Source organism: [Empedobacter] haloabium (assembly GCA_008011715.2).
GTDB lineage: Bacteria > Pseudomonadota > Gammaproteobacteria > Burkholderiales > Burkholderiaceae_D > Rugamonas > Rugamonas haloabia.
Genome location: CP136508.1, coordinates 5685770 through 5801112 on the forward strand (window position 1 = coordinate 5685770; position 115343 = coordinate 5801112).

At 66.5% G+C, this 115343-nt stretch carries 100 protein-coding genes, 5 tRNA genes, 2 pseudogenes and 1 riboswitch (2 of these 108 running past the window's edge); of the genes and pseudogenes, 39 read left to right on the plus strand and 68 right to left on the minus strand.

The annotated features are described in order from the left end of the window. From E7V67_024705 to E7V67_024715, 3 genes are all read left to right on the plus strand, one after another. Nucleotides 1-378, plus strand: the 3' portion of a protein-coding gene (locus tag E7V67_024705) for a GFA family protein (GenBank protein ID WUR12857.1). It extends 21 nt beyond the left edge of the window; only the last 378 of its 399 coding nucleotides appear in the window; the start codon falls outside the window, past its left edge; the stop codon is at nt 376-378. A gap of 245 nt (nt 379-623) precedes the next feature. Next, a complete protein-coding gene (locus tag E7V67_024710) occupies nt 624-1013 on the plus strand; it encodes a hypothetical protein (protein ID WUR12858.1) in 390 nt (129 codons plus the stop codon). Continuing rightward, complete coding sequence (locus E7V67_024715; protein WUR12859.1) at nt 1006-2049, plus strand: radical SAM protein; 1044 nt, start codon at nt 1006-1008, stop codon at nt 2047-2049. Before E7V67_024710 ends, E7V67_024715 begins: the two co-directional genes overlap by 8 nt. A 149-nt stretch (nt 2050-2198) precedes the next feature. Here the strand turns inward: E7V67_024715 and rpoC are convergent, their stop codons facing one another. From rpoC to E7V67_024780, 13 genes are all read right to left on the minus strand, one after another. Beyond that, nucleotides 2199-6440 carry a DNA-directed RNA polymerase subunit beta' gene (rpoC, locus tag E7V67_024720; protein ID WUR12860.1) on the minus strand — a complete coding sequence of 1414 codons (4242 nt, stop codon included), beginning with the start codon at nt 6438-6440 and terminating at the stop codon, nt 2199-2201. A gap of 148 nt (nt 6441-6588) precedes the next feature. Then, nucleotides 6589-10698 carry a DNA-directed RNA polymerase subunit beta gene (rpoB, locus tag E7V67_024725; GenBank protein ID WUR12861.1) on the minus strand — a complete coding sequence of 1370 codons (4110 nt, stop codon included), beginning with the start codon at nt 10696-10698 and terminating at the stop codon, nt 6589-6591. 265 nt (nt 10699-10963) lie between these two features. Then, nucleotides 10964-11338 (minus strand): 50S ribosomal protein L7/L12, encoded by a 375-nt coding sequence (rplL, locus tag E7V67_024730; GenBank protein WUR12862.1) that lies wholly within the window; start codon nt 11336-11338, stop codon nt 10964-10966. A gap of 61 nt (nt 11339-11399) precedes the next feature. Next, entirely contained in the window at nt 11400-11930 is a 531-nt protein-coding gene (rplJ, locus tag E7V67_024735; protein ID WUR12863.1) for a 50S ribosomal protein L10, read from the minus strand. A gap of 296 nt (nt 11931-12226) precedes the next feature. Then, a complete protein-coding gene (gene rplA, locus E7V67_024740; GenBank protein WUR12864.1) occupies nt 12227-12922 on the minus strand; it encodes a 50S ribosomal protein L1 in 696 nt (231 codons plus the stop codon). Between the two features lie 2 nt (nt 12923-12924). Continuing rightward, nucleotides 12925-13356 carry a 50S ribosomal protein L11 gene (gene rplK, locus E7V67_024745; GenBank protein WUR12865.1) on the minus strand — a complete coding sequence of 144 codons (432 nt, stop codon included), beginning with the start codon at nt 13354-13356 and terminating at the stop codon, nt 12925-12927. 105 nt (nt 13357-13461) lie between these two features. Continuing rightward, nucleotides 13462-14088 carry a transcription termination/antitermination protein NusG gene (gene nusG, locus E7V67_024750; GenBank protein WUR12866.1) on the minus strand — a complete coding sequence of 209 codons (627 nt, stop codon included), beginning with the start codon at nt 14086-14088 and terminating at the stop codon, nt 13462-13464. Then, a complete protein-coding gene (gene secE, locus E7V67_024755) occupies nt 14088-14471 on the minus strand; it encodes a preprotein translocase subunit SecE (GenBank protein WUR12867.1) in 384 nt (127 codons plus the stop codon). The genes nusG and secE overlap by 1 nt, the downstream gene beginning before the upstream one ends. 36 nt (nt 14472-14507) lie before the next feature. Beyond that, nucleotides 14508-14583 (minus strand) — tRNA-Trp (locus E7V67_024760). Between the two features lie 89 nt (nt 14584-14672). Next, on the minus strand, nt 14673-15863 hold the full coding sequence (gene tuf, locus E7V67_024765; protein WUR12868.1) for an elongation factor Tu: 1191 nt from the start codon (nt 15861-15863) through the stop codon (nt 14673-14675). Nucleotides 15864-15943: 80 nt separating this feature from the next. Then, nucleotides 15944-16018, minus strand: a tRNA-Thr gene (locus E7V67_024770). Between the two features lie 42 nt (nt 16019-16060). Then, a tRNA-Gly gene (locus tag E7V67_024775) sits at nt 16061-16134 on the minus strand. Nucleotides 16135-16180: 46 nt separating this feature from the next. Further along, nucleotides 16181-16266 (minus strand) — tRNA-Tyr (locus E7V67_024780). Nucleotides 16267-16576: 310 nt separating this feature from the next. On the opposite strand from E7V67_024780, the gene E7V67_024785 reads away from it, so the two are divergent. Then, nucleotides 16577-19813 carry an EAL domain-containing protein gene (locus tag E7V67_024785; protein WUR12869.1) on the plus strand — a complete coding sequence of 1079 codons (3237 nt, stop codon included), beginning with the start codon at nt 16577-16579 and terminating at the stop codon, nt 19811-19813. Nucleotides 19814-19917: 104 nt separating this feature from the next. Here E7V67_024785 and E7V67_024790 read toward each other — a convergent pair whose 3' ends face one another. Further along, on the minus strand, nt 19918-21468 hold the full coding sequence (locus E7V67_024790) for a DUF3369 domain-containing protein (GenBank protein WUR12870.1): 1551 nt from the start codon (nt 21466-21468) through the stop codon (nt 19918-19920). Nucleotides 21469-21604: 136 nt separating this feature from the next. On the opposite strand from E7V67_024790, the gene E7V67_024795 reads away from it, so the two are divergent. Continuing rightward, nucleotides 21605-22099 (plus strand): chemotaxis protein CheW, encoded by a 495-nt coding sequence (locus E7V67_024795; protein ID WUR12871.1) that lies wholly within the window; start codon nt 21605-21607, stop codon nt 22097-22099. A 69-nt stretch (nt 22100-22168) separates the two neighbouring features. Here E7V67_024795 and E7V67_024800 read toward each other — a convergent pair whose 3' ends face one another. Together E7V67_024800 and E7V67_024805 are read right to left on the minus strand one after the other, a co-directional pair. Beyond that, nucleotides 22169-23107, minus strand: a complete 939-nt coding sequence (locus tag E7V67_024800; GenBank protein ID WUR12872.1) for a J domain-containing protein — start codon at nt 23105-23107, stop codon at nt 22169-22171. An 84-nt stretch (nt 23108-23191) separates the two neighbouring features. Next, entirely contained in the window at nt 23192-24340 is a 1149-nt protein-coding gene (locus tag E7V67_024805) for an SAM-dependent methyltransferase (protein WUR12873.1), read from the minus strand. A 65-nt stretch (nt 24341-24405) separates the two neighbouring features. Between E7V67_024805 and E7V67_024810 the strand changes: the two genes are divergently transcribed. Genes E7V67_024810 through ttcA form a run of 3 tightly spaced genes read left to right on the plus strand, consistent with a single transcriptional unit; the run spans nt 24406 to nt 26516 of the window. Beyond that, nucleotides 24406-25176 (plus strand): SDR family oxidoreductase, encoded by a 771-nt coding sequence (locus E7V67_024810; protein WUR12874.1) that lies wholly within the window; start codon nt 24406-24408, stop codon nt 25174-25176. Between the two features lie 27 nt (nt 25177-25203). Continuing rightward, nucleotides 25204-25602, plus strand: coding sequence for a dihydroneopterin aldolase (locus E7V67_024815; GenBank protein WUR12875.1), 399 nt, complete (start codon nt 25204-25206; stop codon nt 25600-25602). Next, nucleotides 25599-26516 carry a tRNA 2-thiocytidine(32) synthetase TtcA gene (gene ttcA, locus E7V67_024820; protein ID WUR12876.1) on the plus strand — a complete coding sequence of 306 codons (918 nt, stop codon included), beginning with the start codon at nt 25599-25601 and terminating at the stop codon, nt 26514-26516. Before E7V67_024815 ends, ttcA begins: the two co-directional genes overlap by 4 nt. Before the next feature lie 58 nt (nt 26517-26574). Here ttcA and E7V67_024825 read toward each other — a convergent pair whose 3' ends face one another. The 7 genes and pseudogenes from E7V67_024825 to hppD form a co-directional block, all read right to left on the minus strand. Further along, a complete protein-coding gene (locus E7V67_024825) occupies nt 26575-28332 on the minus strand; it encodes a M14 family metallopeptidase (GenBank protein ID WUR12877.1) in 1758 nt (585 codons plus the stop codon). A 125-nt stretch (nt 28333-28457) separates the two neighbouring features. Beyond that, a pseudogene (locus E7V67_024830) lies at nt 28458-28622 on the minus strand (IS1595 family transposase). A 26-nt stretch (nt 28623-28648) separates the two neighbouring features. Continuing rightward, entirely contained in the window at nt 28649-31036 is a 2388-nt protein-coding gene (locus E7V67_024835; GenBank protein ID WUR12878.1) for a M48 family metallopeptidase, read from the minus strand. Between the two features lie 130 nt (nt 31037-31166). Next, nucleotides 31167-33866, minus strand: coding sequence for a TonB-dependent receptor (locus E7V67_024840; protein ID WUR12879.1), 2700 nt, complete (start codon nt 33864-33866; stop codon nt 31167-31169). A gap of 119 nt (nt 33867-33985) precedes the next feature. Further along, the gene (locus E7V67_024845; protein WUR12880.1) at nt 33986-35476 is read right to left on the minus strand and encodes a S41 family peptidase; all 1491 of its coding nucleotides are present in this window, start codon (nt 35474-35476) and stop codon (nt 33986-33988) included. Nucleotides 35477-35582: 106 nt separating this feature from the next. Next, nucleotides 35583-39140 carry an indolepyruvate ferredoxin oxidoreductase family protein gene (locus E7V67_024850; protein ID WUR12881.1) on the minus strand — a complete coding sequence of 1186 codons (3558 nt, stop codon included), beginning with the start codon at nt 39138-39140 and terminating at the stop codon, nt 35583-35585. Between the two features lie 147 nt (nt 39141-39287). After that, nucleotides 39288-40418 (minus strand): 4-hydroxyphenylpyruvate dioxygenase, encoded by a 1131-nt coding sequence (gene hppD / locus E7V67_024855; GenBank protein WUR12882.1) that lies wholly within the window; start codon nt 40416-40418, stop codon nt 39288-39290. Between the two features lie 127 nt (nt 40419-40545). Between hppD and E7V67_024860 the strand changes: the two genes are divergently transcribed. Next, entirely contained in the window at nt 40546-41067 is a 522-nt protein-coding gene (locus E7V67_024860; protein ID WUR12883.1) for an Lrp/AsnC family transcriptional regulator, read from the plus strand. A gap of 9 nt (nt 41068-41076) precedes the next feature. Here E7V67_024860 and E7V67_024865 read toward each other — a convergent pair whose 3' ends face one another. The 6 genes from E7V67_024865 to E7V67_024890 form a co-directional block, all read right to left on the minus strand. Then, nucleotides 41077-42018 carry a hypothetical protein gene (locus E7V67_024865; protein ID WUR12884.1) on the minus strand — a complete coding sequence of 314 codons (942 nt, stop codon included), beginning with the start codon at nt 42016-42018 and terminating at the stop codon, nt 41077-41079. A 65-nt stretch (nt 42019-42083) separates the two neighbouring features. After that, a complete protein-coding gene (locus E7V67_024870; protein WUR12885.1) occupies nt 42084-42314 on the minus strand; it encodes a hypothetical protein in 231 nt (76 codons plus the stop codon). Nucleotides 42315-42519: 205 nt separating this feature from the next. Next, nucleotides 42520-43194 carry a GNAT family N-acetyltransferase gene (locus tag E7V67_024875; protein ID WUR12886.1) on the minus strand — a complete coding sequence of 225 codons (675 nt, stop codon included), beginning with the start codon at nt 43192-43194 and terminating at the stop codon, nt 42520-42522. Then, complete coding sequence (locus E7V67_024880) at nt 43191-44471, minus strand: multifunctional CCA addition/repair protein (GenBank protein ID WUR12887.1); 1281 nt, start codon at nt 44469-44471, stop codon at nt 43191-43193. Before E7V67_024880 ends, E7V67_024875 begins: the two co-directional genes overlap by 4 nt. Nucleotides 44472-44477: 6 nt before the next feature. Next, nucleotides 44478-45212, minus strand: a complete 735-nt coding sequence (locus E7V67_024885; protein WUR12888.1) for a glutathione S-transferase family protein — start codon at nt 45210-45212, stop codon at nt 44478-44480. Between the two features lie 40 nt (nt 45213-45252). Beyond that, a complete protein-coding gene (locus E7V67_024890; GenBank protein ID WUR12889.1) occupies nt 45253-47229 on the minus strand; it encodes a transglycosylase SLT domain-containing protein in 1977 nt (658 codons plus the stop codon). 79 nt (nt 47230-47308) lie between these two features. Here E7V67_024890 and E7V67_024895 point away from each other — a divergent pair, with 79 nt between their 5' ends. Next, nucleotides 47309-47887 carry a 5-formyltetrahydrofolate cyclo-ligase gene (locus E7V67_024895; GenBank protein WUR12890.1) on the plus strand — a complete coding sequence of 193 codons (579 nt, stop codon included), beginning with the start codon at nt 47309-47311 and terminating at the stop codon, nt 47885-47887. Nucleotides 47888-48139: 252 nt separating this feature from the next. Here the strand turns inward: E7V67_024895 and metF are convergent, their stop codons facing one another. From metF to metK, 4 genes are all read right to left on the minus strand, one after another. Continuing rightward, on the minus strand, nt 48140-48970 hold the full coding sequence (metF, locus tag E7V67_024900) for a methylenetetrahydrofolate reductase [NAD(P)H] (protein ID WUR12891.1): 831 nt from the start codon (nt 48968-48970) through the stop codon (nt 48140-48142). Then, nucleotides 48963-49313 carry a phage holin family protein gene (locus tag E7V67_024905; protein WUR12892.1) on the minus strand — a complete coding sequence of 117 codons (351 nt, stop codon included), beginning with the start codon at nt 49311-49313 and terminating at the stop codon, nt 48963-48965. Before E7V67_024905 ends, metF begins: the two co-directional genes overlap by 8 nt. A gap of 65 nt (nt 49314-49378) precedes the next feature. After that, nucleotides 49379-50794 carry an adenosylhomocysteinase gene (gene ahcY / locus E7V67_024910; GenBank protein WUR12893.1) on the minus strand — a complete coding sequence of 472 codons (1416 nt, stop codon included), beginning with the start codon at nt 50792-50794 and terminating at the stop codon, nt 49379-49381. Between the two features lie 26 nt (nt 50795-50820). After that, a riboswitch (S-adenosyl-L-homocysteine riboswitch) is annotated at nt 50821-50895 on the minus strand. Nucleotides 50896-50989: 94 nt separating this feature from the next. Then, complete coding sequence (metK, locus tag E7V67_024915; GenBank protein ID WUR12894.1) at nt 50990-52159, minus strand: methionine adenosyltransferase; 1170 nt, start codon at nt 52157-52159, stop codon at nt 50990-50992. 193 nt (nt 52160-52352) lie between these two features. Here metK and E7V67_024920 point away from each other — a divergent pair, with 193 nt between their 5' ends. The 3 genes and pseudogenes from E7V67_024920 to dapF all read left to right on the plus strand — a co-directional run bounded on the left by E7V67_024920 (nt 52353) and on the right by dapF (nt 54964). Then, nucleotides 52353-53210: a lysophospholipid acyltransferase family protein gene (locus E7V67_024920; protein WUR12895.1), complete on the plus strand. Its 858-nt coding sequence runs from the start codon at nt 52353-52355 to the stop codon at nt 53208-53210. Next, nucleotides 53207-54104: pseudogene (locus E7V67_024925) on the plus strand (lipid A biosynthesis acyltransferase). The gene E7V67_024920 and the pseudogene E7V67_024925 overlap by 4 nt, the downstream one beginning before the upstream one ends. Next, nucleotides 54101-54964 (plus strand): diaminopimelate epimerase, encoded by an 864-nt coding sequence (dapF, locus tag E7V67_024930; GenBank protein WUR12896.1) that lies wholly within the window; start codon nt 54101-54103, stop codon nt 54962-54964. Before E7V67_024925 ends, dapF begins: the two are co-directional and overlap by 4 nt. A gap of 40 nt (nt 54965-55004) precedes the next feature. Here dapF and E7V67_024935 read toward each other — a convergent pair whose 3' ends face one another. After that, nucleotides 55005-56096 carry an SEL1-like repeat protein gene (locus tag E7V67_024935; protein WUR12897.1) on the minus strand — a complete coding sequence of 364 codons (1092 nt, stop codon included), beginning with the start codon at nt 56094-56096 and terminating at the stop codon, nt 55005-55007. Nucleotides 56097-56501: 405 nt separating this feature from the next. Here E7V67_024935 and E7V67_024940 point away from each other — a divergent pair, with 405 nt between their 5' ends. From E7V67_024940 to E7V67_024980, 9 genes are all read left to right on the plus strand, one after another. Further along, nucleotides 56502-57557, plus strand: coding sequence for a porin (locus E7V67_024940; GenBank protein ID WUR12898.1), 1056 nt, complete (start codon nt 56502-56504; stop codon nt 57555-57557). A 92-nt stretch (nt 57558-57649) separates the two neighbouring features. After that, nucleotides 57650-58321 carry a DUF484 family protein gene (locus E7V67_024945; protein ID WUR12899.1) on the plus strand — a complete coding sequence of 224 codons (672 nt, stop codon included), beginning with the start codon at nt 57650-57652 and terminating at the stop codon, nt 58319-58321. 1 nt (nt 58322) lies between these two features. After that, on the plus strand, nt 58323-59261 hold the full coding sequence (locus E7V67_024950; GenBank protein ID WUR12900.1) for a tyrosine recombinase XerC: 939 nt from the start codon (nt 58323-58325) through the stop codon (nt 59259-59261). A 93-nt stretch (nt 59262-59354) separates the two neighbouring features. Next, nucleotides 59355-60410 (plus strand): GTP-binding protein, encoded by a 1056-nt coding sequence (locus E7V67_024955; GenBank protein ID WUR12901.1) that lies wholly within the window; start codon nt 59355-59357, stop codon nt 60408-60410. Nucleotides 60411-60505: 95 nt separating this feature from the next. Continuing rightward, the gene (gene dksA / locus E7V67_024960) at nt 60506-60955 is read left to right on the plus strand and encodes an RNA polymerase-binding protein DksA (GenBank protein WUR12902.1); all 450 of its coding nucleotides are present in this window, start codon (nt 60506-60508) and stop codon (nt 60953-60955) included. Nucleotides 60956-61037: 82 nt separating this feature from the next. After that, nucleotides 61038-62345 carry an STAS domain-containing protein gene (locus tag E7V67_024965; GenBank protein ID WUR12903.1) on the plus strand — a complete coding sequence of 436 codons (1308 nt, stop codon included), beginning with the start codon at nt 61038-61040 and terminating at the stop codon, nt 62343-62345. Nucleotides 62346-62438: 93 nt separating this feature from the next. Further along, nucleotides 62439-62975: an ATP-dependent protease subunit HslV gene (hslV, locus tag E7V67_024970; GenBank protein ID WUR12904.1), complete on the plus strand. Its 537-nt coding sequence runs from the start codon at nt 62439-62441 to the stop codon at nt 62973-62975. A gap of 16 nt (nt 62976-62991) precedes the next feature. Then, nucleotides 62992-64320 (plus strand): ATP-dependent protease ATPase subunit HslU, encoded by a 1329-nt coding sequence (gene hslU / locus E7V67_024975; protein WUR16342.1) that lies wholly within the window; start codon nt 62992-62994, stop codon nt 64318-64320. 14 nt (nt 64321-64334) lie between these two features. Next, a complete protein-coding gene (locus tag E7V67_024980) occupies nt 64335-64532 on the plus strand; it encodes a hypothetical protein (GenBank protein ID WUR12905.1) in 198 nt (65 codons plus the stop codon). Nucleotides 64533-64609: 77 nt separating this feature from the next. Here E7V67_024980 and E7V67_024985 read toward each other — a convergent pair whose 3' ends face one another. The 16 genes from E7V67_024985 to gpmA all read right to left on the minus strand — a co-directional run bounded on the left by E7V67_024985 (nt 64610) and on the right by gpmA (nt 80338). Then, nucleotides 64610-65197, minus strand: coding sequence for a type II secretion system protein N (locus E7V67_024985; GenBank protein WUR12906.1), 588 nt, complete (start codon nt 65195-65197; stop codon nt 64610-64612). 13 nt (nt 65198-65210) lie between these two features. After that, entirely contained in the window at nt 65211-66431 is a 1221-nt protein-coding gene (gene gspF / locus E7V67_024990; protein WUR12907.1) for a type II secretion system inner membrane protein GspF, read from the minus strand. A gap of 6 nt (nt 66432-66437) precedes the next feature. After that, the gene (gene gspE / locus E7V67_024995; GenBank protein WUR12908.1) at nt 66438-67856 is read right to left on the minus strand and encodes a type II secretion system ATPase GspE; all 1419 of its coding nucleotides are present in this window, start codon (nt 67854-67856) and stop codon (nt 66438-66440) included. After that, nucleotides 67856-70051, minus strand: coding sequence for a type II secretion system secretin GspD (gene gspD, locus E7V67_025000; GenBank protein ID WUR12909.1), 2196 nt, complete (start codon nt 70049-70051; stop codon nt 67856-67858). Before gspD ends, gspE begins: the two co-directional genes overlap by 1 nt. Continuing rightward, the gene (gene gspN / locus E7V67_025005; GenBank protein WUR12910.1) at nt 70051-70824 is read right to left on the minus strand and encodes a type II secretion system protein N; all 774 of its coding nucleotides are present in this window, start codon (nt 70822-70824) and stop codon (nt 70051-70053) included. The genes gspD and gspN overlap by 1 nt, the downstream gene beginning before the upstream one ends. Further along, a complete protein-coding gene (locus E7V67_025010) occupies nt 70821-71339 on the minus strand; it encodes a type II secretion system protein M (GenBank protein WUR12911.1) in 519 nt (172 codons plus the stop codon). Before E7V67_025010 ends, gspN begins: the two co-directional genes overlap by 4 nt. Continuing rightward, entirely contained in the window at nt 71336-72571 is a 1236-nt protein-coding gene (gspL, locus tag E7V67_025015; protein ID WUR12912.1) for a type II secretion system protein GspL, read from the minus strand. The genes E7V67_025010 and gspL overlap by 4 nt, the downstream gene beginning before the upstream one ends. A 23-nt stretch (nt 72572-72594) precedes the next feature. Further along, a complete protein-coding gene (gene gspK / locus E7V67_025020) occupies nt 72595-73650 on the minus strand; it encodes a type II secretion system minor pseudopilin GspK (GenBank protein WUR12913.1) in 1056 nt (351 codons plus the stop codon). Continuing rightward, nucleotides 73647-74285 (minus strand): prepilin-type N-terminal cleavage/methylation domain-containing protein, encoded by a 639-nt coding sequence (locus tag E7V67_025025; GenBank protein WUR12914.1) that lies wholly within the window; start codon nt 74283-74285, stop codon nt 73647-73649. The genes gspK and E7V67_025025 overlap by 4 nt, the downstream gene beginning before the upstream one ends. Next, nucleotides 74282-74662 (minus strand): type II secretion system minor pseudopilin GspI, encoded by a 381-nt coding sequence (gene gspI / locus E7V67_025030; protein ID WUR12915.1) that lies wholly within the window; start codon nt 74660-74662, stop codon nt 74282-74284. Before gspI ends, E7V67_025025 begins: the two co-directional genes overlap by 4 nt. Then, complete coding sequence (gene gspH / locus E7V67_025035; GenBank protein ID WUR12916.1) at nt 74659-75120, minus strand: type II secretion system minor pseudopilin GspH; 462 nt, start codon at nt 75118-75120, stop codon at nt 74659-74661. Before gspH ends, gspI begins: the two co-directional genes overlap by 4 nt. Nucleotides 75121-75140: 20 nt before the next feature. Next, nucleotides 75141-75584 (minus strand): type II secretion system major pseudopilin GspG, encoded by a 444-nt coding sequence (gspG, locus tag E7V67_025040; GenBank protein ID WUR12917.1) that lies wholly within the window; start codon nt 75582-75584, stop codon nt 75141-75143. 223 nt (nt 75585-75807) lie between these two features. Then, nucleotides 75808-76581, minus strand: coding sequence for a HesA/MoeB/ThiF family protein (locus E7V67_025045; GenBank protein WUR12918.1), 774 nt, complete (start codon nt 76579-76581; stop codon nt 75808-75810). Next, nucleotides 76578-78068, minus strand: coding sequence for a S41 family peptidase (locus E7V67_025050; GenBank protein ID WUR12919.1), 1491 nt, complete (start codon nt 78066-78068; stop codon nt 76578-76580). The genes E7V67_025045 and E7V67_025050 overlap by 4 nt, the downstream gene beginning before the upstream one ends. A 33-nt stretch (nt 78069-78101) precedes the next feature. Further along, complete coding sequence (locus E7V67_025055) at nt 78102-79583, minus strand: peptidoglycan DD-metalloendopeptidase family protein (protein ID WUR12920.1); 1482 nt, start codon at nt 79581-79583, stop codon at nt 78102-78104. An 8-nt stretch (nt 79584-79591) separates the two neighbouring features. Continuing rightward, entirely contained in the window at nt 79592-80338 is a 747-nt protein-coding gene (gene gpmA / locus E7V67_025060; protein WUR12921.1) for a 2,3-diphosphoglycerate-dependent phosphoglycerate mutase, read from the minus strand. A 129-nt stretch (nt 80339-80467) separates the two neighbouring features. Here gpmA and E7V67_025065 point away from each other — a divergent pair, with 129 nt between their 5' ends. The 8 genes from E7V67_025065 to E7V67_025100 all read left to right on the plus strand — a co-directional run bounded on the left by E7V67_025065 (nt 80468) and on the right by E7V67_025100 (nt 84954). Further along, nucleotides 80468-80869, plus strand: coding sequence for a rhodanese-like domain-containing protein (locus tag E7V67_025065; protein ID WUR12922.1), 402 nt, complete (start codon nt 80468-80470; stop codon nt 80867-80869). 16 nt (nt 80870-80885) lie between these two features. Continuing rightward, the gene (gene grxC, locus E7V67_025070) at nt 80886-81146 is read left to right on the plus strand and encodes a glutaredoxin 3 (GenBank protein WUR12923.1); all 261 of its coding nucleotides are present in this window, start codon (nt 80886-80888) and stop codon (nt 81144-81146) included. Nucleotides 81147-81295: 149 nt separating this feature from the next. Further along, on the plus strand, nt 81296-81787 hold the full coding sequence (secB, locus tag E7V67_025075; protein ID WUR12924.1) for a protein-export chaperone SecB: 492 nt from the start codon (nt 81296-81298) through the stop codon (nt 81785-81787). Between the two features lie 95 nt (nt 81788-81882). After that, complete coding sequence (locus E7V67_025080) at nt 81883-82326, plus strand: SH3 domain-containing protein (protein ID WUR12925.1); 444 nt, start codon at nt 81883-81885, stop codon at nt 82324-82326. A gap of 1 nt (nt 82327) precedes the next feature. Then, nucleotides 82328-83362: an NAD(P)H-dependent glycerol-3-phosphate dehydrogenase gene (locus E7V67_025085; GenBank protein ID WUR12926.1), complete on the plus strand. Its 1035-nt coding sequence runs from the start codon at nt 82328-82330 to the stop codon at nt 83360-83362. A 106-nt stretch (nt 83363-83468) separates the two neighbouring features. Then, complete coding sequence (locus E7V67_025090; GenBank protein ID WUR12927.1) at nt 83469-83861, plus strand: GtrA family protein; 393 nt, start codon at nt 83469-83471, stop codon at nt 83859-83861. Continuing rightward, nucleotides 83816-84829, plus strand: coding sequence for a glycosyltransferase family 2 protein (locus E7V67_025095; GenBank protein ID WUR12928.1), 1014 nt, complete (start codon nt 83816-83818; stop codon nt 84827-84829). Before E7V67_025090 ends, E7V67_025095 begins: the two co-directional genes overlap by 46 nt. Continuing rightward, on the plus strand, nt 84826-84954 hold the full coding sequence (locus E7V67_025100; GenBank protein WUR12929.1) for a hypothetical protein: 129 nt from the start codon (nt 84826-84828) through the stop codon (nt 84952-84954). Before E7V67_025095 ends, E7V67_025100 begins: the two co-directional genes overlap by 4 nt. Before the next feature lie 1844 nt (nt 84955-86798). Here E7V67_025100 and E7V67_025105 read toward each other — a convergent pair. Further along, nucleotides 86799-87128, minus strand: coding sequence for a cupin domain-containing protein (locus E7V67_025105; protein ID WUR12930.1), 330 nt, complete (start codon nt 87126-87128; stop codon nt 86799-86801). Between the two features lie 163 nt (nt 87129-87291). Between E7V67_025105 and E7V67_025110 the strand changes: the two genes are divergently transcribed. From E7V67_025110 to E7V67_025120, 3 genes are read left to right on the plus strand one after another with little or no spacing between them, the layout of a single operon-like run. Continuing rightward, nucleotides 87292-87753 carry a hypothetical protein gene (locus E7V67_025110; GenBank protein ID WUR12931.1) on the plus strand — a complete coding sequence of 154 codons (462 nt, stop codon included), beginning with the start codon at nt 87292-87294 and terminating at the stop codon, nt 87751-87753. Between the two features lie 3 nt (nt 87754-87756). Continuing rightward, nucleotides 87757-89766, plus strand: a complete 2010-nt coding sequence (locus E7V67_025115; protein ID WUR12932.1) for a hypothetical protein — start codon at nt 87757-87759, stop codon at nt 89764-89766. Nucleotides 89767-89776: 10 nt separating this feature from the next. Beyond that, complete coding sequence (locus E7V67_025120; protein WUR12933.1) at nt 89777-91033, plus strand: hypothetical protein; 1257 nt, start codon at nt 89777-89779, stop codon at nt 91031-91033. Between the two features lie 141 nt (nt 91034-91174). Here the strand turns inward: E7V67_025120 and E7V67_025125 are convergent, their stop codons facing one another. Genes E7V67_025125 through E7V67_025135 form a run of 3 tightly spaced genes read right to left on the minus strand, consistent with a single transcriptional unit; the run spans nt 91175 to nt 94017 of the window. Continuing rightward, nucleotides 91175-92743 (minus strand): ATP-binding protein, encoded by a 1569-nt coding sequence (locus E7V67_025125; protein ID WUR12934.1) that lies wholly within the window; start codon nt 92741-92743, stop codon nt 91175-91177. Next, a complete protein-coding gene (locus E7V67_025130) occupies nt 92743-93543 on the minus strand; it encodes an alpha/beta hydrolase (protein ID WUR12935.1) in 801 nt (266 codons plus the stop codon). The genes E7V67_025125 and E7V67_025130 overlap by 1 nt, the downstream gene beginning before the upstream one ends. A 60-nt stretch (nt 93544-93603) precedes the next feature. Next, nucleotides 93604-94017 (minus strand): DUF2141 domain-containing protein, encoded by a 414-nt coding sequence (locus tag E7V67_025135; protein ID WUR12936.1) that lies wholly within the window; start codon nt 94015-94017, stop codon nt 93604-93606. Between the two features lie 68 nt (nt 94018-94085). Here E7V67_025135 and E7V67_025140 point away from each other — a divergent pair, with 68 nt between their 5' ends. Continuing rightward, nucleotides 94086-94619, plus strand: coding sequence for a sterol desaturase family protein (locus tag E7V67_025140; GenBank protein WUR12937.1), 534 nt, complete (start codon nt 94086-94088; stop codon nt 94617-94619). On the opposite strand, the gene crtB is transcribed toward E7V67_025140, so the two are convergent. The 5 genes from crtB to E7V67_025165 are packed head-to-tail and all read right to left on the minus strand — an operon-like array spanning nt 94516 to nt 100413. Beyond that, on the minus strand, nt 94516-95490 hold the full coding sequence (gene crtB, locus E7V67_025145) for a 15-cis-phytoene synthase CrtB (protein ID WUR12938.1): 975 nt from the start codon (nt 95488-95490) through the stop codon (nt 94516-94518). The genes E7V67_025140 and crtB overlap by 104 nt on opposite strands. Further along, nucleotides 95487-96974: a phytoene desaturase gene (locus E7V67_025150; GenBank protein ID WUR12939.1), complete on the minus strand. Its 1488-nt coding sequence runs from the start codon at nt 96972-96974 to the stop codon at nt 95487-95489. The genes crtB and E7V67_025150 overlap by 4 nt, the downstream gene beginning before the upstream one ends. After that, nucleotides 96971-98140, minus strand: a complete 1170-nt coding sequence (gene crtY, locus E7V67_025155) for a lycopene beta-cyclase CrtY (GenBank protein WUR12940.1) — start codon at nt 98138-98140, stop codon at nt 96971-96973. Before crtY ends, E7V67_025150 begins: the two co-directional genes overlap by 4 nt. Further along, a complete protein-coding gene (locus E7V67_025160; protein WUR12941.1) occupies nt 98137-99423 on the minus strand; it encodes a glycosyltransferase in 1287 nt (428 codons plus the stop codon). The genes crtY and E7V67_025160 overlap by 4 nt, the downstream gene beginning before the upstream one ends. 9 nt (nt 99424-99432) lie before the next feature. After that, on the minus strand, nt 99433-100413 hold the full coding sequence (locus tag E7V67_025165) for a polyprenyl synthetase family protein (protein WUR12942.1): 981 nt from the start codon (nt 100411-100413) through the stop codon (nt 99433-99435). A 317-nt stretch (nt 100414-100730) separates the two neighbouring features. On the opposite strand from E7V67_025165, the gene E7V67_025170 reads away from it, so the two are divergent. Then, on the plus strand, nt 100731-101075 hold the full coding sequence (locus E7V67_025170; GenBank protein ID WUR12943.1) for a hypothetical protein: 345 nt from the start codon (nt 100731-100733) through the stop codon (nt 101073-101075). Nucleotides 101076-101149: 74 nt separating this feature from the next. Here the strand turns inward: E7V67_025170 and E7V67_025175 are convergent, their stop codons facing one another. Both E7V67_025175 and E7V67_025180 read right to left on the minus strand, forming a co-directional pair. Then, a complete protein-coding gene (locus E7V67_025175) occupies nt 101150-101509 on the minus strand; it encodes a hypothetical protein (protein WUR12944.1) in 360 nt (119 codons plus the stop codon). A 110-nt stretch (nt 101510-101619) separates the two neighbouring features. Continuing rightward, nucleotides 101620-106602, minus strand: coding sequence for a PEP-CTERM sorting domain-containing protein (locus E7V67_025180; protein ID WUR12945.1), 4983 nt, complete (start codon nt 106600-106602; stop codon nt 101620-101622). Between the two features lie 184 nt (nt 106603-106786). Here E7V67_025180 and E7V67_025185 point away from each other — a divergent pair, with 184 nt between their 5' ends. Continuing rightward, nucleotides 106787-108130 (plus strand): winged helix-turn-helix domain-containing protein, encoded by a 1344-nt coding sequence (locus E7V67_025185; protein WUR12946.1) that lies wholly within the window; start codon nt 106787-106789, stop codon nt 108128-108130. 58 nt (nt 108131-108188) lie between these two features. Here E7V67_025185 and E7V67_025190 read toward each other — a convergent pair. From E7V67_025190 to petA, 6 genes are all read right to left on the minus strand, one after another. Next, nucleotides 108189-108264 (minus strand) — tRNA-Thr (locus tag E7V67_025190). 56 nt (nt 108265-108320) lie between these two features. Beyond that, complete coding sequence (locus E7V67_025195) at nt 108321-108842, minus strand: ClpXP protease specificity-enhancing factor (GenBank protein WUR12947.1); 522 nt, start codon at nt 108840-108842, stop codon at nt 108321-108323. A 79-nt stretch (nt 108843-108921) separates the two neighbouring features. Further along, complete coding sequence (locus tag E7V67_025200; protein ID WUR12948.1) at nt 108922-109533, minus strand: glutathione S-transferase N-terminal domain-containing protein; 612 nt, start codon at nt 109531-109533, stop codon at nt 108922-108924. A 127-nt stretch (nt 109534-109660) separates the two neighbouring features. Further along, nucleotides 109661-110425: a cytochrome c1 gene (locus tag E7V67_025205; GenBank protein ID WUR12949.1), complete on the minus strand. Its 765-nt coding sequence runs from the start codon at nt 110423-110425 to the stop codon at nt 109661-109663. 28 nt (nt 110426-110453) lie between these two features. Continuing rightward, nucleotides 110454-111866, minus strand: coding sequence for a cytochrome bc complex cytochrome b subunit (locus E7V67_025210; protein ID WUR12950.1), 1413 nt, complete (start codon nt 111864-111866; stop codon nt 110454-110456). 1 nt (nt 111867) lies between these two features. Then, complete coding sequence (petA, locus tag E7V67_025215; protein ID WUR12951.1) at nt 111868-112476, minus strand: ubiquinol-cytochrome c reductase iron-sulfur subunit; 609 nt, start codon at nt 112474-112476, stop codon at nt 111868-111870. A 354-nt stretch (nt 112477-112830) separates the two neighbouring features. Between petA and mscL the strand changes: the two genes are divergently transcribed. The 3 genes from mscL to E7V67_025230 are packed head-to-tail and all read left to right on the plus strand — an operon-like array spanning nt 112831 to nt 115143. Further along, complete coding sequence (mscL, locus tag E7V67_025220; GenBank protein WUR16343.1) at nt 112831-113256, plus strand: large conductance mechanosensitive channel protein MscL; 426 nt, start codon at nt 112831-112833, stop codon at nt 113254-113256. 27 nt (nt 113257-113283) lie between these two features. Then, entirely contained in the window at nt 113284-114441 is a 1158-nt protein-coding gene (locus E7V67_025225; protein ID WUR12952.1) for a Do family serine endopeptidase, read from the plus strand. Between the two features lie 9 nt (nt 114442-114450). Further along, the gene (locus E7V67_025230; GenBank protein WUR12953.1) at nt 114451-115143 is read left to right on the plus strand and encodes a DUF2461 domain-containing protein; all 693 of its coding nucleotides are present in this window, start codon (nt 114451-114453) and stop codon (nt 115141-115143) included. 11 nt (nt 115144-115154) lie between these two features. Here E7V67_025230 and E7V67_025235 read toward each other — a convergent pair whose 3' ends face one another. Next, nucleotides 115155-115343, minus strand: the final stretch of a protein-coding gene (locus E7V67_025235; GenBank protein ID WUR12954.1) for a LysR family transcriptional regulator. It continues 702 nt past the right edge of the window; only the last 189 of its 891 coding nucleotides appear in the window; the start codon falls outside the window, past its right edge; its stop codon occupies nt 115155-115157.

Genomic DNA, 115343 nt, shown 5'->3' on the forward strand with positions numbered 1-115343 from the left:
TGTCACTGCGGCGCCGTCCGCTTCGAGGCCGACTTCGAGCTGGCCGACGGCACTGTGCGGTGCAACTGTTCCATCTGCAGCAAATCGCGCTGGTGGGGCGCAATGATCCCGCCGTCGCAGTTTCGCTTGCTGGCAGGTGAAGGCGCGCTGACGCAGTACACGTTCGGCGCGCATCTGCAGCGGCACCAGTTCTGCCGACATTGCGGCGTGCGGATGTGCGAGTTCGGCACGTCGCCGCTGCGGGGCGAGTTCGTCGCGCTCAACGTCATGACGCTCGACGGCGTGCCGGACGAGGTATTGGCGGCAGTGCCGATCCGGTATCTCGATGGGCGGGATGAGCGGTGGCTGGAGTCGCCGGCGGTCACTGCGCACCTGTAGCGTGTCAGGCTTGGGGTCTGTCCCTTCGGGACTGACCCCGGTTTTTATCCGCGCAAGCAGCCCAGCTAAGGCTATTCGCTAGTTCTCAGCTATAAATCCCACAACAATTCCCCCTGCGGCGTACTGACAACAGCCACACTTTAGTTCTCCGATGTTTGAGAAAAATCAAAGGTGCGCCAAAAACCCAGCCTAGCCTGAAAGAGCGAGCTGCGCATCCGCGCGGCCGCGTACCTACTGGGGGACATATGGAAGAGACCAAAAACCGCGGGTCGGAGAAATTACTGGCGGCCTGGAAGGGGCGCGCACTGACCGACGAGTCAGTGCGCGAAATAGCCGATGCGCTGGCGCAGTCGGCCGGCACGGTGGAGCGCGCCGCCATCGTCGGCGGCGCCGATGGCAACGGCGCACGCGTCAGCCTCAGCTACAGCGGGGACGACACGCCCATCTGCGGCAACGACATCGCGTTCTGGGTGAAGTGGCACCTGCGCCATGGCGGCACGCCACGGCCGCCCCGCATCATCATCGACGGGATTCCCTTCCCGGACATCATCCGGATGGAGCTGGACTTCGGCAACGTCCAGCCGATCGAAGGCCCGCGCGAGCTGCCCGTCGCCGGGCTGAACATCGGTGTTTAACGACAATCCCACCGGCGGCATGCCGGTGTTGCAGCTCCACCCTTCACGGCGCTGCAACCTTGCATGCCGGCATTGCTACTCGTCGTCGGGGCCGGATATCCGGCAGGAACTGCCGATCGCCATGCTGGCGGCCTGCCTCGACGACGCGTACGCAGCGGGCTACCGTCAGCTCGCCGTATCCGGCGGCGAGCCGCTCATGTATGGCGAGCTCCACGCGCTGCTGTCGCATGCGCGCGAACTCGGCATGACCACCACGATGACGACGAACGGCATGCTGGCGACCGCCCGCCGCTGGTCGCCGCTCGCGCCGCTGGTCGATTTCCTGGCCGTCTCCATCGACGGCCTGCCGGCGGAGCACGACGCGATCCGCGGCCAGGCCGGGGCATTCGACAAAACGGTGCGGCATCTCGACGTGATCCGCGCATCGGGCACGGCGTTCGGCTTCATCTTCACCCTGACGCAGCACAACGTCGACAGTCTGGAGTTCGTCGTCCGCCTCGCCGCGCAGACAGGCGCCCGCGCCGTCCAGGTACATCCGCTGACGATGGATGGCCGTGCTACCGCCATGTTGCCACAGGCTCGTCCAGATGGATTGGAACTCATCGTCGCGCTGGTCGAGGCCGCGCGGCTGGGCGCTGCGCTTGGTGTTGCGGTGCACGTCGATGCGGTCACTGTGGAGCAGTTGATGCGGTACAGGTCGAGGTTCGTGCCGGCCCTGCCGGTAACTTCGCTTACACAGATAGCGCCGATCCTGGTGGTTCAGGCGGACGGCATGGTCGTGCCGCTGACGCATGGCATCGCTGGGCGTTTTATGCTGGGTTCGCTCGGTACCGCGCGGCTGGCGTTGCTGGCTGAGCGTTGGTTGGAGAGCCAGCGGCCCGACGAGCTGGCGCAGCTGTGCCGTCGGACGTGGGAAGATCTGACGGCATGCGAGACGGCGCCTGCTGCGCTCTATTGGTATGAGGAAGTGGCCGTGGCCAGCCGGGCGTTGATTGCCGAGCTGCCGCGCTGGACGCTGGGGTCTGTCCCTGCATAGGGACTGACCCCGAATCTTGGTCGAGCCGTCGCCTGCCGATTAACTTCGGGGTCAGTCCCGCAGGGACAGACCCCAACTGCAGACGCGCTGCGGACGAAAAAAAACGGCACCCAAAGGTGCCGTTTTCATTTACATCAGAGAGAAGAAGCTTACGCCTCGCCACCCTCGTCCTGCGTCATGGTCGATGTCTCGATCGCCTCGACGTCCGCACCGCTCATCGCTGCGCGCTCGGCTTGCAGCAGGGCGTTGCGTTCTTCGGCTTCCCAGACTTCCTTCTCGCGACGGGCGCGGTGGAAGGCCAGGCCCGTGCCGCCTGGGATCAGGCGACCGACGATGACGTTTTCCTTCAGGCCGCGCAGACCGTCGCGCTTGCCCATGATCGCCGCTTCCGTCAGCACGCGCGTGGTTTCCTGGAACGATGCGGCCGAGATGAACGAGTCGGTCGACAGCGATGCCTTGGTAATACCCAGCAGCACGTTCTCGTACGTCGCTGGCAGCTTGCCGGCGGCGATGACCTTGTCGTTTTCTTCCAGCAGCTCCGAACGCTCCACCTGCTCGCCGACGATGTAGTCGGTGTCGCCGGCGTTGGTGATCTGCACGCGGCGCAGCATCTGGCGCACGATCACTTCGATGTGCTTGTCGTTGATCTTCACGCCCTGCAGACGGTAGACGTCCTGCACTTCGTCGACGATGTAACGTGCCAGCGCTTCGATACCCAAGAGGCGCAGGATGTCTTGTGGATCGGCCGGGCCGTCCACGATCATCTCGCCCTTGTTCACGACTTGACCGTCGTGGACCAGGACCTGCTTGTCCTTGGTGATCAGGAACTCGTGCTTGTTGCCGTCCATGTCCGTGATTTCCAGACGCTGCTTGCCCTTCGTTTCCTTACCGAAGGCCACCGTACCGGTGACTTCGGCCAGCATGCCCGCGTCTTTCGGCGAACGTGCTTCGAACAGCTCGGCAACGCGCGGCAGACCGCCGGTAATGTCGCGGGTCTTCTGCGATTCCGTCGGGATACGCGCCAGGACTTCACCGACCGATACTTGCTGGCCGTCTTTCACCATGATCAGCGCGCCGACCTGGAAGCCGATCGCCACGGCGTGTTCCGTGCCGGCGATCTTCACTTCGTGGCCGTCGTCGTTCAGCAGTTTCACCTGCGGACGCATCGTCTTGGTCAGCGAACCGCGACGCTTCGCGTCGATCACGACCAGGGTTGCCAGGCCGGTGACTTCGTCGACCTGACGGGCCACCGTGACGCCTTCTTCCACATTCTCGAAGCGCACCGTACCGGCGTACTCGGTAATGATCGGACGGGTCAGCGGGTCCCACGTCGCCAGCGGCGCGCCGGCCTTGATCGCCATGCCATCCTTGACGATCAGCGTGGCGCCGTACGGCACCTTGTGACGCTCGCGCTCGCGGCCGTGGTCGTCGGTGATCAGCACTTCGCCGGAACGGGAAATGACGATCTGTGCGCCCTTGCCGTTCGTGACGTAACGCATCGTGGCCGTGAAGCGCACGGTACCGTTCGACTTGGCTTCGACCGACGAGGCCACCGCTGCACGGGACGCCGCACCACCGATGTGGAACGTACGCATCGTCAGCTGGGTACCCGGTTCACCGATCGACTGTGCCGCGACGACACCGACGGCTTCACCGGCGTTGACCAGCATGCCGCGGCCCAGGTCGCGGCCGTAGCACTTGGCGCACAGGCCGTAACGCGTGTCGCAGGTCAGCGGCGTGCGGACCTTGACTTCGTCGATGCCCATGCGTTCGATTTCCTCGACCATGTCTTCGTCCAGCAGCGTGCCGGCTTCGTACGCCGTTTCCTGGGTCTCAGGATTGACGATGTCCGTGCCCGCCACGCGGCCCAGGATACGGTCGCGCAGTGCCTCGATGACTTCACCGCCCTCGACCATCGCCTTCATCAGCGTGCCGTTGGAGGTGCCGCAATCGTCTTCCGTCACGACCAGATCCTGCGTCACGTCGACCAGACGACGGGTCAGGTAACCCGAGTTTGCCGTCTTCAGTGCCGTATCGGCCAGACCTTTACGAGCGCCGTGGGTCGAGATGAAGTACTGCAGAACGTTCAGGCCTTCGCGGAAGTTTGCCGTAATCGGCGTCTCGATAATCGAGCCGTCCGGTTTCGCCATCAGACCACGCATACCGGCCAGCTGGCGGATCTGCGCTGCCGAGCCACGGGCGCCCGAGTCGGCCATCATGTAAATCGCGTTGAACGATTCCTGGGTCGTCTGGGTGCCGTCGCGCTTGACAACGTCTTCCACTTTCAGCTGGTCCATCATGGCCTTGCCGACTTCGTCCGAGGTCTTGCCCCAGATGTCGACGACCTTGTTGTAACGCTCGCCGGCGGTGACCAGACCCGAGGCGTACTGCTGCTCGATCTGCTTCACTTCCGATTCGGCGGTCGCGATCAGCGATTTCTTCACGTCCGGCACCAGCATGTCGTCCACGCAGATGGAGATACCGGCGCGGGTCGCCAGGCGGAAGCCCGACTGCATCAGCTGGTCGGCGAACACGACGGTCGCACGCAGGCCGCACTTGCGGAACGACGTGTTGATCAGCTTCGAGATTTCCTTCTTCTTCAGGGAGCGGTTCAGCACGCTGAACGGCAGGCCCTTCGGCAGGATCTCGGACAGGATCGCGCGGCCGACGGTCGTCTCGTAACGGGTGACCGTACGGACGAACTCGCCCGTCGCCGGATCACGTGGATGCTCGACGATACGCACGGTGATGCGGGTGGCCAGCTCGACTTCCTTGTTGTCGTACGCGCGGATCACTTCCGACACGTCCGGGAACAGCATGCCTTCGCCCTTGCCGTTGATGGCTTCGCGGGTCGCGTAGTACAGACCCAGCACGATATCCTGGGACGGCACGATCGACGGTTCGCCGTTCGACGGGAACAGGATGTTGTTCGACGCCAGCATCAGCGTACGCGCTTCCATCTGTGCTTCGATCGACAGCGGCACGTGGACTGCCATCTGGTCACCGTCGAAGTCGGCGTTGAATGCCGCGCAGACCAGCGGGTGCAGCTGGATCGCCTTGCCTTCGATCAGCACCGGCTCGAACGCCTGGATACCCAGGCGGTGCAGCGTCGGCGCACGGTTCAGCATGATCGGGTGTTCGCGGATCACGTCTTCCAGGATGTCCCAGACGACCGGTTCCTGGATCTCGACCAGCTTTTTCGCGGCCTTGATCGTCGTCGCCAGGCCCATCAGTTCCAGCTTGTTGAAGATGAACGGCTTGAACAGCTCCAGGGCCATCAGCTTCGGCAGACCGCACTGGTGCAGTTTCAGCTGCGGACCCACCACGATGACCGAACGGCCCGAGTAGTCGACGCGCTTGCCCAGCAAGTTCTGACGGAAACGACCGCCCTTACCTTTGATCATCTCGGCCAGCGACTTCAGCGGACGCTTGTTGGCGCCGGTCATCGCCTTGCCGCGACGGCCGTTGTCCAGCAGCGAGTCCACTGCTTCCTGCAGCATGCGCTTTTCGTTGCGCGTGATGATCTCTGGAGCACGCAGCTCCATCAGGCGCTTCAGGCGGTTGTTACGGTTGATGACGCGGCGGTACAGGTCGTTCAGGTCGGACGTGGCGAAACGGCCGCCATCCAGCGGGACCAGCGGACGCAGTTCCGGTGGCAGCACCGGCAGCACTTCCATGATCATCCACTCGGGCTTGATGCCCGAACGCTGGAACGCTTCCAGCACTTTCAGGCGCTTGGCGTATTTCTTGATCTTCGCTTCGGACTTCGATTCCTTCAGCTCGACGCGCAGCGTCTCGGCATCGCGGTGGATGTCGATCGAACGCAGCAGTTCACGGATGCCCTCGGCGCCCATGTACGCGGTGAAGTCGTCGCCGTACTCTTCGTACTTGGCGGCGTAGTCGTCTTCCGACATGATCTGGCACTTCTTCAGCGGGGTCATGCCTGGATCGGTCACGACGTAGGCTTCGAAGTACAGCACGCGCTCGATATCGCGCAGCGTCATGTCCAGGACCATGCCCAGGCGCGACGGCAGCGACTTCAGGAACCAGATGTGGGCGGTCGGCGATGCCAGCTCGATGTGGCCCATGCGCTCACGACGCACCTTCGCCAGCGTGACCTCGACGCCGCACTTTTCGCAGATGACGCCGCGGTGCTTCAGGCGCTTGTACTTGCCGCACAGGCACTCGTAGTCCTTGATCGGGCCAAAGATCTTGGCGCAGAACAGGCCGTCGCGTTCCGGCTTGAAGGTACGGTAGTTGATGGTTTCCGGCTTCTTGACTTCGCCGTAGGACCACGAACGGATTTTTTCAGGCGAGGCGAGACCGATCTTGATCGCGTCAAAGGTCTCGTTCGTCTGTACTTGCTTGAATAGATCGAGCAGGGCTTTCATGTATCACTCCAGGTAGTGATGAATTCTTCAGTTTTTTCGCGGCTCTTTGCCAGCGAGTCGTGCAGGCTTTTCACCCAGAGGCAGAAACCTGGGGTCAGACCCGGCGGGTCTGACCCCGGCATTTGCCGTTGGGTTCGGCAATTGCCGTTTAGGTGCGTTCCAGGTCGATGTCGATACCCAGGGAACGGATCTCTTTCACCAGCACGTTGAACGATTCCGGCATGCCGGCATCGATCACGTGATCGCCCTTGACGAGGTTCTCGTACACTTTGGTACGGCCGTTCACGTCGTCGGACTTCACGGTCAGCATTTCCTGCAGCACGTACGATGCGCCGTACGCTTCCAGTGCCCACACCTCCATCTCACCGAAGCGCTGGCCACCGAACTGGGCTTTACCGCCCAGCGGCTGCTGCGTCACCAGCGAGTATGGGCCGGTCGAGCGGGCGTGCATCTTGTCGTCGACCAGGTGGTGCAGCTTCAGCATGTGCATGACGCCGACCGTGACCTTGCGCTCGAACGCTTCGCCCGTGCGGCCGTCGTACATCGTGACCTGGTTCTTCGAAGGCGTCATGCCCAGCTTGGTTGCGATCTCGTCCGGGTACGCCAGGTCCAGCATGCGACGGATTTCGGACTCGTGCGCACCGTCGAACACCGGCGTCGCGAACGGCACACCCTTCTTCAGGTTGTGCGCCAGGTTCATGATCTCTTCGTCGCTGAAGTTGGCGATGTCCTCTTTCGCACCGGTCTCGTTGTACACGGTGGTCAGGAACTTGCGCATCTCCTCGACCTTGATCTGCTGCTGCAGCATTTCGCCGATGCGGATGCCCAGGCCCTTGGCCGCCCAGCCCAAGTGCGTTTCCAGGATCTGACCCACGTTCATTCGGGACGGAACGCCCAGCGGGTTCAGCACGACGTCGGCCGGCGTACCGTCGGCCATGTACGGCATGTCTTCCACCGGCACGATACGCGAGACCACACCCTTGTTACCGTGGCGGCCTGCCATCTTGTCGCCCGACTGCAGGCGGCGCTTGACGGCCAGGTAGACCTTGACCATCTTCTGCACGCCAGGCTGCAGCTCGTCGCCTTGCGTCAGCTTCTTGCGCTTCTCTTCGAAGGCCAGATCGAACTGGTGGCGCTTCTCGGCGATCGATTCCTTGATCGCTTCCAGGGCCGTGGCCGCATCGTCGTCCGCCGGACGGATGTCGAACCAGTGGTACTTGTCCAGGTCGGCCAGGTATTCCTTGGTGATCTGGGCGCCCTTCGCCAGCTTCTTCGGACCGCCGTTGACGACTTTACCGATCAGCATTTTTTCCAGACGCTGGAAGGCGTCGCCCTCGACGATACGCATCTGGTCGTTCAGGTCCAGGCGGTAGCGCTTCAGCTCGTCGTCGATGATCTGCTGGGCGCGCTTGTCGCGCGGGATGCCTTCGCGGGTGAACACCTGCACGTCGATGACGGTACCGACCATGCCCGAAGGCACGCGCAGCGACGTGTCTTTCACGTCGGATGCTTTTTCGCCGAAGATCGCGCGCAGCAGCTTCTCTTCCGGCGTCAGCTGGGTTTCGCCCTTCGGCGTCACCTTACCGACCAGCGTGTCGCCAGCCTGCACTTCGGCGCCGATGTAGACGATGCCCGACTCGTCCAGGCGGGCCAGCTGGTTTTCCGCCAGGTTCGAAATGTCGCGGGTGATTTCTTCCGCGCCCAGCTTGGTGTCACGTGCGACCACCGACAGTTCTTCGATGTGGATCGAGGTGTAACGGTCGTCCTTGACGACGTTTTCCGAGATCAGGATCGAGTCCTCGAAGTTCAGGCCGTTCCATGGCATGAACGCCACGGTCATGTTCTGGCCCAGTGCCAGTTCGCCCAGGTCGGTCGATGCGCCGTCGGCGATGACGTCGCCCTTGGCCACGCGGTCGCCCACTTTGACGATCGGACGCTGGTTGATGTTGGTATTCTGGTTCGAACGGGTGTACTTGATCAGGTTGTAGATGTCCACACCGACTTCACCGGCTTGCGCCTCTTCGTCGTTGACGCGGATCACCACGCGGCCTGCATCGATATAGTCCACCACGCCGCCACGCAGCGCCTGCACGGTCGTGCCGGAGTCGACTGCCACGGTGCGTTCGATACCGGTACCGACCAGCGCCTTTTCAGGACGCAGGCAAGGCACGGCCTGGCGCTGCATGTTGGCGCCCATCAGTGCACGGTTCGCGTCATCGTGTTCCAGGAACGGAATCAGCGAGGCTGCGACCGAGACGATCTGGCCAGGCGCCACGTCCATGTACTGGATGCGCTCTGGCGACACCAGGATCGTTTCGCCGGCTTCACGAGCCGACACCAGCTCGTCGACCAGCTTGCCTTCGTCGTTGATCTTGGCATTGGCCTGGGCGATGATGTAGCGGCCTTCTTCGATCGCGGACAGGTAGTCGATCTTGTCGGTCACCATGCTGTTCTCGACCTTGCGGTACGGCGTTTCCAGGAAGCCGTATTCGTTCAGGCGGGCGTACAGTGCCAGCGAGTTGATCAGACCGATGTTCGGACCTTCCGGCGTTTCGATCGGGCAGACGCGGCCGTAGTGGGTCGGGTGCACGTCGCGCACCTCGAAGCCGGCGCGTTCACGCGTCAGACCACCCGGGCCCAGTGCGGAAACACGGCGCTTGTGGGTGATCTCGGACAGCGGGTTGGTCTGGTCCATGAACTGGGACAGCTGCGACGAACCGAAGAATTCGCGGATCGCGGCCGAGATCGGCTTGCTGTTGATCAGGTCATGCGGCATCAGGTTGTCGGCTTCGGCCTGGCCCAGACGCTCCTTGACGGCGCGCTCGACGCGCACGAGACCGGCGCGGAACTGGTTTTCGGCCAGTTCGCCCACGCAACGGACGCGACGGTTACCCAGGTGATCGATATCGTCGACTTCGCCGCGGCCATTGCGCAGCTCGACCAGGATCTTGATCACGGCCAGCACGTCTTCGTTCGACAGCGTCATGGCGCCGGTCAGTTCATCGCGGCCGATACGGCGGTTGAACTTCATGCGGCCCACGGCGGACAGGTCGTAGCGGTCGGCGCTGTAGAACAGGCCGTTGAACAGGGCTTCGACCGACTCTTCGGTTGGCGGTTCGCCAGGACGCATCATGCGGTAGATCGCGATGCGGGCGGCGGTCTGGTCGGCGGTGTCGTCGATGCGCAGGGTCTGCGAGATGTAGGCGCCCTGGTCCAGGTCGTTGGTGTACAGCGTCTGGATGGCCGAGATGTTCGAATCGCGCAGGCGGTTCAGCACTTCTTCGGTCAGCTCGTCGTTGGCCGAGGCCACCACTTCGCCCGTTTCCGGATCGACGATGTTCTTGGCCAGCACGCGGCCCAGCAGGTAGTCTTCCGGCACGGAAATGTGCTGGATACCGGCCGCTTCGATTTCACGCACGTGCTTGGCGTTGATGCGCTTGTCCTTCGTGACGATCGTCTTGCCATCCTTCGGATTGACGATGTCGAAGCGCGCGACTTCACCGCGCAGGCGTTCGGCGACGAATTCCATCTCGCCGCCTTCCGAGCGCAGGTTGAAGTTGTCGAACACGAAGAAGTTCGCCAGGATCTGTTCCGGCGTCATGCCGATGGCCTTCAGCAGGATCGACACGGGCATCTTGCGGCGACGGTCGACGCGGAAGTACAGGATGTCCTTCGGGTCGAACTCGAAGTCCAGCCACGAGCCGCGGTAAGGGATGATACGGGCCGAGAACAGCAGTTTGCCCGACGAGTGCGTCTTGCCGCGGTCGTGCTCGAAGAACACGCCCGGGGAGCGGTGCAGCTGCGAAACGATCACGCGCTCGGTACCGTTGATCACGAACGAACCGGTGGTCGTCATCAGGGGCAGTTCGCCCATGTAGACTTCCTGTTCTTTCATTTCCTTGACGACCGGCTTGGTCGGCGATTCCTTGTCCAGGATCACGAGGCGCACTTTCGCGCGCAGCGGCGATGCGAAGGTCAGGCCACGGAGTTGGCACTCTTTCACGTCAAACGCAGGGTCGCCCAGCACGTACGACAGGAATTCCAGGCGTGCGAAACCGTTGTGCGAAACGATCGGGAAAATGGAGGTAAAGGCCGATTGCAGGCCTTCGTTCTTGCGGGAGGCAACCGGAGTGTGCTCCTGCAGGAAGTTTTCGTAAGACTCGAGCTGGGTCGCCAGCAGGAACGGAACGTTGTGGACGTTGGCGCGTTTCGCGAATGATTTGCGAATGCGTTTCTTCTCAGTAAATGAGTAGTGCATGGACACTCCGTGAGTGACAGGAAAGGATAGAAAATTCAGGTTTCAGCTTGTATGCTTGACAGCACGCGACTGCATGTCACACAGGCGAAACCTCAAGGCACTACCTTTTCAGGCCAGGACGACAAAAAACGGCAAGAACAGGGGCAAAAATACAACAAATACGACAGAGACGACAAAGGAGCCAAAGCCGGATCTCCTCCCTTCCGGAAGGAAATCCGCAGCTTTGGCTCAGGCGCTAAAGGATACCGGCGCCGGTAATACTAAATTACTTCAGGTCGGCCTTGGCGCCAGCTTCTTCCAGCTTCTTCTTAGCGGCTTCAGCGTCGGCTTTCGACAGGGCTTCCTTCACGGTCTTCGGTGCGCCGTCGACCAGGTCTTTGGCTTCTTTCAGGCCCAGACCGGTGATTTCACGCACGGCCTTGATGACGCCGACTTTGTTCGCGCCGACTTCGGACAGGACCAGGTTGAATTCGGTCTGCTCTTCAGCAGCAGCAGCGGCGCCGCCGCCAGCAGCTGCAGGAGCTGCCATTGCAGCTGCCGACACGCCGAACTTCTCTTCGAAAGCCTTGACCAGGTCGTTCAGGTCCATCACGGACATTTCGGACACTGCGTTCAGGATATCGTCTTTGCTAATTGCCATTTGAAACTCCTAATTGATTTGTATGCTACAGAATTGATTACTTGACGAGAACGTGCGGCAATTACGCTGCAGCGGTTTCTTCGGCTGCTGGAGCAGCTTCCGAACCTTCGCTCTTCTTGGCGGCCAGTGCGGCCAGACCACGTGCAAAGCCCGATACCGGTGCCAGCATGACGCCCAACAGCTGCGAGATGAGGACTTCACGGCTTGGAATGCTCGCCAGTGCAGTCACGCCAGCCACGTCGAGCTGCTTGCCTGCATAGTTACCTGCCTTGATGACCAGCTTGTCGTTGGTTTTGGCGAAGTCGTTGATGACTTTCGCTGCTGCCACGGCGTCGTCCGAGATCGAGTAGATCAGCGGACCGGTCATTGCATCGGCCAGGTTGGCGAACTGCGTGCCTTCCACAGAGCGACGAGCCAGCGTGTTCTTCAGAACACGCAGGTACACGCCCTGGGCACGCGCGGTTGCACGGAGTTTCGTCAAGTGAGCAACCTGGATGCCACGGTACTCAGCCACGACGATCGTTTGCGCAGTTGCTACTTTTGCGGAAACCTCTTCGACGACGGCCTTTTTGTCATTCAGATTAAGACCCACGGTCAATCTCCTTTAAGGACACAGGAAAAGCTCCTGCATCGGTTTCGAACAACGGCGTCCGAGGTTAGGAGTCCAATGGACTGCAAAACTGGTTCGGGTACACCATCTGCGTTGGGCGCCGGCTTGCGCCGACAATTAACCGGAAACCTGCCTGCTGCTTCCAGCCCAACGGTCTTTGATTGCCTGGCAGGCACTTGCGCACCTGCCAGCCCAAAGATGTGCCCGGCTAGTGTTCCGCCGGGGCTTGATTCTGTTGTTGCCTCAAAAATGGGGACAGACCCCATTTTTCGGACAACTTACGCTGCCAGGGTAGCCTGGTCGACGCGCACGCCGGCGCCCATCGTCGAGGACAGCGAGACCTTGCGCAGGTACACGCCCTTCGAGGAGGCTGGCTTGGCCTTGTTCAGGGCTTCGATCAGAGCGACCAGGTTGGTCTTCAGATCGGCGTCGCTGAACGACTTGCGGCCGATGGTGGCGTGGATGATACCGGCCTTGTCGGTACGGTACTGCACCTGGCCTGCCTTGGCGTTCTTGACGGCGGTGGCGACGTCAGGCGTCACGGTGCCGACTTTCGGGTTCGGCATCAGGCCGCGTGGGCCCAGGATCTGGCCCAGGGTACCGACGATACGCATCGTGTCTGGCGAGGCGATGACGATGTCGAACGGCATGTCGCCGGCCTTCACGCGTTCTGCCAGGTCTTCCATGCCGACCACGTCCGCGCCAGCTGCCTTGGCGGCTTCAGCCTTGTCGCCGGAAGCGAACACGGCCACGCGAACGGTCTTGCCGGTGCCTGCTGGCAGCACGACGGAGCCGCGAACGACCTGGTCCGACTTCTTCGGATCCACGCCCAGCTGGACGGAGACGTCGATCGATTCATTGAACTTGGCGGTAGCCAGTTCCTTGATCAGGGCGACGGCGTTGTCGAACGGGTACACTTTGGTACGGTCTACTTTAGCCTTGATGGCTTGTGCGCGCTTGGACAGTTTTGCCATGATCAGATACCCTCAACGGTGATGCCCATCGAACGCGCGGAACCGGCGATGGTGCGCACAGCGGCTTCCAGGTCGGCAGCGGTCAGGTCCGGGGTCTTCAGTTTTGCAATTTCTTCCGCTTGAGCGCGGGTCAGCGTGCCAACCTTGTCGGTATGTGGCTTCGGCGAACCTTTTTGCACGCCCGAGTGCTTCTTGATCAGGAACGTTGCCGGCGGGGTCTTCATCACGAAGGTGAAGGACTTGTCCGCGAAAGCGGTGATCACCACAGGGATCGGCATGCCTGGTTCCATACCTTGGGTCTGCGCGTTGAACGCCTTGCAGAATTCCATGATGTTCAGACCGCGCTGACCCAGCGCTGGGCCGATCGGAGGGGATGGGTTTGCCTTACCAGCTGGCACTTGCAGCTTGATAAAGCCAATGATTTTCTTTGCCATGATGGCTTTCCTATCGTTGGATTTGAGTGGTAGCGCCCCGCCGGTACAGCATGGCAGGGCTCCTCGTGCGGATTTTCCAGAAAACCGGAACGCTCCGTGAAGCGCTTAAACCTTTTCGACTTGACCGAACTCGAGTTCGACGGGAGTCGCGCGGCCGAAGATGGTGACCGAGACGCGCACTTTGGACTTTTCGTAGTTGACTTCTTCCACGTTGCCGTTGAAGTCGGTGAACGGGCCATCCTTGATGCGGACTTGCTCGCCCACTTCGTACAGCACTTTCGGCCGTGGCTTTTCCACGCCTTCCTGCATCTGCGTCATGATCTTTTCGATCTCGCGGGCAGGAATCGGGGTCGGCTTGTTCGACTTGCCGCCGATGAAGCCGGTGACCTTGGCGGTGTTTTTCACCAGGTGCCAGGTCTCGTCCGTCATTTCCATCTCGACCAGGACGTAGCCTGGGAAGAAACGACGTTCGGTAACGGACTTCTGGCCGTTCTTCACTTCCACGACTTCTTCGGTCGGGACGAGAATCTGGCCGAACTGATCTTGCATGCCGGCGCGCTCGACGCGCTCCATCAGCGCACGCTGCACGCTTTTCTCCATGCCGGAATAAGCATGCACAACGTACCAGCGCTTGTTGCTGACTGGCACGCTGAGCGGAGCGCCGGACTCTTGCGCCGGCGCGTCGCCCGGTACGGGCTCGCCGGATACGTCGTCTTGCACGTTTTCGCTCATTATTTTTTCCAACCCAGGATTACGTCGTACAACAGGAATTCCAACAGCTTGTCTGTGCCCCACAGGAACACTGCCATCACCAGCACAAAGCCGAACACCAGCATCGTGATCTGGGTTGCTTCTTTACGCGTCGGCCAGACGACTTTCTTGGTTTCGCGAACGGATTCCTTCGCGAAATTGAGGAAATCACGGCCGGAGGCGGAGGTGTAAGCAATGCCGACGGAAATAAGCAAACCAACCACAAGCGCAGCTGCCCGCACCAGGGTTGGTTGACCTGCCAGAACAAAGAATCCGGCTACGCCTGCAATCGCTGCAACCACCGCCAACACGACCTTGAGCTTATCGCCGGACGTGCTAACGGTTTGCACGGATTGATTAGACATTCGTTTTTACTTTCGGTGCCCTGCACCAGAATTCGGTGGCAGGGGCGGAGGGCATCGAACCCCCAACCTTCGGTTTTGGAGACCGACGCTCTGCCAATTGAGCTACGCCCCTACGTAAAACACTACAGTGGAATCCGTTATTGTAGCACCCAACCGGGGTTGGGCGCTAGTACTGCTTGGCAGGATTCCGGTTTCGGGCGATTAGCCCAGGATCTTGGCAACGACGCCAGCACCCACGGTACGGCCACCTTCGCGGATTGCGAAGCGCAGACCTTCTTCCATCGCGATCGGGTTGATCAGCTTGACGGTGATCGACACGTTATCGCCTGGCATGACCATTTCCTTGTCCGCTGGCAGTTCGATCGAACCGGTCACGTCCGTCGTACGGAAGTAGAACTGTGGACGGTAGTTGTTGAAGAACGGGGTGTGACGGCCGCCTTCGTCTTTCGACAGAACGTAGATCTCGCCCGTGAAGTGGTTGTGCGGCTTGATCGAGCCTGGCTTCGCCAGAACCTGACCACGCTGAACGTCTTCACGCTTGGTGCCGCGCAGCAGCAGGCCAACGTTGTCGCCGGCTTGACCCTGGTCCAGCAGCTTGCGGAACATTTCCACGCCGGTGCAGGTGGTCTTGACGGTGTCGGTGATACCGACGATTTCGATCTCTTCGCCGACCTTGATGATGCCGCGCTCGACACGACCGGTCACCACGGTACCGCGGCCGGAGATCGAGAACACGTCTTCCACTGGCATCAGGAAGGCGCCGTCCACAGCGCGCTCAGGCGTTGGGATGTAGCTGTCCAGAGCGTCGGCCAGGCGGATGATGCAGTCTTCGCCCATTTCGCCTTGCTGGCCTTCCAGCGCCATACGTGCCGAACCCTTGATGATTGGCAGGTCGTCGCCTGGGAACTCGTACTTCGACAGCAGCTCGCGCACTTCCATTTCGACCAGTTCCAGCAGTTCCGCGTCGTCGACCAGGTCGCACTTGTTCAGGAACACGATGATGTATGGAACGCCAACCTGACGGGCCAGCAGGATGTGCTCGCGGGTCTGTGGCATTGGGCCGTCAGCGGCGGAGCACACCAGGATCGCGCCGTCCATCTGGGCAGCACCGGTAATCATGTTCTTGATGTAGTCGGCGTGGCCTGGGCAGTCGACGTGAGCGTAGTGGCGGGTAGCCGTTTCGTACTCGACGTGGGCGGTGTTGATCGTGATGCCGCGTGCTTTTTCTTCCGGAGCAGCGTCGATCTGGTCGTAGGCCTTGGCTTCGCCGCCGAATTTCTTCGACAGAACGGTTGCGATTGCAGCGGTCAGGGTGGTCTTGCCATGGTCAACGTGACCGATGGTGCCAACGTTCACGTGCGGTTTAGTCCGCTCGAACTTTTCTTTTGCCATTTTAGACTCCTAACAATTTTAAGATATTGCTGGGCACGCGCCCGACTGTCAGATGATGTGTATTACGATACTGCGAATTCTGGTGCCCTTGACGTGGATTGAACACGTGGCCTCTCCCTTACCAAGGGAGTGCTCTACCACTGAGCTACAAGGGCTTTTGTACAACTAGCGATATTGACTATCGACTGCAACAAAACTGGAGCGGGTGAAGGGAATCGAACCCTCGTCTTAAGCTTGGAAGGCTTCAGCTCTACCATTGAGCTACACCCGCGAGGTTCCGTTTCACTACACTATCACTCAGTTTCCTTGCAAAAACTTGGTGGAGGGGACTGGATTCGAACCAGTGTACTCATAAGAGGGCAGATTTACAGTCTGCTGCCTTTAACCACTCGGCCACCCCTCCGCGAGGAACCGCAGAGTATGAAGCATAAAATCAAAACTGTCAACGCTTTAACACAAACATCTTCGTGTCTCGCAGCTAACTGTCTGCTTCGGGGCGAGATTGTAGCGGCTCCCCCTGCACAATTGCAAGGGTTGTTTTTGCGAGATCATCAAAAATCTGGCAAACCCTGATTCCATGCGGGTTGTAGCCCAATAAAAATCTTTCCTCCACCCCTTTCGTTGCCTGCATTGCTATAGAATCGCCCCGGCGCCGCGCGGCTGGCGTCCTTGTTTGCGCCTCCCCGCATGCCGTTTCTCGCCTGGAGTCTCGATTGAACACCCGACTGCGCAGCTGGCCCAGCCTGCTGCTGGCCAACCTGTTACTGGCGGCCGCGTACGCCGCGACCGGCCGCGCCGGCATGCAACTGGCGCTCGCGCCAGGGTTTGCGACACCGCTGTTCCTGCCTGCCGGCATTGCGCTGGCCGCCCTCGTCAGCGGCGGCGCCCGCCTGCTGCCCGGCGTTGCCCTCGGCACCGCCGTCATGAGTTTGATCACGCTGCCGCTGGTCCAGCCCGACCTGGCCCTGCCCGCCCGGCTGGGCGCCGCCGCGCTCGCGGCCGGCACCGCGTCGCTGCAGGCTTACATCGCCATGCATGCCTTCCTGCGCTGGATCGATCCCGGCATCGACTCCGGGCGCGACGTGCTGCGCTTCCTGCTGCTGGCCCCGGTGCTTGCGCTGACGAGCAGCACCCTGTCGCTGTGCGGCCTGGCGTTGCTGGGCGTGCTGCCGGGCGGCGACCTGGGGCCGAACTGGCTGGCCTGGTGGGTCGGCGATACGCTGGGCATGCTGCTGGCGGCCCCCCTGGTCTGGATCCTGTGCGGCCGGCCGCGCCGCCTGTGGCGCCGGCGCCGCTGGCTGGTCGGCCTGCCGCTGCTGGTGCTGACCGCCATGTTCGTGACGATCTTCGTCAACGTGCGCAGCTGGGAGTGGAACCAGCAGATGCAGACGGTGCAGCTGAAGGCGCAGCAGGCCAGCGACCTGCTGCAGGCCAAGCTGTCCGAACACGAGCGCTTCCTGTTCGCCATGTCCAGCGCCATCAATGGCCATGGGCTGGCGATGAAGGGCAAGGATTTCCAGCGCGTGGCGCAAGGCTATCTGGCACGCCATCCGGAAATGCTGTCGATGAGCTGGCTGCGCCCGGTGGCGGCGGACGAGCGCGACGCTTTCGAACGCTGGGGCCGCGAGCATGTCGATCCTGGCTTCGCCATCCGCGCGCCGGACGAGAACGGCGTCATGCAGCCGGTCGGCGCGCGCCCCGAATACATGGTGGCCACCTTCATCGAGCCGCGCGGCAACCGCATCTACCTGGGGCTGGACATGCTGGCCGAGCCGTCGCGCGCCGCCGCCGTGCGGCGCGCCCTGCAAAGCGACGAGCCGACCGCCAGTGCGCCGCTGCAGCTGATCCGCAAGGACCTGAAGCCCGGCGTGGTGCTGCTGCAGGCCGTGCGGCCGCCGGACGGCGGCGACGCGGTCGGCATGCTCCTGATGTCGGTGCAGCTGGAGAGCTACCTGGCCAGCGTGCTGCAGCAGGTTGGCTTCCCGCACCTGGTCGCCAGCATCGACGACGTGGCCACGGGCACCCGACTGGCCATGGCCGACGATGCCGGCGCGCCCCACCCGGCCGGCACGCTGCGCCAGACCATCCACTTCGGCGGGCGCGACTACCTGCTGACCTTGACGCCGACGGCCGCCTATGTGGCCAGCCAGCGCGGCTGGCAGAGCTGGTCCGTGCTGGCGGCCGGCCTGCTGCTGACAGGTCTGCTGGGCGGCTTGCTGCTGCTGTCCAGCGGCGAGCGGGCGCAAATCCAGGCCCGCGTGGAGGAAAGCACGGCGCGCCTGCAGGAGCGCGAGGCGCGTCTCCAGGCCATCCTGGACAAGGCGGCCGACGCCATCCTGACGATCGACGGCACCGGCATGCTGGTCTCGGCCAACGGCGCGGCCGGCCGGCTGTTCGGCTACGCGCCCGAACAAATGGCCGGTCTGCCGCTGGTGCAGCTGCTGCCGGCCACGCACGGCGAGGCGCCGGCCGCCCTGCTGCGCCGCATCGCCGCCGGCGCCAGCCAGTCGTACGAGGCGACCGGCTGGCGCCGCGAAGGGGTGTCGTTCCCGCTGGCCGTTTCCGTCAGCGAGGTGGAGCTGCCGGGCGAGCACCTGTTCGTGGCGATCCTGCACGACCTGACGGAGCAGCAGCGCGCCCAGGAACGCATCTACCGCCTGGCCCACCACGACCCGCTGACGGGCCTGGACAACCGCCTGTCGCTGAACCTGCGGCTGGACCAGCTGCTGGCGCGCACCCGGCGCGAAGGCGGCAGCGCGGCCGTGATGTTCCTCGACCTGGACCACTTCAAGAAGATCAACGACACCCACGGCCACCAGACCGGCGACCAGCTGCTGATCGCCGTGGCGGGCCGCCTGCGCGAGCTGCTGCGCGACGTCGACACCATCGCCCGCCTGGGCGGCGACGAATTCATCGTGCTGACCTCCGGCACCGTCACGCCGGACATCGTCAGCCACCTGGCCAGCCGTATCGTCGAGGTGCTGGCGCGGCCGTACCAGTTGCAGGGCCTGACGGTGCACAGCGGCGCCAGCGTGGGCGTGGCCATGTTCCCGTCCGACGGCGACGACAGCAGCACCCTGCTGCGCCACGCCGACACGGCGATGTACGCGGCCAAGAGCTGCGGCCGCGGCAATTTCCAGTTCTTCTCGGCCGAGATGAACGCCGCCACGCACGAGCGCCTGCTGCTGGAAAACCGCCTGTGGCAGGCGCTCGAGCAGGACGAGTTCGAGCTGTTCCTGCAGGCCCAGATCGACCTGCGCAGCGGCGCCGTGATCGGCGCCGAAGCGCTGCTGCGCTGGCACCATCCGGAGCTGGGCATGGTGGGACCGGACCGCTTCATTCCGATCGCCGAGGAGTCCGGCCTGATCCTGCCGCTGGGCGACTGGGCGCTGCGCCGCGCCGTGCAGCTGCTGGACCGCTGGCGCGGCCTGGGCCTGGGCCACCTGCGCCTGGCCGTCAACCTGTCCGCGCGCCAGTGCCACGGCACCGGCCTGCTGCCGCTGCTGGACCGCCTGCTGCGCGAGACCGGCATCGATCCGGCGTTGCTGGAGCTGGAGATCACGGAAACGGCCGCGATGCAGGACCCGGAACGCAGCCGCGAGCTGCTGCAGCAGCTGCGCGCGCGCGGCATCAAGGTCGCCATCGACGATTTCGGCACCGGTTACTCGTCGCTGTCGTACCTGAAGCTGTTCGAACTGGACCGGATCAAGATCGACCGCGGCTTCGTCAAGGACATCGAGACCGACCCGGACGACGCGGCCATCGTCTCGGCCACGATCGGGCTGGCCCACGCGCTGGGGCTGGAGGTGATCGCGGAAGGCGTCGAGACGCAGGCGCAGGCCGACTTCCTGCGCGGCAAGCGCTGCGACGAGGCGCAGGGGTATCTGTTTGCGCGGCCGGTTACCGTGGCTGAGTTCGAGATGCTGGCCAGCGCCGCCGAAACTGTGTGATGTCTGGGGTCTGTCCCTGCGGGACTGACCCCGGTTTTATTCGCCGGCTCATGTGTCGCGATGAAAACCGGGGTCAGTCCCCATCCGGGGACAGACCCCAACCCTCAAGCGCTGACGATGTCCTCCAGCGCGGCCACCACCTCCGGATCGAACTGCGTGCCGCTGCGCTCGCGGATGTACTGCAGCGCCGCCGCCTGCGGCCATGCTTCGTTGTAGGTCCGCTCGTGCATCAGCGAATCGTACACGTCCACCACCGCGACGATGCGGGCGGACAGCGGAATGGCGTTGCCGCGCAGGCCGTTCGGATAGCCGCTGCCGTCGAAATGCTCGTGGTGCGCGCCGGCGATCTCGGCGCCGTAGGTCAGGTAGCTGACGCCGTCGACCATGCCGGCCGCCCGCTCCAGCACCTTCTGCCCGACCGATGCATGCGCCTGCATGTGCGTGCGCTCTTCCTCCGTGTGCGCGCCCGGCTTCAGGAGGATGTGGTCCGGCGTGGCCACCTTGCCGACGTCGTGCAGAATGCTGGCCAGGCCGATCATGTCCAGCAGCTGCGGCGTCAGCTGGTCCGGGTAGGCGCCCCGTTCCTTCATGCGCGCGGCGATGCTCGACGACAGCTGCTGCACCCGCCGCACGTGGCCCTTGATGTCGCCGTCGCGGAATTCGGCCAGGTCGGCCAGCGCGATCACCGTTGCTTCCTGCGCCTTGCGCAGTTGGCCGAACATGTACAGGTTGTCGAAGGCGGCGGCGATGCGTTCGCAGAACACTTCCAGCAGGTCGCGCTGGATCTGCGCCAGCGGCCACGGTGGCGTGACCGAGATCGCCACGTCGCGGTGCTCCTGGGTGCGGATGTACAGCACGTTGGCCGGGTGGTCGAACTGGCTTTTCTTCTCCGCGAAAGCCTTGGCGATCGTCGGCGCCAGCGTGTGGTCGACCGGCAGGTGCTCCGCGTCGGCCAGCGGCGTGTAGCCGCCCGTGGCCGCGACGACGGTCGTCGTGCCGGTGTCGCCCTGCATCAGACACAGCACGCCATCGGCGCCCACGTCGAGGATCGCCGAGACCTGGTTCAACACGCCGGATGCGAACTCGCGCAGGGAATGGATCTGGTACAGATTGGTTGCCCCGGCCAGGATCTTGCCAAGACCTACACGGCTGCGTTCCAGCATGTTCAGGCTCTCGTAGGCGCGCAGCGCCGAGATCACCGTCGTGAACAGCTTCTGCGTCGTCAGCTCGGTCTTGGCCTTGTAGTCGTTGATGTCGTATTCGACGATGACGCGCTGTTCCGGCGCCTGGCCGGGCTGGCCGGTGCGCAGCACGACCCGCACGATGGCGTTGTGCAGCTCCTCGCGGATGCGGCGCGCCAGCACCAGGCCGGCGTCGTCCGTTTCCATCACCACGTCCAGCAGCACCAGGGCGATGTCGGGCGTGTTGGCCAGGATGTCGAAGCCTTCGCGGCCGCTGTAGGCGGAAAACAGCTCCAGCTCGCGGTCCTTGAACGTGACATTGCGCAGCGCCAGCCGGGTCACGGCGTGCACGTCCTGGTCGTCGTCGACGATCAGCACGCGCCACTGCCGCTGGTCCGGCGGGGTCGATTGCGAGTGCTCGTCTTCCTCTTCGTCCAGCAGCCAGTTATCATCGGCAGCAGTCGAATCCGTCATGCGTGCTCCTTCGGTCTCCGTAGGTTGTTACGCAGCATAAATCAGAAGCCGCGGCGGTGCCAACGAAAACTTGCCGTGCCGCAAATGGCACGGGAGTCTGGTACGCTTTGACCACAATCATTCGGGGGAGCAGATCATGCAAGACCATCCAGACCAGCCGGACAGCGGCGCCGACGGCGCCGGCCGCGAATTTCTCGCCTTCACGCTGGGCCGCGAGGAATACGGCATCGACATCCTGAAGGTGCAGGAAATCCGGGGCTACGAGGCGGTGACGCGCATCGCCAACGCACCGGAATTCATCAAGGGCGTGATCAACCTGCGCGGCATCATCATTCCGGTCGTGGACATGCGCATCAAGTTCCACCTGGGCGAGCCGGTGTACGACCAGTTCACCGTGGTGATCATCCTCAACATCAAGGGCCGCGTGGTCGGCATGGTGGTGGACAGCGTGTCCGACGTGACGACGTTGACGCCCGACCAGATCAAGCCGTCGCCGGAAATGGGCACGGCGTTCTCGCAGGAATTCATGATCGGGCTCGGAACGATTGGCGAACGGATGCTGATCCTGATGGATATCGACAAGCTGATGTCGAGCCCGGAGATGGGGTTGAACGATCCGATCAATCCATAGGAAACCCGTGGGGTCAGGCACCTGTTTTCGAGTCGAAGACTCGAAAACAGGTGCCTGACCCCGGTGTTTTTACCCGCCCTGGCGCCGCGAGCAGGCGCTCTTCCCGGCCAGGTCGATGTTCTGGTAACGGATCTCGTAGCGCCCCGTCGCTAGCTCGTCGACGATGTGCCGGTCGTGCGCCTGCACGAACACGTAGCGCACGTTGGCGTGGCGTTCCAGGTCGTAGACCTTGATGAATACGGGGAAGGCGTTGTTGGTATTGTCCAGGGTGAGTTCCATGTCCTGGCCCTTGTTGGCGACGGGGAAGCCGGACACGTAGCCGGAGCGCGTCGGCCACGGCTCGCCGTTCGGTGCCACCAGCGCCGGGGTCTCGTTGTCGCATTCGCCGCTGGCGTCGGGCAGTACCACCTGCGACACGGCCATGACCTTGATCGGTGCGCTGTCGTCGGCGTCGCCCGGTACACGGCCGGCCGCCGTGCCCCAGCCCTCCGCTTCCGCATCCCGCTCGGCCCGCGTGTACGGCCGGCTCGCGCTGGCCGTCAGGCCGCTCGGGCTGCCGCCCCAGGCCGATGCCAGCACCGTGGACACCTGGCGCGGCTCGGCCACCGTCATCACGCCAGCCACCCAGCCCAGCCCCAGGCTGCAGGCGATGGACAGCCACCAGCGCCAGTTGCGCCCCAGTGCCACGCGGCGGCGCTGGCCCTCCGGCTGGTCGGCCCAGGCCTGCGCCGGCGCATCCACCGAGCGCTCTTCACGCGTACTCTCCAGCCACTCGACCTCGAATTCCTCCTGGGCGATCCAGTCGTCGTGTTCCTTGCGGCGCTGCGGGTCGGCCAGCGTGCCGTAGGCCGTGTTGACGATCGCCATGATCCGGGCGGCTTTTTCGTCGCCCGGGTTCTTGTCGGGATGGTATTTCTGGCTCAGTGCCTTGTAGGCGGCACGTATGACCTCCTGCGGCGCGCCGCGCGCCACCTTCAGGTTGTCATAGTGTGTATGTATCTTTCCCATCGCATCAATATTGTCAGCCGCGCGCCACGACGGGGTTTCGCGCCAGGTCAACCATAATAGCCGAACTCATCATGCCTGCTCGCTCTACAGCCGATGGGCCCGGTCGCTGGCGGCCAGCGCGGCCGGCAGCTCGACGTCCTTGCCCACCACCAGTACCTTGAACAGCTCGCCCATCTCGGCCGGCGACAGCAGCTTGTGCACGGCGTTCGCCTGCGGCAGGTAGCGCATCGCGTCGGCCGGATCGGTGCGCAGCAGCAGCTCGCCGATGCCCGCGCCCAGCAGGAACGTGGCCTGGCTCATGTAGGCGATCACGTCGGCACCGGCGTCCTGCGCCGCCAGCGCCATCGCCGTGAAGTCCACGTGCGCCGTGATGTCCTGCAGGCCGGGCAGGTAGAACGGATCGTCGTGAGCATGATGGCGGTAGTGGCACATCAAGGTGCCCGTGGCGCGGTCCGGATGGTAGAACTCGTGGCCGGGAAAGCCGTAGTCGAGCAGGATCGCGGCGCCCTTGCCGCGCGCCAGCAGGGCGCCCACGCTGCCCATGAAACCGCAGGCGGTGCCATGCAGCTCCGTCACATACCCTGGCGGCAGCTGGTCCGCTTCCGGCACCTGGCTGGCCAGCTGCGCCGCCAGCACGGGCGGCAGCGGCGCCGGCTGGTAGGCGAAGCGGCCATCGGCCACCGTCACGTGCAGCTCGCGCCAGCCGTCGTCCGTTTTCATGACGAGGTGCACCGGCATCGCGTCCAGCACCTCGTTGCCGAGGATGACGCCGTCGAAGCGCTCGGGAATGCCATCCAGCCACGTCACCTGCGGGAAGTCGCGCAGCGCCTCCTGCTGGCGCGCGCGCAGCTCGCCGGACAGTTCGACGATCGCGTACCGCTCGACGGTGACGCCCTGCGCCGCCAGTTCGGTCAGCACATCGCGCGCCAGCTTGCCGGTGCCGGCGCCGAATTCGAGGATGTGCGGGGCGCTTTGCGCCATAATAGCGGCCGCGACCTGTGCCAGCGCGGCGCCGAACAGCGGCGACATCTCCGGCGCGGTTGTAAAATCGCCATCCTTGCCCAACTTGGCGGCACCGCCGCTGTAATAGCCGAGGTCCGGCGCGTACAGCGCCTGTTCCATGAAGCTGGCAAACGGGATGGCGCCGCCATGCCGGGCGATGTCGGCGGCGATACGGTGCTGCAGGGCGTGCGACGCGGCCAGCGCGTCGGCGGAAGGTGCGGGTAGGGACATCCCCGCATTGTAGCGAATCGCGCGCGCCCGGCAATATTGATGTTTCCTCATCTTCTGGAGTGACTATGACTGAAACGGCGCTTGCCCCGGTGGCGCTGGTGACGGGCGCGGGCCGGCGCATCGGCCGCGCCATCGCGCTGGGCATGGCCCAGGCAGGCTGGGACGTGGCCGTCCACTACCGCGCCTCGCGCGCCGAGGCCGAGGATGTCGTCGCCCGCATCCAGGCCCTGGGCCGCCGCGCCGTGGCGCTGCATGCCGACCTGGCCAGCGAGGCCGCCGTCAAGGAGCTGCTGCCCGCCGCCGTCGCCGCGCTGGGCCGCGTCAGCTGCGTCGTCAACAACGCCTCGCTGTTCGACTACGACAGCGCGGCCGACTTCACGCTGGCCCGGCTGGACGCCCACATGCACGCCAACCTGGGCGCGCCGCTGCTGCTGGCGCAGTCGCTGCACGAGCACACGCCGGCCGGCAGCCAGGCCGTCGTCGTCAACCTGCTGGACCAGAAGCTGTACAATCTCAATCCCGATTTTTTGTCGTACACCCTGTCGAAAGCGGCGCTGCACACGGCCACGACGATGCTGGCCCAGGCGCTGGCACCGAAGCTGCGCGTGGTCGGCGTGGCGCCGGGGATCACCTTGGTGTCCGGCGACCAGAGCGAAGAAGGTTTCGCCAAGGCGCACGCGCAGACGCCGCTGGGCCGTTCCAGCGCGCCGGAAGACGTGGTGGCGGCCGTGCTGTATGCCGCCACGGCGCGCGCGGTCACGGGCACCACCTTGCTGGTCGACGGCGGCCAGCACCTGATGCCCCTGCCGCGCGACGTGATGTTCCTCGCACAATAAAGTATCCGATTCTTTGAAGGTAAAACCATGCTGTCCGCCCTCACCCATCCCCGCCTGCAGGACTGCCGCCGGCTGTTCCTGCGCAATTACGAAGTGCAGATCAATATCGGCGTGCACGATTTCGAGAAGAAGGGCGAGCAGCGCGTCCTGATCAACGTCGACCTGTACATCCCGCTGGCCGTCTCGACGCCCAAAGCCGACGAGCTGCACGAAGTGGTCGACTACGACTTCATGCGCGAGACCATCGCGCGCCGCATGGCGCAAGGCCACGTGCACCTGCAGGAGACGCTGTGCGACGACGTCGTCGCGGCCATGCTGACGCATCCGCGCGTGCGCGCCGTGCGCGTGTCGACGATGAAGCCGGACGTGTATCCGGACTGCGAAGGCGTCGGCGTCGAGGTATTCAAGATCAAGGAAGACGTATGAACGCCGTCATCGATACGCCGCTGAACGACAAAACCGCCGAGAAGGTCGCCTACGAGAACAACAAGCTGCACAAGCGCCTGTGCCGCCTGGTGGGCCAGGCCATCGGCGACTTCAACATGATCGAGGACGGCGACAAGGTGATGGTCTGCCTGTCCGGCGGCAAGGACAGCTACGCCCTGCTCGACATCCTGATGACCCTGCGCGAGCGCGCGCCGATCCACTTCGACATCGTCGCCGTCAACCTGGACCAGAAGCAGCCGAACTTCCCGGCCCATATCCTGCCGGCCTACCTGACGGAACTGGGCGTGGCATTCCACATCGAGAACCAGGACACCTACAGCATCGTCAAGCGCCTGGTCCCGGAAGGGAAGACCACGTGCTCGCTGTGCTCGCGCCTGCGCCGCGGCATCCTGTACCGCGTGGCGGACGAACTGGGCGCGAACAAGATCGCGCTGGGCCATCACCGCGACGATATCCTCGAGACCTTCTTCCTGAATATGTTCTTCGGCGGGAAGCTGAAGGGCATGCCGGCCAAGCTGGTCTCGGACGACGGCAAGCACATGGTGATCCGGCCGCTGGCCTACGTGAAGGAAGAGGACACCGAGCGCTACGCGCAGGTCAAAGGCTTCCCGATCATCCCGTGCGACCTGTGCGGCTCGCAGGAGAACCTGCAGCGCAAGCAGATCAAGGCCATGCTGCGCGAGTGGGAGAAAAAGCATCCGGGCCGGGTCGAGAGCGTGTTCTCGTCGCTGTCCACCGTGATCCCGTCGCACCTGATGGACCGCAACCTGTTCGGCTTCACCGACCTGAAGACCGATGGCGTGCCCAACCCGCTGGGCGACATCGCCTTCGACGAGGAGCCGTGCAGCACGCCGGCGACCGTGCCGGGCATCATCCCGCTGCAGCAGCAATAAGTTCGTTGCCTGAAAAATGGGGACAGACCCCATTTTTCAGGCATGTCTTACCGATCGATCAGAACACCCGCGCCGTCCGCAGCACCGGATACAGATTGAAGCGCTCGTCCCACGAAGCATGGCGGCGGGCGAAGAACTCCAGCCGGGCGCGCGGGCTCTTCGCAAATGCCGGATCGCTGTCCAGCCTTGCCTGGAACGCGGCGGCCACCTGCGGGTCTTGCAGCTGCTCGCGCGCCACCTCCTCGGCGACATACTCCTCCATGTATTCCTTGCGCTCGAACGAAACGTTGAACAGGCCCCACGCGGCCAGCGAGTCGGCGCCCTGCGGTTCCAGCATCGTCATCACCAGGCGTGCCTTCGGCTGCGCGATGGGCACGAACAGCGCGCCCTTGCCGATCTCGCGCGCCTCCGGCTTCCAGCTGCCTTCCAGCGCCATCATCTGGTGACCCTCGACCGATTGCGGCGTGAGCTTCGTGGCGTCGGCCCGGAAGGCCTCGACATCGACCTTGCCGGGCGCGCTGCCCAGCACCTTGAACGTCACGCCATGCTGGCGCAGCTTGGTCGCCACCATGGCCGCCTGCGCGGCGGGCACCAGGTAGCCGCCCGCTGGCGCCGTGACGAGGCGGTCCGGCACCACCTCGTCGCGCAGCGGCACACGCCACAGCTGCGGCTTGGTCTCGTCGTACTTCGTCCAGACGCCGCCGGACACGTCGGAAGGCGTGCGGGTGTATTCGTAACCGGCGAAATCGATCGTCCGCGTCTTGTCGGTGGTGCGGTAGCTGAGCGGGAATTCGCGGCCGGCCAGCGCGGCCGCGCGGCCATCCGCCGCCAGCGCCAGCTTGCGCCATTCGGCACCGTGCCGCGCCACCTGGTCCAGCACCGACACGATGGTGTTGTAGGTGATCTTCACGCGCGTCGGGTAATCCTTCCACGAGTGCGTCTCGACCAGCATCGCGAAGCGGTTACGCAGCGGGAAGTAGCCGGTCGAGAAGCGCGGCGTCGACATCTCGTCGACGAAGCCGGACTGCGGATCGTCGGTCTTGGCGAACGAGATGTAGAAGTGCTTCGGGTCGGAGCCTTGCTTGCGCAGGTCGGCCATGACGTTCTCGCGCAGTGCCGTGCCGGCCACCTTCAGCGCCTCGTCGCCGCCATGCACCGGTTCCACCTGGATCGACACGTCCGGCTGGAACTTTGCGCCGTTGGTCACGTGCAAGTCGATATAGGCCAGCGGGTCCCATGCGTTCACCAGCGCCAGCATGGCCTGCATCTCGGGCGCGTCCGCCTTCACGTAGTCGCGATTGAGGTTGTAGTTCTGCGCCGTGACGCGCCAGCCCATCTCGACGGGGCCGCGCTGGTTCGGGCGGTTCCACTTGCCGAAGCGCTCGTGCCCATCGACGTTGAAGACAGGGACGAACAGCAGCACCTGCTTGTCCAGCGTGCCGCTGGCCGCCTTGCCGTCCAGCGCGTGGCGCAGCGCCAGGAAGCCGGCATCCTTGCCGTCGATCTCGCCGGCATGGATGCCGCCTTGCACCAGCAGCACCGGCACGTTCAGCTTCTTCGCCTGCTGCGCCGTCAGCGCGCCGCTTTTCGACACCGCCAGCGCCAGCATCGGCCGCCCTTCCGGCGTGCGGCCGAACTCGAAGCAGCGCACCGCCTTCGGATACGCCTTCTGGAAATCGGCGCACAGCTTGACCACCTCGTCGTAACGCCCGGTGGCTTCGTAGCCGGAGCGTTCGGCCACGGTGGTGAGATCGGGTGCGGCGTGGGTCAGGGGGACGGCGGACAGCAAGGCTAGCGCGAGGGCGGTACGAATCATGCACAGGACTCCGGTGGAATGAAAAGAGGCCGGCACCTTGCGATGCCGGCCGGCTGCCGAAGCATTATAGTGAAAGGCGCTGTGCCCTCGTCCTAATGAATTTTCCTTCCGGCATACACCCGCGCTCAAATGACGATGAGAAACAGCGCCGCGCGCAGCAACTGCTGCGGCGTCGCCACGCATCCGGCATCGAGCGCATGGCGCCAGCCCAGGTAGTTGGGCAGGTATTTGCTGGCGACACCATTGAAGCGCTTCAGCCAGTTCTTGAACCGGCCGTGGCAGCTGTTGACGCGCGCCCCTGGCCGTGCGGCGACCGTTATTTCACCAGCACCACGCTGCCGGCCGCATTGAGCGCGTCGGTCCTGTTCCCCTGCGGCGCCGTGGACGTGCCCTGCTCCAGTCCCGCGAACAGGGTGACGGCGACAATGCTGGCGGCAACCAGCAGCCGCGCGCCGCCCGGCAGCCAGCCATCGGCGCGCAGGAAGCGGGTCCACAGGTCGAGCTTGTCCCGGCGCGGCCGCTCGGCGCCCGGCGGCAGCGTCGCATACCCGGCCGGGACGGTCGTGGGCGCCGGCGCGGGTTGCGGCACCGTGCCGCGGCGGGCGTGCCGCGCGACCAGCGCTTCCGCCACCAGCAACTGTTCGAGCGCCGCCGAGCGCAACGCCGACAGCCGGTTCAGCGTATGTTCGACCCAGTGCCCGACCGCCGGCAGCCAGCTGCCCAGGTTGTCGGGCTGCGCTGGCGGCAGCAGGAATTCGCCCAGCAGCTCGCGACAGCCTTCCTCGGCGCCGAGCCGCCGGCACAGCCTGGCGTCGAGCGCCAGGTGGCTGGCTGTCCGGTAGACCAGCTCCAGCACACGATGCAGGCCGTTGGCCGACGTGACGACGCGGAGGATGGCGTCGCTGCCAATGCGCCGCGCGGCCGTCTCGACAGCGACGACGTTCATCGCTGCGCCGTGCGCGTCGGCGACGTCGGCAGCGGCGTGCTCGGCGTAATGCAGCACGGCCAGCAGGCCGTCCAGGTATTCCTGCCAGCCGCCGCCCAACTGGCGCGCCATCGCCTGGTGCCAGCCGCGGCAGCGCAGGTCGTGCGCGCGCAGGCGCTCTTCCACTTCCTCCAGCTCGCGCGTGGTGCGCGCCAGCGCCGCCGGCAGCTCGCGCCGCGCGCAATTTTCCCCGCGCAGGCGCACGCGCCCGTCGCGCGCCGTCGTCCGGCCGACGACCAGCGCCTGCAACTGCTCGCGTTCTTCGCGCAACGCACGCAGCTGGCGCACGTCGTCGCGCAGCGTCGCGGGATACAGGGTGGCGCCGTAGGCGACATCGGCCGGCACCGGCTGGCGCAGGTCGGCCGCGCAGGCCGCGTGGCGCGCGATGTCGCGGCCGAAGTAAATCCCGCAATAGCGACGGTTGAACTGCTCGCGGCGATACAGCCGCGCGACCTTCTGCAGCGTGTCCGGCAGCGGCACTGGCGCCAGCGGCGGCTGCGGGTGGCCGACCAGCGCAGCGCTCATGCGCTCGCGCAGGACGGCCGGCTGCTCGAACAGCGACCAGGCACTGGCGCCGTCGATGGCGGCAGCGACGTAGTGGCGCTTGGCGTTCTCCTCACGCTCGTGATTGAGCGGATGGCTTTGCCACATCCTGGGCGGATGGCCCAACTGCTCGCGAAACACGCGGTGCCGCGCCGGCGCCTCGGCCGGCACCGGTGGCACGCGGCCGTAGGCATCGTCGTCAAGAATCGCCGCCATGCGGCGGGTGATCAGGCTCTGCACCGCGTACACGTCTGCCACGGCGCAGCCCTGTGCCGCCTCGTTGTGGGCGAACTGCAGCGCGCGCTGCCATGCATCGTCGGCCGCGTGCAGCCGGTGCAGCGCGTGGACCAACGCATCGCTGCCGGTTAGCGCTACCGCGACGAGATCGGCTTGCAACTCCATCTCGCGCGACAACGCGCTTTGCATCAGCAGCACGACGCGGAACGCCATCTCGACCAGCGAACGGATCGACCAGACCACCAGTTGCAGCACCCAGGCGAAAATGCGCAAGCGGACATCGATGCGGGCCATCCAGTCGAGCAGGCTGTCGAACTTGTCGCGCTGCGCCACCAGATGGCCGGCGACCTGCTGCGCCACATAGACCCAGCGCCCCACGGCCATCGACCGCTGCGCGAAGTGGCCGAACTCGTGCGCCAGCACGGCGCGCAGCTCGCCCAGCGGCAGCGCGTTCACCAGGGGCAGGCCGATCTCCAGGTTCTTCCTGGAGGGCAGTAGCAAATTGAGCAGCGAGATGTCGTAGAACACCGCCGCGTTGACCCGGTTCGACAGGAACACACGATGCGCGCGCGGCGCCCCGGCCGCATCGGCCAGCTCGTGCAGGAAGGCGAACAGGCGCGGCATTTCCTTCGCCGTGACCTCCGTCAGCCCCGCAGGCATGGCCTGGCGGACGAAGAAAAGCGACTTCAGCATGAACAGGCCGAAGAAGACGTTACAGCCGACCAGCAGCCACAGGCGGCCGGCATCGTCGGCATGCAGCGCGGTATGGCCAAGGCGCCACGCGTTCCACAGGAAAAAGGCGGCCAGCGTGAAATAGCCCAGCACGAAGCCCAGCAGGCCCGCCACGGCTAACCGGGCACTGCGCTTGTAGGCGGCCGATGGCTGGGCCAGCTGACCGATCAACCCGGCAGTGGGTTGCTTAGTGATAGTATCGATCATGGTTCCCCAAGACTAAAGTCCCGGGAAATTCTACTCAGACAGTTAGCACTTGTATATCAATTGCCGTGTCTACCCCCCACTGGTAGGGATGGATCGGTGGCGCGACCACGACAGTCGCGCCACGGCTTGGCTACGAACCGAAGTGGTAATTCAGCTCGAGCCAGCCCACCCGCCCCAGCGGGCTGTAGCTGCCGATCGGGTAGTTCGGCCAGCCGCCGCTCGGATCCGATTTCACCTTGTTGAACAGGTTATTGACGATCAGCGACAAGGTCAGGCGATCGCTGAAGCGGTACACGGCGCTGACGTTGACCAGCGTGGTCGGCGTCAGGTATCCGGTCCCCGCCCCGTTCGGGAGCTTGCCATAACGCGTGGCGAACAGCGTGGTCGACACCGGGCCCCGGTCCCAGTTGACACTGGCCGCCAGCTTGTCCGGCCAGTCGCTGCTGTCGAGGGCGTGCAGGCGGTCTTCCACCTCGTCGCCGGCGAACTGTTGCGAGCGGCGCGTGAGCGTCTTGGTGTAGTTGCCGCGCACCGTGAACGTGCCGTAGTCCGCGGTCCGCAATGCGTACTTGGCGCTGACGTCGAAGCCGCTGACGCTTTCCTTGGCCGCGTTGATCGGATTGACCCGGATCTCCTTGATCTCGCCGGCCCGGTCTGGCGCATTATCGGCAAAGCGCGTGATGCGGCTGAGGGTATCGGCGCACAGGGCCGAGGCGATATCGAGCGCGCCCAGGCGGCAGGCCGCCTCGTCGCGCAGCAGCTGGTCCGCATCCAGGTTGGTGACCAGGTCGTCGATCTTGATGTTCCAGTAGTCGAGCGACACATCGAACGCGCTGCTGGGCGACCAAACCATGCCGGCGCCCCATGACTTGCCCTGCTCCGGCTTCAGGTCGCGGCTGCCGTTCTGCACGTAGTCGGCGCCGGGCGACTTGTTGGCGAACTCGCAGGTGGCCAGCGGCTCGCCGGCGACGGCGCAGCGGTAGTAATCCGTCGTGGACGAGTAATAGCCGGTGCCGCGCGCCTTGTAGATGTAGTTCATGTCCGGCGCGCGGAAGCTGGTGGCATAGTTCGCCCGCAGCAGCAGCTCCTTGCGGGGGCGAAATTCCAGGCCGCCGTTGTAGGTGAACTTGCCGTTGCTGCGCTCGGCGAATTCATAACGGTCGTAGCGGCCGGCCAGCGTGCCGGTCAGCGTTGCCAGCAGCGGTATGTTCAATTCCGCGCCGGCGGCGTAGCGCGTACGCGTGCCCGCGGTGACGAAGCTGCCCGGCAATGCGTTGAAGTACCCTTCGTTGATGCGCGCATCCGGTGTATTGGTAAAGCCCTGGCGCCCCGCCTCGACGACGGCGGCCAGTTGCAGCGGCCCCGCCGGCAGGTCGAGCAGCTTGCCGCTGGCGCTGGCGGCCAGCGTGTGCGTCCAGGATTCGTCGTCGCTGTTGGCCTGGCCAGTGATGGAGTCGAATTCGGCCGGCGTCAGGCGGCGCGTCAGGCGGGCCGGATCGGGCGCATAGATCGCCACGCCGTCCGCGTCCGTGCCCAGGCGCGGGCCGAGGAAGAAGCTGTCGATATTGGCCAGCGCGCGCGGCACGTGGTTCTTGCTCTCGTAGGCGGAGGCGCTGTAGCCGGCCTCGTACTTCCAGTCCGACTTGCCGATGTGGCCGCGCACCCCCAGCGAGGCGGCCAGTGCCCGGTCTTCCCAGGTGCGGTCGTAGCGGCGCACGCCGCCCGTTTCCTGCGGCGAGATGTAGCGCTTCCAGACTTCGTACGCGCCCGTGTTCTGGTTCAGGAAGTAGCCGCTGCCCGTCGCGGCGGACGTCCACGACGGCCCGCGCGTGTTGCTGGCGGTGTCGTTGCGGCCCACCAGCAGGTCGGCGAACAGCACGGTATCGCCATCGAGGTCGTAGGTCGCGCTGGCGAAGGCGTTCTTGCTGCGGTTCTGCGTTTGCGTGGACCAGTGGGTGTTGGCGGCCTTGCGGCTGGCGCAGTAGCTGCCCGCCTTGACCGTATGGCGGAACACACTGTTATCGAACATATCGGCGAAGTCCGTGCAGGCGTTGCCCAGGTCGACGTACTTGCCGGTGTCGAGATTGCGTCGCGACAGGATATCGGTCGGCGTGCCGTCGCGTTCGGCCATGAAGCCGCGCTGCAGCGCGGTCAGGCGGTCGCGTTCCGACACCTCCAGGCTGAATACCGTGGTCAGCTTGCCGAACTGCTGGCCGCCGGTGAACTGCACGCGCCGGTCGCCGCCGCCGCCGCGCGACGACGTGCCGGCCTTGGCGTTGAGGTCGAAGCCGTCGGCCTTGTTCTTCAGGATGATGTTGATGACGCCGGCGATGGCGTCGGAACCGTAGATCGCCGAGGCGCCGCCGGACAGGATCTCGATGCGCTCGACGATGCTCGACGGGATATTGGCCAGGTTGGTGAAGTTGACCGTGCCTTCGTAGGCGATCGGGAAGTCGGCCAGGCGGCGGCCGTTCAAGAGGATCAGCGTGTGGTTCGGCCCCAGGCCGCGCAGGCTCAGCGTGTTGGCCGACGGCGTGAAGGTGTTGCCGAAATCGGCGCCCTGCGTGAAGCCGCTGTTCTGAACCTGGTTGCTGAGCGCGTCGAACACGTTCTTGTAGCCCTGGCGCGTGATGTCGGCGCCCGAGATCACGGTCACGGCCGACGGGCCCTCCACGGTGGCACGGGCGATGCGCGAGCCGGTGACGATGACGGCGGTCGGTGCGGCAGCGGGAGCAGCCGCCTCGGTAAGCGGCTGCGTGGCCTGGGCGTGCGCCAGTAGCGGCACGCCATACGCACCAAGCAGTGCGGCGACAAGATTTTTGATCTTCATATTGGCTGGGTTCTCCCTGGTTTTCCTTGTGGGAGTAACACGATACCAACTTTCAGGCATATCCGGAACGAATCGTTTTGCGCTAGCTTATGCGCCTGCCGCGCTGCTCGACCGTGGCGTCAGCGCCGGTCGTCGATCGCGATCTCGCTGGCCGGCTCGCGCACCGGCACCAGGTCGAGCGCGCGACCACCAGCACGGGCCGCCGCCGAAACGGGGCACGTGCCGCCCGCGCGCAGCTGCAGCGCCGTGCGCAGCAGCGTCTCATCCATGCTGCCCAGCGGATGGCGCAGGTCGTCGGCCACCGCGCAGGTCGGCGCGAAACCGTCGGCGTAGTCGCCGAAGCCCTTGTGGTTGACGCCCTGGTACTGGATGGCGAAATAGGTGCGGCCGCAATTGGGCGTCGGCACGAAGGCATACGGCTTGCCGCAGGTTTGGCCGCCCACCAGGTGCACCTCGACGTCGATGCCGCGCAGGCCGTTGACGATCGACTCGCTGGCCGAGCAGGTGCCCGGACCGGCCAGTATGTAGACACGGCGCAGGCCGAGCGATGGCAGCGTCGAAGCGGTCGGGAACAAAATGGGCTTCTTCGGTTCCATCTTGTCGTTGACGAGCGTGTGCTCGAAGGTCTTGCCGGCCGTGGCCTGCGGCCCGGCGATCATATAGGCGACCTTGTTGGCAATACTGAGCAGGCCGCCGCCGTTGTAGCGCAGGTCCAGCACCAGGTCCTTGACGCCGGCGTCGCGCAGCTGCGCGAACGATGCCGCTAGCGGCGCCTCGGCCAGCGCCACGTGGTTGCCGAACGTGAGGTAGCCGACCGGCCCCGTCGCCGTCTGCAGCAAGGTGGTGTTCTGCACGGGCGCGATGGCCACCTTGGCCGATTCCAGCGCCACGGCGAGCTTGCCGCCATCGTCCTGGCGCACCTCGAAGCGGTGGCGTTCGCCCGCCTCGACGGGGAACAGTGCCGCGTTCATCGTGGCCACCGCGGCGGCGTCGGTTGTGGCGGCAAAATCCATGCCCTCCACCGTCAGCAACCGGTCGCCGCGCCGCAGCCCCGCCAGCGCCGCCGGCGAACCCGGTTCCACGGTCGCGATGCGCCAGTCGCGCAGGGAGTCGACGGTACTGCGCAGCCACGTAATGCCATAGCCGGTCTGGCCGCCACCGGACAATTCAGCCCAGCGGGCGTTCGTATAGCTGAAGTGGAACCGGTCCTTCGGCTTCCCGGACGCGGTCAGTAATGGCGTCTTCAATGCGTTGAAGTAGTCCACCGTGGTCGCGTAGGCGGCCATGTCGAGCGCAGGCAACTCGCGATACCAGAGGTAGGTGTCACGCAGCCAGATGCGCAGGAAGTGTTTTTCGTCTTCCACGGTGCCGGGTCGCGGGCTGCCCGGTGGCGCGTCGGCGCAGCGCTCCATGTACTGCAGGATTTCCGGCGCTGGCGGCGTGACCGGCGGCTCGGGCCGGGGTGGCACGGGTGGCGTGACAGGGGGAACGGGAGTGACGGGCGGCGGCTCGATCGGGGCGACAGGCGTGAGCGGGGATGCGCCATCGCCGCCGCAACCTGCCAGCGCCGCCAGCATGGCGGCGCCGAGGGCGCTGGAGAGGTTCTTCATGGGACGTGATTCTACGCCAAACCCTTGCGGACAGGCACCGATCTCCAGGTCGAAGGCCTGCAGAGCGGTGCCTGTCCGCGGCGTCGCGCGCCATCCATCCCTTCCCTCAGGCCGCGTGTGGGGCCGCCGCCGGCGCGTTGAAGCTCGCCAGCAGTGCCGCTTCCTTCTGCTTGGCCGCCTTCAGGTGACGTTCCTTGACGTGGCCATAGCCGCGGATGTCCTCCGGAATCCGCGCGATCGCGACGGCCGTCGCCAGGTTGTCCACGGTCAGTCGCGGCAGCAGGCCGGCGATGGTGTCGCGGTACGCCGTGATCAGCGCGCGCTCCATCTTGCGCTCGGCCGTGTAGCCGAATATGTCGAGCGCCGTGCCGCGCAGGCCTTTCAGCTTGGCCAGCACCTTGAACGCCTGCAGCATCCACGGTCCGAACTCCTGCTTGACCAGGTGGCCATCCTTGTCGTGCTTGGCCAAAAGCGGCGGCGCCAGGTGGAACTTCACCTTGTAGTCGCCTTCGAACATGCCCTCGATCTTCTGGCGGAAGGCAGGGTCGGTGTGCAGGCGCGCCACTTCGTATTCGTCCTTGTACGCCATCAGCTTGTACAGGTAACGGGCCACCGCCTCCGTCAGCTTCAGCTGCTTCGGATTGAGGCGGCTTTCGGCCGCGCGCACCGTCTCGACGAACTCGCGGTACTGCTGCGCATAGCCGGCGTTCTGGTAGGCCGTCAGCAGCTCGATGCGGCGCGTGACGATTTCGTCCAGCGTCTGGCTGCGCTTGAACTCGATCACCTGGGCCGGAGCCGTCATCTTCGTCACGGCGGCCAGGTCCACGGCGGCGTAGCGGCCCCAGTTGAACGCGGCCTTGTTGAAGCCGACCGACACGCCATTCAGTTCGATCGCCTTCATCAGCGCCGCTTCCGACAGCGGTACATGGCCCTTCTGGAACGAGTAGCCCAGCATGAACATGTTCGTCGCGATCGAGTCGCCCATCAGGGCCGTGGCGATGCGGCCGGCATCGACGAACTCGACCCGGTCGGTACCGCAGGCGCGCAGGATCTCGCCCTGCGACGACTCGCCCGGGAACTGCCAGTCCGGGTTCTTGACGAAAGCGGCGGTGGTGGCGCCCGTCGAGTTGATCGCGGCCCAGGTGCGGCCCTCGCCCATGCGCGACAGCGCGTCGCGGCTGGCCGTGACGATCTGGTCGCAGCCGATCACCAGGTCGGCGCTGCCGGTGCCGACGCGGGTGGAATGCAGGTCGCCCTGGTTGTCCGCCAGGCGCACGTGCGACATGACCGGGCCGCCCTTCTGCGCCAGCCCGCTCATGTCCAGCACGACGGCACCCTTGCCTTCCACGTGCGCGGCCATCGCCAGGATCTGGCCGACGGTGACAACGCCGGTGCCGCCGATGCCGGTGACGAGGATGCCGTATGGCGTGGCGGTGGATGGCAAGGCCGGCGCGGGCAGCGCCGGCACCTCGGCATTGCTGCCGGCGGCGGCCTTCTTCGGCTTCTTCAGCTGGCCGCCCTCGACGGTGACGAAGCTGGGGCAGAAGCCGGACACGCACGAGTAGTCCTTGTTGCAGCTGGACTGGTTGATCTGGCGCTTGCGCCCCAGCTCCGTTTCCAGCGGCTCCACCGACAGGCAGTTCGACTGCACCGAGCAGTCGCCGCAGCCCTCGCACACGGCCTCGTTGATCACGGCGCGCTTGGCCGGGTCCGGGAACTCGTTGCGCTTGCGGCGGCGGCGCTTCTCGGAGGCGCAGGTCTGGTCGTAGATCATGGCCGACACGCCGGGCTTGTCGCGCAGTTCCTTCTGCACGTCCATCAGCTCGGAGCGGTGGCGCACCGTGACCCCGGGCGCCCAGGCGTAATCGTCCGGGTATTTGTCCGGATCGTCGGTGACGACGATGATCGGCGTGACGCCTTCGGCCGCGATCTGGCGCGAGATCATGCCCGGGTCGAGCGGACCGTCGACGTTCTGGCCGCCCGTCATCGCGACGGCGTCGTTGTACAGGATCTTGTAGGTGATGTTGACCTTGGCCGCCACCGCCGCGCGAATCGCCAGGATGCCGGAGTGGAAGTAGGTGCCGTCGCCCAGGTTGGTGAAGACGTGCTTTTCGTTGGTGAACGGCGCCTGCCCCACCCAGGTGACGCCCTCCGCGCCCATGTGCGTGAAGGTGGACGTCTCGCGGTCCATCCACAGCACCATGTAGTGACAGCCGATGCCGGCCAGCGCGCGCGAACCTTCCGGCACCTTGGTCGACGTGTTGTGCGGGCAGCCGGAGCAGAAGAACGGCGTGCGGTCGGTCTGCGGGTTCGGCTTGGCCGGTACCGTTTTCAGCACCAGTTCCTTCGCTTCCAGGTAGGCGATGCGCTCCTTGACGCGCGCCGCCACCGGATGGCCGTCGCAGTAGTGCGAGATGCGGCTGGCGATCGCGCGGGCGATCTGCGCCGGGTTCAGCTCATACGTGGCCGGCAGCAGCCAGTCGCCGTGACCCGAGCGGTGCTTGTTCGACCATTCGCCGGTGTCGTCGAACTTGCCGACCACGCGCGGACGCTCGCCGTCCGGCAGGTTGTACAGCTCTTCCTTCAGCGCATATTCGAGGATCTGGCGCTTTTCCTCGACGACGATGATCTCGTCCAGGCCGCGCGCGAATTCATGCACCCCGTCCGCTTCCAGCGGCCAGGTCATGCCGATCTTGTACAGGCGGATGCCGATGTCGGCGGCTGCCTGCTCGTCGATGCCCAGGTCGGCCAGCGCCTGGCGCGTGTCCAGGTACGATTTGCCGGCCGTGATGATGCCGATCTTCGGCTTCGGGCTGTCCCAGATGATCTTGTTGAGCTTGTTGGCCCGCGCATACGCCAGCGCGGCATACCATTTATAGCTGTTCATCCGCACTTCCTGGTCCAGCACCGCATCGGGCCAGCGGATGTTCAGGCCACCGGGTGGCAGCTCGAAGTCGTCCGGCATGGCGATCTGCACGCGGTCCGGGTCGAAGTCGACGACGGCGCCGGACTCGATGATGTCGGTCACGCACTTCATCGCCACCCACAGGCCCGTGTAGCGACTCATCGCCCAGCCGTGCAGGCCATAGTCGATGTATTCCTGCACGGAGGACGGGTACAGCACCGGGATGCCGCAGGCGGCCAGGATGTGGTCGGACTGGTGCGCGGTGGAGGAGGATTTGGCCGCATGGTCGTCGCCGGCCAGCACCAGCACGCCGCCGTGCTTGGCCGAGCCGGCGTTGTTGGCGTGCTTGAACACGTCGCCGCAGCGGTCCACGCCGGGGCCTTTGCCGTACCACATGGAGAAGACGCCGTCGTACTTCGCGTCCTGGAACAGATTCGTTTGCTGGGTGCCCCAGACGGCGGTGGCCGCGAGGTCTTCGTTCATCCCCGGGTGGAACTTGACGTGATGGGCATCGAGGTGTTTCTTCGCCTTCATCGCCGTCATGTCGACGCTGGTCACGGGGGACCCGCGGTAGCCGGTGATGTAACCCGCGGTGTTCAGGCCGGCCTTGAGGTCGCGTTCGCGCTGCATCATCGGCAGGCGGATCAGCGCCTGCGTGCCGGTCATGAAGGCGCGGCCGCGTTCGAGCGTCCACTTGTCGTCCAGGGTGATGTCGTGTGCGGGCGCGCCTAGCTCCGTACCCTTGTGAGGTGCGTTCATGGGGTTTGTCTCCAATATTTTCTTCAAAGTGCCAAAGCCGGCGCCCCTTCTGACGAGGGGCTGCCGGCTTGTTTTTTTCTAACCCAAGACCAAAAACTGGGGTCAGATCCGCCGGGTCTGACCCCGGCAGTTGCTTCTGGGTTTATCTCATGCGGCCGTCTTCGACGGATCTTCCAGTACACCGCGACGAATCTGGTCGAGTTCAATGGACTCGAACAGCGCGCGGAAATTGCCCTCGCCGAAGCCCTGGTCGCCCTTGCGCTGGATGATCTCGAAGAAGATCGGGCCGATCACGTTCTGCGTGAAGATCTGCAGCAGCAGTTCGCGCTTGTTTTCGCTGTCGGCCTGGCCGTCGATCAGGATGCGCAGGCGGCGCAGCTCTTCCAGGTTCTCGCCGTGGCTCGGCAGGCGGCGGTTGACCAGCTCGTAGTACGTCTCGATCGTATCCTGGAACGCGATGCCGGTGTCGCGCATGCGCTGGATCGACGTGTAGATGTCGTCCGTACCCAGCGCGATGTGCTGGATGCCTTCGCCGTGGTATTCGTTCAGGTACTCGGCGATCTGCGATTTGTCGTCGGACGATTCGTTGATCGGGATGCGGATCTTGCCGCACGGCGACGTCATCGCCTTCGACTTCAGGCCCGTCAGGCGACCTTCGATGTCGAAGTAGCGGATTTCGCGGAAGTTGAACAGGCGCTCGTAGAAGCCGGCCCACTCGCCCATGCGGCCGCGGTAGACGTTGTGCGTCAGGTGATCGATATAGGTCAGGCCGTTGCCGACCGGGTTGGGATCGACACCCGGGATCGCGACGAAGTCGGCGTCATAGATGCTGATGTCGCCGATGCTGCCCGGGGTCACGCCCTTGTCGGCGTTCTTGCCGCGCCAGCGGTCGACCAAGTACAGCAGCGAGTCGCCCACGCCCTTGATCGCCGGGATGTTCAGTTCCATCGGGCCGGTCTTGTTGTCGAAGCCCCAGGCGCCCATTTCCAGCGCCTTCTTGTAGACGTAGGCGGCATCGTCGACGCGGATCGCGATCGCGCACACCGAGGGACCGTGCTGGCGCGCGAAACGCTGCGCGAACGAATCCTGCTCGGCATTGATGATGAAGTTGATCTCGCCCTGGCGGTACAGGGTGACATCCTTGGTGCGGTGACGGGCGATGGCCGTGAAACCCATTTTCTCGAACAGCGCGCCGAGTTCCTTCGGATCGGGTGCGGCGAACTCGACGAATTCGAAACCGTCGGTCCCCATCGGGTTGTCCCAGGGCGTGAATTGCATGTGCGTCTCCTATATCAGAATGACGCACAGTATAGACCTCGTTTGAAAGAATTAAATTGCAAACAATTCCCAAGAATAGGCCTTTTGAGCAATAATATTGCGATAACAAACATCCAAAGAGGGATTTATGACCAAGATCGCGCTCGACAAAACCGACCGCAAAATCCTCGGCATCTTGCAGGCCGACGGCCGCCTGTCCAACCAGGACGTGGCCGAGCAGGTCAGCCTGTCGCCGTCGCCGTGCCTGCGCCGCATCAAGCGCCTGGAAGAGGAAGGCGTCATCCGCCAGTACGTCGCGCTGCTGGACCCGGACAAGATCGGCCTGGGCCTGCTGGCCTACGTCAACGTACGGCTGGAAAAGCACAGCGACGCGGCCGCGCACAGCAATGCCCGCGCGCTGGGCGCCCTGCCCGGCACGGCCTCGCCGCGCGAGGACTTCGCCGTCGCCGTCGAGCAGTGGCCGGAAGTGGTGGCCTGCTATGCGATGACGGGCGAGATGGACTACCTGCTGCGCGTGCACGTGGAAGACATGGACCACTTCTCGCGCTTCATGATGGCGACCTTGCTGCGCCACCCATCCGTGCTGGACGTGAAGTCGAGCTTTGCGCTGCAGCGCATCAAGGACACGACGGCGCTGCCGCTGGTGTAAGGCCGCGTATCAGTGCCGCGCTGCGCTGGCCGCCACGAGGAAGTCGGCGAAATGGCGCGTCATCGGCATTCCCGTCAACGGCTCGAGGAACAGGAACTGGCCCTGCGGGTTGACCTCGAGCCAGACGAATTCACCGTTGGGGTCCTGTTTCAGGTCGACCACGCCCATCTTCAGGTCCAGCGCGTCGAGCACCTGCCTGACCTGCGCGTGCAACGCCGCCGGCACGTCCCACGCAGTGACGGGCACCGACAGGTCGGCGCGCCAGTCCAGCGCATCGGTATCGATCGCCGCGGCCCATGAACGTTCGCCAAAACAGTTGAGCCGGATATGGCGGCAGCCGGGAATGTATTCCTGGTAGACGGCGGGACAGGCCGCAAACGACGCCTCGTCGATGCCGGCCGGATCGTCCAGGAAGCGCGTGAACAGCAGCGGCTCCGACACCCCGACCACGGGCTTGACGATGACTCTGCCATTCACCGCGCGGTACAGCTCCAGCACGTCCTGGCGGCGCTGCGTGACGACGGTGCGCGGCACGCGGAAGCCGTGCCGGCTGGCGACAGCCAATTGCAGGAACTTGTCGGCGGCGCGCACCGTGGCGGCCGGCGACGACACCCACGCACCATCGAAGCCGGCGGAGAACATCCCCATCATCGTGCCGCGACACTCGACGTCGATCAGCGCCCCGTGCTCGCCTGGCGTGGCCACGTTCAGCTGCTGCTTCGGCTGGGGGCGGCGCCACCAGATGGCGCCGACGTCGGCCAGGTCGATGGGATCGCCCTCGCGGCAGCGCAGGCTGACCCGCGCGCGGCCTGTGTCGAACCGCCACGATATGGCGGGGGAATGGGCGATCAGGTCGGTTTCGAACAGGGCGCACGGCTGGCCGCGCGCGTGCAGTTCGCGCTGGACCATCAGCGCATGCAAGTCGTCCTTGCCCGTCACGATCAGTATCATGGGTGCAGACCTTCGGGGAGCGTAGCGCCGTGGCGCTACGCGGTGGAGAAAATGCGGCCGGCGCGTTACGCCATGACGCCGCAATCGTCGGCGCAACCGTAGCTGCACGTCGTGGCGGCGCGCAGGCCCTGCGGTGCGCCGATCGCCACGCCCGTCAGGGTGCGCGCATTCTCTTCCCATTGACGCAGCTCTTCCGGCCCGCGCACCTCGATGTAGCCCTGCGGCTGCATCATCAGCACGACCGGCTTGCCGTCGGTTTTCATCTGTTTTTCATCGAATTTTTCGCCTAATTTCATGACATCTCCCTATCGGTTTCGGTTTGCATCCCGGGGGTACGGCGTACCGCTTCCAGGTCTGCAACGTCATGGTGCGCCGGCGGCGCGGCGCTGTCTGTCGGCGAGATGTCGTGACGTTGTCGAGGCTGTTTGATGCAAACGTCGCGGGTTGTAACGCGACAGTTGCGCTCGTGCTTGTGTCAGCCCAATCCGGGACAGTGCCGGATTATTCTTTTGGCGTGCGCCGCGGCAGCTTGCCCCACAGCTTGGTGGCGCGCCGCACGTTGGCCTTCAGGGCGTAGTCCAGCGTGGCCAGCTGCTCCTGCATCGCCTCCTGCAGCACGCTGGCCGGATTGGCGGGCCCCAGCTTCAGGTAGGCATCCGCCTCGCCGTAGTCGCGCTGGATTTCCATCCCGGCCTTCTTGGCGATGTGCATCATGGTCTGGTTCGACGACAGGCAGTGCATGTACAGCACGTCCACGTCGTGGTTGCGGCACACGATGGCGGCCCGCTCGAACAGCTTGGAGCCGATGCCAAGCCCGCGCGCCGACTTCAGCACCGACACGCCGAACTCCGCCACCCGGTCCTTCTCCGTCTTGCCCTCGCTGCCGGCCTGGCGCGGCGCGAAGGCCAGGTGACCGACGGCCGCCAGCCGGAACACCCGGTTGTAGACGCCGAACACCATGTCGCGCTGGAAGTCGATGCCCTCGACGTACTTCGTGACCTGCTCGTCGCCCATGTAGGAACCGAAGCGCAGGATGCGGTCGGAGCGCTCCAGCGACAGGAAATGGCGCAGCATGCGGCGCCGGTCGCGCTCGCCCAGCGCCTTCACCGGGATGGTCTCGCGCCCCTTGTTGAACCAGCGCTCGAGCGGGTTGCGGAACAGGTTCAGGCGCGTCATGTCGCGCTCTCGCCGGCCGCCATCGCCGCGTCGTCATCGGCCCCGTCGTCCTGCCGCAGCGCCTCGCGCACGGCGCGCACGCGCGCGTTGCGTACCATCTCCGGGATCCGGTCCGGCCGCTCGGACAGCCCCTGCGCGATGGCACCGGCATCCACCGCCCGGGCGGCGGCCAGCGCCGTCTCCAGATAGGCGCGCTGCGGGAATGGCCGGTCGGCGAAGCTGGCCGTGGCGCCGACACGGCCGCGCGCGTCGCATTCGCACGCCAGCAGCAGCTGCGTGAAGCGGGCCGGCTTGCGGAAACCGTCGCAACGCTCGAGCAGCGTAACGATGGTGCGGCAGCGCAGTTCCTGCGCGCGCGCCACGTTGCCGTGCTCGCGCGCCGTCATGATGGCGAGATCGCGGCAATCGGTCGGCACTTTCAGGCGCGCACAGACGTCCTTGACCAGCTGGACGCCCAGGCCCTCGTGCCCGTGATGCGCCGGCCACTGGTCGGCCGGCGTGACGCCCTTGCCCAGGTCGTGCAGCAGCGCGGCGAAGCGTACCGGCAGCTCATGGCCCCGGGCGGCGGCGTAGTCGACCACCTGCTCCATGTGGATGCCCGTGTCCACCTCCGGATGCCAGCGTTCCGGCTGCGGCACGCCCCACAGGCGGTCCAGCTCGGGCACGATGCGCGCCAGCGCGCCGCAGCCGCGCAGCACCTGCAGCATGCGCGAAGGCCGCGCCTCCATCAGGCCGCGCGACAGCTCCTGCCACACGCGTTCCGGCACCAGCGCATCCACCTCGCCGGCCTCCACCATCGTGCGCATCAGCGCATTGGTCTCCGGCGCCACCGTGAAGTCGGTGAAGCGCGCGGCAAAGCGTGCCAGGCGCAGGATGCGCACCGGGTCTTCCGCGAACGCTTCCGAGACGTGGCGGAACACCTTGGCCTGGATGTCGCGCTGGCCGCCGAACGGGTCGGACAAGGTGCCATCCTCGGCCCGGGCGATCGCATTGATGGTCAGGTCGCGCCGCACCAGGTCTTCCTCCAGCGTCACGTCCGGGGAGGTGTGGAACACGAAGCCCTTGTAGCCCGGCGCCGTCTTGCGCTCGGTGCGCGCCAGCGCGTATTCCTCCTGCGTGTCGGGATGCAGGAACACGGGGAAGTCTTTGCCGACGGGGCGGAAGCCCTGGCGCAGCATGTCCTCGGGCGTGGCGCCGACGACCACGTGGTCGCGGTCCTTGACGGGCAATCCCAGCAGCTCGTCGCGCACGGCACCGCCCACGATATAGGTTTTCATCGCTGCTTACTCGTCGTGCGTTTCGTCGCCCGGCGTTTCGTCTTCGTGCTTGCCGGCGACCTCGGTCTCGGCCAGCGCCTCCTCGATCCAGCGCGCCACGGCCGGGTGGTTGCGCATGCGTTCGCAGTAGGCCGACAGTGCCGGCGGCAGCACCACGCCATAGGTCTGGAAGCGCGTCACGACCGGGGCGAAGAACGCGTCCGCGATCGAGAAGTCGCCGAACAGGAAGCCGTTGTGACCGAAGCGGGACAGGCACTCCTCCCAGATCTCGCTGATGCGGCCGATGTCCGCCTGGGTATCCGGCGTGCGGCCCTTGCCCGGCAGGTGGGCGCGCACGTTCATCGGCATCGTCGTGCGCAGGCTGGCGAAGCCCGCATGCATCTCGGCGCAGACCGAGCGCGCCAGCGCGCGTGCCGCCACGTCCTGCGGCCACAGGTGCTTGTCGGGAAACTGCTCGGCCAGGTATTCGCAGATGGCCAGGCTGTCCCAGATCGTGATGTCGCCGGCCAGCAGCACCGGCACGCGGCCGCTGGCGCTGTAGCGGGCGATGTTGTTGGCGGTGTCCGGCTGGTCCAGCAGCACGCGCACTTCATGGAACGGGATTGCGAACGCGGTCATTGCGACCCAGGGCCGCATCGACCACGAGGAATAGTTCTTGTTGCCGATGATGAGGGTCAGGCCGGGCTCGCGCGCGGCGGCCAGGGTCTGGCTCAGGGTGGGGTCGAGTTCGATGGTGTGCATTGGTGCGGTCGAAGTGGGAAAATCGGCCAGCCGCGCTGCATCAGCGGCTGCTGAAGGTGGTCTGCTGCTGTTCCTGCTCGCTGTAGCCCTTGGGCGTGACCACGCCAAGGCGCGCCTTGAGCGACTGCGGCCGGCCCTCGAACAAGGCGGCGTACCAGGTCGCGTTGGTCATGACGTTCTTCACGTAGGTGCGCGTTTCCGCGTACGGGATCGATTCGATGAAGATCGTCGAATCCATCGGTTTCGTCAGCGCCGAGCGCCACGACCGCAGCCGGCCGGGACCCGCGTTGTAGGCGGCCGTGGCCAGCACCTGCGAGCCGTCCATGCTGCCCAGGACCATGTTCATGTAGTTCGTGCCCAGCAGGATATTGGTGCGCACGTCGGTCAGCATGTCCTGCACGAAGTTCGTCAGGCCGATCTTCTGCGCCACCCAGCGGCCCGTGGACGGCATCACCTGCATCAGGCCGGACGCCCCGGCGCTCGACTGCGCCGTCATGATGAAGCGCGATTCCTGGCGGATCAGGCCGTACACCCAGGCCCGGTCCAGGCCCAGCGTGCGCGTGTTGGCCTGCATGATCTCGTCGTGCGGCGCCGGGTAGCGGTGCGTGTAGTCGGCCTGCACACGGGTGCGCTCGGACGTGTACACCATGCGGTCCAGGATGTGGTTCTGGCGCGCGAATTCGGCGGCGGCGATCAGCTCGCGGTCGCTCAGGCGGCGCAGCTCCCAGTTCCATTCGCGCGTGCCTTCGAAGCGCAGACGCATGTTGAAGAAGCGCAGGGCACGCTGGAAGCCGGGACGTGCGCCGACGGCCGCGATCTCGGCCTGCGTGACGGGCGCGCCCGGCGGCGGGATCGAGACCGTACGCCCCAGCTCCTCGGCGGCCAGCAGGCCATAGTAATCCTGGCGTTCGGCGATGCTCTGGTACAGGAACTGCGCCTCGGCCGGCAAGCCGCCGCCGGCCAGCGCGGCAGCGGCGCGCGCCTGCCAGTACACCCAGGTCGGGTCCTCTCGCAGCGACGGCGGCATCGCCGCGATGTGGTCGCGCACCAGCTTCCAGTTCCCTTCGCGCAGCGCGTAGCGGGTGCGCCACTGGTGCTGGTCGATCGACAGCGGCGCGCCGTTGGCGCGGCGCCAGTAGTCCGACGTTTCCGGCGCCACCACGTAGGAAGCGGGCAGCGCGATATTGGCCCAGCCGATGGCCTGCTCCTGCGGCGTCAGCTTGGGCAGTGCCTTCTGCAGCGCCAGCACGGAGAGCTTGACGCTGGTGCGCGCGGCGCGGCCCAGCGCGATCAGGAAGACTTCGTGGTCGGCGCGCGTGTCGCCGGCGCCTTTCGCCAGCGCGATCGCAGGCAGGTCGATGGCCTGCGCGACCTTCTTGTCCGAGCCGTTCAGCAGCATGATGATGCGGCGCGCCGGGCCGGTGGCATTGGTCTCGCCAGCCAGCCGCACCTGAGCCCACAGGTCCTCCTGGTTGAACTGGCCGGTCTGGGCCAGCGACGCGATCAGCGCGTTGCAGGCTTCGCCGTAGTACGGTGGATAAATCAGCAGGGCGCGCGCCTCGGCGGCCACGTTCTGGCCCTTGGTCAGACGCGACAGCAGCGCGTAGCACTTGACCTGGGTATCATCGTTCAGCACGAACAGCGGCAACTGCTGGTCGAACAGCGCCCATTCGCGCTTGCGGCCCAGCTCCAGCAGCCAGTCGTTGCGCAGGCGGTCGGCGATGGCCTGGCCGTCGTAGCGCTGCAGGAAATCCAGGATCTCGGCGGTGGAGGCATCGCGGAAGTGCGATTTGATCCGATAATAGTCGACGTACGAGGGAATGGCATAGTCGCTCAGGCGCGCCGCGTAGAATTCGACCTTGGCGGCATCGTCGCGGCGGACCGAATCGCGCAGCAGCAGGAACGCATCGTCTTCCTTGCGGCTGTCGCCATTGTTATCCTGTGCGCTCGCCAGCGGGGTGGTGATGCAGCCTATCGCGAGCAGGGCGCCGGCTATCCATTTCGACGGGGAAATCAATCTACGACTCTCAAAGTTCGGGCAGCGCTCGCTGCACCCTGTAACCAACGATATGACCAACGATCCAAGAATACCACGCATGCCAGCCGCGCTACCACCCTCGACCGCACAGACAACCACCGAATTCAAAGCGGCATTGCGGCGCCAGCTGCTGGCCGCGCGCCGCAACATCGACGCGCCGACGCGGGCCGCGTGGGATGCCGACATCTGCCGCCATATCGTGACATGGTGGCAGACTGCAAGGGTGGACGCGCTGGGCGTGTACTGGCCGCTGCGCGACGAGCCGGACCTGCACCCGGCCTACGCGGAGCTGGCACGCCTGGGCGCGCGCCTGCTGCTGCCGGTGGTGCTGCAGCGGGACGCCCCACTGGCCTTTGCCAGCTGGCAGATCGGCGAACCGCTGGTCAAGGACGCAATGGGCATCGCGGTTCCCGCCCACCAGCGCCTGGAAGCGGTACCGCCGGCACTGCTGGTGCCGTGCCTGGGTTTCAATAAGCAAGGCTACCGGCTGGGCTACGGCGGCGGCTTCTACGACCGCACGCTGGAACAACTGCCGCGTCCGGCAACGATCGGCATCGCCTATTCCTGCCTGGCGGCCGAGTTCGGCCAAGACGGGCACGACGTGCCGCTGGACCGCATCATCACCGAAGCGGAATAAATACCCCAGAGCAGGAACTGGGGTCGGACCCGGCGGGTCCGACCCCGGCAGTTGCCGTTGGGTTTGGCCACGAAAAACGGTGATAGTCACCTATTTCCGCTGGCGGAGTTAGGTGACTGTCACTGTTTTTCCGAAAGCGAATTGGACGACTGCCAGCCGTTGGCGCACGAGCCAACCCAAGACCGGAACCTGGGGTCGGACCCGGCAGGTCCGACCCCGGCAGCTGCCGTTGGGTGTGGCGCGCGGCGAGAGCTATTTCACCAGCCGCTGCCACAGCGCCGTCGTCGGCGCCACCTGGTTCATGCTGTAGAAGTGCAGGCCCGGCGCGCCGCCGGCCAGCAGGCGCTCGCACAGCGCCGTCACCACGTCCAGGCCGAAGGCCTTGATCGATGCGGTGTCGTCGCCAAAGCTGGACAGCTTCAGCCGCACCCAACGCGGGATTTCCGCGCCGCACATGTCGGAAAAGCGCATCAGCTGCGTCGTGTTGGTGATCGGCATGATGCCCGCGACGATCGGCACCGTGACACCGGCCTTGTGGGCCTGCTCGACGAACTGGAAATATGCGTCCGCGTTATAAAAATACTGCGTGATGGCGGCGTTGGCGCCGGCGTTGACCTTGCGCACGAAGGCGTCCAGGTCGGCCTGCGGCGACTTCGCCTGCGGGTGCACTTCGGGGTAGGCGGCCACTTCGATGTGGAACCAGTCGCCGGTTTCGGCGCGGATGAATTCCACCAGCTCGCTGGCGTAGCGGAACTCGCCGGCCGCGCCATAGCCGCTCGGCAGGTCGCCGCGCAGCGCCACCAGGCGACGGATGCCGTGCGCCTGGTACTGTTGCAGGATGGCGCGGATCGATTCGCGCGTGCCGCCCACGCAGGACAGGTGCGGCGCCGCTTCTTCACCGGCGGCCATGATCTCCAGCACGGTGTCCAGCGTGCCCTGCTGGGTGGTGCCGCCAGCACCGAACGTTACGGAGAAATATTTCGGATGCAACTCGGACAGCTTGGCGCGCGTGGCGCGCAGCTTTTCCGCGCCTTCCGCCGTCTTCGGCGGAAAGAACTCGATACTAAAATTATGGTCAGTCATCGGCGTCTTTCAACAGCAATGTGGAAAGGGCCCAGGAGATCACGCTGTACAGCAATGCGCCGCCGACCGCGCCCCAGAATCCCGTCACTTGGAAGCCACTGACGAATTGCGACACCAGCCAGAACAGGAAACCGTTGACGAGGAAGATGAACAGGCCCAGCGACAGCACGGTCACGGGCAAGGTCAACAGCAGGAGCAGCGGGCGGATCAGCGTATTCACCAGGCCCAGAACGAGCGCCGCAAGCAAAGCTGCGCCGATGCTCGTGACATCGACGGAATGCATCAGGTAAGGCACTGCAAAGAGGGCCGCGGCATTGATGAACCAGGTCAGAACCAGACGCATGAACAAAAGCCTTTCAGGAAGCGAAAATGTAAAAAAAGCCGGCTTGCGCCGGCCTTGGTCGCCGATCAGTAGCGATAGTGTTCCGGCTTGTACGGGCCTTCGACCTTGACGTTGATGTAGGCCGCCTGCTCTTCCGTCAGCGTGGTCAGCTGCGCGTTCAGCTTCTTCAGCTGCAGGCGGGCCACCTTCTCGTCCAGGTGCTTCGGCAGGGTGTACACGCCGACCGGATACTTGTCCGTGTTGGCGAACAGCTCGATCTGGGCGATCGTCTGGTTGGCGAACGACGAGCTCATCACGTACGACGGGTGACCCGTGCCGCAGCCCAGGTTGACCAGGCGGCCTTCGGCCAGCAGGATGATGCGCTTGCCATCAGGGAAGATGACGTGGTCGACCTGCGGCTTGATGTTTTCCCACTGGTATTTCTTCAGCGAGGCAACGTCGATCTCGTTGTCGAAGTGGCCGATGTTGCAGACGATGGCCTGGTCCTTCATCTTCAGCATGTGCTGTTCGGTCAGGATGTGGTAGTTGCCGGTGCAGGTAACAAAAATGTCGCCGTGTTCGGCGGCATAGTCCATCGTCACGACGCGGTAGCCTTCCATCGCGGCCTGCAGCGCGCAGATCGGGTCGATTTCCGTGACCCATACTTGCGCGGACAGCGCGCGCATCGCTTGCGCCGAGCCCTTGCCCACGTCGCCATAGCCGGCGATGACGGCGATCTTGCCTGCGATCATGACGTCGGTGGCGCGCTTGATGCCGTCCACCAGCGATTCGCGGCAGCCGTACAGGTTGTCGAACTTCGACTTCGTCACGGAGTCGTTGACGTTGATTGCCGGGAAGGCCAGCTTGCCTTCCTTGTGCATCTGGTACAGGCGGTGCACGCCGGTGGTCGTTTCTTCCGTCACGCCCAGGATTTCCGGCAGGCGCTTGGAGTACCAGGTCGCATCCTTGGCCAGGTGCGCCTTGATGGAATTGAACAGGCAGATCTCTTCTTCCGAGCCCGGGTTGTCCAGCACGGAGATGTCCTTCTCGGCACGCGCGCCCAGGTGCAGCAACAGCGTAGCGTCGCCACCGTCGTCCAGGATCATGTTCGAGTAGACGCCTTCGCCCGGCCATTCGAAGATGCGGTGGGTGTATTCCCAGTATTCGTCCAGCGTTTCGCCCTTGACGGCAAACACCGGCGTGCCGACGGCGGCGATGGCGGCGGCGGCGTGGTCTTGCGTCGAGTAGATGTTGCAGGAGGCCCAACGGACCTTGGCACCCAGGGCCTCCAGCGTGCGGATCAGCACGGCGGTCTGGATCGTCATGTGCAGCGAACCGGTGATGCGGGCGCCCTTCAGCGGCTGGGCGGCGGCGAACTCCTCACGGATGGCCATCAGGCCAGGCATTTCCGTTTCGGCGATCTTGATCTCTTTTTCGCCCCATGCGGCCAGGCCGATGTCGGCGATGATGTAATCCTGGGAGTCTTTGAGTTGGGCGTTCATCACGCCTCCTTTCGTTTAGAAAAAAGTTGACGTGAGCGCGGTTGCAGAAGTGTCCGAGCCTGGCAGACCGCAGTGGGTCCGTCGCAACGCTCCTCGGAGAACGGGCATTTTAACGCAAAAAAACCGGAGACGGTGCTCCGGTCTTTATGAGTGTTGCTTAAAAAATGGGGTCCGTCCCCATTTTTCGGGCAACTTTTACGACAGGCCGGCGGAGGCGCGCAGCGCGGCGGCCTTGTCGGTGCGTTCCCAGCTGAATTCCGGCTCTTCGCGGCCGAAGTGGCCGTAGGCCGCCGTCTTCTGGTAGATCGGGCGCAGCAGGTCCAGCATCTGCACGATGCCTTTCGGACGCAGGTCGAAGTGCTCATGCACCAGCTCGGCGATTTTCTCGTCCGAGATTACGCCCGTGCCTTCCGTGTAGACGGTGATGTTGATCGGACGCGCCACGCCGATCGCGTACGACACCTGCACCTGGCACTGGCGCGCCAGGCCGGCCGCGACGATGTTCTTGGCCACGTAGCGCGCCGCGTAGGCGGCCGAACGGTCGACCTTCGACGGGTCCTTGCCGGAGAACGCGCCGCCGCCGTGCGGGGCCGCGCCACCGTAGGTGTCGACGATGATCTTGCGGCCGGTCAGGCCGCAGTCGCCCTGCGGACCGCCGATGACGAAGCGGCCGGTCGGGTTGACCAGGAACTTGGTGTTGGCCAGCCATTCCTTCGGCAGCACCGGACGGATGATTTCCTCGATGACGGCTTCCTCGATCTGCTTGTGCAGCATTTCCGGCGCGTGCTGGGTGGACAGCACGACGGTGTCGACGGCGACCGGGCGGCCATCGACGTAGCGCAGCGTGACCTGGGACTTGGCGTCCGGACGCAGCCATGGCAGGCGGCCGTCCTTGCGCAGCTGCGACTGGCGCTCGACCAGGCGGTGCGAGTAGTAAATTGCGGCCGGCATCAGTTCCGGCGTCTCGTCGCAGGCATAGCCGAACATCAGGCCCTGGTCGCCGGCGCCCTGGTCCAGGTCCAGGCCGGCGCCTTCGTCCACGCCCTGGGCGATGTCGGGCGACTGCTTGTCGTAGGCGACCAGCACGGCGCAGCCCTTGTAGTCGATGCCGTACTCGGTGTTGTCATAGCCGATGCGCTTGATGGTCTCGCGCGCCACCTGAATATAATCCACGTTGGCGTGGGTGGTGATCTCGCCGGCCAGCACGACGAGGCCGGTATTGCACAGGGTTTCGGCGGCGACGCGCGCTTTCGGGTCCTGGGCCAGGATGGCGTCCAGGATCGCGTCGGAAATCTGGTCGGCGACTTTGTCGGGATGGCCTTCCGAAACGGATTCGGAAGTGAAGAGGTAATCGTTGGAAGACATGCAAGCTCCTGAGTCTGATTGATGGTTAAGCTTGTCGCAACAACCAGAGACGGCTTGCGACGCTTTAGCGAAATTTTTATACCGCGTCGCAAGTTGTCTGTTAACTCAGCGGTTCCTACTACGTGGTATTTTACGCTTCTTCAAAAATTTTTGTGTGGAGCAACGCAAAAGTGTTGTTCCAGGATACGTCTGAATGCTGTTACGAATATTCCGGTTGTTCTCGTTCTTTCCCTTGCCCGTGCTGCATTGCCTGGGCAGCATGCTGGGTTGGCTAGTCTATTTAATCTCCCCCTCGTATCGTCGGCGCATGCGCGAGAATATGACGCGGGCGGGTTTTGCCGGCGCGCTGCCCGCCGCTGTGGCGGAGTCCGGCAAAGCCATTGCCGAGCTGCCTTTCATCTGGTGCGCCTCGGATGCGCGCATCGGCCGCCGCGTGTTCATCAAGGATTACCGCATCGTCGAGGAAACGCTGGCCGCGGGCCGCGGCATCGTATTCCTGACGCCGCACCTGGGCTGCTTCGAAATCACCGCGCAGCGCGTGTCGCATGACACCGAGCTGATGGTCATGTACCGTCCCCCCAAGCAGGAAGCGATGAAGCCGCTGGTGGAAGGGGCCCGCGCGCGCGGCAACCTGCGCCTGGCCCCGGCCAACCTGTCCGGGGTGCGCATGCTGGCCAAGTTCCTCAAGCAGGGCAAGCCGGTCGGCATCCTGCCCGACCAGGTGCCGCAGGAAGGCGAAGGCGTATGGGCCGACTTCTTCGGCCGCCCGGCCTACACGATGACGTTGCCGGCCAAGATGGCCAAGCTGGGCGGCGACGCGCCGATCATCCTCACCTACGCCGAGCGCCTGCCGCGCGGCAAGGGCTTCCTGCTGCATTTCGTGCCATTCACGGGCTCGCTGGACGGCGACAGCGCCCAGCAGGCGCGCGCCATCAACGCGGCCATGGAGCAGCTGATCGCCGGCTGCCCGGCCCAGTATTACTGGAGCTATAACCGCTACAAGGTGCCGAAAGGCGTCACCGGCCCCGCCGCCACGCAGGAGGCCGCATGAAACTGCTGCTGGGATTCATGTGGTTGCTGCACTGGCTGCCCTTGCCGGTGCTGGGCCGGTTCGGCGACCTGGTCGGCAGCCTGCTGTTCGTCATCATGGGCCCGCGCCGCGAGATCGCGCTGACGAACCTGCGCCTGTGCCTGCCCGAACTGTCGGAAGCCGAGCGCCGCACCTTGGCGCGGCAGCATTTCCAGGCGTATTCGCGCAGCGTGTTCGAGCGCGCCATCCTGTGGTGGGCGTCGGAAGCGCGGCTGCGCCGCCTGATCGTCATCGAGACCAGCGCGGGCATGCCGCCCGGCCAGATTCCGGTCGCGGCGATGACGGAAAAGCCGACCATCCTGCTGTGCCCGCACTTCGTCTGCCTGGACGTGGCAGGCGCCTCGATCGCGATGGAGGCATCGGCCTCGTCGATGTACGTGCAGCAGAAGAATGCCGCGTTCGATGCCGTGCTGCGCGCCGGCCGCGCCCGCTTCAAGCCGGTCAAGCTGTTCACCCGCCAGGACGGCATCAAGCCGATCCTGCGCGCGCTGCGCGACCGCCTGCCCTACTTCATGCTGCCGGACATGGACTTCGGCGAAAAGGACGCGGAATTCGTGCCCTTCTTCGGCATCGACGCGGCCACCCTGACGGCCACGGCCCGCATCGCCGCCACGACAGGCGCCCAGGTGATGCCCGTGATCGCCACCTTCCTGCCGGGTTATCGCGGCTGGCGCGTCAAGTTCTATCCGGTGTGGGACAATTACCCCGGGCCCGACATGGTGGCCGCCACCCGCCGCATGAATGCCTTCATCGAGGACCGCGTGCGCGAGGCGCCGGCCGAGTATTTCTGGACCCATAAACGTTCTCAAAACCCGGCCGAACGGCGAACCGTCCTTCTACTCGAATAAACGATGAAACTCAAATTCACCAAGATGCATGGCGCGGGCAACGACTTCGTGGTCATCGACGCCATCAACCAGCAGATCGACTTCTCGCCCGCCCAGTGGCAAGCCCTGGCCGACCGCCGTTTCGGTGTCGGCGCCGACCAGATGCTGGTCGTGGAAAAATCCGCGCAGCCCGGCTGCGATTTCCGCTATCGCATTTTCAACAGCGATGGCGGCGAAGTGGAACAATGCGGCAACGGCGCCCGCGCTTTTGTGAAATTCGTGGCCGAGAAAGGCCTGACGGACCGGCGCAGCATCTGCGTCGAAACGATGGCTGGCGTTATTTCGCCGCGCCTGGAAGAAGACGGCAGCGTCACCGTGGACATGGGCGCGCCTGTGCTGGAGCCGGCCCTGGTGCCGTTCGACACGGAAGGCCTGCAAGGTCAGCCGCAGGGCCAGGACACGTTGTGGCCGCTGGTGCTGGAACTGGCCGGCGAAAAGGAAACCGTGCTGGTGTCGGTGCTGTCGATGGGTAATCCTCATGCGGTGCAGGTCGTGACCGATGTGGACACCGCGCCTGTCGAGCTGACCGGGCCGCTGATCGAGCTGCATCCGCATTTCCCGAAACGCGTCAATGCCGGTTTCATGCAGGTGCTCGACCGCCAGCATATCCGCCTGCGCGTATTCGAACGCGGTGCCGGCGAGACGCTGGCCTGCGGCACGGGCGCCTGCGCGGCCGCCGTGGCCGGCATCCGCCGTGGCCTGCTGGATTCACCGGTGCGCGTGGATGCGCGCGGCGGCCAACTGTCGATCGCCTGGGCCGGCGAAGGCCAGCCCGTCTACCTGACGGGCCCGGCCGTGACGGTGTTCGAGGGCGAAATCGAGCTGTAACCCGGAACCACCGGGGAGACGATGTGCGCCCCCGGCCGGGTCAAGCCGCCAGCAGCGCGCTGTCGCAGCGCGCCAGCCACGTCTTCAGGCGATACAGACGCTGGCGGTAATTGCCTTCCACGGCCGCGCCGTGCCCTTCGAACAGGCGCACGGCCCGGTCCAGCGCCTGGCGCTGGCGCCCGGTGCGCACGAGCACCAGCCGGCGCCGGCTGCGTTTATACAAGGCGCGGATATCGACGACGAGGCAGTGGCCCTGGTCGGCTGCACACACGTCCAGCAACAGCGCTTCGGCGCGGCTCAGGTGAAACAGGGCCGCCAGCTCGATGCGCGCGGCCAGCAACGGCTGCCTTGCCGCCTGCTCCCCGGTCAGGTGCTGTGCCAGCTGGGCCGCCCAGGCCGTGCCGGCCGCTGGCGGCGCGAGCCGCTCCAATGCCGCGTGCGCCGGGGCACAACCCTGCGCCGCCGCACGCTGCAACCAGTACAGCGCCTGCACGTCGTGCTGCTCGTCCTCGCGGCGCTGGCGCCAGGCGTGCATGCCGCACTCCAGCTGCGCCTGTGCATGCCCCAAGTGCGCGGCCCGCTCCAGGCAGGACTGCGCCGCCGCGGCGCTGCGCTGCGAGCAGCCGCCATTCATATAGATGCGCGCCAGCGCGAACCAGGCGTCGGCCTGGCCCTGCTGGCCGGCCTGCGTCAGCCAACGGATCGCACGCTTGAATTGCACCGCGGCGCCGGGCACCCGGTTGCCTTCCCGGTCCATTCCTGCCAGCAGCAAGCCCAGCGCCAGCTGGGCAGCGGACTCGCCCGCCGCGGCTGCCAGCGCCAGCCCCTCATCCTCAACCGCTGCCGGTCGCACCGGTTCAGCGCTCTGCGCCAGCGCCGGCGTGGCCGGCAGCGGCGTGACACCATCGGAGCCAGCAGTGGACCGCAAGTCCTGCAGATTGGCGCGGCCGATCAGCAGGCGCGCCTCGTCCAGCCCCTGCCGGGCGGCGCGCTCCAGCCAATGCAGCGCCGTGGGCGGGCTCAGCGGCAGACTGGCGCTGCCGCGCAAATACAGCCGGCCCAAGGCCAATTGGCACGCGGCATCGCCCGACCGTGCTCCCCGAATCAAAACCAGCTCCTCGCGATTGGCCATAAGCGTTGCGTCGATGTGCCCCGGCAGGCAGGGCTTGTCTCCATTGTTGTGATGGCAGCGACGGCCGGCACGTGTTGCGTGGCTCAGACAGCCTTCCGCCGAGCCCCGGCGCCCTTGAGCGGGCACAAGCCGGTCCGGACCGCAGTGCGACTACGCTAGCGATATGAATACCTTACCAATGAAAGGACGAGGGGACGGTAGCTTGCGTCTTTGGACCGTAAAACTACCGTTCCAAAAATACAACAACCTGACAGGTTTACTTTTCTTTCCACCATTACTCATGCTCATAATCGACCAATCCAGCGAGACTGACGAGGACGTGTACTAAAGTTTCAGCCAGTCGAGTGTTCGAGACGCACTCCCGAGCTTTCGGATTTGTACCGATAATTTAATAAGGACAATCAAATGAAGAAATCCTTGGTGGCCCTGGCCCTGATGGGTGCATTCGGCAGCGCCTTCGCCCAATCCTCCGTGACCATCTACGGCACGCTGGACGCCGGCATCTCCCGCACGACCCATACCGCCAACGACGCCACGCTGATCGGCAAGCGCGACAACAACAAGCTGGGCTTCCGCGGCGTGGAAGACCTGGGCAATGGCCTGAAAGCACTGTTCCAACTGGAAATTCGTTACGAACCCGACACCGGTACGCTGGAAAACGTCAGCCGTCCGCTGTTCCAGGGCCAGAGCCGCGTCGGCCTGCAGGGCTCCTTCGGTACCGTGCGTATCGGCCGTGGCCTGTCGGCTTTCCAGGAATCGGTGATCGCCTTCGAACCGTGGTCCGGCATCCCGGCCGTGGCGGGCTACCAGACCAATCTGCAGGTGACGGGCTATACCAGCGATCCGCTGGGCCCGGCCGGCAACTCGGCCAACCGCTTCTCCAACGCGCTGTTCTACAACACGCCCGTGATGAACGGCTTTCAGCTGAACGTGACGGTCGCGACCAAGGAAGCCAACGGCAACCCGGCCATCGTCGGCCGCGGCACCGCGGCGGCGCCCCAGTATCCGGCCAACTCGGAAGCGTCGGCCAATCCGTACTCGATCAGCGCGACCTACACCAATGGGCCGTTCGCGGCGATGCTGGCGCACGAGCGCAACGGCATCGAAACGAAGCTGTATTCGGTGGCCGCATCGTACAAGCCGACCACGGCACTGAAACTGATGGCCTCGTACCAGAAGCAGGACCAGAGCCACACGATGCTGATCAATCCGGACACGGACGCCTGGATCATCGGCGCCAATTACACGGTCGGGCCGGGCAAGTGGCTGATCGGCTATGGCCAGAAAACGCCGGATGGCGTGCTGAAGACAAAGCAGGCGTCGGTCGGCTACGAGCACAGCCTGTCGCCGCGCACCTACCTGTACGTGGACCTGTCGCAGAAGAAGACGCCGTTCACGCCGGCAGCCACCAACGACGTCGAGCAGAACCACTACGCGCTGGGCATCCACCACAACTTCTAAGCGGCCCGGTCACGCTGAAAAAGACGCCTGCGGGCGTCTTTTTTGTTGCCTCTCGGGTAAAATGTGGCCTGGCTTTATCCGATGTGACAACAATGACCGCTACCCTGGACTCCACCGCCGTCGCCCGCTACCTGGCGGACCATCCCCATTTCTTCGAAGAGCACGCCAGCCTGCTGGGCGACGTTCGCCTGTCCAGCCCACTGACGGGCCGTGCCGTGTCGCTGCAGGAACGACAGATGGAAGTGATGCGCGAAAAGTACAAGGCGCTGGAGCTGCGCCTGGCGGAACTGAACCGTAACGCGCAGGAAAACCAGGCGATCGCCAACCGTTTCCACGGCTGGAACCAGTCGCTGCTGCGCGAGCACGACGTGGCCGGCATGCCACGCGCCGTCACCGAAGGCCTGAAAAGCAGCTTCAACGTGCCGGCCGCTACGCTGCGCCTGTTCAACGTGGCGCCGCAGTACCAGGACGAGTGGTTTGCCGCCGGCGTTTCCGACGATGCGCGCCTGTTCGCCAACGGCCTGCAAGCGCCTTATTGCGGCAGCAACAACGATTTCGAGGCGGTGCGCTGGCTGGACGACGCGGCTTCCATCCAGTCGGCCGTCATCGTGGCGCTGCGCGCGCCCGGCACGAAGGGACCGGCCTTTGGCCTTCTGATCATGGGCTCGCCCGACGCCGAACGTTTTACTTCGCTAATGGCCACCGATTTCCTGGTGCACATCGGCGAAACGGCCAGCGTCGCGCTGGCCCCGCTGCTGGCCTGATATGACGGACGCGGCCGGCAGCCGGACGGCCGACTGGCTGGTCCACCTGGCCACGCAGCGCAAGCTGTCCGCCCACACGGTGGCCGCCTACGGCCGCGATCTCGACGAGCTGGCCCGGCTGGCCGACGGCCGCGACTGGGCCGCCATCGGCAGCGCCGACATCCGCCGCTACGCCAGCAAACTCCATGCCGCCGGCCAGGACGGCCGCACGATCGCTCGCAAGCTGTCGGCCTGGCGCGGCTTTTTCGACTGGCTGGCCGAACACGTCGCCTTGCCTGCCAATCCCGTCGACGGCGTGCGCGCCCCGAAACGCGCCAAGTCCCTGCCCAAGGCGTTGTCCGTGGACGATGCCGTGCAGCTGGTCGCGACGCCAGCGCGCAAAGCCGCCGCCGCGCCCACCTCCGCCGAACTGTGCAATACCGCCATGTTCGAGCTGCTGTACTCGAGCGGCCTGCGCGTTTCCGAGCTGTGCAGCCTGGACCTGCACTACCGCAAGGCCGACGGCGCCCTGCCCGCCTCCACCGGCTGGCTCGAGCGCGACAATGGCGAGGTGATCGTCACCGGCAAAGGCAACAAGATGCGCCGCGTGCCCGTCGGCAGCGCGGCGCTGGCGGCCATCGACGCCTGGTTGCGGGTGCGGCCCGCCCCGGCGGACGGCAGCGCCGCGCTGTTCCTGAACGAACGGGGTGGCCGGATGGCGCCACGTGTCGTGCAGACGCGGCTGAAAGCGCATGCGCTGGCGACCGGCGCGCCGATGCACGTGCATCCGCACATGCTGCGTCACTCGTTCGCGTCGCACGTGCTGCAGTCGTCCGGCGACCTGCGTGCCGTGCAGGAAATGCTGGGGCATGCCAGCATCACGTCCACCCAGGTGTACACGGCGCTCGATTTCCAGCACCTGGCGCAGGTCTACGACAAGGCGCACCCGCGCGCCAAGTAGGTGCCAGCGCCCCCTGATCCGAATCAACATCGGGGTTGGACAGCAATATTGAAATTCCGGCATAATCGTCCGATTCTGTTACCGGTATGTGCCATGTCATTGATCCCGACCACCATTCTCACCGGCTTCCTGGGCGCCGGTAAAACCACGTTGCTCAACCGCATCCTGCGCGAGCAGCACGGCATGCGTATCGCCGTCATCGAGAACGAATTCGGCCAGGAGAACATCGACAACGAGATCCTCGTGCAGGAAAGCCGCGAGCAGATCGTCGAGATGAACAATGGCTGCATCTGCTGCACCGTGCGTGGCGACCTGATCATCGGCCTGTCCGACTTGGCGAAAAAGCGCGCGGCCGGCGAGATCGCGTTCGACCGCGTCGTCATCGAAACGACGGGCCTGGCCAATCCGGGCCCGGTGGCGCAGACCTTCTTCATCGACGACGAAGTGGGCAGCAACTACCTGCTGGACGCCATCGTCACCGTCGTCGACGCGCGCCATGCCATGCAACAGCTCGACGACAACGAGGAAGCGCAGCGCCAGGTGGGCTTTGCCGACAAGATCCTGCTGTCGAAGACCGACCTGGTGGACGACGCGGCGATTGCCGAGCTGACGGCGCGCCTGAAGCGCATCAACCCGCGCGCGCCGATCGGCCGCTCCGACTTCGGCAACGCGCCGATCACGGAAGTGCTGGACCTGAAAGGTTTCAACCTGAACGAAAAGCTGGAGCTGGACCCGGACTTCCTGGCGGCCGAAGAGCATGACCATGATCATGATCATGAGCACGGCGAACACTGCGATCACCCGTCGCACGCGCACGACCACACGCATGATCACCATCGCGCCCACCATACGGACGAGATCGCGGCCTTCGTGTTCAAGAGCGACCGTCCGTTCGACTCGGCCAAGCTGGACGAGTTCCTGGGCGGACTCGTCAATGTGTACGGGCCTCGCATGTTGCGCTACAAAGGCGTATTGTGGATGCAGGGCGCCGAACGCAAGGTCGTATTCCAGGGCGTGCATCAGCTGATGGGAAGCGACCTGGGCGCCAAATGGGACGAAAACGACGTTCGCGGCAGCAAAATGGTGTTTATCGGTAAAAATCTGCCAAAAGACATCTTTGTTCGCGGTCTGGAACAATGTTTGGTATAAACTAACCCGGTTTTTGTGGGGCCGAGCCAGGTCCCGGCCGCCACGGCCGACCGGCTGGATTTGAAAACTCTGTCGTATCGAAGGTAAGCGAAGTCATGACCAAAACAAATAAATCGACCCCCGCGGCTGCAGAAGCTCCATTGCTCACCGAAGAAGAAATTCTGGCGATGAGCGACAAGGACTACATGAACCCGGCACAGATGGCCTTCTTCAAGGCGCGCCTGCAGGCGCTGGAGAAAGAGCTGCTGAAAAACGCTGGCGAGACCACGGAACACCTGCGCGAAACCGTGCTGGTGCCCGACCCCGCCGACCGCGCCACCATCGAGGAAGAGCACGCGCTGGAACTGCGCACGCGCGACCGCGAGCGCAAGCTGCTGAAAAAGGTCCAGCAATCGCTCGTCGCCATCGAAAACGGCGAATACGGCTGGTGCGAGGAAACCGGCGAGCCGATCGGCATTCCCCGCCTGATCGCGCGCCCGACGGCCACGCTGTCGCTGGAGGCGCAGCAGCGCCGCGAGCTGAAGCAAAAACTGTACGGCGACTGAACCGCGCCACTCACGAAAAAAGCATGCCGCGGCATGCTTTTTTTGTGCCCGCTACACTGGCGGGAATACATGAGGCATGGGCATGGGACTCTTCACGCGATTTCGCAAAGGCAAGACGGACCACAGCGTCGACGACGACGAGGTACTCGCGCGCCTGTCCGCCAACAGCGAACTGCGGCGGCAACGCGAGCAGGCCGACCTGCAGCGCGACATTGCCCGCGCCACGGCCCTGAAGATCGACGCCATCGAGGCCGCGATGGCGGCGGACATGTTCGACGACCCGGAACCCACGTTCCGCCGCCCGCCCCGTCCCACGCCGCCGGCACAGCAGGACGGCAATACGCTGCCCCTGCTGGACGGCGCCGTCACGGAATTGCTGGGCGACGAGGAGACGCCCGCTGAAGCGGCCGCCGCCGAGCGCGCGCCTGTCGTCGAGGAGGCGGCGCTGCTGTACGCCGGCGGCGATGCGGCGGCGGCGCGGCAATTGCTAGCGGCGGCCGTCGCGGGCGACAGCGGCGCGCCTGGCGCGCGCGACCGCACCGCCTGGTGGATGCTGTTCGACCTGTACCACGTGCTGGGAGAACAGGATGCGTTCGACGACCTGGCCATCGATTACGCCAGCACGTTCGAGACGTCGCCGCCAAGCTGGCAGCCGCCGCCTGCCGGCGCGGATGGCTACAGCGGCGTAGCGCCCACCGTGCAGTTCAGCGGAATGCTGGACGAGCGCGCCGTGACCCAGGCCGAGCGGCTGCGCACGGCCGCCGACGCCCCCGTGCTGCGGGTCGACTTCAGCCGCGTGCTGGCCGTTACGCCGGCCGGCTGCGGCCCGGTGCTGGACGCCTTGCGTGCCGTGTCGCCGCAGCGCGAACTGCAACTGGCCGGCGCCGGGGAACTCGTCGCCCACCTGCGCGCGCTGCTGGACGTGGGCCGGCGCGACGAAGGTGAAGCGCCCTGGCTGTTGCTGCTCGAACTGCTGCGCCTGCTGAACCGCGAGAAGGAATTCGAGGAAGCGGCGATGGACTACTGCGTGACGTTCGAAATGTCGCCGCCACAGTTCGTCGCGCCCGGCAATGTGGCGAACACGCCACGCCAGGCCGGCGCCCCGGCGGCGGATCGCTATTTGTTGCCGCACGTCATCGAAGCCGACGTCGAGCCTTTACTGGCCGCGATCCGCGCCTATGCTGGACAGGGAGCGACGCTCGTGTTCGACTGCTCGCACCTGGTGCGGATCGACCTGGCAGCGGGCGGCCAGTTGCTGGGATGCCTGCGCGCGTTGGCGCAGGAAGCGTCCCGGCGTATCGAGTTGCGCGAGCTGAACCATCTGGTGGCGGCACTGTTGCGCCTGCTCGGATTTGCCGACGTGGCACGGCTGTTTCCGCACCGATACTGACAGCCGGTGCCGCTTGCTGCCGGCTTGCAATTTCGTCGTCCAGCCCCATTTTTGCCGCTGGACGCCGATTCGCGTCATTACTTTGAGGCATTTATGGAACAATTTCACGGTACCACGATCCTGTCCGTCCGTCGCGGCAAGCAGGTGGCGCTGGGCGGCGACGGCCAGGTAACGCTGGGCAATATCGTCATGAAGGGCACGGCGCGCAAGGTGCGCAAGCTGTACCAGGGCAAAGTGCTGTGCGGCTTCGCCGGCGGCACGGCGGACGCGTTCACCTTGCTGGACCGTTTCGAAGCCAAGCTGGAGAAACACCAGGGCAATCTGCTGCGCGCCTCCGTCGAGATGGCCAAGGACTGGCGCACCGACCGCGTGCTGCGCCGCCTGGAGGCGATGCTGCTGGTGGCCGATGCCGAGTCGACCCTGATCATCACGGGCAACGGCGATGTGCTGGAGCCGGAAGACGGCATCGGCGCGATCGGTTCGGGCGGCGTCTACGCCCAGTCGGCCGCCAAGGCCCTGTTTGAGAACACGGAACTGGCACCGAGCGACATCGTCAAGAAATCACTGACGATCGCCGGCGAGCTGTGCATCTACACCAACCTCTCCCACATCATCGAAACCCTGGACTGAGACGACAATGACCCATATGAACATGACGCCGCAGGAAATCGTCGGTGAACTCGACAAGCACGTCGTCGGCCAGGGCAAGGCCAAGCGCGCCGTCGCCATCGCGCTGCGCAACCGCTGGCGCCGCCAGCAGGTCGAAGAACCGCTGCGCCACGAGATCACGCCGAAGAACATCCTGATGATCGGCCCGACGGGTGTCGGTAAAACCGAGATCGCGCGCCGCCTGGCCAAGCTGGCCGACGCGCCGTTCATCAAGATCGAAGCCACCAAGTTCACCGAAGTGGGCTACGTGGGCCGCGACGTCGACACCATCATCCGCGACCTGATCGACATCGGCGTCAAGCAGACCCGCCAGGCCGAGATGGCCAAGGTGCGCGCCCGCGCCGAGGACGCGGCGGAAGACCGCATCCTGGACATCCTGCTGCCGCCGCCGCGCGACTTCGGTTTCCGCGAGGCGTCCGAGCCAGCGGCGGACGGCACCCGCCAGACCTTCCGCAAGCGCCTGCGCATGGGCGAGCTGGACGACAAGGAAATCGAGATCGAGCTGGCCGAACCATCGCCGCAGATGGAAATCATGGCGCCGCCGGGCATGGAAGAGATGACGGAGCAGATCAAGTCGATGTTCTCCGGCGTGGGCGGCGGGCGCAAGAAGGCGCGCAAGGTCAAGATCCGCGAGGCCCTGAAGCTGCTGGTGGACGAGGAAGCGGCGAAGCTCGTCAACGAGGACGAGATGAAGCAGAAGGCGATCCAGAACGTGGAGCAGAACGGCATCGTGTTCCTGGACGAGATCGACAAGATCGCATCGCGTTCGGAGACGGGCGGCGCTGACGTCTCGCGCGCCGGCGTGCAGCGCGACCTGCTGCCGCTGGTCGAGGGCACCACCGTGAACACCAAGTACGGCATGATCAAGACGGACCACATCCTGTTCATCGCTTCGGGCGCGTTCCACCTGGCCAAGCCGTCCGACCTGATTCCGGAGCTGCAGGGCCGCTTCCCGATCCGCGTGGAGCTGGAATCGCTGTCGATCGCCGACTTCGAGCGCATCCTGACCAGCACGGACGCCTGCCTGACGCGCCAGTACGAGGCGCTGCTGGCCACCGAGGGCCTGACCCTGCAGTTCGACCAGAGCGGCATCACGCGCCTGGCGGAGATCTCGTACCAGGTCAACGAGCGCACCGAGAACATCGGCGCACGCCGGCTGTACACGGTGATGGAAAAGCTGCTGGAGGAGATCTCGTTCGACGCGGCCGACCGCCAGGAAAAGACCATCGTGATCGATGCGCAGTACGTCAACCAGCGGCTGGACGCGCTGGCGGTCAACGAAGACCTGTCGCGCTACGTACTGTAACGAAGGAGACTGCGATGGCGAACAAGGCCCTGGCCACCCGGCAGAAGATGCGCATTCGCGTCGAGCCATCGCAGAGCGCGCCGCGCAACCCGTTCGCGGCGCTGGCCAAAGCGCGCGCCGCCGGGCCGCACGAGCGCAGCAAGTCGGCCGAACGGCAGGCGGCGAAGCGGGCGATTGCCAAGGCCAAGCTGAAGCCGGAGCCGGAGGAATAAGCGCAAACCCGCCGGTGTCAGGCACCTATCTGCGAGTCTTCGACTCGCAGATAGGTGCCTGACACCATGGGTCTCCCTTACTGCCCTGTACTGGTCCGCTGCGCCGGCGCCGACTGCACCGGCGCCAGCTGGCCCGGCTGGCCGACCGGCGTGCCGGGCGGCGGCGTGGCCGAAGGCGCTGGCTGCGGTGGCGTGATCGGCTGCGCCTGCGGCGGCGCAGTCCCCCGCGCCACGTCCGGCAGCGGCGCGGCTGTCGTCATCGACACGCCCGTGTCGGCCGGCAGGTCCAGGCGCTTCTGTACGCCCCCTTCCGACAGCGTCACGGAACGCGCCTGCACCTCTTTCACCACGACACCGGGCGCCAGCTCGGCACCGACCGGGTACGCCTTCGGCGCCTCGTTGTTGGCGGCGATGATCGCCACGCTGCGCCGGCCATTGCCGGCCGCGACGACGCCGCGCAGCTGATACGTGCTGGCGGCGGCGACAGCCGTCTCGCCGCCGAACAGGCCGCGCGCCGCGTCGATCAGCGCCGGCGGCGTGTCCAGTACCGGCACGGCCGCGATGGGGCGCTGCGCCGGCTTGTACAATTGCAGGCCCCAGTAGGCCACGGAAGCCGTCAATGCCACCACGGCGGCGACGGTTGCTACGAAAGGCAATCGGTTCATACGGTTTCCATCTTCAGCGCACCAGCTGATTGATTTCGATAATCGGCATCAGCACGGCCAGCACGATCAGCAGCACCACCACGCCCATCGCCAGGATCAGCGCGGGCTCGAGCAGGCCGGCGATCGTCAGCGTGCGCCGTTCCAGGTCCGCTTCCTGCGCGGCGGCGGCGCGTTCCAGCATCGCCGGCAGCTCGCCCGTGATCTCGCCAGCGCGAATCATGTGGATCAGCATCGGCGGGAAGTGCTTCTGCGCCGACAGCGCCCGCGCCAGGCTGACACCCTCGCGCACCGCATCGCTGGCCTCTTCCACCAGCTGGCGCATCGCCACGTTCGACAGCGTGTCGCGGCTCGTCTCCAGCGCGCGCAGGATCGGCACGCCGGAACCGGTCGTGATGGCCAGCGTGCTGGCAAAGCGCGACGTATTCAGGCTGCGCTCGAACTTGCCGTACAGCGGCGCCGTCAGCAGCCACGTGTGCCAGCGCGTCTTCAGCGCGATGTTCTCCAAGGCCTTGCGCCACATGACCCAGGCCCCCACCAGCAGCACGGCCACGAAGATGCCGTAGTGCCGCACGAAGTCGGAGACCGCCAGCATGATCACCGTCAGCAGCGGCAGCTTCTGCTTGGTGTTGGCGAATACGGAGACGATCTGCGGCACCACGTAGGTCAGCAGGAAGATCACGATGGCGAACGCCACCACCGTCACGATGGCCGGGTACGTGAACGCCAGCTTGACCTTCTGCACCAGCGCGTTGCGCCGCTCGATATAGTCGGCCAGGCGCGACAGCACGCGCGAGAGCTGGCCGATCTGCTCGCCGGACGCCACCAGCGCCCGGTAGATTTCGGCGAAGTCGCGCGGATGGCGGCCCAGCACGTCCGACAGGGACGCGCCGCCGATCACCTCGGAGCGGATCGACGCGATCAGGTCGCGCACGTACGCCCGCTCGGCCTGTTCCAGCAGCGCGGTAAACGCCTGCTCCAGCGGCAGCCCTGCTTCCAACAGGCTGGCCAGCTGGCGCGTAAACAGCGCCAGCTCCGTCGTCGACAGCTTCTCGCCCAGGCCGCGGCGCGCGGTGGCGCCGCTGGCATCGACCTGCGCCGAGATGGCATCGACCTTGATCGGCACCAGGCCCTGGCCGCGCAGGTCGGCCCGCGCCGAGCGCGCGCTGTCCGCATTGACGACGCCCTTCTTGGTGGCGCCGCCCGCGTCGACGGCTTCGTATCGGAATGCCGGCATGGTCGCTTAGTCCTTGGCCACGCGCAGCAGCTCGGCCAGCGTGGTGGTGCCGTCCGCCAGCCAGCGCTCGCCGTCGTCACGCATCGTCTTCATGCCATCGCCCAGCGCCGTGGTGCGGATCTCCGCCTCGGAGGCGCGGTCGTGGATTTGCGAGCGGATGCGGTCCGTCGTCTGCAGCAGCTCATAGATGCCGACGCGGCCCTGGTAGCCGGTCTGGCCGCAGGCGTCGCAGCCGACCGCGTGCCAGGTGCCGCCTTCATTGGTCTTGCAGACCGGGCACAGCTTGCGCACCAGCCGCTGCGCCAGCACGCCCAGCAGCGAGGACGACAGCAGGAATGGCTCGATGCCCATGTCCAGCAGACGGGTGACGGCCGATGCCGCGTCGTTGGTGTGCAGGGTCGCCAGCACCAGGTGGCCCGTCAGCGAGGCCTGGACGGCGATCTGCGCCGTTTCCAGGTCGCGGATTTCGCCGATCATGATCACATCCGGGTCTTGTCGCAGGATCGCGCGCAAGGCTTTCGCGAACGTCATGTCGATGCGGGCGTTGACCTGGGTCTGGCCGACGCCGGCGAGATCGTACTCGATCGGGTCTTCCACCGTCAGGATGTTCGTCGTGGTGGAGTTCAGCAGCGACAGCGCCGCGTACAGCGTGGTCGTCTTGCCCGAGCCGGTGGGGCCGGTGACCAGCACGATGCCGTGCGGCTGCGCCAGGAGGCCATTGAACTCTTCCAGCATCGGCGCGCTCATGCCCAGGTGGTTCAGGTCGAGCCGGCCCGCCTCCTTGTCCAGCAAACGCAGCACGGCCCGCTCGCCGTGGCCGGTCGGCAGGGTCGAGACCCGCACGTCGACCGGCTTGCCGCCCACGCGCAGGGTGATGCGGCCGTCCTGCGGCAGCCGTTTTTCGGCGATGTCCAGCTGCGCCATGATCTTGATGCGCGAGATCAGCGAGCCGTGGATGGCCTTGCGAGGCTTGACGATGTCGCGCAGCGCGCCGTCGATGCGGAAGCGCACCACGGAGATCTGCTCGAACGGCTCGACGTGGATGTCGGAAGCGCCGTCGCGCAGCGCCTGCGTCAACAGCGCGTTGATCATGCGGATCACGGGGGCGTCGTCGGAGGATTCCAGCAGGTCCTCGATGGCCGGCACGTCCTGCAGCAGCTTGGTCAGGTCCAGGTCGGCGTCGAATTCATCGGCCACCTGCGACACGTCGCCGCCGGCGCCGGCATAGGCCGACGCGATGGCCGCTTCCAGCTCGGCGCGCGGCATGGCGGTCAGCTGGATGCGGCCGAAGCGGCGCGACACCTCGGCGATGGCCGCCGGCGTCGTCGCGTTCGACACCAGCACCTGCACGGTGTCGTCGCGCTCGCCGCTGCGCGCCAGCACGAGGTAGTCCCGTGCAAAGGCATAGGGCAACAGGTTGTTCATCACTGCTTCCCGGGTTGCGCGGGCACGGGTTCGGCGGCGCCGGGGATGCGCGCCGGCACGGCAGCCGGCGGCACCGGCCGGGCCAGCGTGCCATCCGGGCTGGCCGGGCTGCCGTTGACCAGCGGCGGCAGCATTGGATTGCCCAGCTGTTTGACCAGGATCGCCTCGTTCGGCGTCAACGTTGCGCCGGCCGAACGCATGTAGTCGTAGCGGTCCGTGGCCAGGCTGATGCTCTGCTCCATGTTGCGGATCACGACCGGGCGCAGGAACACCATCAGATTGGTCTTGGTGCGCGAGCGCTTGTTGTACTTGAACAGGTTGCCCAGCACCGGCAGGCTGGCCAGGCCCGGCACGCGCTCGACGCTGTCGCTGGCCTTGTCCTCGATCAGACCGCCCAGCACGATGATCTGGCCGTCGTCGGCGATGACGTTGTTCTCGATGACGCGCGTATTGAGCGTGATGCCGGCGGTGGCATCGACCGACGACGCGGCCACGCTGGACGACTCGTTGTAGATCGCCAGCTTGATCGTGCCGCCTTCGGAAATCTGTGGCTTCACCTTCAGGGTCAGGCCCACGTCCTTGCGGTCGATGGTCTGGAACGGATTGCTGTTGGTGCCGGAGGTGGTGGTGAACTGGCCGGTCAGGATCGGCACGTTCTGGCCCACGCGGATCGTGGCGACCTCGTTGTCCAGCGTGATCATGTTCGGCGTGGACAGCACGTTGCCGTTGGCGTTCGTCTCCAGCACGTGGGCCAGCGCGCCCAGGCCCAGCTTGCCGTTGGCGAGCTGCTTGAAGATGCCGACCGACAGGCCGTTGCTGGGCGCCGTGCCGTTGTAGATGTTGACCAGGTTGTTGCCGCCGTTGGAGAACGACTGCAGCCCGCCGACGCGGTAGGTGCTGTTGCTGTCGCCCGAGGCGCCGACCCACTGCACGCCGAATTCGGCCGCCTTGTCGGCGCTGATCTCGACGATCAGTGCCTCGATGTAGACCTGGGCGCGGCGCACGTCCAGCTGGTCGATGACGGCGCGCAGGTTGCGGTAGATCGCTTCCGGCGCCGTGATGATCAGGGTGTTGGTCGAGGCGTCTGCCTGGATGTAGCCGCCGCCACCGGTGGCGCCGCCGCTGCGGCCAGCGCTGCCGGAGGCCGACAGCGCCGGATTGGTCGGCCCGGTGCCGCCGGCCGTGCCGGTCTGGCCGATCGTGTTGTTGGCGCCGGTCTGCATCGTCGCCTGGTTGTTGCCCAGGGCGCTGTTGGCGCCGCCGGTGCTGGACGGCGACTCGCCCGTCGTCACGGCGCGCAGCGTCTCGGCCAGCTTGGTGGCATCGGCGTTCTTCAGGTAGACCACGTGGACGTTGCCCATCTGGGTAGTCGGCTGGTCCAGCTTGGCGATCAGCGACTTGGCCAGGTTGGCGCGCGCCACCGACGGCGCGCGCAGGATCAGCGAGTTGGTGCGTGGGTCGGCCAGTACCGTGACGCGCCCGCTGTCGGCGCCGCTGCCCGGCTCCATCATCTTGTTGATCATCGTCGCCACGTCGCTGGCGATGCCGTGGCGGACCGGGATCACGTCCATATCCGTATTGGCCGGCGCGTCCAGCGCGGCGACGATCTTGGCCAGGCGCTTCAGGTTGTCCGCGTAGTCGGTGATGACGAGCGAGTTGTTGCCCGGGTTGGCGTTGATCGTGTTGTTGGTCGAGATCAGCGGGCGCAATACGGTGACCAGGTTGGCCGCCGATTCGTGCGCCAGGTGGAACACCTGGGTGGCGATCTGGTCGCCCTTCGGCGTGGCCTGCTTGCCGACGATCGTCGGGGTGGCCTGCAGCTTCGCTTCCGCTTCCGGCACCACCTTGGCATAGCCGTCGCCGCTGACGATGGCGTAGCCCTGCAGGCGCAGCGCGGAGGTCAGCAGCGCGAACGCCTGCGACTTGCTGATCGATTTTTCCGACACCAGCGTGATCGTGCCCTTGACGCGCGGGTCGATCAGGAACGTGATGTTGGTGTAATGGCCCACCGCCTTGATGACCGCTTCGATGTCGGCCCCGACGAAGTTCAGCGCCGCCGCATCGGCTTCGGCGGCCGGTTGCGGCGCGGCGAAGGCCGGGGTGACGGCGGAGCACAGCATGCAGCACAGCAGCGCCGCGGCACTGACGCGCTTGTGCGCGGGAAGAGAGGATTTGCCAGCAAACTGTTTTTTCATTATCTGAACTCTAAAGCGATGATGTTTTTACCGCCGACCATGCGGCGTTGACCCAGCAGGTTGAGCAGGTTGCCCAGCGTTTCTTCGTAGCCCTTGGCGGCCTCGGCCTGGCCGGAAAACTGCAGCCGGCCCTGTTGCAGCTGGCCCGTGCCGGACAGCAGCAGCGGACCCTTCGTCGTGCTCAGGTTGACTCCGGCCTGCTGCCCGCGCCAGTCCAGCGCCAGCTGGTAGCTGCCCAGCGGGCGGATCGGCGTCAGGCGCGACGACACGTCCTGCATCTCCAGCGTGGTGCGGCCGTCCACGGCGACGTTGCGCTGCACCAGCGCCAGCTGCAGCGATGTCCATGCCAGTTGCAGGCGGCCGGACAGCGCCAGCGTGTTCAATGGCGCGCCCAGTCCGGACAGCCCGTCCGCGGGCAGCCGCAACGCGGCGGGACTGAGCTGCCACTGGCGCCAGCTGCCCGTAAACAGCACGGGCTGCGTCAGCGCGTCCGGATTGGACAGTTCCATGCGCACGCTGCCCAGCAAGGACAGCGGCGACAGCCGCCACGTGAACCGGCCCGGCAGCAGCGGCGTGACGGCGCCGCTGCGGCTGGCGGCACCGCCAACGAAGGCCGAGCCATGCCATAACGTGCCCTGGGCGTCGCCCAGGGTCAGGCGGCCGTCCGTCTGCCGCTCCACCAGCACGGCCACCCAGGCGGCCGGGAAGAACACGAGCAGCGTCAGCACGGCCGTGACGACGACGGCAAGCAGCCACAGGACGGCGCGTTTCATCGGGCGCCCGTCTCCTGGCGCAAGGTCAGCGTGGCATCGACCATGCCTGCCGCGTCCTGCGCCGTGACGGTGCCGTCCTGCACGGCGATGCGATTCTCGCGCCGCGCGTCGTCCAGCCACGAGACCAGGCCGGCGAACGGCACGCCCTTGAACTCGATCTTGAAGTATTCACCGGTGGCGACCAGGTTCTGCGGCGTCAGCCCGCGGCTGGTGAGCACCGTGTTCAGCGCGTCGCGCGTCAGCGCCGCCACCGGCGGCGCCGGCTGGGCCGATAATTGCGACGCCTGGGTGGCCAATGCCTGCAACTCGGCCGCCTCCTGGCGCAGTACCGGCAGTTCGCGGCGCAGCCGTTCGCGTCCCGTCAGCGCCGGATCGATCAGCAGGCCGTACACCAGGCCCAGTCCCACGACGGCGCCGCCGACGGCCAGGAAGCGGCGCTCCTGTTCCGTGCGGGCGCCCCAGAACGCGGCCGCGCCCGCGCGCCAGCCCTTGATGGTATCGGTCAGTTTGCTCATGCTCCGCCTCCCGCGCGCAGTTGCCAGACGCCGGCGCCGGTTTCCTTCAGCGACAGCTTGCGCGGGGCCAGCTGCGCCTGCACCTGCGCCAGCGCGGCCGCGTCCACGCTGTCGGGTTTCAGCCGCACGGTCAGCGCGCGCTCGCGGTATTCCAGGCCCGCGACGACGTCGCGCCGTGGCAGGATCTGCAGCGCCTCGCCCAGCGCGGCCGCCAGCGCCGTGAACTCGTCGGCCGCCATCTCGCCGCTGGCCGCCTTGGCGCTGGCGATGTTCTTGCGCATCTGCGCGGCCGGATCAAGGATCACCTTCTCGTTCGGGTAGGCGGCGCGGAAGATCTGCGTCATCGACTGGCGCACCGCGTCGGCCTCGCGCTGCATGCGCAGCCACTCGATGTTCAGGCCGGCGATATTGACCAGCACCGCCAGCAGCGCGATGTATGCCGGCCAGCGCCAGCGGCGCCATTCGCGCGCACGCGCGCCGCTGGCCGCGCCCAGGCCGGCGGCCAGGTCCAGCTGCACGGCTTGCGCGGCCGCGATGCGGTGCACCCAGTTGTCCTCTTCCAGCACAATCCCGGGAGTTTCGGCCACCAGCGCGTCGTACTGCGCGCGCTGGGCGGCCGGCACATACAGTGTGACGGGCGCCTCGCCGGCCAGTGCGCGCAGCGTGTGCAGCGCGCTGTCGGCCTGCGCCGGCAGGGTCAGGCCCATGCCTTCGTACTGCGCGGCGCGCAGGGTCAGCTCCAGCCCCGCCTCGTCATGCAGCAGCGCGGCCGAGACACCGCCCGGCACCAGCGGCAGGCACAATTGGCCCGGCAGCGCGCTGACGCTGCGCGCGCCCTGCGCCACCAGCGCCCGTACCAGTACTTCCAGCCAGGCGCGCTGCACGACGGCGACGGTGCGCTCGGCCACGCCCGGCTGCGCCGGGCCGATCGCCAGCACGCATTCGGCCGGGTCGCCCAGGATCTGTTCCTCGACCAGGTTCGGCAGGGCCGCCTTCAGGCGCGCGCCCGACAGCGGCGGCACGGCCACGCGCAGCAGCGTCACGTCGCTGGCGGCCAGCAGCAGCACGACCTTGCGCGCCGATGCGACCAGGTCGGCCAGCTTGGACAGCGCCCCGGTACCCTGCTGCGCCACGTTGCCCGCGTCGCCCACCAGCGCGAAAGCGCAGCTCTGCGCCGCCCCCGCGTCGTTGGCGGCCGCGCGTGCCGGATAGCTGATATAAAGAGTCGTCAAAACCGTTTGCCTTCTTCTTTGTCCTAAAGTTCCCGGATCCACACCGGCGTCGTGCGCGAGCCCTGGTCGTAGGGGTCGCGCCGGATCAGCGACCACGTCTCCAGCGCCGCCCGCTCCAGCCGCACCTGGCTCTGCACCAGGAAGTTGTCGCTGCGGTAGGCCACCGGCACGGTCGGCCCGGCGCCACCAGCCGACTTCAATGGCTGCCCCTCGGTCCACGGCGTGCGCTTGCGCTGCACCACCAGCGACTGCGCCTCCGACACCGACATGTTCTCGAACAGCGCCGCCAGTACCTCGGCCTTGGCGGTATTCGGGTTCACCCGGGTCCCGACCGGCAGCACGATGACGAACTCGCGCAGCCGCTCCACGGCCTGCTGCGTCACGCCCGCCACCGCCAGCAGGTCTTCCGCCCGGAGCGGCGCGATGGGCGCGTTGCTGCCGCTGCTGCTGCCGCCACGCGTCACCGTCGCGGTACCCGTCGCGCCCGTTCCCGTTCCCGTTCCCGTTCCAGTTCCCGTTCCCGTCCCGCTTCCCGTGCCCGTACCGTCCGGAGTCGGCACCACCACCGGCGGCGTCGCCACGTAGGCCCGCTTCACCGCATCCGCCACCGCCTGCGCCACGGCGTCGTTCAGCTGCAGGTTGGCCAGCAGGCGCCGGAACACCGCCAGCTGCGCCGGATCGACCATGCCGTTGGCGCTTGCCAGGTTCGCCAGATTGTAGCGTGCCTGCGCATCGAAAATCTGCCCCGACAGCGTGGCATCGTAGCTTTCGTTATTCTGGCGCTCGCGCTCCAGGTACTGGTCCAGCCGTGTTTCGGCCAGCGGCGTGGCCCACACGCCGTCCTCGCGCGTGACGTCACGGCTGTCGCGCCCCTCCTGCTGCAGGATCAGGCGGGCCCAGTCCAGCGCGCCGCGCAGCACCCAGCGCGTCTGCAGGTGCAGGCGCTGGTTCTCCATCGAGCGCACCTGCACCTGCTGCTGCCAGAACAGGCTGGCCACGATCGTCACGGCCAGGGTCGTCAGCAGCAGTGCCGTGACCACGGCCACGCCGCGCTGGCGCGAAAGTGGACGCACGCTCATACGGCCCCCAGCAACAGGATCTTCACCAGCGGGTTGGGCTGGCCCTGCAACTGCAGCGACATCTCCAGCCCCTTCATGCCGTTGGCACCGAGCTGCGGTCCCGGCGTCTGCGGCGCCGCATTCGCGCTGCCGTTGACGGCCGGCGCGCGCCAGGCGCCGCTGTCCCAGATGCGCACGGCCATGCTGGCCACGCCGGACTGCAGCGCCACGCCAGGAATCGGATCGGTATCGCCCAGTGCGACCTGCCACAGCGAGTCCAGTTGCCCCAGGTCGCGCGTGTTGACGGACTCACGCCGCGTCAGCACGCCGTTGCGCAGGCGATAGCTGACCACCTGCAGCTGCGACGGTGCGTTCTCGGGAAACACGGTGCGGATGAAGATCAGGCGCGCATTGTCGGCCACCAGGCGCTGGCGCTGGCCCAGCAGGTCGGTGCCGGCCAATTGTTCCAGGTCGCTCTGCATCTGCGCGAACGCCAGCTGGATGCCGCGCGCATGCTCCATCTGCTCGGTCAGCTTGGCGCGCGAGCGGACGATGCTGTCCAGCCCGCGCCAGCCCAGCACGGCGACGATGGCCAGCACGGTGATCGCCACCAGCAGCTCGACCAGCGTGAATCCGGCGTGGCGGCGGGCCCTCATTCGCGCAGCACCAGTTGCACCAGCTTGATGATGCGGCGCTCCGGGTGGGCGGCATCGAACACGCTCACTTCGACCCGGCGCAGGCGCGGGTTGGGCGACAGCACCACGTTCTCCTCGCAGATCAGCGCCATGTCGCCCTGCGGGCAGGCATACGAGGTCTTGCCGACAGCGGGAAACACGCGCGCCAGCCGGATTTCGACCAGGCGGTTCTCGGCCGACCAGGTGGCCATCATCGTGCTGCGCAGGCCGTCGCTGTTCTGCGTCAGGCTGCCGATGGCGCGCAGCGAGGCGCCCAGCGCGGTGCCGACGATGACGAGGGCCACCAGCACCTCGAGCAGGGTGAAGCCGCGCGCGCAGTTCCCGGGTAGCGCCATCATTCGACCGCGAAATGACCGATGCCATCGGCGCGAATCGCCGCGCTGACGTCGCCGCTGGCCAGGGTCAGCACGAACGGCTTGTCCACCGGTTCGCGGCCGAATACGATGCGCAGCGGCGCGCCGGGCAGGTTGGTGGGGGGATCGAGCAGCAGGGTGACGGGGCTGCGCTTGAATTCGCGCTCGCGCAGCATGTCGTCCGCGGGCAGGGCTTCCCAGGTGCGGCCGTTGCGTACCAGGAAGCGGTAGCTGTTGGCGTTGGCCTCGAAGGCCACGGGGCGGTTGCGCACGATGGCTTCATCGCGCGCCAGTTGCAGCAGCAGCGCGATACGCTGCGCTTCCTGCTGCATGGCCTGGCGCTGGCTGGGCGCCGCGTTCATCGTCACTAGCCCCAGGGTCAGGCCGATGATGACCAGCACCACCAGGAGCTCGATCAGCGTGAAGCCGCGCTGGCGCATCATGGCGCAATGCCGCAGGACGATCAGTTTTCCCAGGAGCCGATGTCGGCGTCGTCGCCGGTGCCGCCGGGCTGGCCGTCGGCGCCCAGCGAGAACACGTCCACTTCACCCTTCACGCCCGGCGACAGGAACTGGTATGGGTTGCCCCATGGGTCCTTCGGCATTTTTTCCAGGTAGCCGCCCTCTTTCCAGCCGGTGGCCGGCGGGCCGCCGGTAGGACGCGTGATCAGGGCTTGCAGGCCTTGTTCCGTGCTCGGGTAGCGGGTGTTGTCGAGCTTGTAGAGCTTCAGGGCCTGCATGATGGTCGCGATGTCGACCTTGGCGGCGGCGATCTTCGATTCGCCGGTGCGCGAGAGCAGCTTGGGCACGACCAGCGCGGCCAGCACGCCCATGATGACCACCACGACCATGATTTCGATCAGCGTGAAGCCGCGCGCGCGGCGCATCCGTTGTGAGACGTTTTGCATAGGGACTTGACTGATGGTTAGCTTGAAAACAAGAGTGCAGCAGTATAGACCGGAAATATAACAGGGCGGTGAAAAACTGTAACCCGCAGGGGGGACAGGCTCCGATCTGCGGGTCGAAGACCCGCAGATCGGAGCCTGTCCCCTTGGGTTTGCGGCGGCGCATACGTAGACCCCTGGTGACAGGCACCTGTTTACGAGTCTCCGACTCGTAAACAGGTGCCTGTCACCGTGGGTTCCCGGCGGCGCACACGGGGCAAGCGTCGTTGCGCCCCACCCCGATGCTGGTCCACTCCATGCGCAAGCCATCGAGCAGCAGCAAGCGGCCGGCGAGAGATTCGCCGATGCCCATCACCAGCTTCAGCGCCTCGGCCGCCTGCATGGCGCCGACGATGCCGACCAGCGGCGCGAACACCCCCATCGTGGCGCAGGCCACGTCCTCGAACGGCTGGTCTTCCGGGAACAGGCAGGAGTAGCACGGCAGCGTGCCGCCGCGCGGATCGAACACGCTGACCTGGCCATCGAAGCGGATCACGGCGCCGGACACCAGCGGCACGCGCTGCGCCACGCAGGCGCGGTTGACGGCGTGGCGGGTGGCGAAATTATCGGTGCAGTCCAGCACCACGTCGGCTTCGGCGACGAGCTGCGCCAGGCGCGCCGCGTCGGCCCGTTCGGCCAGCGCGACCACTGTCACTTCCGGATTGATGGCGGCGATGGCCTCGCGCGCCGATTCGGCCTTGTTGCGGCCCACCCGTGCCAGCGTGTGGGCGATCTGGCGCTGCAGGTTCGTCACGTCCACCGTGTCGTGATCGACGATGGTGAGCCGGCCCACGCCCGCCGTGGCCAGGTACAGCGCGGCCGGGGAGCCCAGGCCGCCGGCGCCGATCACCAGCACGCGCGCCGCGCACAGCTTCTGCTGGCCCTCGATGCCGATTTCGTCCAGCAGGATGTGGCGCGAGTAGCGCAGCAACTGCGCGTCGCCAAGATCGACCGCGCTCATTTGGTCTTCGACACCGGCGCTTTCTTGTCCTCCGGCTTGACGCCGGACTTCGCCTCGGTCTTGCCGACGATTTCCTCGGCGCGCTTTTCCCCTTCCGGCTCGGCGCGCGCCACCTTCACGGGCAGGCCCTTGAAGTGGTTCAGCGCCTGGGCCAGCTGGAAGTCGTTCTTGCTGCCGAATTCGACCGGCTTCTGCTTCTTCGCCAGCGCCAGCACGCGCAGCTCTTCTTCCAGCTCGTCGTGACGCGCCGGTTTCGCCTCGGCTTCGTCGCCGTTCGACAGGTGCTTGACGAGATCCGCTTCACGCAGGCGCAGGCTGTTCAGGCCATCGCCTTCGGCTGTCTCGTCCACCGCCACGTCCGGCACGATGCCCTTGGCCTGGATCGCGCGGCCCTTCGGCGTGTAGTAGCGCGCCGTGGTCAGCTTGATGGCCGTTTCCGGCGTCAGCTGGCGCAAGGTCTGCACCGAGCCCTTGCCGAACGTCTGGCTGCCCATCACCGTGGCGCGCTTGTAGTCCTGCAGCGCGCCGGCGACGATCTCGGAGGCCGACGCGGAGCCGGCGTTGACGAGCACCACCAACGGCACCGTCTTCAGCGCGGCCGGCAGCTTGGCCAGCGGATCGGCGACATTGCGCCCGCCCAGGTAGTCGTCCGGCCGGGCGTAGAACGTGTGCTTGGAGTCGGCCAGCTGGCCGTCGGTCGAGACGATCACGGAATCCTTCGGCAGGAAGGCGGCGGAGACGCCGATGGCGCCCGGTACCACGCCGCCCGGGTCGTTGCGCAGGTCCAGCACGATGCCCTTGATGTCCGGGTTCTGCGCGTACAGCGACGACAGCTTCTTCGCCATCTCGTCCACCGTCGGCTCCTGGAACTGGGCGATGCGCAGCCACACGTAGCCCGGCTCGATCAGCTTGGCCTTGACGCTCTGCACGCGGATTTCCTCGCGCACGATGGGCACGATCATGGGCTTGTCCTCGCCCTTGCGCGACACCGTCAGCACGACCTTGGTGCGCGGCTCGCCGCGCATCTTCTTGATCGAATCGTCCAGCGTCATGCCCTTCAGCGGCACGCCGTCCAGCCGGGTGATCAGGTCGCCCGATTTCAAACCGGCCTTGTAGGCGGGCGAATCCTCGATCGGCGACACCACCTTCACATAGCCGTCCTCCATCGCCACCTCGATGCCGATGCCGACGAACTTGCCCTGCACCGACTCGCGCATCTCGCGGAAGGCCTTCTTGTCGAGATAGACGGAGTGCGGGTCGAGCGACGCCACCATGCCGGCGATCGCGTCCTGCACCAGCTTCCTGTCATCCACGCTTTCCACGTAGTCGGTCTTGATCAGGCCGAACACGTCGGCCAGCTGGCGCAGTTCCTCCAGCGGCAGCGGCGCGTCGGCGCGCTGCGCGGCGGCGGAAAACTGGAAGGAGGCGGCGACACCGGCCACCATGCCAAGGCCAATCAGGCCGATACTCTTGACGTTAATGCCCATATTTTTTCCGCTGTGCGCCGTTTCTTCAGGAGGCTAGAACTTCACCCATCCGGCCGGATCGAAAGCCCGGCCCTGGTGGCGCAACTCAAAGTATAAACCCGATTCTTCGTTACCGCCGCTGTTTCCGGCCGCCGCGATGACGTCGCCGGCCTTCACCACGTCGCCCGCGCGGCGCAGCAGCGACTGGTTGTTCCCGTAGATACTCATGTACTGGCTGCCGTGATCGACGATGATCAGGTTGCCGAAGCCGCGCAGCCAGTCGGCGAACACGACGCGCCCGCCCGCCACCGCATGCACCTCGGTGCCTTCGCCGGCCAGGATGAACACGCCCTTCCAGCTGGGGCCATCGCCCCGTTTGCTGCCGAATTTGGCGGCGATGCGGCCCGACAGCGGCGCGCGCATCTGCCCTTTCAGGCTGGCGAATGCGCCGGGCGGCGCGGCGGGCGCCAGCGCCACGTCCGCCGGTTTCGCGGCGCCTTCGTCGCGCGGCTCCGGTTTCACGGGTTCCCGTTGCGCCACCTGGGGCTTCGGTTCCGGCTTGACCGCTTCCGGCTTCTGCGCCACGCGCGGCTCCTGCGCCGGGGGCGTCTTGCCACGGTTTTCCCGCGCCAGGCGTTCGCGCTCGGCGCGCGCCTTGGCCTGCGCCAGCCGCTCTTCCTCGGCCTTGGCCTTGGCGCGCGCTTCCGCCTCGGCCTTGGCTTTCGCCCGCGCGGCCGCCAGCAGCTCCTTGCGTTTCGCTTCGGCGGCCGCGGCGCGGGCCTGTTCCTCGATCAGTTTATTCAGGCGGTCGACCAGGGCGCCCATGCGCTGCTCGTCGCGTTCGACCTTGCCCACTTCCTGGCGCTGGCTGACCAGCTTTTGCGACAGGCTGGCCACCAGCGCGGCGTGTTTCGCCTTCTGCTGTTCCAGTACCAGTTTCTGCTGGCGCTCTTCCGCCGCGATTTCTTCCAGCTCGTCGCGCGCGTTCTGGGCCTCGGCCTGGTTGGCCTCGACGGCGGCCAGGTTGGCGCGCAGCGATTCGATCAGGCGCGCCTGCGCCTGCGACACGTACGACATCAATTGCAGGTCACGGTTGATGCGGTTCGGGTTGTCGCCCGACAGCAGCAGCTTGATGCGATCCTCGTTGCCGGCCACGTACTGCTCGCGCAGCAGCTTGGCCAGCTGGCGCTTCTGCTCCGCGATGGTGGCGGCCAGCCGTTCGCGCTGCGTGGCCAGCTCGCCGATGCGGGCGTTGGTCTGCGCCTGCTCGTCGGCCAGCTCGCGCAGCTGCCGGTTGGCCTGCGAGATCGCTTCCTCGGACTCGGCCAGCGTGTCGGCCGCTTCCTCTTTGGCGCTCTCGGTCTGGCCGATGTCGCGCTTCAAGGCATTGAGCTTTTGCTGCAGGGCGGCGCGCTGCGCTTCGGCGGCGGCCTTTTGCTTGCTGCGTTCCGTGGGTTTTGCATGGACGCCGGCGCACAGCGCCAGCGCCAGCGCCGCGGCGAGCCAGGCGCCGCGGCGGGGAGAGTGACCTGCCATCGAGTTCTTTACTTAGCCTTGCCCTGGTTGGCCACCGCTGCTTGCGCCGCGGCGATCGCGTCGGCATCGCCCAGGTAGTAGTGGCGGATCGGCTTCAGGTCGGCATCCAGTTCGTACACCAGCGGCTGGCCGTTCGGGATGTTCAGGCCGACAATTTCCTCGTCGCTGATACCGTCCAGCATCTTGATCAGCGCGCGCAGGCTGTTGCCGTGGGCGGAAATCAGGATCTTCTTGCCGGCCTTGATGGCGGGGGCGATCTCTTCGTCCCAGGCCGGCATCACGCGCGCCACGGTGTCCTTCAGGCATTCGGTCAGCGGGATCTGCTCTTTCGCCAGGCCGGCGTAGCGCGGGTCGTTGAACGAGGTGCGGTCGTCGCCCGCTTCCAGCGCCGGCGGCGGCGTGTCGTAGCTGCGGCGCCAGACCAGCACTTGCGCGTCGCCGTACTTGGCGGCGGTCTCGCCCTTGTCCAGGCCCTGCAGCGCGCCGTAGTGACGCTCGTTCAGGCGCCAGTCGTGCTTGATCGGCAGGTACATCAGGTCCATCTCGTCGAGCGTCAGCCACAGCGTGCGGATCGCGCGCTTGAGCACCGACGTATAGGCCAGGTCGAACTGATAGCCTTCGCGCTTGAGCACCTCGCCGGCCGCACGGGCTTCGTTGATGCCTTTTTCCGTCAGGTCCACATCGGTCCAGCCGGTGAAACGGTTTTCGAGATTCCAGGTGGACTCGCCATGACGCATGAATACGATTTTGTACATAGGGCTATCAGTTCAGAGGTTAGAAATCGGTGGACACAATCTTGCCTGTCAGCCAGAAAAATAGGGCTGGGGCTGCGAAACGGCATCTATTTTATAATGCGCGGATTCAGTTCAACCATTGGAAGCACAGTGAAATTCATTCTCGACCATATCTTTCTCGTTGGCATCGCCGTGTTGTCCGGTGGCGCCCTGCTCTGGCCGGCGCTGACGCAACGGGGCAAAAAGGCCACCCCGCTGGAAGTCACGCAGTTGATAAATCGCGGCAAGGCCACCATTGTGGACGTACGTGACGCCGATGCGTACGCCGCCGGTCACCTGCGCGACGCCCGCAACATCCCGCTGAAGGACCTGAAGGGACGCACCGGCGAGCTGGACAAACTGAAGAACAAGACGGCCGTGGTCGTCTGCCAAAAAGGGACGCGGGCCTATGGCGCCGCCAAGGTTCTGGAACAGGCTGGTTTCACGGATGTCGTCGTCCTGGACGGTGGCATCGATGCGTGGCAGGCCCAGGGTCTGCCGACCACCAAATAACGCGAGGAGAATTGCCATGACCGCCAACGTCACCATGTATACCACCGCCGTCTGCCCGTACTGCATCCGCGCCGAGCGCCTGCTGGAAAGCAAGGGCATCAAGAACGTCAACAAGATCCGCGTCGACCTCGATCCGGCCCAGCGCCAGGTCATGATGGAAAAGACCGGCCGCCGCACCGTGCCGCAGATCTACGTGGGCGATACCCACGTGGGCGGCTTCGACGACCTGTACGCGCTGGACCAGCAAGGCCGCCTGGACCCGTTGTTGCAGGGCTGACGCGCCCGGATTGATGTGGCGTCAACGCGGGGCTAAAAAAGGGTCGCAAACATATTTCTTTTGCTACAATTGCCTCGCGTTTGATTCGGGCTGTCCGCAGCCCAGGCCAAGCACCATCAATCTTTGTCCAAATTCACTGAAAGCGTTCCATGTCCGACGAAAATCAGCAACCAGTATTCCAAATCCAACGCGTCTACCTGAAAGACATGTCGCTGGAACAGCCGAACTCCCCGGCCATCTTCCTGGAACAGGAAGCGCCATCGATCGAAGTCGCCCTGGACGTGGGCGCCGCACCGCTGGCTGATGGCATCTTCGAATCGACCGTGACGATCACCGTGACCGCCAAGGTCAAGGACAAGGTCGCTTTCCTGGTCGAAGGCAAGCAAGCCGGCATCTTCGAAGCCCGCAACATCCCGAACGAGCAACTGGACCCGCTGCTGGGCATCGGCTGCCCGAACATCGTGTACCCGTACCTGCGCGCCAACATCGCCGACCTGATCACCCGTGCCGGCTTCCCGCCCGTGCACCTGGCCGAGATCAACTTCGAGGTGTTCTACCAGCAGCGCCTGCAAGCCCTGGCCGAACAGCAAGCCGCGGCCGGCGGTTCGACCCCAGCCGAAGGCACCACCACCGTCCAGTAATTTCTACCGGACGCACCCGGGACCGCGGCCTGCCGTGGCTCCCCACATCAAAGGCCCGCGTGGCCTTTGATCATTTTGGACGAAAGTTTTTTGCAATGACTGTTACCCGTTTGATAATCGGGGCTGTGCTGACGCTGGCCGCCGGTGCCGGCTGCGCGGCCGATTTCAAGACGGTCGGTGCGGCCCCCGCCGTGCTGTATGACGCGCCCTCCACCAAGGGGCACAAGCTGTTCATCGTGCCGCGCGGCGCGCCGCTGGAGATCGTGCTGGCCTATGGCGAGTGGGTCAAGGTGCGCGACGTCAGCGGCGACACGGCCTGGACCCCGCTGCGCGGCCTGTCGGCCAAGCGCAATGTCGTGATCCGCGCCGCCAACACCAAGGTGCGCAGCGCCGAGGACGAAACTTCCACCGTCGTTTTCATCGCCGACAAAGGCGTACTGCTGGAACTGGTGGAACCGGGTGCCAATGGCTGGACCCGGGTACGTCACCGCGACGGCCTGACGGGCTATGTGCGCAGCAGCGAGATCTGGGGCCTCTGACATGCAACATCCAACTCCTGCCCGACGGCGCATCGCCGTACTGGGCGCCGGCGCCTGGGGCACGGCCGTCGCTATCGCCGTCGCGGCGCGGCACGACGTGCTGCTGTGGGGCCGCAATACCGCCGCGATGGAAGAGATCGCCGCCGCACGCGACAATACCCATTACCTGCCCGGCCATCCGTTCCCGCCCGGCCTGCGGGTCGAGACCGATTTCGACGCCGCCGTGGCCCATGCCGGCGGCGATGGCCTGCTGATCGCGGCCTGCCCCGTCGCCGGCCTGCGGCCGCTGCTGCACAGCCTGAAGGGGCGGCCGATCCCCAACCTCGTCTGGCTGTGCAAGGGCTTCGAATACGAGACGGGATTGCTGCCGCACCAGATCTTCCGCGACGTGCTGGGCGACACGATCCCCAGCGGCGCGCTGTCCGGCCCGTCGTTCGCGCAGGAAGTGGCGCGCGGCCTGCCGTGCGCCCTGACGATCGCCTCGACCTCGGCGGCGCTGCGCGACAGCGTCGTCGCGGCCGTGCATGGCGGCATGATGCGGGTGTATTCGAGCGAGGACGTCATCGGTGTCGAGGTCGGCGGTGCCGTCAAGAACGTGATGGCGATCGCCACCGGCATCGCGGACGGCCTGGGCCTGGGCCTGAACGCCCGCGCCGCGCTGATCACGCGTGGCCTGGCCGAGATCACGCGGCTGGGCAGCACCCTGGGCGGCAATATCGAGACGTTCATGGGCCTGACGGGCATGGGCGACCTGATCCTGACCTGCACCGGCGACCTGTCGCGCAACCGCCGCGTCGGCCTCGGGCTGGCCCAGGGCAAGGCGCTGGACACGATCGTCAACGAACTGGGCCACGTGGCCGAGGGCGTGCCCTGCGCCAAGGCCGTGCGCGAGCTGGCGGCCCGCCTGGGCGTCGATATGCCCATCACCAATGCCGTGGCGGCCGTGCTGTTCGACGGCCAGCAACCGCTGGACATGGTCACGCGCATCCTGGCGCGCGACCCGCGCGACGAAACGCTGACACCCGCGCCCAAGTAAGACCGTTGTAAAACGTTGCCGTACCGCACTGACCTTGACGTAGTCGAGGTCAGCGGTAAATCTTTCTGGATAGCATCGACAGGGTTACCTCCATGCCGAGCTGTCCATGCCCATTTCCGCCGCTCCGTTATCGCTGCGCAGCCTGTCGGCCTTCCTGGCCGTGGGCGCACTGTGCACGCTCGTCCAGTACGGCGCGATGGGGTTGCTGGTTCTGGCCGGCATGCCTGCCGTGGCCGCGTCCGCCACGGGCTTCGCCGGCAGCGCCGGCCTGAACTACGCACTCAACCGCCGTGCCACGTTCGGCAGCGACCGCCCGCACCGCACCGCCATGCCGCGCTTTGTCGCCGTCGCGCTGATGGGCTTGCTACTGAATACGTTGTTGCTGACCTTGCTGACCGGCGCCGGCCTTGCCGTCATCCCCGCCCAACTGCTGACCACCACAGGAGTGATCGCATGGAATTACTGCATCCATGGCGCCTGGACCTTCCGCCGCAGGTAAGGGACAAGCCCGTCCTCAGCCTGGTGCTGCCCTGCTATAACGAGCAGGACGTGCTGCCGGAAACCACGCGCCGGCTGGTCGCGTTGCTGGCGGCGCTGGATGCCGCCGGCAGCATCGGTCCGGGCAGCGCCATCTATTACGTGGACGACGGCAGCCTTGACGCCACCTGGCGCCTGATCGGCGAATACGCGGCCGTGTCGCCGGCGGTCTGCGGCATCAAGCTGAGTCGCAATCGCGGCCACCAGAACGCGCTGCTGTGCGGGCTGATGACGGTGCCGGGCGACGTCGTGATCAGCCTCGATGCCGACCTGCAGGACGACCTCGACGCCATTCCGAGGATGCTGGCCGAGTACCGCGCCGGCTGCGAGATCGTCTACGGCGTGCGCCGCCGGCGCGACAGCGACCGTTTCCTCAAGCGCGTGACGGCGGAGGCGTATTACCGGCTCCTGGCCGGGATGCGCGTGCAGGTGCAGTTCAACCATGCCGATTTCCGCCTGATGAGCCGGCGCGCGCTGGAAGCGCTGCGCGGCTATGACGAGACCCACCTGTTCCTGCGCGGCCTGGTGCCACAGCTGGGCTATCGCACGGCTGTCGTGGAATTCGAGCGCGCGGCGCGCTTCGCCGGGACGTCGAAATACCCGCTCAGCAAGATGCTGGCGCTGGCGTGGCAGGGCGTGACCTCGTTTACCGCCTATCCGTTGCGGCTGATCACCGGCGTCGGCGCGCTGGTATCGCTGGGCAGCCTGCTGCTGGCGACCTGGGCGCTGGGCATCCGCCTGTTGACCGGGCAGGCCGTGCCGGGCTGGGCGTCCTCCGTGATTCCGATGTACCTGCTGGGCGGCGTGCAACTGCTCAGCCTTGGCGTCATCGGCGAGTATCTCGCCAAAGTGTACGAATCCACCAAGCGCCGGCCCCGCTACCACGTCGAAAGCGTGTGCGGCAGCCGCTTCGAGCGGGAGGCCCCGTGAACGGCCTGCCCGCCTGCGCCAGCGCCTGTTCCGCGCTCGTCTACTTCCTGGCCAGCGACGGCATCCGCAACCACGTATTGCTGCTGCGCCGGGCCTGGCTGCTGCTGCTGGGGCACCTGGCGTGAGCAGCGTTGCCGCACTGTTCGTGCTGCTGGCCTGCGCCTGGCTCGCTTTGCGGCTGGCGCCCGCCCTGTGCGCCGGCGCCGATGCGCTGACGCGCGCGCTGGTGCTGGTGCTGCTGGCCGCCGTCTCGTTTTTCCTCGCCTTCCATCTGCTGGGCGCGGCCCAGCTGCTGTGGGGCGTACGGATCGTCACGGTGAACCATGCGGCGGTTCTGCTGGGCGCTGCCGCGCTGGCCGTCGCCTGGCTGCCGCGCCAGCCCCACCGCATCGCGCCGGCATGGCCGCGCCAACTGCCCGGCATCGTGCCACGGGCAACTGCCGCCGTGTTCGCACTGACGGCCGCCATGCTCGTCTGCGGCTTTCCGCAAGGTTATGAAGTGCTGGCCTACCACCTGCCCGCGGCCGTGGCGATCCTGCAGACGCACAGCCTGCAGGCCTGGGACGGCAGCTTCCCTCACACCTTCCCGGCAAACGCCAGCGTGCTGGCTGCCTTCCTGCTGGCAGCCGTGCCCGAGCGCCTCGTCAGCGCCATGAATATCGTGCCGCTGGTGCCGCTGGCGCTGGCGACCTATGGCCTGTGCCGCCTGGCCGGCGCCGACCGTCGCGCCGCGCTGCTGGCCACCTGTGGCCTGCTCAGCGTGCCGATGGTCGCGTTTTCGGTGGCCGAACCCAGCGCCGACATCGGCGGCCTGGCCTTTATCGCGCTGGCATTGTATTGCGCGCTGTGCCGCAACCTGCCGCGCAACACCGCCCCGGTGCTGGCGGGCCTGGCGGCCGGGCTGGCGTTCGGTTTCAAGAGCCTGCACCTGATCGGGGCGGCGCTGGTCGGCCTGCTGGTCTGCGCCAGGCATGGGCGCAACGGTCCGGTGCGCCAAGCGATGCTGTACGGGCTGGCGTTGCTGCTGATGACCGGCTTCTGGCTGGCGCGCAATGCGCTCGCCCATGGCAATCCCTTGTATCCCGTGGTGCCGCCGCTGCTGGGTACGTGGCTGGGCTGGCGGCCCGCGGCGGACGTCGATTTCGCGCTGCGCCACGCCACCCAGTTCGAATGGGTGACGAGCCCGGCGCAATGGTTGATCTACCCATGGCAGGAACCGCACCGCTGGGACCAGAACTTCAAGCACAGCGCGGGGCTGGGCGCGTTTGTCGCGGCGGCCTTGCCGGGCACGGCGCTGGCATTGGGCGGGGCGCTGCTGCGCGACGGCTGGCGCGGCCATGGCGTACGGCTGGCATTGCTGCTGGTGGCGGCCGGCGTCATGGCCGCATGGTGGCTGCTGGACGATCGCCAGCCCCGCTACGCGCTGGCGGCGCTGCCGTGTTTTGCCGCCCTCGCGGCATGGTCCGTCACCCAGGCGCAGGGACGCTGGCGCCTCCTGTTCGATGCCGTGCTGGGACTGTGCGTACTGGCGATGCTGGCCGTGTTCCTGTCGCGCCAGGGCTTGGCGTTTGCCGACCGCGTGGTACTGGCACGCCAGACCAGCCGTGCCGAATTCTACGAATATCCGCCGTTGGTGGACCGCTTGCCTGCGGGCGCCGTGATCCTGAACCTGGCCGACCGCAGCCGCCACTATCCGCTGGCGGGTGCCGCGCTGGGGAACCGTATCGTCAGCATGCCGGCGGGGCGCCGCCTGCTGGGCCTGCCGCCCAGCCTGACGGCGCCGGCCGCGGCAACGCTGCAGGGCGCCGTGCTGCGCGCCACCGGCATCACGCACGTCTACGCGGCCGGAGTACGGCTGAGCCATGACGGCGCCATGCGGCTCGTGGCCGTTGCGCGCCTGGACCGCAATCCCGTCAACGGCCACGCGCTGGCCCGGGCGCGCGTGTTGTATCGCGTGGAATACCTGCCGTCAGTCCTTCAAGACAATGGTCAACAGGGCGATCGAATCGCTTTCCGCCCGCAACGCGTGGGCGGCGCCGCCTTCCAGGTACAGCATCTCGCCGCCATGCAGCACGACGGTGCGGCCGTGCGCGTCGACGGCGATGGCGCCGGACAGGCATTGCAGCGTGACCTGGCCCTTGACCCAGTGTTCGGGCATCGTCTTGCCGGCTGGCAGCACCAGCCGGATCAGTTCCAGCTCATCGGTCTTGGCGAGGGCGATCGATGAGAACTGCTTCATGTCCTCGCCGCTGCGTTGCAGGGCAATCACTTGTCCGGACGATGCGTGTTGTAAAGCCATGGAGCGCTCCTTATCGGGGGTTTCTGGGATATCTCATCTTAGCAGTCCAGCGCCGGCGGCGACGCGCGCGCCGGCCGCAAGCGGACGCGACAAATAACGGAAAAGTGCGACACTGAAGTCACTGGCACGCACCGACCGGCATCATTTTTTTGGAGCACTGGTCATGAATGGATTCCTCAACATGCGCCGCGGACAGCGGCGCCAAGCGACCGAGCCGGAGCTCGTCGTTACCCAGGAGCGGCGCAAGAACCGCTTCGACCGCCGCAGCTTCATCAAGCTCGTCACGGCCGGTGCCAGCAGCGTCGTGCTGGAAGCCTGCGGCGGCGGCAGCGGCGGCGCGGCGGGCGAAGGCGGCACGGTCACCTCGCCCCTGCCGGTCACCACGCCGACGTCGCCCAGCCTGCCGGTCTGGAGCCCGATTCCGCCGCTGACCTTCGTGCAGGGCGTGCCGTCGAGCATCAGCATCGCCGGCTACGTCAGCAACGCCACCAATGCCACGCTGGCATTGATCGCCGGCACCTTGCCGCCGGGCGTCACGTTCAACGCGGCCAAGCGCTCGTTCGACTACGACGGCAGCGGCGCCGTCACCAGTGCCGACGGCTTCGTCCTCTCCGCCCGGGTGTAGGCCATGGCCCAGACCTCATCCGCCCCGTTCTCGATCCGCATCGAGCCGGCCGGCCGCGACATCGTCAAATTCCGCCTGTCTTCCGCCAGCGGCGGCACCGACCTGCCGTTCGCGCTGGGCCAGGCCTTCCGCCAGGGCCACGTGCCGGCCGGGTCGAGTCTCGCGGCCAACGTCGGCAGCGTCCAGGTCACGCCGAAAAACACCTGGCCGGACGGCTCGCTGAAATTCGCCATCGTGGCCGGCCGCGCGACGCTGTCCGCCGGCAGCGAACTGACGATCACACTGCGCCAGGCACCCGCCGCATCCTCCGTGGGCCTGACGACCGCCGCGCTGCGCGGCACGGGCGTGACCGCCAGCATCGGCGCCGGCAGCTATGGCAGCGCCAGCTGGGCCGATGGCGACTGGGACACGCCGCTGCGGCGCTGGATCGAAGGCCCGCAAATGAGCTCGTGGATCTACCGCAAGCCGGTCGGCAGCGACCCCCACCTGGTCGCCTGGCTGGAGGTACGCTTGTTCGCCGGCGGCGCCGTGGAAGTGCTGCCGTGGATCGAGAACGGCTACATCAACCTGCCCGGCCAGAGCAACCGCAACGCCCAGTTCACGTTCGCGCTGAACGGCAGCCAGCGCTTCGCCGCCACGATCGACCTGCCGCACCACTGCCGCACGGTGCTGGTCGCGGACAGCACGTTCAGCTACTGGACCGGCGCCGGCGGCGACGTCATCGCCAGCCACGACAAGGCCTACCTGCAATCGACCGGCCTGGTGCCCGCCTACCGCGCCCGGGTGCCGGCGAACGCGCCGCTGTGGGGCACGCTGGCGCAGACCTATACACCCCTGCAGCGCGGCAACTACGCGCCGGCGATGGGCCAGGGCGGCTACCAGAGCGCCATCGGCATCCTGCCCGAGTGGGACGTGCTGTATCTCGCCAGCGAGGACCGGCGCGCCCTGCCCGGCCTGATCGTGAACGCCTACAGCGCCGGGCGCTATCCGATCCACTACCGCGACGAAGGCACGCAACAGCCGCTGCGCTTCTCGGCTTACCCGAACCTGGTAGTCAACGGCGCCAGCGCCATCGACAACTCGGGTGCCTCGAGCAAGAACCAGTACACGCCGGTGCCCAGCGGCACGGTGCCGCCCAGCTGGGATTCACCGCACCATCCGTCGATCGGCTTCTTCCCCTACCTGCTGACGGGACGCTTCTACTTCCTCGAACAGGTGCAGTTCGCCGCCACCGCCAACTACCTGAAGAACACCGACCAGACCCGCCAGTTCTCGGCCGGCGTGCTCCTGACCAATGCGGGGGCCAACACCACGCGTGGCGCCGCCTGGGCGTTGCGCACGCTCGGCCAGGCCTGGACGGTGACGCCGGACGGCGACCCGCTGCAGGCCGAGTTCCTGGCCTCGCTGGCCGCCAACGTGGCGTACTACCACGGCCAGTACGTGGCCAAGCCGAACAACCCGCAGGGCTTCGTCTGGCCCTACTCCAGCTACACCGGCGGCTTCTGGTCGGAAGCCACCTGGATGCAGGACTTCTTCACCGCCTGCACCGGCTACCTGATCGACCTGGTGCCGCCGCTGCCGGGCGCCGGCACCACGCAGCTGGCGGCGTTCTTCGCCTGGAAGGCCAGGAGCATCGTGGGCCGCTTCGGCGGCACGGCGCCGACCGACTACCTGTTCAGCGACGCGGCCCAGTACACGATCGCCGTGGCCCCAAGCGACCGCGCCGATTTCGCCGGCGGCACGGGGCCGTGGTATGCCAACTGGGGCGAGGTGTACCAGGCCACGCTGGGCAAGCCCAACCCCGGCGTCGCGGGGCCGCTGCGCGGCGCCTATTATCCCGAGCCCACCAGCTACTGGGCCAACCTGCAGCCGGCGCTGGCCTATGCGGTGCAGCACAACGTGCCGGGCGCGCGCGAGGCCTATGGCCGCATGACGGGCGCGCCGAACTGGAACGATTTCGTCAACGCCGTCAACAACGCCCCCGTGTGGAGCGTGATGCCGCGCCCGACCTGAGGAGCACAGCATGGCACAGGTATCCTCCGCCCCGTTCGGCATCCGCATCGTGCCGAACAACCAGCCCGCCGGCGTGCCGGCGTGGGTGCCGCCACCCGGCTATTTTGCCGACGTGCCGATGAAGAACATGCCGCAGGACGTGACGCCGGCGCTGTACCGCTCGATCGGCGACGCGATGGACAACCCCTTCACGGTATGGGGCGGCAGCGCCATCCTGCGCGACTACAGCAGCCTCGGGGCCCAGGTCTATTATTCCGGCGGTCATGAGGCGACGACGTCGCTGCCGAACGTGCAGTTCTCGCTGATCTGCGATTTCTCGACCTTGACGTGGAGCGTGGCCAACGTGCCCACCAGCGCCAATATCGCGACGACCTTCGTCAACGGCTATGCACCGGACGATACGCCCTACACGCCGCATACCTACCTGGGCCTGCAGGAGCTGCCGCGTGCCTGGGGCGGTGGCGTGCGCGGCTCGCTGATGTCGTTCTTCTGGGCCGGCAGCCCCTACGAGAACCGCATCAACGTGCTGGACGTGGCCCAGCTCAATTACGGCTACAGCCGCTTCGTCACGCGCCAGCCGCAGAACGCCGACCCGACCCGCATCCGCTTCACCGCCAGCGACGCCTCGCGCGGCACCTACCCGATCACGGTGATGGACGACGTGCGGCAGGGCTGGTGGGTCGCCACCAACGGCAGTGCCCACTACACGCTGTTCGTCAGCCGCACCGGCGACATCACGCAGTATCCCGCCCTGGGCGGCAACCTCGCCAACGGCGCCCTGGTGCTGTGCAACCGCCTGAACCTGCTGATCGCGCTGGACGGCGGCTATTCGTCCGGCCCCTACGCCGGCACGGCGTATCGCCGCATGTACATCCGCAACCTGGAAACGGGCGCGATGACGACGATCAGCACGGCCGGCACGGTGCCGTCGCTGACGCACGGCTACGACGGCGGCGGCACCAATTTCCACCGCCTCGACTCGCTGGGCCTGCAATGGGTCGATGAACTGGGCTGCATCGTCGGGCTGGACCAGACGGTGGCGCCGCCGGTCATCGTCAAGCTGACGCCACCGGCGAGCGATCCGGCCAGCGCGGCATGGACGTGGGAACGCGTGCCGCTGCAACACTGGCCCAACGACAGCGGCGGCCAGGCGCAATTGCAGGCGGCGCAGAACAATATCTGGTCGAAGTTCCGCTGGGTGCCTTCGCTGCATGCGTTCGTGTACGGGACGGCCAAGAACCGGCGGCCGCAGGTCGTCAAGCTGTAGTGGCCGCCCCCCATGGTGTCAGGCACCTATCTGAGGGTCGGAGACCCTCAGATAGGTGCCCGACACCGGTGTTTCTCACAAGCCGCTGGCGACATCGGACCCATGGTGTCAGGCACCTGATTGCAGGTCTCCGACCTGCAATCAGGTGCCTGACACCGATGGGTTTCCACCGTCCCGGCCCAACAACTCGGCAATCGCTCCATCGAGCTTCGTGAAATCGATCGGCTTGGTAAAGTGCGCATCGAACCCGGCCTCCCTGGCCGCCTGCTTGTCGCTGTCCTGCCCCCACCCCGTCACGGCGATCAGCACGATGCCGCGCCCCCACGGCGCTGCTCGCACCCGCCGGGCCAGTTCGTAGCCGTCCATGTCCGGCAGGCCGATATCGACCAGCGCGCAGTCGGGCAGGCCCTGCTCCAGCGCGGCCAGGCCGGCCATGCCCGTATGCGCGCCCTGCACCGCATGGCCCAGCATGTCCAGCGCCATCACCAGCGTCTCGCAGGCGTCCACGTTGTCGTCGATGACGAGCAGGCGCGCCTTGCCGCCGGCCACACGCGCCTCCGGCACAGGCACGGCCTCCTCGGGCTGCGCCAGCGGCAAGGTGACCTCGAACACGCTGCCGTGCCCCAGTCCCGCGCTGCGGGCGCTGACGCTGCCGCCGTGCAGCGCCGTCAGTCCCTTGACCAGCGCCAGCCCGATGCCCAGGCCGCCGGTCGAGCGCTCCAGCGGCGGATGCAGCTGCGAGAACATGTCGAAGATGCGCTCCAGCTGTTCGGGCGGGATGCCGGCACCCGTATCCGACACCTCGATGACGGCATTGCCATCGCGCGCGCTGGCGGACAGGCCGATCGAGCCGCCTTCGGGCGTGAACTTGCTGGCGTTGTTGAGCAGGTTGCAGACGATCTGCGTCAGCCGGGTGCGGTCGCCGTGCACCGTCAACGTTTCGGCGCATTGCGCGATCGTCAGCTTCTGCCGCGCCGCCGTCACCGCCGGCAGCACCGCCTCGGCGGCGGCGGCCAGGATGTCGGCCAGCGCCAGCGGCTCGCTACGTAGCACCAGCTTGCCTTGCGTGATGCGCGACACCTCCAGCAAATCGTCGACCAGGTGCGTCAATTGCGCCAGCTGGCGCTGCAGCACGTCCTGGCTCCAGTGCCACAACTCCGCATCGGCGGGGCGCAGGCGCAGCACCTCCAGCACGTTGGCAATCGGTGCCAGCGGGTTGCGCAGCTCGTGCGCCAGGGTGGCGATGAATTCGTCCTTGCGGCGGTGCTCGCGCGCCAGCTCCTCGTTCAGCTGGCGCTGTCCCGCCTCGGCCGTGCGGGCGCGCTGGCGCGTGTCGAGCAGCTCGCGTTCGTACTTCTTGCGGTCCGCCGTCACCATCGCGCCGATGTCGTCGAAGCACTCGCCGTCCTGCTCGCGGCGCAGCGCGTTCAGCAGCATCGGCACGCGGCGCCCGTCCCGGTGCAGCAGGTCGAACTGCACCTCCGCGATGGAGCCCTGCATCTGCAGCAGCGGCAGCCAGTGGGTCTGGTGGAACAGCCGTGCGCCGGCCGGCAGCAGGTCGACGAAGCGCTTGGCTTCCAGTTCGTCGCGGCGGTAGCCGAGCCAGTCGCAGAACGTTTCGTTGGCGCGCACGACGATGCCGGCACCGTCGGCCCGCAGCAGCCCGCAGGGGGCGCGCAGCCACAGCTCGTCCGGCGCGCCGTCGTGCATCAGGCCACCCTGTCCATGAAGCCGCGGATGGCGGCGATGCTCGCTTCCGGCGCGCTCAGGTGCGGGCAATGGCCCGTATTGTCGATCAGGACGTACTGGCTGCCGGGAATGGCGCGGTGGATGTATTCGCCCACGGCCACGGGCGCGACGAAATCGTCGCTGCATTGCAGGACCAGGGTCGGCACCCGGCTGTGGGCCAGGTCGGCGCGGTGGTCGGACAGGAACGTGACGCGGGCGAAATGGCGCGCGATGTCCGGGTCGGTGCGGCAAAAGCTGTTGGTCAGCTCGTCGCGCAGGTGCGGCTGGTCGGGCGCGCCCATGATCTGCGGCGCCACCGCGCTGGACCAGCCCAGGTAATTGCTCTCCATCGTATCCAGCAGGTCCTCGATGTCGGCGCGGCTAAAGCCGCCGCGGTAGCCGGCATCATCGTCGATGTAGCAGGCCGACGGCCCCACCATCACCTGGGCGGCGAACAGATCCGGCGCCTGGTTGGTGGCCAGCAGCCCGATCATCGCGCTGACCGAATGGCCGATCACCGTGACCGGCCCTGTCGCCACTTGCCGCACGATCGCCAGCAGGTCGTCGGCATGGCCGTGCAGCGTGTCGTAGCGGTCGCGGTCGTAGGCGGCCAGGTCGGATTTGCCGCAGCCCGTCAGGTCATACAGGATCACCGTGTGCGTCGCCGCGAACGCGGGCACGAGGAAGCGCCACATGTTCTGGTCACAGCCGAAGCCGTGCAGGAAGACCAGGGCGGGACCGGTACCGAGAACGTTGATGTTGTGCTTCTGGTGCAGGGTCATGGCGCGAGCTGAATGGTGTCGGCTGGGATTGACATTTTAACAGTCAATCCAGCCGCCCGTTCAGTGCAGCCGGATGGGTGCGACGACCGTTTCCTCGCCTACCTCGATGGCGGCCTGTTCGAACGTCGGCGGGCCGAAGCGGCCGGCGGCATCGCGGCTGAAGCCGTAGTTTTCGCTGGGGATGCCCAAGAGGTTGCGGTCGAGCTTGCCGTTGCCGTTCTCGTCCTGGAAGGCCAGCACGGCCCAGGTGCCGGGCGGGACGTTCGGCACCGTCACCGTCGTGGTACCGGGCGTCGCGGCGACGGACGCGCTATACGCGCACTCCTTCAGGAAGCGCTCGCGGTCGCACACCGCCACGTTCACTTTCCCTTTCGGCCCGACGGCCGAGACCCGCACCTCGATGCCGGCGGCCTGCGCCAGCGTGGATGCCAGCAGCAGCGCGGCCGCCAGCACTGCCTTGCAAGGTACAACCATGTGTTCTCCTTCACGTTAGCGGGACACGCCTGTCGTGCGCACCGGGCGCGTGTGCTAGGCTTTTGCCCATGTTATCGAATGCCCTCATCGTCGTCGCCACCATCGTCCTGATGGAGCTGTTTTCCATCGTCGCCCACAAGTACATCATGCATGGCTTCGGGTGGGGGTGGCACCGCTCGCACCACGAACCGCGCACGGGCTGGTTCGAGAAAAACGACCTGTACGCCGTCGTGTTTGCCGGCGTCGCCATCGCCCTCATCTACGCCGGCACGCGCGGCCACCATCCGCTCGAATGGATCGGTGCCGGCATGACCGCCTACGGCTTCCTGTATTTCGTCGCGCACGACGGCCTGGTACACCGGCGCTGGCCGTTCACCTACACGCCGCGCCAGGGCTACCTGAAGCGGCTGTACCAGGCGCACCGGCTGCATCACGCGGTGGCGGGCAAGGATGGCGCCGTGTCGTTCGGCTTCCTGTACGCGCCACCGGTGGCCACGCTCAAGCGCCAGCTGCGCGAGCGGCATCCGGCACCTCTGCGGCCGCGCCGGGACGCCGCCACAGATCGCCCGGCCGTGCCGCCGGCCGTTGAAGACGCGAGATAAGCGCGCGCACGCCGCCTTTCGCCAGCAGCCACAGTTTCGTTGCCTTCGACGTGCCGACGCGCTCGTCCCAGGCATTGGGACCGCGCCGCTTCACCTCGATGCCGATCTGGCGGTAGACGTAGCGCGCCGTGGCAATCGCCCAGGCCGACCGCAGCGGCAGCGCGGCCAGGCCGGCGGCGGCCGAAGCGTAGTACGGTTCGGCGTGATCGACCAGCCGCGCCGCCACTTGCGCCAGCGCGGCGCGATGGCGCGGCAGCGCCACCTCATCGGGTGGGATGCCGGCCGCGCGCAGCCACTCGGCCGGCAGGTAGCAGCGCCCCATGCCCGCATCCTCGACGATGTCACGCGCGATGTTGGTCAGCTGGAACGCCAGCCCCAGGTCGCAGGCACGGTCCAGCACCGCTGGCCGCTGCACGCCCATGATCGATGCCATCATCAGCCCGACCACGCCGGCCACGTGGTAGCAGTAGCGCAGCGTGTCGTCGATGGTCTCGTAGCGCACGTCGGCCACGTCCATGGCGAAGCCGGCCAGGTGATCGAAGGCGAACTCGCGCGGCATCTGGTGGCGCAGCGCCACTTCCTGGAACGCGGCAAAGGCCGGGTCTGCCATCGCCGCGCCCGTGTAGGCACGGCTCGTCTGCTCGCGCAGCGCGGCCAGGGCCTGCTGGGCGTCCGCCTGCGACGGCGCCGCCTCCTTATTAAAACCCAGCTCCTGGCCATCGACCAAGTCGTCGCAATGGCGGCACCACGCATACAGCATCAGCACGCTGCGCCGCGTCGGCGGCGCGAACAGGCGGGCGGCGGCCGCAAAGCTTTTCGAGCCAACGTTGATGGTGTCGGTGGCGTGCCGCAGCAGGGTCGCGTCGCTCATGACGCCTCCGCCAGCATCAGCCCCGCCGTGGCCTTGGCCGAACCGATCACGCCCGGCACGCCGGCGCCCGGATGCGTGCCGGCGCCGACCAGGTACAGGTTGGCCAGTTCGCTGTCGCGATTGTGCGGCCGGAACCAGGCGCTCTGCGTCAGGATCGGCTCCAGCGAAAACGCCGAGCCCAGGTGGGCATTCAATTCGTCGCGGAAGTCCAGCGGCGTGAAAATGCGGCTGGTGACGAGCTGGCTGCGCAGCCCCGGCATGTAGCGCTGCTCCAGGTAGTCGAAGATGCGGTCGCGGTAGCGCGGGCCTTCGACCGCCCAGTCGATCGGCGCGTTGCCCAGGTGCGGCACGGGCGCCAGCACGTAATGACTGCCGCAGCCGGGCGGCGCCAGCGACGGGTCGGTCACGCAGGGCGCGTGCAGGTACAGCGAAAAATCGTCGGCCAGGCTGTCGCCCTTGAAAATGTCCTGGATCAGTTCCCGGTAGCGCGGGCCGAAGCACACCGTGTGGTGCTGCAGCTGGGCGTGATGGCGGTCCAGGCCAAAATACAGCACGAACAGCGAGTTGGAAAAGCGCTTTTTCTGCAGGGCCTTGCCTTGCGCGGCGCCGCGCGGGTGCTGGCCCAGCAGCTTGTCGTAGGTATGCACCACGTCCGCGTTCGAGGCCACCGCGTCGGCCTCGAACACGCGGCCGTTCTCCAGCCGCACGCCGCTGACGCGGCCGTCGCGCGTATCGATCGCCGCCACCGGGGCATTGAGCTCGATGCGCCCGCCGATGTCCTGGAACAGCCGCACCAGGCCGTTCACCAGGGCGCCGGTGCCGCCGCGCGGGAACCACACGCCCCAGCGCCGCTCCAGCGCGTGGATCAGCGTGTAGATCGACGAGGTGGCGAACGGATTGCCGCCGACCAGCAGCGAGTGGAACGAGAAGGCCTGGCGCAGGTGCTCGTCGGCGATGAAGCGCGAGACGATGCCGTACACGCTCTTCCACGCTTCCAGCCTAGCCAGCTGCGGGCCGGCGCTGATCATGTCGCGGAACGACAGGAACGGCACGGCGCCCAGTTTCAAATAGCCTTCGTCGAACACGGCCTTCGAGTAGGCCAGAAAACGCTGGTAGCCCGCCACGTCGGCCGGATTGCGCGCGTGGATTTGCCGGTCCAGCGCCTCCTGGTCGTTGGCATAGTCGAAGTGGCTGCCGTCCTCCCAGCACAGCCGGTAGAACGGCGCCACCGGCAGCATCTCGACGTAGTCGCTCATCTTCCTGCCGGCCACGGCGAACAGCTCCTCGATGGCGGAAGGGTCGGTGATGACGGTGGGCCCGGCGTCGAAGGTGAAGCCCTGGTCTTCGTAGACGTAGGCGCGGCCGCCGGGTTTGTCGCGCTTTTCCAGCAGCGTGGTCTGCACGCCCTGGGCCTGCAGGCGGATGGCCAGTGCAAGGCCGCCAAAGCCGGCGCCGATGACGACGGCACGTTTCATCTGTTTCATTGCGATTTCCTGATCTGGCTGGGGTGGAACTGACGGGCCGCCGCCACGGCCTCCCACACGGGCACGGGCGGCTTGCCGGACACCAGGCGGGCCTTGTCGCCCAGGCGCAAATGGCCGGCATAGAAGCGGGCGACCAGCGGCGCCGGCAAGCGGTAGAAGCGCTGCATGACGCGCCAGCGGTCGTCCGGCCGGCCCGCCAGGAACAGCATGCGGTTGAGCAGCCGGAAGAAGCGCTGGCCGCGCCAGGCGCGCTGCGCTTCGGCGCGGATCGCGTCGAACAGCGCGGGCGCGCGCAGGTCCGGCAGCGCGGCGATACGATCGGCCAGCCGTACCGCATGCGGCAGCGAGTAGCCCGTGGTCGGATGGAACAGGCCGGCGCGCAGGCCGCTGCACGGCTGGCCCGCCAGCGCGGCCCAGTAGCGCTCGAAGTCGCCGGCCAGCACGATGGGCAGCGCGCCCCGTTCCTCGCGCAGCACTTCGGCGATCTGCCAGCCGCGCGCCTGGGCGTATGCCGCGATATTGGCTTGCAGCCGCTCGGGCGGCACGACGGCGGTGTCGACGTAATGGGTATCCTCGATCAGCACGCGGTCCGGCCCGAACGGCAACAGGTAGACGAAGCGGTAGCCGCCCTGCTGCGCCACGGTCGCATCCATGATCACCGGCGCCGCCAGCCCATGGGGAGCGGCCAGCCTGACTTCATGCCCGAGGAAGGTTTGCCAGCCCAGCGCCAGGTGCGGGCTGGCCTGCATGCCGCGCCCATCGATCACGGCGCCGGCGCGCAGGATGGTGCCGTCGGCCAGGCGCACCGACGTCGGCTTCAGCGCGCTGACGGTAACACCGGTGCGCAACGCTGGCCCCAGCGCGGCGCCGATCACCTCGGCGAAGCGGTCGGAGGCGATGCTGGCATAGCCGCCGTCCAGCGTGCGATCCAGGTCCGGGAAAGCCACGTCATAGCGCGGCCAGCGCGCCGTGACCAGCGGTGCTAGCCAGGTGCGCTGCGCCGCATCGACGTCGCTGTCGTGGAACGACCAGGTGTGATTGCCGCCCAGCCGCTCGCCCTGCTCCAGCAGCAGGATGCGCAGGTCCGGGCGCGTGCTGTGCAGGCGCCAGGCGATCAGCCCGTTGGCCAGGCCGCCGCCGGCCAGGATGATGTCGTAGTCGGTCATGCCGTGACAGGCTGCGGTTGGCGCAGTCGCAGGGTGGTCTCGACGATATCGGCGGCGCGGCGCGTGCCGCCGGCGCTCTCGACATCGGCCGCCAGCGCTGCGAGCCGCGGCGTGAACGATGCGTCGTCCAGCAAGCGGCGCAGCAGTCGCGCGATGCCGCTGGCGCCGGTCCATCGCGCCGACGCGCGCAGGCCGATGCCGGCGTGGCAGATGCGCGCCGCCGCGCCGGGCTGGTCGAAGGCGATCGGCAGCGCCAGGATCGGCGTGCGCGCGGCAATGGCATCCATCACCGTGTTCGAGCCGGCGTGCGAGACCACGGCGTCGGCGCGGGCCAGCGCTTCCAGCTGCGGCGCGAACGCGCATACCCAGGTGGCGCCAGCGTCGCGCAACGCGGCGCCCTGCCGCGCGGTCAAGCCGCCGCAGTGCGCCACCAGCAGTTGCACGTCCAGCTCGCGGCACGCCCGCGCGATGCGGCGGAACAGGCCGAAACGGTGGCCCTGCATGGTGCCGAGCGACGCGAACACGAACGGCTTGCCGGGATCGGTCGGCGGCAGCGGCGGATGCTTGACAGCGGCGCTCGCCGCATGGCGCAGTGGCCCGACGTGGTGGAAGCAGGCTGGCGCCTGGCGCCGCGGGAAGTCGAACGATGCCGTCGTCTGGCTGATCTGCGCCAGGTCCGACAGGCACTCGTGCAGCATGCCGCGCACCGGAATGCCGAGCCGGCGCGCCTCGGCCTCGATGACGCGCCGGTGCGGCGCCATCAGCCAGTCGTACACGCGCGTGCTGCCCTCGACCATGCGCAAGGAGCGCTCGTCCTCGCCCCAGCCGAACGGCATCACGGGCAGCGGCAGGCCCGGTTCGCGGTTCACCGGCAGCGCGCAGGCGACGGAAATCAGGGGCAGGCCAAGCGCTTCCGCGACCAGGCCGCCGGCCGCCTCCATCTGGTCGCCCAGAATGGCGTCGATGCGCAGGGTGGCGAGCGCGGCAGGCAGCTCGCGGCACAGCATGGCGGTCGTTTGCGCCATGTCGTCGATGACGCGGCGCAGTCCGAGCGGCCCGCCCGGGTTGGCGGCGCGGCGCAGCATCGCATCGAGCGAACCGGGTGGATGGGTGGCGGCGCCGACGGCATGAAAGCCGATGCGCTGGTCGTCCAGGTAGGTGGCGGCATCGGGACGGTGCAGGAACGTGACGCGGTGGCCCCGTTCGATCAGTTCGACGGCCAAGGCCGCCAGCGCGTTGACGTGGCTGTAGAACGCGGGGGCGACCACGCCGAAATGCGCCATGGCGTCCTCTCAGTGCGCTTCGAGGCAGGCGCCCGCGCGCGCCAGCGGCAGCCGTTCCGGTGCCAGGCGGATGCCGCCGCGCTCCGTGTCGAACAAGCCCTGGACGAAACGGCGCGTGCCCTGGGCATTGCCGACGGCAGCGGCCAGGTGGCGCTCGGCCTCGCGCAGGTAGGCGGCCAGGCGGCGCTGCGCCTCGTCGGAACCCAAGGTGTTGATCAGGGTGGCCTTGCCGACGTCCTTGCCCGTGTCCTTGCCGGTGACGGCGCTGTCGCCGCTGTCCTGGAAATCGTCGCGGATCTGGAACGCGTGACCGGCCGCCAGCGCGAAGGCGCGCAGCGAGTGCGCGACGTCATCTCCCGCCTCCGCCACGATGGCCGCCATCTCGACGGCCACGCCCAGCAGCACGCCCGTCTTCAGCTCGTTGGTGGTCGCGATCTCGTCGGCGGAACGCTGGCCGCCGCGCAGGTCCTGGAACTGGCCGCGCACCAGGCCCTGCGTACCGATCGTCTGCGACAAAGTGCAGACGAGCCGCGTGCGCACGGCGGAGGGTATCGACTCGGCCGATGACAGCACGCAGAACGCGCGGCTGAGCAGGCCGATGGCGGCCAGGATGGCGACGTCCTCGCCGAACTGCACGTGCACGGCTGGGCGGCCGCGGCGCAGCATGGCGTTGTCCATGCACGGCATGTCGTCGAGGACGAGCGAGGCCGCATGCACCATCTCGACGGCGCAGGCGACGTCGATCAGCCCGGGCGAGGTGCAGCCCAGGTCGCGCGCCACCAGCATCAGCAGCAGTGGGCGCATGCGCTTGCCGCTGCCCAGCGCGGCCGCGCGCATGGCGTTCGCCAGCAAGTCGCCATCGTCGCCGCCCTCGGCCAGCAAGGCCTCGATACGTTCGTCGACCTCCTGGCGCACGAACGGGAGCTCCGCCGCGGTGCCGTCGTGCTTGATCAGGTCGACCCGGTTGAGCCGCCGCGTCTGTGTCGCCATGCCATTCCTTCCGCCGAGATCGGTGAAAAAGTGATAACCCTCCAGTCGATGATACCGAAACCATTTTGAGAATTGGTTACGCGTTCAACCGTGCGCGCGAAGTTTGCATGACTTTCGGCCAATGTGAACTGTGCTGGGCGGTGCAATGGCGGTTCAGCCCAGGCACAGCCTGGCTGGCGGCTTGCAAGGTGCCGAACAGAAATAGGGGAATTGCTTACAAATTCGCGGCAGAAGAGGTAACGTTTTCCGAAATTCGATGGCGCAACCGTCGGTACCATGCGCCCTGCGGTTCCAAACTAAACCATAGGGAATGTCATATGAAACAAGTCACCATCGCCGCGCTTGCGGCCATCGCGCTGTCCGCCTGCGCCAGCCGCCCTGAAAGCATCGCGGCTTCCTACGTCTCGCATGAAAAATACGCCGGCAACGACTGCACGCAGCTGTCCACTTACCTGTCGGACGCGCGCTCGCAGTTGCAGAAGGTGTCGGCCATGCAGGATTCGAAGGCCAATATGGATGCGGCGACCGTGTTTTTCGTGCTGGTGCCGGCCAGTAAGCTGAGCGGGGATCATGCGGCCGACGTGGCGAAGCTGAAGGGCGAAGTGGAAGCGATCGAAACGGCGCAGGTCAAGCGCGGGTGCAAGGTCGCACGCCTGACCTGACGTGACAATGCGTCTGCCCCCAGTGGACGAGCGCGCGCGGGCAAGGCCGTGCCGTCCATGGCCGGGAAAAGCCGTCAACGCGGGCCGCGTACCTTGTCCTGCGCGATCAGCCGGGCCAACGGGGACTCCGGGCCCACCGCTTCCACATAAACGATGCGCTCGATCGGAACGCTCAGCGTGGTCGGCCCGTGCCAATCGTTCTTCTGCCGGCTGACCACCCGGTTGCCCGGCTGGCCATTCGGCAGCGTGTAGGGCTGCACATAATACACCTCCACCAGTTCGAGGTAGCCCCGTTCCTGCCTGCGCAGGACGCCGTAGAACATCTGCCCGTTCTGCAGTTGCACGGCATAGGTAGCCCCTGCGGTACCAGGCGCGAACGGCACGCGCAGCTGCCACCACCACGCGGCGCCTGCCAGCGCCAGCAATGCTGCCACTGCCAGGGCTCCCAGCAGCAACGGCCATCCTGGCGGCCGTGCCCGCGCTGACACGGCCGCTCCTGTGTTCGCCCCGGCGGCGGTCTCGAACGCGAGATCGGGCCGGGCGCTCATGCTGGCTCCCCGCTGCCGCGCCGGCGCATGAACACGACGGTAAGGCCCGCCAGCAGCAGCATCCACGTGCCCGGTTCCGGAATGGCCGCCACGCCGATCGCGTACTCGAAGCCGAACCCACCAGGCTCGGTCATCGTGAAGCCGGCCGAGACCAGCAGATCCTGGTTGCCCGCACCCAGCATGCCCAGCACGAGGGCGCGGTCGGCGAAGAACGACTGGGCTTCGGCAACGGTGGTAAAGGTCTGCGAGAACACCTGCGCTCCGTGGCTGCGCACGATCAGTTCCAGTTCCGTGAACCCGGCCGCAGCCGACACGGAGCCCAGCAGGCCCAGCGTCAGGTGGCCCGCCACTCCCGTCGCGAACACGAAGTTCGCCGCCGTGACATACGTGTAGGGCGTGCCCGCGACAGCTTCGGTGCCATAGCTGCTGGCCATCGTGCCAATGCCCATCACCTGGCTGCCGGCCAGCGCGGCGGCTACCGTCGGCGCATCCGCCAGCACGTCGCCAACCGTACCGGCAGTGGGTGCGGCCAGGGCATACGACAGGGCCTGGTAGCCCGACGCCGGCCCCATCAAGCCGTAAGCGGCGCCGCCCACGTTGGCGGACGTGGCCGTGCGCACCGTGCCGCCGGCAGGCGCGGCGGCCTGGGTCTGGACCGTCATCCCGGCCGCACCGGTCGAATTGCTGAGCGAGTTGGCCGCGCCATATTCGCCGTTCGACGTGGCGTGGGCGTGGTTGCTGGCCGCGCCTTGCGCCCAGGACCGGGCAGTGGCATCGGCCTGCAGACCGCTGGCCTCGGCGCTTGCCAGGCTGCTGCCGAACGCCGTGCTGGAGCGCGCTTCGACCAGCGCCGATGCACTGCCCAGCACTGCTCCGGCACCGCCGTAGGCTGCCCCCTTCGCGTTCGCTGCGCCGGCGGAGGTGGCCCGGCTGACGGCATCGGCCCGGCCACCGTCAGCCAGGCCGAGGTAGCCGGCACCGCCACGTGCCGAGACCGTGCTATCCGCCCCGATCGCGGACTCGACCGAGCCACGGACGCGGGCGTCGCCCCCCATGCCGTGAGCGCCCGCGGCACTGTCGCCCCCTGCCCCGCCAACGGCAAAGACGCTGCCGCCGGCGCCGGTCGATGGCGACAGCAGCGCCAGCACCGCTTCCGCCGCGCCGCCAGCACCGGCCGAGGCCGAGCCCGCCCCCTGGCCACCGGAGCCGCCGTAGGCACCGACGGTGGCTCCCAGGAAGTAGGCGGCATCGCTGTCGGAGACCGTCAGGTGGGAACTGGCCAGCCCGCCGGTGGCGCCAAAGCCATCCTCGCTGCCGCCGCCGATGCCGCCGAAGCTGTTCTGCTCCAGCGTGAGCACGCCGCCACTGCGGCCGCTGACCGCATCGGTCAGCACTGCCGCCCCGCCGAGACCGCCCGCGGCCCCCTGCTGCCCGAAGCCGCCCGTGCCCCCCGTGGCACGGGCGCTGACGGCAACCGACTCGCCGCCGCCGATGCCGCGGGCGACAGCGCCGGCAGCGCCACCGGCACCGGCCTGGTAGCCGCTGCCGCTGGCATTGCCGCCGGCACCGCCGGTCGCCATCGCATGACTGGAAATGGCGCCGTTACTGCCGCCGGTACTGATGGCCGTGCTGTTGGCCTGGCCCTGCCCGCCCCGGGCACCGTTACCGGACAAATGGCTGCCGCCGTTGCCGCCAAACCCCTGCGCCGTGGCATCCATCGAACGCTGCGCCGAAGCATGAATCGTGGCCGTGCCCAGCGCACCGGCGCTGGCCGTGCCGACGCCCGCCGGGCCACCGCCGCCGCCCGCGTTGCCGCCAGCGCCGCCGGTCGCCGTCGCGGCCAGCGACACGCCCTCCGCGCCGCTGTTGACGAGCGTTAGCGTGACATCGGCAACACCGGCGGCGCCGGCCTTGCCGTCATCGCTGTCGCCACCGCGCCCGCCCCGGCCGCTCAGGCTGATCGACAAGGCACCGCTGGTACTGCCTGCGGCGCTGTCGAGCAGCGTCAGCCCGCGCCCGGCCCCGCCATCCGCGCCACTGCGGCCCGCTCCGCCATCGCCCCCGACGACGGCAGCGGCAAGGACCAGATTACCTGCCCCCGTGGCACTGACGGCGGTGGTCGCCGCGCCGCCAGCGCCGCCGCGGTTGCCACGGCCCGAGCCTTCGGCCCCGTTGCCGCCGCGGGCGCTGCCCAGCAGCTCCATGGCGCCGGGATAGCGCAACGTGCCGCTGGCCCTGGACGTGGCCGCGCCACCGTCGGCGCCATTGCCGCTGCTGCGGCCGGTACCGGCGTGGCCCCCCTGGGCGCCGACCGAGCCATACATGCTGTCCATGCCGGCGATCGTCAGCGTGGCATCGGCGTTGCCGCCGGCGCCAGCCCGGCCCGGCACGTCACCCAGGGCCAACTGGCTGCCGCCTTGGCCGCCGTAGGCAACGCTGGTGCCGCGCGCGCCCGTGTCGGATGCGGACAGCGTCAGCACGGTACTGGCGTCGCCCCCTGCTCCCGCCTGACCTGCGCCGGTGCCGCCGCCATTGCCGCCGGTCGCCACGACCGTGCCGTCCAGCCGCGTCATGACCGTGCTGGCCGTGTGCTCGGCCCGCGCCGTACCGCCGTTGCCGCCGGGGCCGGTGGACGTGGTGGCGCCGCCATGGCCGCCGCGCGCATCCAGCGCTACCTGCAGCGCGCTCGTCATGCCAGGGTCGGCAAGGGTGAGTCGCGACAACGCGGCGCCGCCCACGCCGCCACTGCCCGCATAGGCCGCACCACCGTTGCCGCCGATGGCGCTCTGGCCCAGATAGAGCCTGCCGCTGGTGTTGCCGCTGACGGCATCGATCGCGCTGGACGCCGCGCCCGCGCCCCCGGCACCGGCTGTGATGCGCCGCACCTCGCCGCCCTCGCCGCCGCGCTGGGTGACCGTCACCGACAGCAGGCTGTCGCTGGAGCCGGTCGAGCTGCCGGTCGCCCTGGCCGTGGCTTGCCCACCAGCACCGCCGCCGCCCGCGTCACCCCGCCCGCCCCGGCCGCCCACGGCCTCGGCCTCGATATTGACGAGGGCGCCGGCGCCGCTGCCGCTGGCGACGGCTTGCGCCGTGCCACCCTGAGCCCCGGCAACGCCACGGCCGCCGATGCCGCCGATGGCCAGCCCGACGATAGTGAGCGTGCCGCTGCCCGCCGTGCCGTCGACGGATGCCTCGGCGTTGCCGCCGCCGGCTGCCGTGCCGCTGAGGCTATCGCCGCCGTCGCCACCGATTGCCCTGCTGGCCAGCTCCAGGCGCGCGGCCGTCGTATCCGCCAGGGTCAAGACACTGCGCGCCAGGCCGGCGCTGCCGCCGGCACCACTGTCGCTGGTACCGCCGCGGCCGCCGGTAGCGATCTGATCCAGCGAAAGCGTGCCGTGGCTGCTGCCGCTGACGGCGTTCACCAGCTCGGAAGCCCCGCCGGCACCGCCTTGCGCATCGGCATACGCCAGCCCGCCCGCGCCGCCACCCTGCGTGACGCCGACGCGCAGGTCGCCGCCGGTGGCGCTGCCGGTGGCGGTTGCCAGTGCCAGGCCGCCGGCACCCGCGACCCTGCCCGTGCCAACGGCGCTGCCGCCCTCGCCGCCCGTGGCGGACGCATGCAGGATGGATGCCTCGGTGCCGTTCGCAGCGCCGCCGATGTGGCTGGTGGCGCCGCCACCTGCGGCGCCGTTGCCGTCACCACTGCCCCCGCCCTGGCCGCCCTGGGCTAGCATGCTGCCGGCGACCGCCGCGCCGCTCAGGTACCCGGAGGCCGTTGCCATGCCGCCCGCGCCACCGGCCAGGTTCCCGCTGGCGATGCCGCCGTTGCCGCCGGTGGCACTGGCATTGCCGGTCACGGCGCCGAGGCCTCGAATCGTCGAGTTGACGCGGGCCATGCCGCCGTTGCCCGCTACCGGGCCGCCACCGCCGTTGCCGCCCTGGGCGCCGACGAAGCCCTGCAGCGGAGCGCCGGCGACCGTCGAACTGAGCTGCAAGTGACTGTCGGCAGCGCCACCTTGCCCACCCAGCGTCGTGCCCGAGCCGGCGTCACCGCCCCGTGCACTCAGGTAGACATCCAGCGTGCTTGCCGTGCCATCGGCCAGTGTCAGCGCGCTGCCCGCATTCCCGCCCGCACCGCCGGGACCGCCCGCGCCTCCCATGGCGCCACTGCCGTCGGGACTGTGGCCGCCGGCCCCGCCGAATGCCTGCTGCGACAGCGTCAGCGCCCCTGACGTGCTGCCGCTGACCTGGTCGGCCATGATGCTCGCTGCGCCGGCCGTGCCGAGACCGCCGCGCGCATCGCCGCCGTCGCCACCGGTCTGGTGCGCGCCCACGCGCACGGCGCCGATGGTCGAATGGCCACTGGCGACCGCCCGGGCCAACCCGGCCGCACCGGCGCTCGCGCCGACGCCCATCGCGCCGCCGGCCCTGCCGCCGACGGCGACGGCTTCGGCCGTCACGTCGGCATCGCCGTTGCCGCGCGCTTCGGCCAGCGCATTGGCGGCGCCGCCGCTGCCGCCCGCGGCGCCCGCGCCCGTTGCCGCGCCTGCACCGGCGGCACCGGGAATGCCCGCGCTGCCGCCCCAGCCGCCCGCGGCATGGGCAACCGCCGCGGCGGCGCCGGACGCGGGTTGTGCCATGGCGGTCGCGTTCGCGGCACCGCCGGCACCGCCAGCGCCGGCTGCACCACCGTTCTGGCCGGCGTTGCCCGCGGCACCGTCGCCGCCCTGGCCGCCGGCGCCCCCACGGGCATCGGCCGAGTTCAGGGGGCTGTTATCGGGCCCCGCGACCGCCACGGCGGGCTGCCCGGGACCGCCCGCCGTGCCAGGCGCGCCGGGGACGGCCCCGGGCGTTCCCGGCGTGCCGGGCGCACCGGTCGTTTCCACCGCATAGGCCTCGCTGATGGCCAGGGAAAGCAGCAGCGGCACCAGCCGCCGCGCGCAGATCTTGACGGGACGCAGGCAGGAAGACGAGTACATGGCGAACCCCTTCTGGTTGAGCTATACCGTGACATGCCATATGTGGTGGGACCACCACAGCCCTGGGAAGCCACGCCGATGCCGGGGCCGGCCAGATTGCGCCAGCCTTGCAAACATGCTATCCACTAAAGGCGGACCGGACGTTGGCAGCGCGGCCTCACTGATCGCAAATTATCGGATCGATATGACTGAAAATCCTTTGGCGGACCTGAATCCGGCCTTAATAAAGTCTGATCGCCCACCCATACAGATCGGTTCGTTCGAGCTGTGGCCCGCCGCGCGCTGGCTGCGCCTGCACGGCAAGACGATTGCCGTCACCGGTCGCGCGTTTGACGTGCTGGCCGTGCTGGCCGCGCGCCATCCCGACATGGCCCGCAAGAGCGAATTGATGACCGCGGTATGGCCGGGCCTGGTGGTGGAGGAAAACAACCTGCAGGTGCAGATTTCGCTGCTGCGCAAGATCCTGGGCCGCGATGCCATCGCCACGGTGCCGGGCTTCGGTTACCGCCTGAACCTGGCCGCGACGGCCACCTCGGACGACACGAGCGCCCCACACGACAGCCTCGGCGCCAGCCTGTACGGACGGGCCAGCGACCTGGCCGAACTGAGCGAATTGCTGCGCGAGCACCGGCTGGTCTGCCTGTCGGGCGGCCCCGGTGTCGGCAAGAGCGCCCTTGCGCGCCAGCTGCCGGCGGCCGCCCGCGCGTGGATCGACCTGACCGACTGCGTCGATAATGCCAGCCTGCTGCGCGCGCTGGCCGGCGGATGCGACACCGATACCGGCCAGCAGGGGGGCGCTGCCTTCCCGCGTGACCTGGGTCGCGGTCCGGGCCTGCTCGTGCTCGACAATGCGGACCGGGTGGCGCGGCTGCTGGCGCCGCTGTTGGAGGCGCTGCTGGCGCATGGCACCGTGCATGTGCTGGTGACCACGCAAGTGCGCCTGCACCTGTCGCAGGAGCAGGTCTACCGGCTGACGCCGCTGGCGGTACCGCCGGCCGGCACACCCTTGCCGGAAGCGCTGCGCTACGGCGCCCTTGCCTTGCTGGCGGCCCGCGCGCGCGGGCACGATCACCGCTTTGCGCTGACCCCGGCCATACTGCCCGACGCGATCGAGCTGTGCCGCCAGCTGGACGGCCTGCCGCTGGCGCTGGAACTGGCGGCGGCCCGCATCCCGGCGCTGGGTGTTTCGGGCGTGCTGCAGCGGATGGACGAGCGGCTCTCGGTATTGGCAACCAGCCACGAGGGCGTACCGGCGCGCCAGCGCAGCCTGCATGACGCCATGGCGTGGAGCTACGCGCTGCTGGCACCGGACGAGCAAGCGCTGTGGCGCGCAACGGCGCGGCTGCCGGTGCCGTTTTCGTTGGAAGACCTGCTTGACGTGGGTGGCGCGCGCGATATCGGGCGCACGCTCGATCTGCTGGGAACGCTGGTGGAGCGCGGGCTGCTTAGGTTCGATGCCGCGCCGGCCCCCTGCTATACGATGCCGGTGTCGCACCGGCGTTTTGCGCGGGCAATGTCGGCGGCGTAGCGTACTGCAAAAAAAACAGGGAGCCATGGTTGCTCATGACTCCCTGTTCTGCGCATTCTGGTGCCGGCTGCCGGTTTCGAACTGGCCACCTGATGATTACAAATCAACTGCTCTACCAAATGAGCTAAGCCGGCGTAACTGGGCGGGACGAACGACTGCTGTCGCGGTCCCTTGCGGTCGGGATTATACGCTATTTGATACGCGTCAGGGTAGGACGACCACCCTTTTTGGGCCCGTCGCCACCGTCTTCCGGACCGTTGCCGTCATCGACGGGACGCGGCGCCGGAGCGGGTGCCAGCGTGGGCGCCGGTGCTGCCGTAGGCGACGGTACGGACGACAGGATCGGCGCAGCCGGCTCTTCCGCGGCGGTCGGGGCCGACGGTGCCGGCGCGCTGGCGCCCAGCAGCGGCTCGAACGCCATGCCCTGGCCGTTTTCGTTGGCGTAGATCGCCATGACGTTGTTGACGGGGATGAAAATCTCGCGCGAGACGCCACCGAAACGGGCGTGGAAGCGGATGCTGTCGTTGTCCATCTTCAGGCCCGAGGTGGCGCCGTAGCTGATGTTGAGGACGATTTCGCCCTTCTTGACGTATTCCATCGGCACGGTGGTGGACGAGTCGACCTTCACGGCCAGGTAGGGCGTGTAGCCGCTGTCGGTGCACCATTCGTAGATGGCGCGCAGCATGTAGGGCTTGGTGGAGATTTCGGACATAAAGACGGAGCGGTAACGGTAATGAACAGGGGCCGCGGTGGCGGCCCCCGGTACTTCGGAGATTACGCGAAAGCGCCGATCAACGGCGCATCACTTTCTCGGACGGGGTCAGCGCTTCGATATAGGCCGGGCGCGAGAAGATGCGCTCGGCGTATTTCATCAGCGGCGCGGCCGTCTTCGACAGTTCGATGCCGTAGTGGTCCAGGCGCCACAGCAGCGGGGCCACGGCCACGTCCAGCATCGAGAACTCGTCACCCAGCATGTACTTGTTCTTCAGGAACAGCGGTGCCAGCGTCGTCAGGCGGTCGCGGATTTCGGCGCGGGCCTTGTCGTGGCTCTTGTCGTTCGTCTTGTTGCGCTCGCTTTCCAGCGTGTGCACATGGACGAACAGCTCTTTCTCGAAGTTGAACAGCATCAGGCGGGCGCGGGCGCGCATCAGCGGGTCGGCCGGCATCAGTTGCGGGTGCGGGAAGCGCTCGTCGATGTATTCGTTGATGATGTTCGATTCGTACAAAATCAGTTCACGTTCGACGAGGATGGGCACCTGGCCGTACGGGTTCATCGTCGAGATGTCTTCCGGCTTGTTGAACAGGTCGACGTCGCGCACTTCGAAATCCATGCCTTTTTCGAACAGAACCAGACGGCAGCGCTGGGAAAATGGGCAGGTGGTGCCCGAGTAGAGAACCATCATTTTGGTAGTTCCTTAGAAACAAAGGGGGCGAGACCGTGAACGGTTCACCCCAGTTGGGCCACCCGCTTGCGGCGGGCAGCGCAAAATCCGTGCCGACGGATCTTGCGAGCCGCCGGCACAACGCTAATTATTTGACCTCTTTCCAGTACGAGGCGTTCAATCGCCAGGCCAGGAAGACGAATACGGTCATGAACAGCAGCACCCAGACGCCCAGACGCTTGCGCGTCTGCTGGGCCGGTTCCGCCATCCATTCCATGTAGCCGACCAGGTCCGCCACCGCGGTGTCGAACTCCAGCTTGCTCATGGTGCCAGGCGTGATCTGCTCGAAGCCGGCAAACTTGTGGATCTTCTTGCCGGCGTCATGCGGATCTTGCTCTTCTACCATCTTTGCGCCCTGAATCCCTTGCATCTGCCACAACACGTGCGGCATGGCCACGTTCGGCACCACCAGGTTGTTGAACCCGGTCGGCCGCGTGTCGTCCTTGTAGAAGGTACGCAGGTACGTATACAGATAGTCGCCGCCAGAACCGGCCGGGCTCGCCTTCGCGCGGGCGATCACGGACAGGTCGGGCGGAATCACGCCAAACCAGGCCTTGGCATCCTTGGCCGGCATGGCGGTCGTCATCATTTCGCCCACTTTCTCGCCCGTAAACAGCAGATTGTTCTTGATCTGCTCTTCCGACAGGCCGAGGTCGCGCAGGCGGTTATAACGCATCGAAGACGCATTATGACAGTTCAGGCAGTAATTGACGAACAACTTGGCGCCATTTTGCAAGGCAGCCATGTCGTGCGAGCGGTCCGGCGCCCGGTCCAGCGGGTGGCCGCCCTCGCTCGCGAAGGCCAGCGCGGGCAGCAGCGCCAGCAGTGCAAGAATTTTCTTATGGAAATTCATTCTTCGTATCCTTTGCGATTCGATGGGCTCAATGGGGGTGGAAAGTGACGCGGTCCGGCACTTTCTTGAACGTGCCCATCTCACTCCACCACGGCATCAGCAGGAAGAACGCGAAGTAATACAGCGTGCACACCTGCGACACGATCGTGCCGATCACGCTCGGTGCCTGCGTGCCCAGGTAGCCCAGTGCCAGGAAGGCGATCGCCAGCAGCGTGTACAGGTATTTGTGCCACTGCGGACGGTAACGGATCGATTTCACCGGCGAATGGTCCAGCCATGGCAGGAATGCCAAGATGACAACGGAACCACCGAAGAACACGACGCCCCAGAATTTCGCGTCCAGCACCTGCGGCAGCATGCCGACAATTGCCAGCAGCGCGATGACGGCAATCACGGCCTTGGTCGTGAATGCCAGGCGCGACTTCAGCCACAGGAAGGCGACATAGGCAGCAACCGCCGCCATCAGCACCCACATGAAGTCGGCGGTGGTGGCGCGCAGTACCGAATAGAACGGTGTGAAATACCAGGTCGGCGCGATGTGCAGCGGCGTCTTCAGCGAGTCGCCCGGCAGGAAGTTGTTATATTCCAGGAAATAACCGCCCATTTCCGGCGCGAAGAACACGACCGCCGAAAAGATCAGCAGGAAGACCGATACGCCGAACAGGTCGTGTACCGTGTAGTACGGGTGCGACGGGATCGAGTCGACCGGATGGCCGTCCGGACCCAGGTTTTCCTTGACCTCGATGCCGTCCGGGTTGGACGAGCCTACTTCATGCAAGGCGATCAGATGGGCGGCGACCAGGCCCAGCAGCACCAGCGGGATGGCGATGACGTGGAACGCGAAGAAGCGGTTCAGGGTGGCGTCGGAGACGACGTAGTCGCCACGAATCCACAGCGACAGGTCCGGGCCGATCAGCGGAATGGCACCGAACAGGTTGACGATCACCTGGGCGCCCCAGTACGACATCTGGCCCCATGGCAGCAGGTAGCCGAAGAATGCCTCGGCCATCAGGCACAGGAAGATGGCAAAGCCGAACAGCCAGATCAGCTCGCGCGGCTTGCGGTACGAACCGTACAGCAGGGCGCGCGTCATGTGCAGGTAGACGACGATGAAGAACGCGGAGGCGCCGGTCGAGTGCATGTAGCGCACCAGCCAGCCCCACGGCACCTCACGCATGATGTATTCGACGGAGCCGAAGGCCAGGTTGGCATCCGGCTTGTAGTGCATCGTCAGGAAGATGCCGGTGACGATCTGCAGCACCAGCACGAACATGGCCAGCGAGCCGAAGATGTACCAGTAATTGAAGTTTTTCGGGGCATAGTAACGGCCCCATTGGTCGTTCCACAGTTTCGTCAGCGGAAAGCGGTCGTCGACCCAGCCCAGCGCTTTTTGCGCCGCCGGTGCGTCGGCCGGGAATTTCGTCTCCTTGAATGCCCCCATGTTATGCCTCGCCTTTCTCGTCTTTGCCGATCAGGATCTTGGTATCGCTCAGGTACATGTGCCGTGGCACCACCAGGTTGTCCGGCGCCGGCTTGTTCTTGAAGACGCGGCCGGCGATGTCGAAGGTGGAACCGTGGCAGGGGCAGAGGAAGCCGCCGGCCCAGTCGTCCGGCAGCGAAGGCTGCGGGCCGGGCACGAACTTGGTCGACGGCGAGCAGCCCAGGTGGGTGCAGATGCCGACGGCGACGAGGATTTCGGGTTTGCGCGAGCGGTGCTCGTTGACGCAGTATTCGGGGGTGAATTCGTCCGGATTGCGCTCGGACTTCGGATCGGCCACCTGGTTGTCCAGCTTGGGCAGCGAGGCCAGCATTTCCGGCGTGCGTTTCAGGATCCACACGGGCTTGCCGCGCCATTCGACGGTGCGCATTTCCCCGGGCTGCAAGGTGGAGATGTCAACTTCGACCGGAGCCCCGGCCGCCTTGGCCCGCTCCGAGGGCTGGAAGGTGCTGACCAGTGTACCTGCTGTGCCCAGACCCACGACGCCGCCTGCCGCACATGTTGCGACCAACAAGCCTCGCCGGCTGGGATCGACCTGCTTCTCGATGCTCATACAAACCCCAATCTTATAAAAATTCGAATCTTTGATAAGCGACAACAGACCATCTTGCAACATAAAATTATAAGTGAAGGGAATCACTTATTAAAGCGAAACGTTGCATAGTACGTAAGTCCTCGCCATGGTGCAGTGCACCGCAGAAAGCCTTATACAGGAAGGGAAACATGCTCCGCACTAGCCCAGAGTGACTAGACAATTTCCGTCCCGCCCCGACTGCCGCGCTCGTGTCCCACTTTGGTGACTGACCCCGAGGTGGACACAGGCTGGACAGTAAAGCGCGAATGGCCGCGTTTTGGCGCAAGATTGAAAAAACAGTATGATCTGGCCGTACCAACACAGGAGAAGCCCATGGGCATGATGCAGGAATTTAAATCGTTTGCGATGCGCGGCAACGTCATCGACTTGGCCGTCGGCGTGATCATCGGCGCGGCGTTCAGCAAGATTGTCGATTCGCTGGTGCAGGACATCATCATGCCGCCCATCGGCAAGCTGATCGGCGGCCTCGATTTTGCCAATTACTATGTCCCGCTCAACAACCAAGACCCGAACCTGAGCCTGGTGGAAGCCAAGAAGCTGGGTGCGGTGCTGGCGTACGGCAACTTCCTGACGATCCTGCTCAATTTCCTGATCCTCGCCTTCGTCATCTTCCAGATGGTACGCCTGGTGCATAAGGCGCGCGCCAAACTGGAGGAACCTGCCAAGCCGGCCGATCCGGCACCGCCGTCGGAAGATATCGTGCTGCTGCGCGAAATCCGCGACTCCCTGCGAAAATAGAGCCTCCGACCTTCTCTGAACCAACCAATGCGACGACTCTGGTTATTGTTTGCGCAAACGGTGACCATCGTCCTGGCACTGTATTTCGTGTATTACGCCGTGCAGCCCGGCTGGCGCGCGCGCCCCGGCACCGTGCAGCAGCTGGGCACGCCGTCGCAACCGGCCGTCGCCACCGTGGCGGCACCCGCGCCCACGCCCGGTTCCTTCCGCACCGCGGCGGGCCGCGCCATGCCGGCCGTGGTCAACATCCTCACCTCGAAGGCGCTGCCACGCAAGCATCCTCTGCTGCGCGACCCGTACTTCAAGCGCTTCTTCGGCGACCGCGAAGGCGGTGACGAGGAAGAGGACGACCAGAACAGCCTGGGCTCGGGCGTCATCGTCAGCCCGGACGGCTACATATTGACCAACTACCACGTGATCGAGGGCGCGGACGAGATCGAGGTCGTGCTGGCCGACGGCCGCCAGTCGGCCGCCCGGCTGGTCGGCACGGACCCCGAAACGGACCTGGCCGTCATCAAGATCGACCTGGACCGCCTGCCCGCCATCGTGTTGGGCCATGCCGACCAGGCCAAGGTAGGCGACGTGGTGCTGGCGATCGGCAACCCGTTCGGCGTGGGCCAGACGGTCACGATGGGCATCATCTCCGCCCTGGGCCGCAACAACCTGCACATCAACCACTTCGAGAACTTCATCCAGACGGATGCGGCGATCAACTTCGGCAACTCCGGCGGCGCCCTGATCGACACCAACGGCAACCTGCTGGGCATTAACTCCGCGATTTATTCGCAAACCGGCGGCTCGGTCGGCATCGGCTTCGCCATCCCGGTCACGACGGCAAAAACAGTGATGGAGTCGATCATCAAGAGCGGCCACGTGGTGCGCGGCTGGATAGGCGTCGAATCGCAGGAGATCACGCCGGAACTGGCGCAGAGCTTCGGCCTGCAGCGCGACAGCGGCGCCATCATCGCCGGCGTGGTGCGCAACGGCCCTGCCGACAAGGGCGGCATGAAGCCGGGCGACATCCTGCTCTCCGTCGAAGGCAAACCCGTGCGCGACACGACCGAGATGCTGAACCTGATCGCCCAGCTGGAGCCGGGCGGCACGGCGAAAATGCGCGTGCTGCGCAAGAACCGCGAGGCCGAGCTGGCCATCACCGTGGGCAAACGCCCCGTCCCGAAAAAATAACGAGTACCTATGCATCTGCGCGACCTGAACGGCTACCTGCAAGAGCTGGCCGAGAACAACAACCGTCCCTGGTTCATCATGAACAAGCCCCGCTACGACATCCTGCGCGAGGAATTCCTCGCCCTGGTGACGGCGGTGATCGGCGAGCTGGGCAAGTTCGACCCTGCCGTCAAGTTCTGCAACCCGAAGAAGGCGATGTTTCGCATCAACCGCGACGTGCGCTTCGCCCACGACAAGCGGCCCTACAAGACGACGTTCTCGGCGGCCGTGGCGCCGAACGACATGCGCCGCCCCAGCATGGCCGGCGGTCCCACCTACTACTTCCAGCTGAACGGCGAAGGCCAGCTGCAGTTCGGCGCCGGCGAATACATGCCGCCGCCGCACCGCCTGCGCGCGCTGCGCCGCCACATGGTGGAAGACGCGGCGGGCTTCCGCAAGGTCTTGAACAACAAGGCGCTGAAGGCGCGCTACGGCACGATCCAGGACGAAGGCAAGCTGCAACGCCCGCCCAAGGGCTTCGATCCGGAGCACGAGCACATCGAATTCATCAAGCTGAAGAGCTTCTTCGTCTGGACCGACGTGGACCTGGACCTGAACGACCCGGACGCCCTGCTGCCGCTGATCGCGGCCGGGTTCAAGGATGCGTATCCGCTGGTGCAGTGGATGCGGGCGGCAAAGGTGGAAGAGGAAGAAGCTGCATAACCCATCGGGGTCTACGCCAAATATGCCTCGATAAACTCGGTACAAACCCGCACCTTCGCCGAAGCCGACAAGCGCGACGGATACACCGCATACACGTCGGCCGGCTGCGCGTAATCCGGCAGCAGCCGCACCAGATCGCCCCGCGCCAACGCCGGCGCCACGTCCCATAGCGAGCGCAGGATGATGCCATGTCCGTCCAG

Coding starts and splice junctions, on each gene's coding strand:
- E7V67_024710 (WUR12858.1), top strand. CDS start 624: ATGGAAGAGACCAAAAACCGCGGGTCGGAGAAATTACTGGCGGCCTGG.
- rpoC (WUR12860.1), bottom strand. CDS start 6,440: ATGAAAGCCCTGCTCGATCTATTCAAGCAAGTACAGACGAACGAGACC.
- rpoB (WUR12861.1), bottom strand. CDS start 10,698: ATGCACTACTCATTTACTGAGAAGAAACGCATTCGCAAATCATTCGCG.
- rplL (WUR12862.1), bottom strand. CDS start 11,338: ATGGCAATTAGCAAAGACGATATCCTGAACGCAGTGTCCGAAATGTCC.
- rplA (WUR12864.1), bottom strand. CDS start 12,922: ATGGCAAAACTGTCCAAGCGCGCACAAGCCATCAAGGCTAAAGTAGAC.
- rplK (WUR12865.1), bottom strand. CDS start 13,356: ATGGCAAAGAAAATCATTGGCTTTATCAAGCTGCAAGTGCCAGCTGGT.
- nusG (WUR12866.1), bottom strand. CDS start 14,088: ATGAGCGAAAACGTGCAAGACGACGTATCCGGCGAGCCCGTACCGGGC.
- secE (WUR12867.1), bottom strand. CDS start 14,471: ATGTCTAATCAATCCGTGCAAACCGTTAGCACGTCCGGCGATAAGCTC.
- tuf (WUR12868.1), bottom strand. CDS start 15,863: ATGGCAAAAGAAAAGTTCGAGCGGACTAAACCGCACGTGAACGTTGGC.
- E7V67_024790 (WUR12870.1), bottom strand. CDS start 21,468: ATGACGGATTCGACTGCTGCCGATGATAACTGGCTGCTGGACGAAGAG.
- E7V67_024795 (WUR12871.1), top strand. CDS start 21,605: ATGCAAGACCATCCAGACCAGCCGGACAGCGGCGCCGACGGCGCCGGC.
- E7V67_024800 (WUR12872.1), bottom strand. CDS start 23,107: ATGGGAAAGATACATACACACTATGACAACCTGAAGGTGGCGCGCGGC.
- E7V67_024805 (WUR12873.1), bottom strand. CDS start 24,340: ATGTCCCTACCCGCACCTTCCGCCGACGCGCTGGCCGCGTCGCACGCC.
- E7V67_024810 (WUR12874.1), top strand. CDS start 24,406: ATGACTGAAACGGCGCTTGCCCCGGTGGCGCTGGTGACGGGCGCGGGC.
- E7V67_024815 (WUR12875.1), top strand. CDS start 25,204: ATGCTGTCCGCCCTCACCCATCCCCGCCTGCAGGACTGCCGCCGGCTG.
- ttcA (WUR12876.1), top strand. CDS start 25,599: ATGAACGCCGTCATCGATACGCCGCTGAACGACAAAACCGCCGAGAAG.
- E7V67_024825 (WUR12877.1), bottom strand. CDS start 28,332: ATGATTCGTACCGCCCTCGCGCTAGCCTTGCTGTCCGCCGTCCCCCTG.
- E7V67_024835 (WUR12878.1), bottom strand. CDS start 31,036: ATGATCGATACTATCACTAAGCAACCCACTGCCGGGTTGATCGGTCAG.
- E7V67_024840 (WUR12879.1), bottom strand. CDS start 33,866: ATGAAGATCAAAAATCTTGTCGCCGCACTGCTTGGTGCGTATGGCGTG.
- E7V67_024845 (WUR12880.1), bottom strand. CDS start 35,476: ATGAAGAACCTCTCCAGCGCCCTCGGCGCCGCCATGCTGGCGGCGCTG.
- E7V67_024850 (WUR12881.1), bottom strand. CDS start 39,140: ATGAACGCACCTCACAAGGGTACGGAGCTAGGCGCGCCCGCACACGAC.
- hppD (WUR12882.1), bottom strand. CDS start 40,418: ATGCAATTCACGCCCTGGGACAACCCGATGGGGACCGACGGTTTCGAA.
- E7V67_024860 (WUR12883.1), top strand. CDS start 40,546: ATGACCAAGATCGCGCTCGACAAAACCGACCGCAAAATCCTCGGCATC.
- E7V67_024865 (WUR12884.1), bottom strand. CDS start 42,018: ATGATACTGATCGTGACGGGCAAGGACGACTTGCATGCGCTGATGGTC.
- E7V67_024870 (WUR12885.1), bottom strand. CDS start 42,314: ATGAAATTAGGCGAAAAATTCGATGAAAAACAGATGAAAACCGACGGC.
- E7V67_024875 (WUR12886.1), bottom strand. CDS start 43,194: ATGACGCGCCTGAACCTGTTCCGCAACCCGCTCGAGCGCTGGTTCAAC.
- E7V67_024880 (WUR12887.1), bottom strand. CDS start 44,471: ATGAAAACCTATATCGTGGGCGGTGCCGTGCGCGACGAGCTGCTGGGA.
- E7V67_024885 (WUR12888.1), bottom strand. CDS start 45,212: ATGCACACCATCGAACTCGACCCCACCCTGAGCCAGACCCTGGCCGCC.
- E7V67_024895 (WUR12890.1), top strand. CDS start 47,309: ATGCCAGCCGCGCTACCACCCTCGACCGCACAGACAACCACCGAATTC.
- metF (WUR12891.1), bottom strand. CDS start 48,970: ATGACTGACCATAATTTTAGTATCGAGTTCTTTCCGCCGAAGACGGCG.
- E7V67_024905 (WUR12892.1), bottom strand. CDS start 49,313: ATGCGTCTGGTTCTGACCTGGTTCATCAATGCCGCGGCCCTCTTTGCA.
- ahcY (WUR12893.1), bottom strand. CDS start 50,794: ATGAACGCCCAACTCAAAGACTCCCAGGATTACATCATCGCCGACATC.
- metK (WUR12894.1), bottom strand. CDS start 52,159: ATGTCTTCCAACGATTACCTCTTCACTTCCGAATCCGTTTCGGAAGGC.
- E7V67_024920 (WUR12895.1), top strand. CDS start 52,353: ATGCTGTTACGAATATTCCGGTTGTTCTCGTTCTTTCCCTTGCCCGTG.
- dapF (WUR12896.1), top strand. CDS start 54,101: ATGAAACTCAAATTCACCAAGATGCATGGCGCGGGCAACGACTTCGTG.
- E7V67_024935 (WUR12897.1), bottom strand. CDS start 56,096: ATGGCCAATCGCGAGGAGCTGGTTTTGATTCGGGGAGCACGGTCGGGC.
- E7V67_024940 (WUR12898.1), top strand. CDS start 56,502: ATGAAGAAATCCTTGGTGGCCCTGGCCCTGATGGGTGCATTCGGCAGC.
- E7V67_024945 (WUR12899.1), top strand. CDS start 57,650: ATGACCGCTACCCTGGACTCCACCGCCGTCGCCCGCTACCTGGCGGAC.
- E7V67_024950 (WUR12900.1), top strand. CDS start 58,323: ATGACGGACGCGGCCGGCAGCCGGACGGCCGACTGGCTGGTCCACCTG.
- E7V67_024955 (WUR12901.1), top strand. CDS start 59,355: ATGTCATTGATCCCGACCACCATTCTCACCGGCTTCCTGGGCGCCGGT.
- dksA (WUR12902.1), top strand. CDS start 60,506: ATGACCAAAACAAATAAATCGACCCCCGCGGCTGCAGAAGCTCCATTG.
- E7V67_024965 (WUR12903.1), top strand. CDS start 61,038: ATGGGACTCTTCACGCGATTTCGCAAAGGCAAGACGGACCACAGCGTC.
- hslV (WUR12904.1), top strand. CDS start 62,439: ATGGAACAATTTCACGGTACCACGATCCTGTCCGTCCGTCGCGGCAAG.
- hslU (WUR16342.1), top strand. CDS start 62,992: ATGAACATGACGCCGCAGGAAATCGTCGGTGAACTCGACAAGCACGTC.
- E7V67_024980 (WUR12905.1), top strand. CDS start 64,335: ATGGCGAACAAGGCCCTGGCCACCCGGCAGAAGATGCGCATTCGCGTC.
- E7V67_024985 (WUR12906.1), bottom strand. CDS start 65,197: ATGAACCGATTGCCTTTCGTAGCAACCGTCGCCGCCGTGGTGGCATTG.
- gspF (WUR12907.1), bottom strand. CDS start 66,431: ATGCCGGCATTCCGATACGAAGCCGTCGACGCGGGCGGCGCCACCAAG.
- gspE (WUR12908.1), bottom strand. CDS start 67,856: ATGAACAACCTGTTGCCCTATGCCTTTGCACGGGACTACCTCGTGCTG.
- gspD (WUR12909.1), bottom strand. CDS start 70,051: ATGAAAAAACAGTTTGCTGGCAAATCCTCTCTTCCCGCGCACAAGCGC.
- gspN (WUR12910.1), bottom strand. CDS start 70,824: ATGAAACGCGCCGTCCTGTGGCTGCTTGCCGTCGTCGTCACGGCCGTG.
- E7V67_025010 (WUR12911.1), bottom strand. CDS start 71,339: ATGAGCAAACTGACCGATACCATCAAGGGCTGGCGCGCGGGCGCGGCC.
- gspK (WUR12913.1), bottom strand. CDS start 73,650: ATGAGCGTGCGTCCACTTTCGCGCCAGCGCGGCGTGGCCGTGGTCACG.
- E7V67_025025 (WUR12914.1), bottom strand. CDS start 74,285: ATGAGGGCCCGCCGCCACGCCGGATTCACGCTGGTCGAGCTGCTGGTG.
- gspI (WUR12915.1), bottom strand. CDS start 74,662: ATGATGGCGCTACCCGGGAACTGCGCGCGCGGCTTCACCCTGCTCGAG.
- gspH (WUR12916.1), bottom strand. CDS start 75,120: ATGATGCGCCAGCGCGGCTTCACGCTGATCGAGCTCCTGGTGGTGCTG.
- gspG (WUR12917.1), bottom strand. CDS start 75,584: ATGCAAAACGTCTCACAACGGATGCGCCGCGCGCGCGGCTTCACGCTG.
- E7V67_025045 (WUR12918.1), bottom strand. CDS start 76,581: ATGAGCGCGGTCGATCTTGGCGACGCGCAGTTGCTGCGCTACTCGCGC.
- E7V67_025050 (WUR12919.1), bottom strand. CDS start 78,068: ATGGGCATTAACGTCAAGAGTATCGGCCTGATTGGCCTTGGCATGGTG.
- E7V67_025055 (WUR12920.1), bottom strand. CDS start 79,583: ATGGCAGGTCACTCTCCCCGCCGCGGCGCCTGGCTCGCCGCGGCGCTG.
- gpmA (WUR12921.1), bottom strand. CDS start 80,338: ATGTACAAAATCGTATTCATGCGTCATGGCGAGTCCACCTGGAATCTC.
- grxC (WUR12923.1), top strand. CDS start 80,886: ATGACCGCCAACGTCACCATGTATACCACCGCCGTCTGCCCGTACTGC.
- secB (WUR12924.1), top strand. CDS start 81,296: ATGTCCGACGAAAATCAGCAACCAGTATTCCAAATCCAACGCGTCTAC.
- E7V67_025080 (WUR12925.1), top strand. CDS start 81,883: ATGACTGTTACCCGTTTGATAATCGGGGCTGTGCTGACGCTGGCCGCC.
- E7V67_025085 (WUR12926.1), top strand. CDS start 82,328: ATGCAACATCCAACTCCTGCCCGACGGCGCATCGCCGTACTGGGCGCC.
- E7V67_025090 (WUR12927.1), top strand. CDS start 83,469: ATGCCCATTTCCGCCGCTCCGTTATCGCTGCGCAGCCTGTCGGCCTTC.
- E7V67_025095 (WUR12928.1), top strand. CDS start 83,816: ATGGAATTACTGCATCCATGGCGCCTGGACCTTCCGCCGCAGGTAAGG.
- E7V67_025105 (WUR12930.1), bottom strand. CDS start 87,128: ATGGCTTTACAACACGCATCGTCCGGACAAGTGATTGCCCTGCAACGC.
- E7V67_025110 (WUR12931.1), top strand. CDS start 87,292: ATGAATGGATTCCTCAACATGCGCCGCGGACAGCGGCGCCAAGCGACC.
- E7V67_025115 (WUR12932.1), top strand. CDS start 87,757: ATGGCCCAGACCTCATCCGCCCCGTTCTCGATCCGCATCGAGCCGGCC.
- E7V67_025120 (WUR12933.1), top strand. CDS start 89,777: ATGGCACAGGTATCCTCCGCCCCGTTCGGCATCCGCATCGTGCCGAAC.
- E7V67_025125 (WUR12934.1), bottom strand. CDS start 92,743: ATGCACGACGGCGCGCCGGACGAGCTGTGGCTGCGCGCCCCCTGCGGG.
- E7V67_025130 (WUR12935.1), bottom strand. CDS start 93,543: ATGACCCTGCACCAGAAGCACAACATCAACGTTCTCGGTACCGGTCCC.
- E7V67_025135 (WUR12936.1), bottom strand. CDS start 94,017: ATGGTTGTACCTTGCAAGGCAGTGCTGGCGGCCGCGCTGCTGCTGGCA.
- E7V67_025140 (WUR12937.1), top strand. CDS start 94,086: ATGTTATCGAATGCCCTCATCGTCGTCGCCACCATCGTCCTGATGGAG.
- crtB (WUR12938.1), bottom strand. CDS start 95,490: ATGAGCGACGCGACCCTGCTGCGGCACGCCACCGACACCATCAACGTT.
- E7V67_025150 (WUR12939.1), bottom strand. CDS start 96,974: ATGAAACAGATGAAACGTGCCGTCGTCATCGGCGCCGGCTTTGGCGGC.
- crtY (WUR12940.1), bottom strand. CDS start 98,140: ATGACCGACTACGACATCATCCTGGCCGGCGGCGGCCTGGCCAACGGG.
- E7V67_025160 (WUR12941.1), bottom strand. CDS start 99,423: ATGGCGCATTTCGGCGTGGTCGCCCCCGCGTTCTACAGCCACGTCAAC.
- E7V67_025165 (WUR12942.1), bottom strand. CDS start 100,413: ATGGCGACACAGACGCGGCGGCTCAACCGGGTCGACCTGATCAAGCAC.
- E7V67_025170 (WUR12943.1), top strand. CDS start 100,731: ATGAAACAAGTCACCATCGCCGCGCTTGCGGCCATCGCGCTGTCCGCC.
- E7V67_025180 (WUR12945.1), bottom strand. CDS start 106,602: ATGTACTCGTCTTCCTGCCTGCGTCCCGTCAAGATCTGCGCGCGGCGG.
- E7V67_025185 (WUR12946.1), top strand. CDS start 106,787: ATGACTGAAAATCCTTTGGCGGACCTGAATCCGGCCTTAATAAAGTCT.
- E7V67_025195 (WUR12947.1), bottom strand. CDS start 108,842: ATGTCCGAAATCTCCACCAAGCCCTACATGCTGCGCGCCATCTACGAA.
- E7V67_025200 (WUR12948.1), bottom strand. CDS start 109,533: ATGATGGTTCTCTACTCGGGCACCACCTGCCCATTTTCCCAGCGCTGC.
- E7V67_025205 (WUR12949.1), bottom strand. CDS start 110,425: ATGAATTTCCATAAGAAAATTCTTGCACTGCTGGCGCTGCTGCCCGCG.
- E7V67_025210 (WUR12950.1), bottom strand. CDS start 111,866: ATGGGGGCATTCAAGGAGACGAAATTCCCGGCCGACGCACCGGCGGCG.
- petA (WUR12951.1), bottom strand. CDS start 112,476: ATGAGCATCGAGAAGCAGGTCGATCCCAGCCGGCGAGGCTTGTTGGTC.
- mscL (WUR16343.1), top strand. CDS start 112,831: ATGGGCATGATGCAGGAATTTAAATCGTTTGCGATGCGCGGCAACGTC.
- E7V67_025225 (WUR12952.1), top strand. CDS start 113,284: ATGCGACGACTCTGGTTATTGTTTGCGCAAACGGTGACCATCGTCCTG.
- E7V67_025230 (WUR12953.1), top strand. CDS start 114,451: ATGCATCTGCGCGACCTGAACGGCTACCTGCAAGAGCTGGCCGAGAAC.